General features: G+C 48.5%; 107 protein-coding genes, 5 pseudogenes and 1 riboswitch (2 of these 113 only partly in view). Of the genes and pseudogenes, 17 read left to right on the top strand and 95 right to left on the bottom strand.

The genetic code is table 11. The features are described from left to right. From lpdA (IJ22_RS13110) to IJ22_RS27055, 16 genes are all read right to left on the bottom strand, one after another. A protein-coding gene (gene lpdA / locus IJ22_RS13110) for a dihydrolipoyl dehydrogenase (protein ID WP_054818817.1) crosses the window boundary here: on the bottom strand, positions 1-757 show its 5' portion. It extends 920 nt beyond the left edge of the window; 757 of the gene's 1,677 nt are visible here — the first part of the coding sequence; the start codon lies at positions 755-757; its stop codon lies off the left edge, out of view. An 11-nt stretch (positions 758-768) separates the two neighbouring features. After that, positions 769-1,806: a 2-oxo acid dehydrogenase subunit E2 gene (locus tag IJ22_RS13115; RefSeq protein ID WP_062409140.1), complete on the bottom strand. Its 1,038-nt coding sequence runs from the start codon at positions 1,804-1,806 to the stop codon at positions 769-771. Between the two features lie 13 nt (positions 1,807-1,819). Beyond that, a complete protein-coding gene (locus IJ22_RS13120) occupies positions 1,820-2,818 on the bottom strand; it encodes an alpha-ketoacid dehydrogenase subunit beta (protein ID WP_054818804.1) in 999 nt (332 codons plus the stop codon). 17 nt (positions 2,819-2,835) lie between these two features. Then, complete coding sequence (locus IJ22_RS13125) at positions 2,836-3,798, bottom strand: thiamine pyrophosphate-dependent dehydrogenase E1 component subunit alpha (RefSeq protein WP_054818803.1); 963 nt, start codon at positions 3,796-3,798, stop codon at positions 2,836-2,838. A 21-nt stretch (positions 3,799-3,819) separates the two neighbouring features. Further along, entirely contained in the window at positions 3,820-4,422 is a 603-nt protein-coding gene (locus IJ22_RS13130; protein ID WP_054818802.1) for a TetR/AcrR family transcriptional regulator, read from the bottom strand. Positions 4,423-4,445: 23 nt separating this feature from the next. Then, on the bottom strand, positions 4,446-4,853 hold the full coding sequence (locus tag IJ22_RS13135; RefSeq protein WP_054818801.1) for an acyl-CoA thioesterase: 408 nt from the start codon (positions 4,851-4,853) through the stop codon (positions 4,446-4,448). Between the two features lie 149 nt (positions 4,854-5,002). Beyond that, positions 5,003-5,803, bottom strand: coding sequence for an SDR family NAD(P)-dependent oxidoreductase (locus IJ22_RS13140; protein WP_062409141.1), 801 nt, complete (start codon positions 5,801-5,803; stop codon positions 5,003-5,005). 34 nt (positions 5,804-5,837) lie between these two features. Beyond that, a complete protein-coding gene (locus IJ22_RS13145) occupies positions 5,838-7,025 on the bottom strand; it encodes an iron-containing alcohol dehydrogenase (RefSeq protein ID WP_062409142.1) in 1,188 nt (395 codons plus the stop codon). Positions 7,026-7,038: 13 nt separating this feature from the next. Next, positions 7,039-7,770, bottom strand: coding sequence for an ABC transporter ATP-binding protein (locus IJ22_RS13150; RefSeq protein ID WP_062409143.1), 732 nt, complete (start codon positions 7,768-7,770; stop codon positions 7,039-7,041). Further along, positions 7,763-9,592 carry a branched-chain amino acid ABC transporter ATP-binding protein/permease gene (locus IJ22_RS13155; protein WP_062409144.1) on the bottom strand — a complete coding sequence of 610 codons (1,830 nt, stop codon included), beginning with the start codon at positions 9,590-9,592 and terminating at the stop codon, positions 7,763-7,765. The genes IJ22_RS13150 and IJ22_RS13155 overlap by 8 nt, the downstream gene beginning before the upstream one ends. Beyond that, complete coding sequence (locus IJ22_RS13160; protein ID WP_201023556.1) at positions 9,589-10,482, bottom strand: branched-chain amino acid ABC transporter permease; 894 nt, start codon at positions 10,480-10,482, stop codon at positions 9,589-9,591. Before IJ22_RS13160 ends, IJ22_RS13155 begins: the two co-directional genes overlap by 4 nt. A 62-nt stretch (positions 10,483-10,544) precedes the next feature. After that, positions 10,545-11,816 (bottom strand): ABC transporter substrate-binding protein, encoded by a 1,272-nt coding sequence (locus IJ22_RS13165; RefSeq protein WP_201023558.1) that lies wholly within the window; start codon positions 11,814-11,816, stop codon positions 10,545-10,547. Positions 11,817-11,987: 171 nt separating this feature from the next. Then, on the bottom strand, positions 11,988-14,300 hold the full coding sequence (locus tag IJ22_RS13170; protein ID WP_062409145.1) for a hydantoinase B/oxoprolinase family protein: 2,313 nt from the start codon (positions 14,298-14,300) through the stop codon (positions 11,988-11,990). Positions 14,301-14,302: 2 nt separating this feature from the next. Then, positions 14,303-16,447 carry a hydantoinase/oxoprolinase family protein gene (locus IJ22_RS13175; protein WP_062409146.1) on the bottom strand — a complete coding sequence of 715 codons (2,145 nt, stop codon included), beginning with the start codon at positions 16,445-16,447 and terminating at the stop codon, positions 14,303-14,305. 124 nt (positions 16,448-16,571) lie between these two features. Beyond that, entirely contained in the window at positions 16,572-17,924 is a 1,353-nt protein-coding gene (locus tag IJ22_RS13180) for an MmgE/PrpD family protein (RefSeq protein WP_062409147.1), read from the bottom strand. A gap of 64 nt (positions 17,925-17,988) precedes the next feature. Further along, the gene (locus IJ22_RS27055; RefSeq protein ID WP_160327381.1) at positions 17,989-18,162 is read right to left on the bottom strand and encodes a hypothetical protein; all 174 of its coding nucleotides are present in this window, start codon (positions 18,160-18,162) and stop codon (positions 17,989-17,991) included. Positions 18,163-18,312: 150 nt separating this feature from the next. On the opposite strand from IJ22_RS27055, the gene IJ22_RS13185 reads away from it, so the two are divergent. Beyond that, positions 18,313-19,479: an iron-containing alcohol dehydrogenase gene (locus IJ22_RS13185; protein ID WP_054818789.1), complete on the top strand. Its 1,167-nt coding sequence runs from the start codon at positions 18,313-18,315 to the stop codon at positions 19,477-19,479. Positions 19,480-19,631: 152 nt separating this feature from the next. Here the strand turns inward: IJ22_RS13185 and IJ22_RS13190 are convergent, their stop codons facing one another. The 16 genes from IJ22_RS13190 to IJ22_RS13265 all read right to left on the bottom strand — a co-directional run bounded on the left by IJ22_RS13190 (position 19,632) and on the right by IJ22_RS13265 (position 36,016). Further along, positions 19,632-19,850, bottom strand: a complete 219-nt coding sequence (locus IJ22_RS13190) for a tautomerase family protein (RefSeq protein WP_062409148.1) — start codon at positions 19,848-19,850, stop codon at positions 19,632-19,634. Between the two features lie 90 nt (positions 19,851-19,940). Beyond that, a complete protein-coding gene (locus IJ22_RS13195) occupies positions 19,941-20,441 on the bottom strand; it encodes a (2Fe-2S)-binding protein (protein WP_062409149.1) in 501 nt (166 codons plus the stop codon). Next, the gene (locus IJ22_RS13200; protein ID WP_062409150.1) at positions 20,442-21,380 is read right to left on the bottom strand and encodes an FAD binding domain-containing protein; all 939 of its coding nucleotides are present in this window, start codon (positions 21,378-21,380) and stop codon (positions 20,442-20,444) included. A 67-nt stretch (positions 21,381-21,447) separates the two neighbouring features. Further along, positions 21,448-22,254: an N-acyl homoserine lactonase family protein gene (locus IJ22_RS13205; RefSeq protein WP_062409151.1), complete on the bottom strand. Its 807-nt coding sequence runs from the start codon at positions 22,252-22,254 to the stop codon at positions 21,448-21,450. Next, positions 22,241-24,643, bottom strand: a complete 2,403-nt coding sequence (locus IJ22_RS13210) for a xanthine dehydrogenase family protein molybdopterin-binding subunit (protein WP_062409152.1) — start codon at positions 24,641-24,643, stop codon at positions 22,241-22,243. The genes IJ22_RS13205 and IJ22_RS13210 overlap by 14 nt, the downstream gene beginning before the upstream one ends. 199 nt (positions 24,644-24,842) lie before the next feature. Then, positions 24,843-25,634 carry an IclR family transcriptional regulator gene (locus tag IJ22_RS13215; RefSeq protein WP_062409153.1) on the bottom strand — a complete coding sequence of 264 codons (792 nt, stop codon included), beginning with the start codon at positions 25,632-25,634 and terminating at the stop codon, positions 24,843-24,845. A gap of 266 nt (positions 25,635-25,900) precedes the next feature. After that, positions 25,901-26,959 carry an ABC transporter substrate-binding protein gene (locus tag IJ22_RS13220; RefSeq protein ID WP_062409154.1) on the bottom strand — a complete coding sequence of 353 codons (1,059 nt, stop codon included), beginning with the start codon at positions 26,957-26,959 and terminating at the stop codon, positions 25,901-25,903. Between the two features lie 21 nt (positions 26,960-26,980). Beyond that, positions 26,981-27,835, bottom strand: coding sequence for an ABC transporter permease (locus IJ22_RS13225; protein ID WP_062409155.1), 855 nt, complete (start codon positions 27,833-27,835; stop codon positions 26,981-26,983). Beyond that, positions 27,825-28,679, bottom strand: coding sequence for an ABC transporter ATP-binding protein (locus tag IJ22_RS13230; RefSeq protein WP_082660803.1), 855 nt, complete (start codon positions 28,677-28,679; stop codon positions 27,825-27,827). The genes IJ22_RS13225 and IJ22_RS13230 overlap by 11 nt, the downstream gene beginning before the upstream one ends. Positions 28,680-28,774: 95 nt before the next feature. Continuing rightward, positions 28,775-29,053: a 4Fe-4S dicluster domain-containing protein gene (locus IJ22_RS13235; protein WP_235594348.1), complete on the bottom strand. Its 279-nt coding sequence runs from the start codon at positions 29,051-29,053 to the stop codon at positions 28,775-28,777. A gap of 5 nt (positions 29,054-29,058) precedes the next feature. Continuing rightward, complete coding sequence (locus tag IJ22_RS13240) at positions 29,059-30,669, bottom strand: FAD-dependent oxidoreductase (RefSeq protein ID WP_062409157.1); 1,611 nt, start codon at positions 30,667-30,669, stop codon at positions 29,059-29,061. Positions 30,670-30,792: 123 nt separating this feature from the next. Then, complete coding sequence (locus IJ22_RS13245; RefSeq protein WP_062409158.1) at positions 30,793-31,605, bottom strand: alpha/beta hydrolase family protein; 813 nt, start codon at positions 31,603-31,605, stop codon at positions 30,793-30,795. A gap of 331 nt (positions 31,606-31,936) precedes the next feature. Next, entirely contained in the window at positions 31,937-32,929 is a 993-nt protein-coding gene (locus IJ22_RS13250; RefSeq protein ID WP_062409159.1) for an ABC transporter substrate-binding protein, read from the bottom strand. 33 nt (positions 32,930-32,962) lie between these two features. Beyond that, positions 32,963-34,108, bottom strand: a complete 1,146-nt coding sequence (locus IJ22_RS13255) for an LLM class flavin-dependent oxidoreductase (protein WP_062409160.1) — start codon at positions 34,106-34,108, stop codon at positions 32,963-32,965. Next, on the bottom strand, positions 34,105-35,013 hold the full coding sequence (locus tag IJ22_RS13260) for an aliphatic sulfonate ABC transporter substrate-binding protein (protein WP_062409161.1): 909 nt from the start codon (positions 35,011-35,013) through the stop codon (positions 34,105-34,107). Before IJ22_RS13260 ends, IJ22_RS13255 begins: the two co-directional genes overlap by 4 nt. Beyond that, positions 35,006-36,016: an ABC transporter substrate-binding protein gene (locus IJ22_RS13265; RefSeq protein WP_062409162.1), complete on the bottom strand. Its 1,011-nt coding sequence runs from the start codon at positions 36,014-36,016 to the stop codon at positions 35,006-35,008. The genes IJ22_RS13260 and IJ22_RS13265 overlap by 8 nt, the downstream gene beginning before the upstream one ends. Before the next feature lie 631 nt (positions 36,017-36,647). Here IJ22_RS13265 and IJ22_RS13270 point away from each other — a divergent pair. Beyond that, complete coding sequence (locus tag IJ22_RS13270; RefSeq protein WP_062409163.1) at positions 36,648-38,174, top strand: GGDEF domain-containing protein; 1,527 nt, start codon at positions 36,648-36,650, stop codon at positions 38,172-38,174. A 5-nt stretch (positions 38,175-38,179) separates the two neighbouring features. On the opposite strand, the gene IJ22_RS13275 is transcribed toward IJ22_RS13270, so the two are convergent. Further along, complete coding sequence (locus IJ22_RS13275) at positions 38,180-38,896, bottom strand: YebC/PmpR family DNA-binding transcriptional regulator (protein WP_062409164.1); 717 nt, start codon at positions 38,894-38,896, stop codon at positions 38,180-38,182. A 280-nt stretch (positions 38,897-39,176) separates the two neighbouring features. Between IJ22_RS13275 and IJ22_RS13280 the strand changes: the two genes are divergently transcribed. Beyond that, positions 39,177-39,404 carry a helix-turn-helix transcriptional regulator gene (locus IJ22_RS13280; RefSeq protein ID WP_062409165.1) on the top strand — a complete coding sequence of 76 codons (228 nt, stop codon included), beginning with the start codon at positions 39,177-39,179 and terminating at the stop codon, positions 39,402-39,404. Further along, a complete protein-coding gene (locus IJ22_RS13285) occupies positions 39,401-39,691 on the top strand; it encodes a DUF2178 domain-containing protein (RefSeq protein ID WP_235594124.1) in 291 nt (96 codons plus the stop codon). The genes IJ22_RS13280 and IJ22_RS13285 overlap by 4 nt, the downstream gene beginning before the upstream one ends. A 94-nt stretch (positions 39,692-39,785) precedes the next feature. Here IJ22_RS13285 and IJ22_RS13290 read toward each other — a convergent pair whose 3' ends face one another. From IJ22_RS13290 to IJ22_RS13330, 10 genes and pseudogenes are all read right to left on the bottom strand, one after another. Next, on the bottom strand, positions 39,786-40,484 hold the full coding sequence (locus tag IJ22_RS13290; RefSeq protein WP_054819368.1) for a response regulator transcription factor: 699 nt from the start codon (positions 40,482-40,484) through the stop codon (positions 39,786-39,788). Between the two features lie 17 nt (positions 40,485-40,501). Continuing rightward, a complete protein-coding gene (locus tag IJ22_RS13295; protein WP_062409167.1) occupies positions 40,502-41,935 on the bottom strand; it encodes a sensor histidine kinase in 1,434 nt (477 codons plus the stop codon). Positions 41,936-41,949: 14 nt separating this feature from the next. Further along, entirely contained in the window at positions 41,950-42,702 is a 753-nt protein-coding gene (locus IJ22_RS13300) for an ABC transporter permease (protein WP_062409168.1), read from the bottom strand. Then, positions 42,689-43,414 (bottom strand): ABC transporter ATP-binding protein, encoded by a 726-nt coding sequence (locus IJ22_RS13305; RefSeq protein ID WP_062409169.1) that lies wholly within the window; start codon positions 43,412-43,414, stop codon positions 42,689-42,691. The genes IJ22_RS13300 and IJ22_RS13305 overlap by 14 nt, the downstream gene beginning before the upstream one ends. A gap of 77 nt (positions 43,415-43,491) precedes the next feature. Beyond that, positions 43,492-44,766, bottom strand: coding sequence for a hypothetical protein (locus IJ22_RS13310; RefSeq protein ID WP_062409170.1), 1,275 nt, complete (start codon positions 44,764-44,766; stop codon positions 43,492-43,494). Positions 44,767-45,189: 423 nt separating this feature from the next. After that, positions 45,190-45,543: pseudogene (locus tag IJ22_RS13315) on the bottom strand (efflux RND transporter permease subunit); the annotation flags it as partial. Next, positions 45,536-45,684: pseudogene (locus IJ22_RS26765) on the bottom strand (MFS transporter); the annotation flags it as partial. The pseudogenes IJ22_RS13315 and IJ22_RS26765, both read right to left, overlap by 8 nt. Before the next feature lie 2 nt (positions 45,685-45,686). Continuing rightward, on the bottom strand, positions 45,687-46,166 hold the full coding sequence (locus IJ22_RS13320) for a DUF6530 family protein (RefSeq protein ID WP_054819366.1): 480 nt from the start codon (positions 46,164-46,166) through the stop codon (positions 45,687-45,689). A 401-nt stretch (positions 46,167-46,567) separates the two neighbouring features. Beyond that, the gene (gene sigK / locus IJ22_RS13325) at positions 46,568-47,269 is read right to left on the bottom strand and encodes an RNA polymerase sporulation sigma factor SigK (RefSeq protein ID WP_062409172.1); all 702 of its coding nucleotides are present in this window, start codon (positions 47,267-47,269) and stop codon (positions 46,568-46,570) included. A 211-nt stretch (positions 47,270-47,480) separates the two neighbouring features. After that, positions 47,481-48,001: pseudogene (locus tag IJ22_RS13330) on the bottom strand (TRAP transporter large permease subunit); the annotation flags it as partial. 43 nt (positions 48,002-48,044) lie between these two features. On the opposite strand from IJ22_RS13330, the gene IJ22_RS13335 reads away from it, so the two are divergent. Further along, positions 48,045-48,815: a DeoR/GlpR family DNA-binding transcription regulator gene (locus IJ22_RS13335; protein ID WP_062409174.1), complete on the top strand. Its 771-nt coding sequence runs from the start codon at positions 48,045-48,047 to the stop codon at positions 48,813-48,815. 172 nt (positions 48,816-48,987) lie between these two features. Here IJ22_RS13335 and IJ22_RS13340 read toward each other — a convergent pair whose 3' ends face one another. The 18 genes from IJ22_RS13340 to pdhA all read right to left on the bottom strand — a co-directional run bounded on the left by IJ22_RS13340 (position 48,988) and on the right by pdhA (position 69,104). Beyond that, complete coding sequence (locus IJ22_RS13340) at positions 48,988-49,554, bottom strand: nitroreductase family protein (protein ID WP_062409175.1); 567 nt, start codon at positions 49,552-49,554, stop codon at positions 48,988-48,990. A gap of 32 nt (positions 49,555-49,586) precedes the next feature. Then, entirely contained in the window at positions 49,587-50,432 is an 846-nt protein-coding gene (locus tag IJ22_RS13345) for an alpha/beta hydrolase (protein WP_062409176.1), read from the bottom strand. Continuing rightward, positions 50,422-51,180 (bottom strand): alpha/beta hydrolase, encoded by a 759-nt coding sequence (locus tag IJ22_RS13350; RefSeq protein WP_062409177.1) that lies wholly within the window; start codon positions 51,178-51,180, stop codon positions 50,422-50,424. Before IJ22_RS13350 ends, IJ22_RS13345 begins: the two co-directional genes overlap by 11 nt. Before the next feature lie 24 nt (positions 51,181-51,204). Further along, positions 51,205-52,227, bottom strand: a complete 1,023-nt coding sequence (locus IJ22_RS13355; protein WP_054819166.1) for a FecCD family ABC transporter permease — start codon at positions 52,225-52,227, stop codon at positions 51,205-51,207. Further along, positions 52,220-53,227: a FecCD family ABC transporter permease gene (locus IJ22_RS13360; protein WP_062409178.1), complete on the bottom strand. Its 1,008-nt coding sequence runs from the start codon at positions 53,225-53,227 to the stop codon at positions 52,220-52,222. Before IJ22_RS13360 ends, IJ22_RS13355 begins: the two co-directional genes overlap by 8 nt. Before the next feature lie 17 nt (positions 53,228-53,244). Beyond that, entirely contained in the window at positions 53,245-54,249 is a 1,005-nt protein-coding gene (locus IJ22_RS13365) for an ABC transporter substrate-binding protein (RefSeq protein WP_418007121.1), read from the bottom strand. A 100-nt stretch (positions 54,250-54,349) separates the two neighbouring features. Beyond that, on the bottom strand, positions 54,350-55,999 hold the full coding sequence (locus tag IJ22_RS13370) for an AraC family transcriptional regulator (protein ID WP_062409180.1): 1,650 nt from the start codon (positions 55,997-55,999) through the stop codon (positions 54,350-54,352). Between the two features lie 424 nt (positions 56,000-56,423). Beyond that, the gene (locus IJ22_RS13375; protein ID WP_062409181.1) at positions 56,424-56,747 is read right to left on the bottom strand and encodes an SCP2 sterol-binding domain-containing protein; all 324 of its coding nucleotides are present in this window, start codon (positions 56,745-56,747) and stop codon (positions 56,424-56,426) included. 183 nt (positions 56,748-56,930) lie between these two features. After that, positions 56,931-58,619: a long-chain-fatty-acid--CoA ligase gene (locus tag IJ22_RS13380; RefSeq protein WP_062409182.1), complete on the bottom strand. Its 1,689-nt coding sequence runs from the start codon at positions 58,617-58,619 to the stop codon at positions 56,931-56,933. A gap of 299 nt (positions 58,620-58,918) precedes the next feature. Then, positions 58,919-59,941, bottom strand: a complete 1,023-nt coding sequence (locus tag IJ22_RS13385) for an HD-GYP domain-containing protein (RefSeq protein WP_160327382.1) — start codon at positions 59,939-59,941, stop codon at positions 58,919-58,921. Between the two features lie 26 nt (positions 59,942-59,967). After that, positions 59,968-61,878: a flagellar assembly protein A gene (locus IJ22_RS13390; protein WP_062409184.1), complete on the bottom strand. Its 1,911-nt coding sequence runs from the start codon at positions 61,876-61,878 to the stop codon at positions 59,968-59,970. A 100-nt stretch (positions 61,879-61,978) separates the two neighbouring features. Beyond that, positions 61,979-62,064, bottom strand: a riboswitch (cyclic di-GMP riboswitch). Positions 62,065-62,246: 182 nt separating this feature from the next. Further along, entirely contained in the window at positions 62,247-63,149 is a 903-nt protein-coding gene (locus tag IJ22_RS13395) for a helix-turn-helix domain-containing protein (RefSeq protein WP_062409185.1), read from the bottom strand. Then, positions 63,118-63,897, bottom strand: a complete 780-nt coding sequence (locus IJ22_RS13400; RefSeq protein WP_062409186.1) for a DUF429 domain-containing protein — start codon at positions 63,895-63,897, stop codon at positions 63,118-63,120. The genes IJ22_RS13395 and IJ22_RS13400 overlap by 32 nt, the downstream gene beginning before the upstream one ends. Next, positions 63,894-64,043 (bottom strand): hypothetical protein, encoded by a 150-nt coding sequence (locus IJ22_RS26350; protein ID WP_160327383.1) that lies wholly within the window; start codon positions 64,041-64,043, stop codon positions 63,894-63,896. The genes IJ22_RS13400 and IJ22_RS26350 overlap by 4 nt, the downstream gene beginning before the upstream one ends. Before the next feature lie 168 nt (positions 64,044-64,211). Continuing rightward, a complete protein-coding gene (gene lpdA, locus IJ22_RS13405) occupies positions 64,212-65,627 on the bottom strand; it encodes a dihydrolipoyl dehydrogenase (protein WP_054819157.1) in 1,416 nt (471 codons plus the stop codon). Positions 65,628-65,633: 6 nt separating this feature from the next. Further along, positions 65,634-67,001 (bottom strand): dihydrolipoamide acetyltransferase family protein, encoded by a 1,368-nt coding sequence (locus IJ22_RS13410; RefSeq protein WP_062409187.1) that lies wholly within the window; start codon positions 66,999-67,001, stop codon positions 65,634-65,636. A gap of 32 nt (positions 67,002-67,033) precedes the next feature. Then, positions 67,034-68,014, bottom strand: coding sequence for an alpha-ketoacid dehydrogenase subunit beta (locus IJ22_RS13415; RefSeq protein ID WP_054820342.1), 981 nt, complete (start codon positions 68,012-68,014; stop codon positions 67,034-67,036). 19 nt (positions 68,015-68,033) lie between these two features. Then, positions 68,034-69,104, bottom strand: coding sequence for a pyruvate dehydrogenase (acetyl-transferring) E1 component subunit alpha (gene pdhA / locus IJ22_RS13420; protein ID WP_062409188.1), 1,071 nt, complete (start codon positions 69,102-69,104; stop codon positions 68,034-68,036). Between the two features lie 222 nt (positions 69,105-69,326). Here pdhA and IJ22_RS13425 point away from each other — a divergent pair, with 222 nt between their 5' ends. Continuing rightward, positions 69,327-70,055 carry an alpha/beta hydrolase gene (locus IJ22_RS13425; RefSeq protein WP_062409189.1) on the top strand — a complete coding sequence of 243 codons (729 nt, stop codon included), beginning with the start codon at positions 69,327-69,329 and terminating at the stop codon, positions 70,053-70,055. A gap of 12 nt (positions 70,056-70,067) precedes the next feature. Here IJ22_RS13425 and IJ22_RS13430 read toward each other — a convergent pair whose 3' ends face one another. From IJ22_RS13430 to IJ22_RS13440, 3 genes are all read right to left on the bottom strand, one after another. Further along, a complete protein-coding gene (locus IJ22_RS13430) occupies positions 70,068-70,901 on the bottom strand; it encodes a lipoate--protein ligase family protein (protein WP_054820173.1) in 834 nt (277 codons plus the stop codon). Between the two features lie 111 nt (positions 70,902-71,012). Beyond that, complete coding sequence (locus IJ22_RS13435; protein WP_082660804.1) at positions 71,013-71,555, bottom strand: GDYXXLXY domain-containing protein; 543 nt, start codon at positions 71,553-71,555, stop codon at positions 71,013-71,015. After that, positions 71,548-72,774 (bottom strand): DUF2157 domain-containing protein, encoded by a 1,227-nt coding sequence (locus tag IJ22_RS13440; RefSeq protein ID WP_054820174.1) that lies wholly within the window; start codon positions 72,772-72,774, stop codon positions 71,548-71,550. The genes IJ22_RS13435 and IJ22_RS13440 overlap by 8 nt, the downstream gene beginning before the upstream one ends. Positions 72,775-73,004: 230 nt before the next feature. Here IJ22_RS13440 and IJ22_RS13445 point away from each other — a divergent pair, with 230 nt between their 5' ends. The 3 genes from IJ22_RS13445 to IJ22_RS13455 all read left to right on the top strand — a co-directional run bounded on the left by IJ22_RS13445 (position 73,005) and on the right by IJ22_RS13455 (position 76,539). Beyond that, positions 73,005-74,066, top strand: a complete 1,062-nt coding sequence (locus IJ22_RS13445; RefSeq protein WP_062409190.1) for a metallophosphoesterase family protein — start codon at positions 73,005-73,007, stop codon at positions 74,064-74,066. Positions 74,067-74,130: 64 nt separating this feature from the next. Beyond that, on the top strand, positions 74,131-75,075 hold the full coding sequence (locus tag IJ22_RS13450; protein WP_054820175.1) for an NAD-dependent epimerase/dehydratase family protein: 945 nt from the start codon (positions 74,131-74,133) through the stop codon (positions 75,073-75,075). Between the two features lie 180 nt (positions 75,076-75,255). After that, on the top strand, positions 75,256-76,539 hold the full coding sequence (locus IJ22_RS13455; RefSeq protein WP_062409191.1) for an ATP-binding protein: 1,284 nt from the start codon (positions 75,256-75,258) through the stop codon (positions 76,537-76,539). Between the two features lie 2 nt (positions 76,540-76,541). On the opposite strand, the gene IJ22_RS13460 is transcribed toward IJ22_RS13455, so the two are convergent. Together IJ22_RS13460 and IJ22_RS13465 are read right to left on the bottom strand one after the other, a co-directional pair. Further along, complete coding sequence (locus tag IJ22_RS13460; protein ID WP_062409192.1) at positions 76,542-78,347, bottom strand: peptidoglycan D,D-transpeptidase FtsI family protein; 1,806 nt, start codon at positions 78,345-78,347, stop codon at positions 76,542-76,544. A gap of 127 nt (positions 78,348-78,474) precedes the next feature. Beyond that, the gene (locus tag IJ22_RS13465; protein WP_235594125.1) at positions 78,475-80,652 is read right to left on the bottom strand and encodes a methyl-accepting chemotaxis protein; all 2,178 of its coding nucleotides are present in this window, start codon (positions 80,650-80,652) and stop codon (positions 78,475-78,477) included. 480 nt (positions 80,653-81,132) lie between these two features. Here IJ22_RS13465 and IJ22_RS25770 point away from each other — a divergent pair. Further along, positions 81,133-81,285, top strand: a pseudogene (locus IJ22_RS25770) (transposase); the annotation flags it as partial. Positions 81,286-81,440: 155 nt separating this feature from the next. On the opposite strand, the gene IJ22_RS13470 reads toward IJ22_RS25770, so the two are convergent. The 15 genes from IJ22_RS13470 to cymR all read right to left on the bottom strand — a co-directional run bounded on the left by IJ22_RS13470 (position 81,441) and on the right by cymR (position 94,886). Beyond that, the gene (locus IJ22_RS13470; protein ID WP_062409193.1) at positions 81,441-82,724 is read right to left on the bottom strand and encodes a peptidase U32 family protein; all 1,284 of its coding nucleotides are present in this window, start codon (positions 82,722-82,724) and stop codon (positions 81,441-81,443) included. 34 nt (positions 82,725-82,758) lie between these two features. Further along, entirely contained in the window at positions 82,759-83,700 is a 942-nt protein-coding gene (locus IJ22_RS13475; RefSeq protein WP_054818998.1) for a peptidase U32 family protein, read from the bottom strand. Positions 83,701-83,727: 27 nt separating this feature from the next. Beyond that, positions 83,728-84,786 (bottom strand): endolytic transglycosylase MltG, encoded by a 1,059-nt coding sequence (gene mltG, locus IJ22_RS13480; protein WP_082660806.1) that lies wholly within the window; start codon positions 84,784-84,786, stop codon positions 83,728-83,730. 117 nt (positions 84,787-84,903) lie between these two features. Further along, the gene (locus IJ22_RS13485) at positions 84,904-85,203 is read right to left on the bottom strand and encodes a DUF1292 domain-containing protein (RefSeq protein ID WP_373864973.1); all 300 of its coding nucleotides are present in this window, start codon (positions 85,201-85,203) and stop codon (positions 84,904-84,906) included. 30 nt (positions 85,204-85,233) lie between these two features. Beyond that, positions 85,234-85,557, bottom strand: coding sequence for a DUF1292 domain-containing protein (locus IJ22_RS13490; protein ID WP_054819000.1), 324 nt, complete (start codon positions 85,555-85,557; stop codon positions 85,234-85,236). Between the two features lie 6 nt (positions 85,558-85,563). Next, positions 85,564-85,986, bottom strand: coding sequence for a Holliday junction resolvase RuvX (ruvX, locus tag IJ22_RS13495; RefSeq protein ID WP_054819001.1), 423 nt, complete (start codon positions 85,984-85,986; stop codon positions 85,564-85,566). A 27-nt stretch (positions 85,987-86,013) separates the two neighbouring features. Beyond that, the gene (locus tag IJ22_RS13500; RefSeq protein WP_054819016.1) at positions 86,014-86,277 is read right to left on the bottom strand and encodes an IreB family regulatory phosphoprotein; all 264 of its coding nucleotides are present in this window, start codon (positions 86,275-86,277) and stop codon (positions 86,014-86,016) included. Between the two features lie 86 nt (positions 86,278-86,363). After that, complete coding sequence (gene alaS / locus IJ22_RS13505; protein WP_062409194.1) at positions 86,364-88,985, bottom strand: alanine--tRNA ligase; 2,622 nt, start codon at positions 88,983-88,985, stop codon at positions 86,364-86,366. Positions 88,986-89,397: 412 nt separating this feature from the next. Continuing rightward, positions 89,398-89,682: a hypothetical protein gene (locus IJ22_RS13510; protein ID WP_054819002.1), complete on the bottom strand. Its 285-nt coding sequence runs from the start codon at positions 89,680-89,682 to the stop codon at positions 89,398-89,400. A 26-nt stretch (positions 89,683-89,708) separates the two neighbouring features. Beyond that, positions 89,709-90,989, bottom strand: coding sequence for an ArsB/NhaD family transporter (locus IJ22_RS13515; protein ID WP_062409195.1), 1,281 nt, complete (start codon positions 90,987-90,989; stop codon positions 89,709-89,711). 179 nt (positions 90,990-91,168) lie between these two features. Next, positions 91,169-92,239, bottom strand: coding sequence for an AI-2E family transporter (locus tag IJ22_RS13520; protein WP_062409196.1), 1,071 nt, complete (start codon positions 92,237-92,239; stop codon positions 91,169-91,171). Positions 92,240-92,481: 242 nt separating this feature from the next. Further along, on the bottom strand, positions 92,482-92,679 hold the full coding sequence (locus IJ22_RS13525) for a hypothetical protein (protein WP_054819003.1): 198 nt from the start codon (positions 92,677-92,679) through the stop codon (positions 92,482-92,484). Between the two features lie 9 nt (positions 92,680-92,688). Further along, complete coding sequence (locus tag IJ22_RS13530; RefSeq protein ID WP_054819004.1) at positions 92,689-93,210, bottom strand: PRC-barrel domain-containing protein; 522 nt, start codon at positions 93,208-93,210, stop codon at positions 92,689-92,691. A gap of 34 nt (positions 93,211-93,244) precedes the next feature. Beyond that, the gene (locus IJ22_RS13535; RefSeq protein WP_062409197.1) at positions 93,245-94,396 is read right to left on the bottom strand and encodes a cysteine desulfurase family protein; all 1,152 of its coding nucleotides are present in this window, start codon (positions 94,394-94,396) and stop codon (positions 93,245-93,247) included. 67 nt (positions 94,397-94,463) lie between these two features. Continuing rightward, a complete protein-coding gene (gene cymR, locus IJ22_RS13540) occupies positions 94,464-94,886 on the bottom strand; it encodes a cysteine metabolism transcriptional regulator CymR (protein ID WP_054819017.1) in 423 nt (140 codons plus the stop codon). Positions 94,887-95,173: 287 nt separating this feature from the next. Here cymR and mnmA point away from each other — a divergent pair, with 287 nt between their 5' ends. Further along, positions 95,174-96,259: a tRNA 2-thiouridine(34) synthase MnmA gene (mnmA, locus tag IJ22_RS13545; RefSeq protein WP_145862535.1), complete on the top strand. Its 1,086-nt coding sequence runs from the start codon at positions 95,174-95,176 to the stop codon at positions 96,257-96,259. A 116-nt stretch (positions 96,260-96,375) separates the two neighbouring features. On the opposite strand, the gene IJ22_RS13550 is transcribed toward mnmA, so the two are convergent. Next, a complete protein-coding gene (locus IJ22_RS13550) occupies positions 96,376-97,713 on the bottom strand; it encodes a hemolysin family protein (RefSeq protein ID WP_235594127.1) in 1,338 nt (445 codons plus the stop codon). A 392-nt stretch (positions 97,714-98,105) separates the two neighbouring features. On the opposite strand from IJ22_RS13550, the gene IJ22_RS13555 reads away from it, so the two are divergent. Both IJ22_RS13555 and IJ22_RS13560 read left to right on the top strand, forming a co-directional pair. Further along, positions 98,106-98,543 (top strand): SRPBCC family protein, encoded by a 438-nt coding sequence (locus IJ22_RS13555; protein ID WP_062409199.1) that lies wholly within the window; start codon positions 98,106-98,108, stop codon positions 98,541-98,543. Between the two features lie 52 nt (positions 98,544-98,595). After that, positions 98,596-99,027 (top strand): VOC family protein, encoded by a 432-nt coding sequence (locus IJ22_RS13560; protein WP_062409200.1) that lies wholly within the window; start codon positions 98,596-98,598, stop codon positions 99,025-99,027. A 157-nt stretch (positions 99,028-99,184) separates the two neighbouring features. Here the strand turns inward: IJ22_RS13560 and IJ22_RS13565 are convergent, their stop codons facing one another. The 6 genes and pseudogenes from IJ22_RS13565 to IJ22_RS13590 form a co-directional block, all read right to left on the bottom strand. Beyond that, positions 99,185-99,691, bottom strand: coding sequence for a PCYCGC motif-containing (lipo)protein (locus tag IJ22_RS13565; RefSeq protein WP_062409201.1), 507 nt, complete (start codon positions 99,689-99,691; stop codon positions 99,185-99,187). Positions 99,692-99,696: 5 nt separating this feature from the next. Next, positions 99,697-100,683: pseudogene (locus tag IJ22_RS13570) on the bottom strand (AAA family ATPase); the annotation flags it as partial. 238 nt (positions 100,684-100,921) lie between these two features. Beyond that, a complete protein-coding gene (locus IJ22_RS13575; protein WP_062409202.1) occupies positions 100,922-101,680 on the bottom strand; it encodes a type II toxin-antitoxin system PemK/MazF family toxin in 759 nt (252 codons plus the stop codon). 155 nt (positions 101,681-101,835) lie between these two features. Then, positions 101,836-102,015 (bottom strand): hypothetical protein, encoded by a 180-nt coding sequence (locus tag IJ22_RS13580; protein WP_235594128.1) that lies wholly within the window; start codon positions 102,013-102,015, stop codon positions 101,836-101,838. Between the two features lie 159 nt (positions 102,016-102,174). Then, complete coding sequence (locus IJ22_RS13585) at positions 102,175-103,377, bottom strand: competence protein CoiA family protein (RefSeq protein WP_062409204.1); 1,203 nt, start codon at positions 103,375-103,377, stop codon at positions 102,175-102,177. Between the two features lie 174 nt (positions 103,378-103,551). Further along, on the bottom strand, positions 103,552-104,928 hold the full coding sequence (locus IJ22_RS13590) for a hypothetical protein (RefSeq protein ID WP_062409205.1): 1,377 nt from the start codon (positions 104,926-104,928) through the stop codon (positions 103,552-103,554). A 676-nt stretch (positions 104,929-105,604) separates the two neighbouring features. Between IJ22_RS13590 and IJ22_RS13595 the strand changes: the two genes are divergently transcribed. Then, on the top strand, positions 105,605-106,042 hold the full coding sequence (locus tag IJ22_RS13595; protein ID WP_062409206.1) for a very short patch repair endonuclease: 438 nt from the start codon (positions 105,605-105,607) through the stop codon (positions 106,040-106,042). A gap of 146 nt (positions 106,043-106,188) precedes the next feature. On the opposite strand, the gene IJ22_RS26355 is transcribed toward IJ22_RS13595, so the two are convergent. From IJ22_RS26355 to IJ22_RS13605, 3 genes are read right to left on the bottom strand one after another with little or no spacing between them, the layout of a single operon-like run. Beyond that, entirely contained in the window at positions 106,189-106,344 is a 156-nt protein-coding gene (locus IJ22_RS26355; RefSeq protein WP_160327384.1) for a hypothetical protein, read from the bottom strand. A 22-nt stretch (positions 106,345-106,366) separates the two neighbouring features. Continuing rightward, complete coding sequence (locus IJ22_RS13600; RefSeq protein WP_145862536.1) at positions 106,367-107,449, bottom strand: restriction endonuclease; 1,083 nt, start codon at positions 107,447-107,449, stop codon at positions 106,367-106,369. Then, positions 107,418-108,578 (bottom strand): DNA cytosine methyltransferase, encoded by a 1,161-nt coding sequence (locus tag IJ22_RS13605; RefSeq protein ID WP_062409207.1) that lies wholly within the window; start codon positions 108,576-108,578, stop codon positions 107,418-107,420. Before IJ22_RS13605 ends, IJ22_RS13600 begins: the two co-directional genes overlap by 32 nt. Positions 108,579-108,796: 218 nt before the next feature. Here IJ22_RS13605 and IJ22_RS13610 point away from each other — a divergent pair, with 218 nt between their 5' ends. Together IJ22_RS13610 and IJ22_RS13615 are read left to right on the top strand one after the other, a co-directional pair. Continuing rightward, positions 108,797-109,609 carry a hypothetical protein gene (locus IJ22_RS13610; RefSeq protein ID WP_062409208.1) on the top strand — a complete coding sequence of 271 codons (813 nt, stop codon included), beginning with the start codon at positions 108,797-108,799 and terminating at the stop codon, positions 109,607-109,609. Positions 109,610-109,921: 312 nt separating this feature from the next. Next, positions 109,922-110,245 carry a helix-turn-helix domain-containing protein gene (locus IJ22_RS13615; RefSeq protein WP_062409209.1) on the top strand — a complete coding sequence of 108 codons (324 nt, stop codon included), beginning with the start codon at positions 109,922-109,924 and terminating at the stop codon, positions 110,243-110,245. Here the strand turns inward: IJ22_RS13615 and IJ22_RS13620 are convergent. Beyond that, entirely contained in the window at positions 110,242-110,943 is a 702-nt protein-coding gene (locus IJ22_RS13620) for a hypothetical protein (RefSeq protein WP_062409210.1), read from the bottom strand. The genes IJ22_RS13615 and IJ22_RS13620 overlap by 4 nt on opposite strands. A gap of 186 nt (positions 110,944-111,129) precedes the next feature. On the opposite strand from IJ22_RS13620, the gene IJ22_RS13625 reads away from it, so the two are divergent. Continuing rightward, positions 111,130-111,975, top strand: a complete 846-nt coding sequence (locus IJ22_RS13625) for a hypothetical protein (protein ID WP_062409211.1) — start codon at positions 111,130-111,132, stop codon at positions 111,973-111,975. 49 nt (positions 111,976-112,024) lie between these two features. On the opposite strand, the gene IJ22_RS13630 is transcribed toward IJ22_RS13625, so the two are convergent. The 3 genes in view from IJ22_RS13630 to IJ22_RS13640 are tightly spaced (at most 51 nt apart) and all read right to left on the bottom strand, a layout consistent with a single transcriptional unit that may run on beyond the window. Continuing rightward, positions 112,025-113,275 (bottom strand): replication-associated recombination protein A, encoded by a 1,251-nt coding sequence (locus IJ22_RS13630; protein ID WP_062409212.1) that lies wholly within the window; start codon positions 113,273-113,275, stop codon positions 112,025-112,027. Between the two features lie 51 nt (positions 113,276-113,326). Continuing rightward, positions 113,327-113,785, bottom strand: coding sequence for a hypothetical protein (locus IJ22_RS13635; RefSeq protein ID WP_062409213.1), 459 nt, complete (start codon positions 113,783-113,785; stop codon positions 113,327-113,329). Then, positions 113,745-115,343, bottom strand: the 3' portion of a protein-coding gene (locus IJ22_RS13640) for a tyrosine-type recombinase/integrase (RefSeq protein WP_235594129.1). The gene runs 72 nt beyond the window's last position; the window shows 1,599 of its 1,671 coding nt (coding positions 73-1,671); its start codon lies beyond the right edge, outside the window; it ends in the stop codon at positions 113,745-113,747. Before IJ22_RS13640 ends, IJ22_RS13635 begins: the two co-directional genes overlap by 41 nt.

Here is a 115,343-nt window from a genome sequence, read left to right on the forward strand (position 1 = left end):
TCAGCCCCGGAATCTCCGGAATGTGCGGCCGGGAACCGCTCGCCACGATAATATGTCTCGCTTCGATCCTATGGCTCTTCCGGTCTTCCGTCCGCACTTCTATGGTGTGCGGATCGACCAGCGTGCCTAGCCCCTTGAGCAGCTCGATTTTATTTTTGTGCAGCAGTCCGGCGACACCGTTCTGCAGCTTTCGGACGACCCGATCCTTGTAATCGATCAAACGCGAGTAATCGACTTGGGGCTTTTCGAAGAAAACGCCGTATTCCGCTGCGATTTTCGGCATTTTGGCGAATTCCGCAGCCCGCAGCAGCGTCTTCGTCGGAATGCAGCCCGTGTTCAGGCAGGTGCCTCCCAAATCGTTCCGTTCGATCAAAACGACCCTGCCGCCAAGCTGAGCAGCACGTATAGCGGCGACGTACCCGCCGGGACCCGCTCCAATCACCGCTACATCGTACACCTTTTCTTCTCCGGTTGCGCCGGATGCCGCTTGTGAGGCTGAAGGCCGTTCCGCCTCCGCAGCTTCCGTCTCCATCATGGCAAGACACTCCCCGGTCGCAACGGTTTCCCCTTCCTGGTGCAGAATAGAGACCATGATTCCGTCGCAAGGGGCGGTGACTTCAACCGTAATTTTGTCCGTGGCGAGTTCCAAAACGACTTGGTCCTTCTCAACCGCATCCCCTTCGGAGACCAGCCAGAGTCCGACGGTCGCTTCCGTCATGGTGAGTCCCGCTTTTGGAACGATAATCTCCTTTTTCATCTTCACTGCTCCTACAAAGAGTCCCGAAGAGCTTCCGGATTCTCCAGCAACTCTTTTATATTTTTTAAAAACAAAGCCGCAGGTGCGCCATCCATCACCCGATGGTCAAAGGAGAGCGACAGAACCATGGTTTTCCCGATGTGCATTTGCCCGTTATGTACAATCAAATCCTCGATCACTCTTCCTACCCCAAGGATAGCGCTTTCAGGAAGATTGATAATCGGAGTGAATGCATCCACCTCATACATGCCCAAGTTGCTGATCGTGAACCGTCCGCCCTGCACTTCATCCCGCCGAAGCTTGCCTTCTTTGGAGCGTTTGATCTTATCCGCCAGGTCCCTGGAAATGTCCTGCAGGCTCCTTCGATCGGCATCGCGAATGACCGGGACGATTAAGCCTTCCTCTAAAGCGACGGCCACGCCGATATCGCATTGTGGATGCCTGACGATCCCGTCCTGCTCCATGGAGACATTGACACGCGGATGCGCACGCAAACTCTTTGCTGCGATTTTTACCAAAAGATCCGTATAGCTCACCTTCATGCCGTCCTGCATCCATTGGTTTCGAAGCTCCACAAGCCGGGTCACCTCCGCTTTCACTGTAAGCGTGACATGGGGAGCCGTCTGCTTGCTGTAGGCCATCCGTTCCGCGATGATTTTACGCATTCCCGTCATCGGAACGGCTTTCATAGGGGGGACGCGCTCTGCAGAAAGACCGGCTGAAGCTGATTCCCCTTTCCGCGGCCTTACATCGGAGCTCCTGATCTTGCCGCTCACACCGGATCCCGCTACCGTGGACAGGTCGATGTTTTCCAACTGAGCGATCGCTCTGGCGAGCGGAGTGGCCTGAATCTTCTTATCCGGCCGAATGCCTGGATCTCCGGCGGGCCCGCTGGACATGTTTGTACGCTGCCAACGATAAACCTGCACATCCTGTTCAATGATTCGGCCGGAAGGCCCGCTTCCCGCCACTTCAGCTATCGGGATGTTCCGCTGTGCCGCCAGAGCTCTTGCACGCGGAGAAGCGAATATCCGCCTGACGCTTGTCATTCCGTCCCCCTCCCTACTTCGCAGCTGCGAACTGTCTGCCCACACAGATTCGCTGAACCGCTTCGATCATTTTATTCTCATTCGGCATATAGTAATGTTCGAGCGGCTTGCTGTAGGGTACAGGCGAGAACGGGGCAGCGACCCTTTGAATGGGGGCATCCAGGTAGTCGAACGCCTCCTCCTGCACCATTGCGGCCAGTTCGGCCCCGATGCCGCCGATTTTCACTGCTTCGTGAACGATAACAAGCCTTCCCGTTTTCTTCACCGATTCGAGAATCGTTTCCTTGTCGAGCGGAGTAACCGTCCGCAGGTCAATCACCTCCACGCTGATGCCCGACTCCTCCAGCACCTGTGCCGCCTGCACCGCTTTGTTGACCATCTGGCCAAGCGCAATGATGGTCACATCGCGGCCTTCCTTAACCACCTTCGCCTGACCGAGCGGGACGGTGTACTCTTCATCGGGGAGTTCTCCCTTCAAGCCGTACAGCATCTTGTGCTCAATGAAAATAACGGGATCATCGTCGCGTATCGCTGCTTTGAGCAGGCCCTTCGCATCGTATGGGTTCGAGGGCATCACTACTTTCAGTCCGGGAATATGCATTAGCAGCGCCTCGAGGCTTTGCGAATGCTGCGGCCCCGCGTTTGATCCCGCCCCGGCCTGCGTACGAATGACGAGCGGCATTTTCATTTGTCCGCCGGACATAAACCGCATTTTCGCCGTTTGGTTGATAATCATGTCAAAGCAGACACCGATGAAGTCCATAAACATGATTTCGACGACCGGCCTGAGACCACTGGCGGCGGAACCGATGGCCATGCCGACAATAGCGCCTTCACTGATGGGCGTGTCGACAACCCGACCTTCGCCGAACTCCTCCAGCAAGCCGCGCGTAACGCCGAACGATCCGCCGGAGGCCGCAATATCTTCTCCGGCCAAAATGACGCTTTCGTCCCTTTGCATTTCCTCTTTCAGTGCTAAATTAATGGCCTGGTTGTAACGCAGTACCGCCAAAACTTCCACCTCCCAAGTTAAGAAGCATAAACGTCCTGCAGAGTTTCTTCGCCTTCGGGCAGCGGGCTTTCCATCGAAAACCGCTCCGCTTCATCGATTTCGCGCTCGACCCGGTCCTTAATCCCCGCAAGTTCCGTTATGTCGGCGTCATACTGCTCACGGAGCACTTGTTCCGCATGGAGGATCGGATCCTTCTTCCTCCACTCCTCGGCCTCGCCGGCCGGACGGTATTTTTGCGGATCTCCCTCATAGTGACCGCTCCAACGATGGGTGAAACATTCCACAATGACAGGTCCTCCTCCCTCACGAACCTTTGCCGCAATGGCCGACAGCGCTTCAAATATTTCCACCACATTATTTCCATTCAGATCATAGCCTTCGATCCCGTACGCTTTGCTTCGTTCCGCCACGGTTTTCACCGGCAAATGTTTTTCCCGCGGAGTGAATTCGGCATATTGATTGCTCTCGCATACAAAGATGGCGGGCAGCTTCAGAACGGCAGCCAGATTCAACGATTCGTGAAAATAGCCCGTTCCTGTCGCACCTTCTCCAAAGAAGGCTACGGCAACCTGGCCGGTGCCCTTGGCTTTGGCGGAAAAAGCCGCCCCCACCGCGATCGGCATGCCCGCACCGACGATTCCGTTGGCGCCAAGGATCCCCAGGTTGACGTCGACAACGTGCATGGAACCGCCTTTTCCTTTGCAGTAACCGGTCCGTTTGCCGAACAATTCGGCCATCATCCGTTTGACGTCGGCGCCTTTTGCAATGCAGTGTCCGTGTCCCCGGTGGGTGCTGGTAATGTAGTCGTCCCTGTGAAGATTGGCGCAAACACCGGCCGCCACCGCTTCCTGCCCGACATAGAGATGGAGGAATCCGGGAATGTGCCCGCCGGCAAACAGCCCGGAGACTCTCTCTTCGAATTTTCGTATCTTCATCATCGTTTCATAAAGTTCGAGCAGCCGCTCTTTGCTTATCTTCACGTTACCGTCCCCTTTTCGGTTTTACTGAAATAAGCCTTTGGTGATGAGAGTAATAAAGATATCCGACAGCTCCTCGATCGACTTTCCTTTGCCTGGCTTATACCAGGTATGCATAAAGTTGCAGGCTCCCAGAACATACAGCACGACGATATGGCTGTCCTCGACTTTAAAGACGCCTTTTTTCTTGCCTTCTTCCAAGACGCGCACGAAGATGTCTTCATATTCATCCCGCTTCACCTGCACGGCCTGCTTTTTGTCGTCGCTTAAATACTTCATACAGTTAAAGAACAGGGTAATGTCGTCCTTAAATTGGTCAATGATCTGCAGGTGCATTTTCAGCAGTTCGATCAACTTATGCTCAGGCTCTAGCGCTTCGGCCTCTACCAGACGCAACCGTCTTAACCCTTCGACAATAAAGCGGTCGTGAAGCAAAAACAGCACGTCATCCTTGCTCTTAATGTAGTAATATAATCCGCCTTTGGTTAGACCGGCTGTGTCGGCTATATCCTGCATGGAGGTTTCATGGTACCCTTTCTTAACAAACAGAGACAACGCGATATCCAATATTTCCGTTTTTGTGTCGCTTCCCTGCCTGCGGTTCACTGAAGATCCGTCAAACGTCACTTGATTTCACACCTTTACTGTTATTAATTTTTGATTCGAACGTAATTTTCCAGCTTCAAACGCAGCTCATCGGTTAGCCGGGTCGTTTGCTGTACAATTAAATCATAACTCACCAGGACGGCTTCGCCTACCGCCAACAGCTCGTTCGAATCTTTATCATGGATTTCATGTCCCAGTTTGAAGCTGGATCTGCCGATTTCCATGACATAGGTGTGGATTGTCAAGGTCTGATGGATGTAGATCTGCTTCTTATATTCACAATGCAGTGAAGCAACGAGGAACGGGAACTTCCCGGATGGAAGCACCATGCCGGTGTCCAGCATAAAATCGACGCGCGCCTGCTCGAAATAAATAAAATAGCTGACATTGTTAATATGACCGAGTGCATCCGATTCACAATACCGGGTGCGTATTTCTGTAAGATGGACCAACCGCTTCACCTTCCCCCAAGAAACATACCGATCAGTCGGTATTTATTAACCTTATGATAATTATACCGACCGGATGGTATTTTGGCAATACCTGGTTCATTTCTTTGCTGCTTGGAAGGAAGACGCTGAACGTTCAGCGGCAGGACGGATTACTCATCACGATAAATGCCGAGTTCCTTGGCGATCAGCCGGATTTCGCCGCCTGCCGTCATTCCCCCGTCGAGCGTTATTTCCCCTCCGGTCATGTAGGAGGATTCGTCGGAAGCGAGAAAAATAACGGCCTGGGCGACTTCCTCCGGCTCACCCGCCCGTTCGAGGGCGTTCACTTTGTTAAAAGCCTCTACCATTGGCTTGGCCGGTAACGTAAGCGGCGTCCAGATGAAGCCGGGATTAACTGAATTCACCCTGATTCCCCAACCGCCAAATTCCTGCGCAGCGGCCTTGGTCATTCCTCTCACCGCCCATTTACTCGCGGTATAGGGAGCTGCAAAATAACCGGTCACTCCGGCGATCGACGACATATTAATAATCGACCCGCGGCCTGACTTTCGGAGCAGCGGCGCACTATATTTCATCCCAAGAAATACGCCGGTCTGGTTAACGGCAATCACCTGATTCCAATCGGCCAAAGAGCAGTCGACAAACCGTTCCCTTTTGGTAATTCCCGCGTTGTTGACTAAAATGTCCAGTTTCCCAAACTGTTTCTCGATCGAGATTGCAGCCTGAATCCAATCTTCTTCAAGGGTGACATTCAGTTCAAGCGGAATAACAGCCGCCGCTCCGCCCAATTCTTCCACCGCCTTCACCGTTTCCTGCAAAGCCGGCCTGCTGACATCGGACATGATAACGGCCTGCGCTCCTTCTTTGGCGAACATAACGGCTTCCAGCGCTCCAAGACCTCTCGAGGCACCGGTAATAAGCGCCACTTTCCCCTCCAGTCTTCCCCGCATTCGTCTCTCACCTCTTATCATGAATTACGCTTCCTTACCATGCGGCTTCGAGAAGAGCTACAATCTCGCCGGTTCCTTGTACAGGTCGGGGGCTGCTTGCCACGACCAGATCTCTCATGGCGTCCTCCGCAATCGGTTGAAACTGCTCTTTGCGCACCTGGACATCGCGAAGCCTTAGCGGCAGCTGCAAATCAGCCACCAGTTTGACCACCAGCTGCGAAGCCATTGCGGCGGCTTCCTCCACACTCCTGCCGCTTACTTCGCCACCCATGGCGGCACTGATCAGGGCTTGCTGTTCCAAGGTAAAGGGCAGCGAAAAGCGCATGACATGCGGAAGCATAATGCAGGAAGTGACGCCGTGGGCAACGTTGGCATGGGCTCCTATTTGGTGTCCGATGCCGTGGCTGAGTCCCATCATCACGTTGCTCACGCCAAAGAACGACATCCAGGCAGCCATTTGACATTGCAGCTTCGCTTGCAAATTCGCTGGATCTTTTTTACATTTCGGAAGATATTCGCTCAGCAGCCGGATCGATTGGAGCGCGAGCGCCGTGGTGATGGGGTGAGTTTGCTTGGAATAAACGGTTTCAATGGCATGATCCAGCGCTCTCATCCCGGTGGCCGACCACAGCCAGGCCGGCGTGTCCGTGCAGAGCTCCGGATCCATATATACGACTTTCGGCGTCAATTGGTCATCGATGTACAGTTCCTTTACCTTCCTGTGCTCATCTGTAATGCCGATAATGTTGGAAAACTCGGCTGCGGACAACGTCGTTGGAACGGCGATGTGCGGTATTAATTTTTGCTTGACTTGAGGAATTTCGATTTTATCTGGATACTCGAATTTGACCGAATACGATTGTAATTGCTGCGGCTCATCGAGGCCCTCTCCCAATACTAAAGCGATGGCCTTTGCAGAGTCGATGACCGTGCCGCCACCTAAACTGATTAACAGGTCGATACCCCGGTTCCTCAGCCTGGAAGCGATTTCGAAAATCGACTGGCTTGGCGCGTGCTGTACGGTACCCGAGAGGACAACCTCCAAACGGCTTCCCAACAGCTGTTCCAAGCGTTTGATAACCGGAGAAGCGAACAGGCTGTTACTGGTAAGCAATGCCGCTTTCCTGGCGCCTAAACGATCGATTTCCGCAGGCAAATTTTCAATGACGCCAGCACCATGGAACACTTTCTCAACCGGAATAAACCGGTAGCAGCTTGACATGAACATCACTCCTCTAATGGTTCCCTTTGCCTAAATAGATGGACGAAAGATCGTCGGAAGCGAGCAAAGCTTTCAAATAAGCGCTGTCCCCGCTTTTCACGATTGCGCCGCGATCCAGCACATAGCCATAGTCGGCGATGCGCAGCGCGAGTGCCGCCATCTGTTCCGAAATAAATATAGTCATTCCCGCCTGTTTAAGCTCTTGCAAAAAGGAATATACCTCGTCGATAATTACCGGAGCCAAACCCAGAGATGGCTCGTCGAGCAGAAGCAATTTAGGAGCCGAAAGCAAAGCCGCCGATATAATCAACAGCTGCTGCTGTCCTCCGCTGAGCGTGCCGGCCGGCTGGTGCTTTTTGCTTTCGAGGATCGGAAACCGCTGAAACACCTGCTCCATCTTGTTTGTTATCGTTTTCTTCTCAAGCCTGGGTGTACGAAAATGTGCGGCCAGCAGCAAATTATCGTACACCGTTTGGTCCTTGAATAAACGGCGGCCTTCCATTACGTGAGCGATGCCATGTTTGACACGTGCTTCCGTAGGCCATGCTGCAATGGAGATTCCTTCGTACAGCAGGTCCCCCTCCTCGGGCGTTACCAACCCGCTGATGAAATGAAGCAGGGTCGTTTTCCCCGAACCGTTCGCGCCAATGATGGCGGTAATCCCGTTGCTTCGAATGTCAAGGGAAACCCCTTTCAAGGCCTTGATTGGACCATAATTGACATGTACATTCCGCACGCTAAGCATGATTCGCAACCCCCAAATAGGCTTCAATCACCTGTTGATTCGTTTGCATGCCCTGCGCATCGCCCGAATAGATCATTTTACCGGAATCCAATACGATCACCTCATCGATAAGACCCATTAGAAATTCCATATGATGATCAATGAGGATGACCGAGATCCCCCGCGACTTGATATACCGGATAAGCTTGCTTAATTCCTGCATTTCATGCTCGGACAATCCCGCTGCCGGTTCATCCAGAAGCAGCAGTTCAGGTTCAGCCAGAATCGCTCTGGCTACTTCTACCATTCGCTGCACGCCGTACGGTAAATTTTCAACCAATTCTTCCGAGTACTGCGCCAATGAACAGAGCTCCATCATTTCATGAACTTTGACCAGCATTTCCTGTTCTTCAAGCAGAGAGCTTTTCAAATTGAGAACGCAGGACACAATGCCGGATCGGTATTTTTGATGTCTGCCTAACAGCAGATTTTCCTTGACCGTCATATTGCCGACATTGTGCGGGTCCTGAAAGGTTCGAATAATGCCCTGACCGGCAATGGCATGCGTAGGCATATTGGTGATTTCTGCCTTGCCGAAACTGATTTTGCCTTCAGTCACCGGGTAAACGCCGCTGATCACGTTGACCAATGTGCTTTTCCCCGAACCGTTAGGACCTACCAAGCCCAGAATGGTACCTTGCCCCAGCTCCAGGCTCACATGCTGCAGCGCGCGAAGTCCGCCAAAATCCTTGATCACGCCTTCCACCTTTAACTTTTTGTGATGAGGGCTGTAGGAAAGCGTGCGTGCCTCCCTCCCGGGAATGCGCACAGGCTTAACCTCAGAAATCTCAGAAATCGGCTTTACCTTTTGGAGACGTTTCTCCTTGCTAAGTGCCGTACGGATCCCCAATAAGCCGGCAAAGCCTCTGGGGATAAATAGAAAGGAAATGACGAGAAGAAGCGAATAAATCATCAGCTGATAATCTTTAATAAACTGCAGCTTGTTTGCAATAAAAGTCAAAAATCCGGCGCCGAGTATGGGACCGATAATGGTTCCGAATCCGCCAAGTATGCCCATAACCAGAATTTCAATCGATTGCATCATGCCGAAAGAATTCGCCCCGATGTAAGCCATCAGATGCGCATACAGCGCACCGGCAACACCCGCCAGGCAAGCGCTCATCGTATAGGCGAGCTGCTTTACCCTGCCCGGGGAGATGCCGATGCTGGCTGCGGAAAGCTCGCTCCGGTGAATAGCCAGAAAGGAACGGCCGTAGTACGACTGGACGAAATTTCGCAGCATCCACACCATCAACACGACAACCAGAAATACGATCCAATAATAGTGGATAAGATTCAATTGTATGCCGAACAAATGCATGGTGCCCAGCTTGGGTGAAGGGATTCCGCTTAATCCCATAACCCCGCCGGTGACGCTGGACCATTCTTTGATGATCTCCTCGATCACGAAACCGAAGCCCAAGGTCATCATCGCCAAGTAAAATTCTCTGACTCTTCCGGCCGGAAATGAAACAAGAAAGCCTACCAATGCGTTGACAGCAGCCGACAGTAAAATCGTAATATACAGAGGAAAACCGAAACGTACCATAAATATGGCGGAAACATAAGCGCCTATCGCATAAAACGCCGCATGGCCGAGAGAGATTTGACCGCCGAGACCGCTCAGCAGGTTAATACTTTGTGCTAACAAAATATTGATTCCCCAAAAAATAAACAGCTGCACATTAGAAGGTGACATCAACAATGGAGCTACGGCAGCCAGCAGAACAAGGATGATCGTCAATACAGGCTGAACGCCTTTTTGCATGCTCATTGTCGTCATACTTTCAACACCGCCCTGGACCCGAACAAGCCTTCGGGCTTTATCGCGAGAATGAGGATCAAAATAGCAAAGGCAACCCCGTGCTCCGCGGAACTGGACAGATACCCGCCAACCAGCTTTTCAATAACGCCGACCAGAATGCCGCCTGTTAAAGCGCCTTTCGAGCTTCCCACCCCGCCAAGTACGGTCGCGACAAAGCCAAGCACCATAATGTTCATCCCGAAGTCAGGGCTGACCGTCCCGTAGATCGGTGCGATCAGGAAGCCGGCGATACCAGCCAAAATCGCACTCAAAATAAAGGAATACGTAATGACGAGCTTGGATTTTATTCCCATAATGCGGGCTAATGTCGGATCGTAAGAGACTGCTTTCATTGCTTTCCCCCATATCGTCTTGTGCATGACCATTTCCATGAACAGCATGATAAACAGCGCAGCGAACAAGACGAGCAAGTATTGGGATGACAACTTGACGCTGAACAGCGAAACGTAATCCGTGCTTGTGAACAGAAATGCAGGATACGCTATCGCCTGTGATCCCCAGATTTTCGATGCCAGAGCCTGCAAAAACAGTCCGATCCCCAGGGTGGACACGATCCATCCCATACTGGAAGGATATTTGATTAAGGGACGAATCGATACTCTCTCCAGTATCATTCCCAGCAATGAAATGCAAATGAGTCCAAGCACAATGGCGACTGCCCAGGAAATTCCCATATTAAGAAATGATAGAATGAGCATGGAACAGAACATAATAAACGGCCCATGACCGAAATTGAGAACCTTGCTGGACCAAAATGTCATGTTGAACCCGTGAGCTACGAGGGAATAAACGGAGCCTACACAGACGCCGGCAAAAATTAATTCAAGCAAAAATTGAATATTCCCCATCCTGTTTCCTCCTCAAAGATAGATGCGGAGGGTAAACCGCCAAATGTCGACCCTCCCGCATTTTATTGCTGATAAGGGACCATTTGGATGTCGTCTCCATTTTTTACATACTGGAATAATCCAAGACCGTCAGTGCCAATAGCGTGATGCTTCTTGTCGCTAAACGTATAAATGGCATTTACCCCTTGGTAGTCTTTCATGGATTCCAAAGCCGCAATAATATCGGGTGTCTTCGTGCTGTCGGCTTTTTTCATCGCTTCAAACAGCACAATGGCTCCATCGTAGGCATTGGTGACGTTCAAAGACATGAACAACTGGGGCGTATCTCCATCTCCCCAATACCGGTCTTTCCCGTATTTTTTCATATAGGCGTCGGCAAATTCCTTGGCCGGAGCGGACAATGGGTTTTCACCGAACGCTTTGATCATCGTACCTATCGTGCCGACGACCAGATCGCCCGCGCCTTCTTTATAAGGGTTGGAAAGGGCGCCATTCGTCGCAACGAGAGGTACATTCATGTCCAGACGGCTCATTCCCTTACGAATGTTGGCGAGATCGGCGCCTAAACCGACGCAGACGATGACCTCCGCTCCCTCCTTTTTCAGTTTGGCCAATTGGGCCGTCATATCCGGCGCTTTCTGGTTGTATTGTTCACGTCCGACCGGAACGATGTTGTATTTCTCCTTCAATATGTTCTCTACCAATTCCATACCGGATTTGCCGTATGCCGTACTTTCGTGAATGAGACCGATCTTTTTCCACTGCTCTCCCGCGAATGTAGCGAGCACTTCCGTTTCCACATCGTTTTGCAGCGCGAAGGAAAAAACCGTTTTTCTCGGCGGGTTATTTACACCGTTAGGATACGTAACGTCGGTCGTCTGGGCCACGGGGTTAATTTGAATGATTCCGTAAACTTCCGTTAAAGGTACGGTAGCTAATGCCGGACCGCTCCCGGCAGGGCCGATGATCGCGACAATGCTTTTATCGTCAAGAAGCTGCTGCATGTTGTTTGCCGCCTTATCGGGAACAAGCTGGTCGTCCAAAGCGATAAGTTCGATCTTTTTTCCATGAATCCCGCCTTCCCGGTTCCACTTTTCAATGGCCAATTCGACCCCCCGTTTATTCCCCTCCCCATATTCGTTATAAGGTCCGGTCAATGCAGAAGTCATACCGATTTTGATTGTATCTCCGCTTGCTCCGCCGGATATTATCCCGTCGGATGTGCTTTTTTGCGGTTCAACGGCGGTTGAATTGGCACATGCGGCAGCAACCAACATAGCGAACGCAAGCAACAGACTCAACCATGTTCTCCATGTGTTCATGCTCTTCTTCATTTCACGATTCCCCCCCATTTTACAAAAAAATGAATAAGACAGGATCAGGCTGTATGGTGCGCACAACACTGCACACAATCAATATCGTTCAGATGGCATGTCGATTGATCTGCTTGCAACTATATCCTTCCCGGCAAGTATCCCCCTGCCGGGAAGACGGAATCAGGCACATTAACTTAGTAAAAATTCGTGTAGAGGTTCATCTCCCTCTCGAACGACTTCTGTTGAGAGAAGCGTGGCACAAGTCGGGCAGAAGTATTCATGATACCAAACTTGCGCATCGACGAAGCGCTTTACATCGACGCTTTTTAGACCAACCTTCCCTACATCGCTTTTGCGAACCGGGACACGGGACTTGTAATTCTGATCGCCGGCTGCGAGCACTTCCCCGCAATGGGAGCAACAAATTTCCGTGGCGCCATTTTTTTTGTTGAACCAAAAGTTATCGCCTAATGTCAACATGCCTTGTGGAACATGAAATTCCTGAAGCTTGAACTCCAAATGGGCGGAGACTGGAGCTCCGGCGTCTTCAAGGCGCTTCCTCCGGTTTTGCAGCCGACGCCGCTCCGTGCTTATCTCATCGACCGTTATGTCCTCGGTGAAAATAACGCCATATACCGTTTCGGCAAAAGAGATGGATGTAGTACCAGCCAGCACATCCTGCCGCACACGCTCAGGATCGCGAAGTAAAGGGTCACCATAACCGGCGCAAGAGCCCCAGTTCCATTCCAGAACATCCGAGTCGCCGAGTGCCAGAGCAGGTCCTTTTCCCGTTAACGAAGGCCGCTCGCCAGTGAGTTCATCCACCTTGTCGATGAGACGGCCCGATTGAAGAATTTCCTTAATGTTTGACGATTTTATTAATACCGTCTCACCGCGAGTCCCCGGAGATCCTCCCAAAATACCGGAGGTTTTGGGAATGCCTTCGGCAGTGTACACGCCCAGACCGACCTGGCCTTTGTGCGGCATATAAGCGAGGATACCGCCATTGCCACCGCGAAATTTTCCTGCTCCGGCCGAATCCTGATGTTCCTTGCGGTAGAGATATAAAATCGGCCAATCGCGTTCATAGCCTTCAACATTGGGCCCTTGGCCTTCAGGAATCCACCATTGTCCGTCCGCGAATGAACCGTCACGGTATGGAGTGGCTCCACTGCTGCCGATCATCGTATCCAGCATCGGTCCGACATAATACTCTCCGCGCTGGTTTGTTCCTGCATGTATTTGGATTTGCCATTGGCCGTTTGTGGTACTCAAAGCCAGTTTATGAAGCTCCGGATCGCTGGACGACAGCAGCATTTTGGTTACAACCGAGTTCGCCATCGCTATCCCAAGCTCCGTTGCGTAAATGCCCGCCGGGCTTACCGCGACTCCATAGTCAGGACAAGTCATGGTGCCGGTGGTAGGTATAAACTCGCAGTGTCGGGCCGCTCCTCCGCCGCCGGCCCCCATTTGGTCGGCCAATAAAATCACGTTGAAAGCCGAGAGAATGGCACCTCGCCAGGCGGCAAACGGCAGATTAATCGCACCCGCTTGCCCGTCGGTTCCTTCATTTTTAACGGTCAATGTGTTACCTTTCTTCGAAATCGACAGTTCGATCCGGTACACACCGCGATCCCCTGTAACCGCCACTTCCTGATAGGCACGCTCTCTCCACGTTCCATCCGGTATGGTCGAAAGACGATCGAGCAGCGCCTTTTCACTTGTATTCAGCACCTTTTTCATGACGCCCTTCACTGTCTTGGGTCCATACTTTTTAATCAGACCCAGGATTCTTGCACGTGACGCATGGCAGGCGGCGATTGCTGCCCGCAAGTCCAATGCTACGTTTGCCGGAGTGCGGGATTGCCGTCTGAAGGCCGCTTCAATTTCAGTATCCAGCTTGCCTTCTTTCACAATTCTGACTGGCGGAAATACCGGCGGGTCAAAGTAAATGTCTTGAGCGTTTGGACAAAAACTTCCCGGAGTCGTTCCTCCCACGTCATTTTGGTGCAGGCAGTTGGCAACCCAGCAGAAGATCTGACCTTCCCAGAATACAGGAGCAAATATACCTACATCCGGTTGATGCGCTGTGCCGACCCATGGATCGTTTTGCAAAAACACATCCCCGTCATGAATGCCCGGTTCTTCCCCCCGTTTCTCTATGACATACTTGATCATGATATCCAGCATACCACCGAAATATTGAAGATAAGGGCCGAAAAAAAGAATTTCTGCATCCTCGGTAAAAATGGCGGTTTGGAAGTCCCTAGTTTCCAAAGTGATCGGAGATACCGCCAAATTTTCCACAATCTTGCCTTGTTCCAAATTGACATTCCAAAGATTATGACGAACCACTTCATACGTAATCGGATCAATCTCTTCATCATATTCGTTGTGAAGGCTTACTGAAGGGGGGACTTGCAAGGGGTCGATCGGGATGTACGCCCGCTGGACGCCGTCCCAAAAATTACGATGCCGCTCCTGCTCCTGCAGTGATTTCATGGCTATTCCTCCTCCGAATTGGAATTGATCCGAATCATGTAGTCGCCATGATCCGTTTTGGTCACGGTTTGATTTTCGTACACCACGATAGAAGTCCCTTGCAAATCAATGACGGCCGGTCCTGCCACCACATTCCCGCTTGTCAGTAAACTCCCATTGTAAATATCGGCATCCACAGGCGGACGATGACGGCTAAAGTATACTTTCCGGCTGGGCTTCCTGGCTTGATCGCTTGGAGATTTGCTGCTATGTAAATCCGCTTTTCTGTCAAACTTACGTACTTCTACCATCGGTTCGCAGCGAACAGAAACAATTTCAATCCTTGCTTCGGGCAGAAGTGCGGCCGAGCCGTACCGCTCCTCATACTGACGCGAAAATTCAGTAAGTAGATCCGTCAGCACGGCTTCATCCAATTTTCCTGTCGGAACCTTGATTTCCAACTCATGCCGCTGCCATTGATAGCGTATTTTCGCATAGCGTGAAAAGTGGACGGGTATATCTTCGCCGACTTCCGTTGCGACAATCTCCGCTCCTTTCTTTTCCAGTTCGAGGAATGGCTTTTCGAGACTTTCCGGAGAAAAGGGCGAAAGAAGCCCAACTTCTCCTTCAAGTTCATAGCGGATATCGCTTGTGGATATACCAAACGCCGACCAAACAGAGGAAGTTTCACCAGGAACAATAATCATTTGGATTCCCAAATCACGCGCATAAGCCGCAGCATGGATAGGGCCGGCTCCCCCGTATGCGACGACTGCAAAATCCCGTGGGTCAAAGCCTCTTCCGATAACCTCGTTTTCAATCAGATTCGCCATTTTCGCATTGACAATCTCCACCGTCCCCAATGCGGCCTCAATGGTGGAAATGCCAAGCTGCTCGGCAATGTTACCCATGGCTTTTTCCGCCAACTCCACGCTTGGTTTAAGTCCGCGACCCTTTCCGAATCCAAACACCGCTTCCGGATCAATATACCCTAACAGAAGGTCCGCATCGGTTACAGTAGGTTCTGTGCCGCCCATTCTGTAGCACGCGGGACCGGGATTTGCTTTTGCGCTTTTCGGCCCTACCCGCATGGCCTTGCTGTAGGGATCAATCCACGCGATGCTTCCGCCGCCGGCACCAATAGAAATGATTTCAACATTGGGCACGTTATATTGATACTTCTCTAAAACGGTTTTTTCGGCGGAAAGCGGCTGTCCGTCCCGAATAATCCCGATATCAAAACTGGTGCCGCCCATATCGGTGCCGATCAGATTATGAATATCTAATTCCTTCATGATCTTCACGCAGCCCATGATACCGCCGACAGGACCCGAACCGATCGTTTGAACAGGCAGCTGCTTGCTTCGTTCGAGCGGGATCATTCCCCCGTGACACTGCATGATCAGCAAAGGAGCTTTAACGCCTTTCGTTTGAAGACTGCCGCTGATTTCCTCCAAATACCTGGAAGTAACCGGCCCGACATAAGCATTGATGACCGCCGCCACCGTCCGTTCGTATTCTCCTAACGTTTTTGTCACCTCATGTCCACAAGTAACGAAGACGGAATCGTCCATTTCGTGAATTATTTCTTTGGCCCGCTGTTCATGTTCCGGATTTTTAAACGACCAAAGGAATGAAATCGCGACGGCATCCACGTTTTGCTCCAATAACTTACGGGCGGCTTCCCTTACATGACTTTCATTTAGCGGTACAATCACTTCGCCCTGCGAATCGATTCGCTCGGTCACCCCAATGATGAGCTCCTTGGGTACCAGAGGTTTTGGCTTGACCGTCTCGGTCACCTTCAGTATATTTTCCGACGGCTCTCCCGTTACACGTCCCAATCCGCGCATCATGTTGATGGTATCCTCAAAACCATAGGTTGTCAGCAATCCTACGCGCGATCCATTATTCTCCACTACCGTATTGGTTGCCACGGTAGAGCCGTGTGAAATCATGCTTATATTTCGATAAAGTTCCGCCGGGCTTAAACCGAGCTTCTCGCCTGCGGATTCAATGCTGTTAAAAAAACCGGAGTTGAATTTATCATGGTAGGTGGTCAGGGCTTTTCCTTCAACAACCGTCCCATCACTTGCAACAAGCACGGAATCCGTAAATGTTCCGCCAATGTCGACAGAACAGATCAAGTCAAGCTTCGAGCTCTCCATACATACCTTCATCCTTTCAAGTGTTGTTATTTTGTAATAACATACTGACCAGATGGTATTTTTATTCGCCAAAGAATGGCCATCAAAAAAACCGACTAGACGGTATTTTAATGGCATACATATTTTAGCCCGCTGCTGTCGTATTGGGTATAAGGGCCGAAAGATTGGGCTTGTTCTCGAGAGAAAGCAGCTCATGGATTAACTGCTCCAATTGTTCCGATGAAATCTGCATCTCTTTTCTAAGATCGCGAATGATTTCAATATCTCTTTCGGTCTCCAAATTATAATAGTCCTGTGTAATATTCATTTCTCTGACCAATTTTTGGCCGTTTTTGAGTTCTACAGAGATTTTGTTGCATAGAGGATTCATGTTTTTTTCAGGGATTATGGTCGTTTTGCCGATTAACTGATTTAACGTTTCATGCTCGAATCTTTTGAGGTTTGCTAGCGTCATTTCACCATCCATCAAAGAGGACGAGACGCAAAAAGGGGCACTCATCAACGTCTGACTGATATTTTGAAAAGGACCTTTGGAACTCATTCCCGGATAATTGGCTTCATAATCGTTCATTTCGATTACGATGCTTTGAATCTGTTCCACCTGGATATCAAATTCCTTTTTCATCTCAAGAGCGTTGATCACAGGAGATTGATTGAAGGCACAAACCGGATACAACTTGAAGGTCACATTTAAGATTTCATACACCTTGCCTAAATGCTGTACACACTTTAACGGATCTTTATGATTTCCGGCAAAAGCATGTAAAAAACCCGCATTTCCTTCGAAAGCCAATGTGGTAGCAACAGCACCGCGTTGAGCTAATAAAGCGCATAATATTCCGTTTTTGGCCGCCAGCCCGTTCTCAAACCTCCATTCCATAGTTCCGGCCGCAAACGCTTCCAAAGTTCCGAAAGCAAAGCTTGCTGCAAAGCCTAAAGCATGGGCGGTCTGTTCTTCCGTTAAATGAAGAAGCTTGGCCGCTGCGGCGGACGCTCCCAAAATGCCATAAACCGAGCTCGCCCTGAATCCTCGCGGCGTGGACTGGGAAGTGTAGTGCCTGCTAAGGGCACCTCCAACTTCATAGCCCGCTATGAGCGCTGTCAGGATTTCTTTTCCGCTGGCCCCCCTTGATTCTCCCAACGCCAATACAACCGGAATGACGATTGTACCCAAGTGTGCCGTATTATGCGTGTCCTCCTGAACGCGGCTGTGAAGCATGACAGCGTTTGCAAAAGCGGCTTCCATAACCGTACATTTGGAGCCGTTGTACAATAAAGTCGCTTCATGTGCTCCTCTGCCGTTCACGCCGGCGATTTCCGCAGCAATTCGCGGGAAATCCGTGTCGTAACCAGCGAGACCAACACCGATTCCGTGGATAAGGCAGGTTTTGGCTTTTTGCACAACTTCAACCGGAATTTCCTCAAAACGCAGACGATGGACGAACGAAGCCAGTGTTTCACTAACGGTTTGAGACATTTCTCCTCTCCTTTCAAAATGAAAAATCAATCGTTAGTTGTTGGAATAGTCTGTATGTTCTGAATTATATCACCGCTTCATTTCCACAGTCAACGTTAATTCGTTTGGGGAGCTGAAAAAGTTTTTCGGTATAAAAAAGTACGATCAACTTCCACTTGCCGCCTGTGACTGCAAGCGTTAATTCCTTCTTGCCACTCATCTCCCTTATATTAATTCGGTCTTTTACCTCACTCGCCATGATTATCAGCCTCCTTTCAATAGTATGCTATAAGTCACTACATAACATTAAAGTGCGTACTTCCTTTCTAAAAACTTTGGGTTTAATATAACTCCTGTGGCCGACGGACACATATACAACCTAAGACAGAAAAAGGAGTGAACACTTAGTATGAATCGATTTACAATTCCACGTGATATATATTATGGGCATGGCGCTTTGGAAATCCTCAAAACATTAGAGGGAAAAAGAGCCGTGCTTGTCATCGGAGGAGGTTCAGTCAAAGCGAGTGGCAAACTCGCCCAAATTGAAAGCATGCTTGCGGAAGCCGGCATAGAAACACGGGTCATCGAAGGGATAATCTCGGAACCGACCGTCGCGATGGTCATGGAAGGGGTCAAAGCCCTCAACGAGTTCCAGCCGGACTGGGTGATCGGCATTGGCGGAGGCTCACCGATGGATGCTGCGAAAGCCATGTGGGTATTCTATGAACATCCGCAGCTTACCTTCGAAGAGGCAAGCCGTCCGTTTACCATGCCTAAATTGCGGACCAAAGCCAAATTCATCGGTATTCCGACGACAAGCGGCAGCGCCTCGGAAATTTCAAATCTGTCGGTCGTCATTGACGAGAAAACGGGTATCAAATACCCCCTCGCCGATTTCGAGCTGACACCGGATCTGGCGATCATCGATCCTTCGATGGTAGAATCTATGCCTAAACAAATAACGGCCTATACCGGCATGGACGCGCTGACTCACGGGATTGAATCATATGTAGCCAAGCCCCGCACTCTACTAACCGATGCGCTGGCGATTGAATCGGTCGAGTTGGTGAAACAGCATCTTCTTCACTCGTACGAAGGCAATCCGCAATCGCGCGAAGCGATGCATATCGCCCAAGGTATGGCCGGTATGGCTTTCGCCAACGCAGTGCTGGGTAATGTTCACAGCCTTTCCCACAAAAGCGGCCCGACCTTCGATATTCCGCACGGCTGTGCCAATGCGATTTATTTGCCTTACGTCATCCAGTTTAACCGTACGGTTGTCGCCGACCGCTATGCGGCCATTGCCAAACGGATCGGTCTTAACGGCCAATCGACGGATGAGCTGGTAGATGCGCTGGTAGCTTGGGTCCGTGAGTTGAACCGTAATATGGGTATCCCCAGCACGCTGAAAGAGTACGGTGTGTCCGAAGAACTCTTCAACGCGCATATGGACAGCATGGCGGCAAACGCCGTGAAAGATCCATGCACAGGTACGAACCCGCGTGAAACGTCGGTAGAAGAAATGAAAAAACTGTACATCGCCGCGTTTAAAGGCGAAGACGTAACGTTCTAATTTCTTCATAGGCTACACCAAAAAGGCAATCCAAAAACTTCGGTTGATCTAAGGGGCTGCCTTCCGATTGGAAGGACAGCTCCTTTAATCTATATTCCGTTACAGCGTAGAGGCTTTAACTTTAGCGATGCCGTTATAGCTGCTGCCAAGCTTCATCGATCGTTACCTCCGCTATCGTTTTTTCTCCTCGTATCGTAAACCAATTCCCCAGCTATGCTGAACAAGTCTGCTTTAAGCTCGATCAATTCGACCCGCACATCACCCGGCGTGACGGATAAGGCCTCGCAGCAAGCCTTCGTGATTCCGGCAACCAGCTTTCTTTTCGTTTCCAAATCCCGGCCTTCCACCAATTTCAGTTCAATATAGGGCATGTGAAATCTCCTCCGATCCCTAATGTACAACTACGCCGCCTGCTTCCACTTGCACCTTTCCCAGGAGGCCCCAAGCTTTCCGGTATCAATTTAAGTCGCCGGTTCGATTGCTTTCATTTTTTGCGCTGCCTCGATGACGGATTCGATGATGTTTTGGTACCCGGTGCAGCGGCATATATTGCCGGATAACGCTTCACGGATCTCGTGTTCCGACGGGTCAGGATTCTCGGCAAGATAGGCGGAGACAGTGATTATAAATCCGGGTGTACAGAACCCGCACTGCAATCCGTGCTTCTCCCGGAAGGCCTCTTGAATGGGATGAAGCTGTTCAGGCGAGCCCAACCCTTCGATCGTAGTCACCGACCGGCCGTTTGCCTGTACGGCCAAAGTCAGGCAGGACCGGACGGCGTCGCCATCCAGCAATATCGTGCAAGCGCCGCAAACCCCTTGTTCACATCCTACATGGGTGCCTGTCAGCCCCAATTCCCGGCGAATAAAATCGGTCAGCAGCGTGCGGACATTTACTTCCCGCTCGTACTTTACTCCATTAACCGTCACGGATATTTTTTGTGTGCCCACCGCCTCAGCCATTTACTTTACTCCCTTCCATTGTTCGTAAGCCATCTTTAATGCTCTGCCGCTTAAAACGGCCGCCGCTTCCTTCCTGTATTCAGCACTGGCAATCTCCGATACTCTCCGGCCCTTGATATCGGAAAATTGCTTGACAAATGCCGCCTGTTTATCCGCTTCCTCATCCGGATTGACTTCCGCTTGAATGTCTTTTTGGAGCTGCTCAACCCATTCATGACCGAACGTTAAGCCGCGCCATTTCTCTACCGCCCGGACACGGTAAGGCACGCCTTCGCCGCTCACATTCCCCAGAGCTACCCGCACATCGATAATGGTGCCCTTATCATCCAGGTCAAGCGTGGCAGCTGCAGACACGATAGGGACATGGCCGTGACGCCGGGTCACTTCCAGGAAGGCATAGCCGGTCGTTTTTGAAAGCAGCGGAAACCGGATTTCGGTCAACATTTCATTCGGATTGAGTACGGTGGTGAAATGGCTTTGAAAAAAGCCTGCTGCCGGGACGGTTCGCTCGCCTTGCGGTCCTGCAATGACCATCTCGGCGTCAAGCAAACGGGCAACGACTCCAAATTCAGCCCCCGGCGCATTTTGAACCAGACTTCCGCCGATCGTCCCGCGATTGCGAATCTGAAAATGCGCTATATGCTCAGCCGCTTTCCGTAAAATAGGGCAATGAGACTCTACCAGGTCCGAACGTTCAATCGTACGATGGCGGGTCAACGCTCCAATGGCCAAACTGTCCGAGGTTAGCCGAACATAGTCCAAATCGGTAATGCCATTGATATCTACAATATAGGAGGGTCTGGTTTGACGCATATTCATTTCTTGAAGAAGGCTTTGACCTCCGGCAATAATGCGGGAATCTGCTCCGTATTTTTGTAAGGCATGAATGGCTTCACTTACACTGTGGGCAACCACATATTCAAATGGAGCGGGTTTCATCCTGATTCACCTGTCCTTCCCGGATAAATAATCCAGAAATTGGCTAGCTGGCTTTGCCGATTCTTCCTCATGCTTGCTTTTCTCCAAAAGGGAGTCCCTCCGAATACTTCCTAAGCTCCTCATAGTCATGGGAAGGAAGAACAAAATCGGCATCCCTCTTGATCTTCTTCATCGCGCGGTACGCGGCCTCCAAATCGTAAAACAGGCCCGGCGGGATCCCCTTGTTGACATTTAGCTCCACTTTTCGGGCGATATCACCCAAAATCACGGCGTTACCCGCAGAAGTCCGGACGTAGACGGCTTGACTTCCCGGGGTGTGCGTATTCGAGAATAAAACGCATCTGACGCCTGGAGCAATTTCTTCATCCCCATCAATCAAGTGTACTCTGGACCATAACGGATCAATTAATTCCGCAATGTCTTTACGATCATAGAAAAGAGCGCCGCCGCCGAAATCGAGCTCGCGGGAAACCATGGGAACTGCCGCCGCCTGCAATTCCGTCCGCTGAATAATGATTTTGGCGCGAGGCAGCAGCCCGCATCCCCCCGCGTGATCGTAGTGGAGGTGCGTGAAAATGACCGTTGGGATATCCTCCAAACTGTAGCCGTACTTGGACAGCTGCGCCTTCAGCGTCCATTCAGGCTTGGATCGATGCGGACCCAGACCTTGCAGCTGCACACAACGTTCCGCGTCACGAAAACCGGTATCGACGAGAATGGGTTCGCCTCCGTGCTGAGGTACCAGCAGCCATGCCGTAATTGGGACGCTTACAAGCGACTTTTCACGGGACAGCGACCAGAACGCGTCCAGAACTTGCGGCACATCGGCTTCTCCGAGAAGCAAAGGGTAGATTTTCCAGTCAGGATTTGGCATAAGCGTTTCTCTCACCTCGTTTAATCCATTGCAATACCTTCTCCGGCGAAAGCGGCAGGTTTTTCACCCTTACACCGAATGGCTCCAAGGCATCCTCCACCGCATTGGCGACGGCGGCAGGCGACGGGATGGCCCCGCCTTCCCCCATTCCCTTGGTACCTAGCGGAGTAAAAGGAGAAGGACATTGAATATGATGGGATTCGATAACCGGTACTTCCATCGCGGTTGGACACAAATAGGTTTGGAAATCAAGATTGACTAATGAACCGCTTGAATCATACGCCAAATCCTCCATTAGGGCGCCGCCGATTCCGTGAGCAATACCGCCGGCAATTTGTCCGTTGATGATCATGGGATTAATAATGGTTCCGCAGTCATGGGAAACTACAAATTTTTCGATTTTAATTTGCCCCGTCTGAACATCCACCTCTACTACGGCAATGAACACTCCTGTCGGATGGGTCGTATACAGATTGACCCGGCCGTTCTCGTCCGGTTCCCATGTGACCGACGGACTGGTCCATGTGTAGGTGCATTCCAAATTCACATCCAATCCCTCGGGAATCGTGCCGTATGGCCCAGGCCAAAGATGAATTTTATTTCCAAGGTCCTTGAGACGGATGGATTCCTCTTGAGCGCTGCTTCCTCTTTTTCTTATGAAACCGTTATCCACTTCAAGCTCGCTCGGATCTATCCGGAGAAGATGTCCGGCAATTTTGATTAATTTATCCCGCAGCAATTTAGCCGCTTCATGTACAGCCGATACGGTGAACGTTGCTCCGCGGGATGAGAAAGGTCCCAATCCATAAGGAGTTACATCGGTGTCTCCGTACAAGAACGTAATATTATCAATGTCTACTTTCATAATGTCGGATACGATTTGCGGCAATGTAGTTTCAACGCCCTGCCCTATATTTTGATGACTCGTCAGGATTTGAAAACCTCCCTCCGGGGTCATGCGGACCGTAGCCGCCTGGAAACCGTTAAAGATCCCGTTAAATACCGCAGCCCCTGAAGGCTCAAGCATGGCTGAAATACCGATTCCTATATATTTGCCCTGCTTGCGCAATTCTTTTTGCCGCTCTTTCAAACGATCGTAACCGGCCTTCTCCAGGGCAAGACGCATTAATTGATCAAAATCACCGCTGTCATAAATCGGGCCGGCAATATTCCGGTACGGGTATTCATCCTTCGTAATAAAATTGCGGTTGCGTAATTCTATTGGAGAAATCTTTAGACACTGGGCCACCATATCCATCATGCGTTCCACAGGGTAGCTCGCGATATCCTTACCGTAGCCGCGATGGGCGCCATAAGGCCCTTTGTTGGAGACAACCCCAAGCACTTCAACATCATAAACAGGAATTTTATAGGCTCCGGGAAAATACGATCCGGCTACCAGCAGGGCCGGTGTACCCGGGCCGTGGCAAGTTCCGTCCATACCTATGTTTGCAAGCAATTTGGCTTGAAGACCCGTGATCCGATAATCCTGGTCAAGACCGATCTTTATTGTGCAGGAATAGTCGCGCGATTGCATGCCGGACAACATATTTTCCACCCGGTCTTCGGTCCATTTCACCGGCTTGCCCAACTTGCGCGCCATAATACAAACGATGATTTCGGCATCGGCCTGTAATTTGGTCCCATATCCCGCACCCACATCAGGTGCAATGACTCGAATATGGTGTTCAGGCATCTTTAACGTTTGGGCGATCAGTGTACGTACCTGATGCGGAGCTTGCGTCGAACAGGTGACGGTTAATTTCCGGGAACCCGGGTTATAATCCGCTATACAAACGCGTGATTCAATCGGGGTCCCGGTATAGCGACTGTGGGTGATGGTCTCTTCAAATACGTATGCCGAGTTCTTAAAGGCTTCCTCAATGTCGCCGATGGTACTTTTCCAATCTTGTTGGATATTATCGCCCCACTCCTCATAAAGAAGGGCAGCAGGTTTCAAGGCGTCTTCGATCGTCACAACCGCGGGAAGAGGCTCGTAGTCCACTTGGATCAAATCAACCGCATCTTCCGCAATATACCGGTCAACCGCCGCAACTACAGCAACGGCCTCACCGACAAAGCGGACCTTCCGGTGCGCAATCGGATATACCTCCGGAACTTTATTGAATATATCAATCGTCGTTGCCAATCTCCCTGTATATTTCAGCGACTCTTCACCCGTCAGAACGGCAACCACACCCGGTAATTTTTGCGCTTGGCTTGTATCGATGTTTCGAATATAAGCATGAGCATGAGGGCTTCTCAAGATCGCCAGGTGAAGCATCCCTTTCAATTCAATGTCATCCGTGAAACGGCCATAACCGGTTAACAATCTCGGGTCCTCTTTCCGCTTATAACTGACTCCCAATCCGGTTTTCGTTTCTGTCATGACAACATCGCCTCCTCAGAACTTGCATTGAAATTCCTGATCCTGATGACCTGCCGGCAATTATGAAACAAGATGCAGTCCGATGTAAACGGTTGCATTCTGTAATAAAAGACAGTTCCGTTAGTCTTTCAGGATGATTTCCGGGGAATCCATCATGCAGTCTAACGGATGAAGTTACGTTACGCTGCATTTAGTGCATTTAGAGTTTGGAACCGATCCTTGGAACAAACCCCAGTCTCCGGGAAATGCGCAATCCGGCTTCCATTAGCTCGCGGGTTAATTCGTTCTTATTTTCCACCATGCGGGAAGCAGGACCGCCCAGACTAATTGTTCCTACCGATCGTCCGGTGTAATTGTAGATGGGAACCGCATAACAGGTTAGGCCCGCTTCGATTTCTTCACGGTCCATTGCATAGCCGGCTTTGCGTATGTTTCTTAGCTCCTCATGCAGCTGTTCAAGATCCACAATGGTATTTGGCGTATATCGGGCCATCCCTTTTTCTTGAATAATCCGGTTCACTTCTTCTCTTGAATAAGTGGACAGTATGGCTTTTCCTACGGCGGTGCAGTGAACAGGTCTCCTCATGCCTAACTCAGCCCTTATACTAATTGATCTTGAACCCTCAATTTTATAAAGGTAGACGGTTTCACCGCTATGATAGGCCGCAAAAAAAGAAGTTTCCCCGGTAATCTCCGACAATTCACGCAAATGACGGGAGGCGACTTCTACGATTTGCATTTTATGCAGTCCGAATACTCCGATCTCCAGCGTCTTCAAACCAATCGAATATTTGTCCGTACTCGGATCGAATTGAACGTAATTCCGGCTTTTTAAAGTTTCCAAAAGCCTATAGATCGTAGTCTTGGGTAAACCGACCTCCTTCACTAATTCCGCAAGAGCTACTCCTTCGCCCTTCTCGGATACCAATTCCAAGAGGATTAAGGCGCGCTCCACGGTAGAGTTGACCTGTTGATGCTCAGTCCCTTCCAAAATGACGATTCACTCCTTTCTTCATGAGGATTGGCTGCCAGCTGCCGGGTATGAATGCCGATTTTTCACTTGGGTGTAAATGGAACGTTATTCCATTCACAGCCTATTATACGCAAGCGGAATATGAATATATGCCACAAATTACTTAGACAAAAAAAGACTTGCCTGGCATGAATGCATACATTATGCAACTCAAATGCACAGGTCAAGTCTGTGTTCTTGTCCATTATGATGATATTCCAACATGAGCGAGATCGCCTATTGCGTTACTTGCCGCTGCCCGGTAAAAAACTCAGATTCAGCCAATTTTCCTGAGCGGTATCGAAGTTTTTGTCCAGCTCATTCAGATCTTTTAAAATTTCGAAAGCATTTAGCGTCCCTTCTACATTGACATTGCCGTCCACGATCCAGGTGGGGATTATCTTTTGATAATAATCGCGAACCAAATCTTCTTCATAGCCCAGCTTTTCAGACGCGTACGCAATCAACTCTTCAACGTGCTCCTTCGCATATTCAATCGCTTCTTTGTGACCCGCCAATACCGCTCGAACCGCATCGGGATTGGTTTTGATTAATTCGTCGCTGGCAAACACAAAGCTGTGCTGATAGTTTTTGTAAACCTCGATGTCGGCGGCCTTCACGATGGTTTTTCCGATGCCGTCCTTTTCAATTCTGGAGACGGCCGGCTCCGTCGCCACAACCGCGTCAACGACACCTTGCTCCAACAAAAGATATGCGTCGACTCCGCCTGCAGGCCGTAAATCGGTTTCCGTTTCCGGGACTCCGTACTCTTTTAAAATATTTTTTGCGGCTTGGTGGTTTCCGCCGCCCAGCGCCCCTGTTCCCAACACTTTGCCTTTCACATCTTCAACCTTTTCCACCTTCTTTCCGCCGACCAACACAAACGGATTTTCCCTGATCGCGGGAGATGCCACCACCTTAATCGGGACACCGCGGGAAATGCCGGTCAAGATCGGGGTTCCGAAGTTTCCCATATCGATATCCCCGCCGGCGACTCCGGCCAAGGCTTCCGGTCCTCCCGCGTCAAAGTGGATCACATCCAGGTCGATGCCATGCTTTTCATATATTCCATTCTCCTTGGCAAAATCAGTATGAATATCCGTTAAATCCGGTTTTAACTGCACATATACGATTTTGGTAAGCTTCTTTGTTTCCGCAGCGTTTTGCTCCGCTCCACTGGAAGGATTGCCGGACTCTTTCGCTGTCCCCCCGTTTACGTTCGATGGACTGCTGCCGCATGCGGATAACGCCATGATCAAGACAAATACCGAGCCAATCCAAGCGAACCATTTTATCGCCTTCATTTTTTTGTACGCCCCCTTTGCTTAGTCATTGCCGCGCCAGGCGTCAAACCGTTGACTCAAATAAAACCAAAAGCGATCCATCGCAATCCCGAAAGCCGCAATGATGAACACACCCAAAAATACGATGTCGGTTTGGAACGTAGCGCCGGCATACATAATCATATAACCGAGACCTGCTTTCGATCCGAATATTTCGGCGCCGATTACGCCAATCAAAGCCCTGCCTGTCGCAAGCTGCAAAGCCGTCATCAGGAAAGGCACGGACATCGGCAGCGCAATCGTCCAGAAAATTTGTCGCTGTGACGCACTATACGATTTCGCCACTTTAGTCAAATCCCCGTCAATGCTTCTCATCCCCATAACCATGTTGACAATGATCGGAAATATGGCGCTAAGGAAGACCAGAACGATCTTGGAACTTGATCCCAATCCGAACCAGATGATAAATAAGGGCATCAGTGCGATTCTTGGCGTCGTGTACATGGCAGCAACCACCGGACCGAACGCCTGGTTTAGCCGTTTATACCAACCCAGCAAAATCCCGATCGGTACGCCGACAAGGACAGCCAATCCATAACCGATAATAAAGATCTGACCGCTGGCAATCGTATGTTTCCATAATTCGCCGCTCGCTGCCATCTCCAGGCCTTTGTTCAAAACCCGGGTCGGCGAGCTCGAAAATTGAGGCTTGACCCATCCCGAAATGCTAAAAATCTCCCATATCATTAGCAGGAGCAGGATCACCCCGCCGCCTAACGAAAGACTGATTCCCGTCTGCTTTAGTTTTCTGAGCACCATTTTGTATTTATGGATCCGATGCTTTCGTTCCGTTAGAGAAATCGCGGATTTCGTCAAAATGTCTCCTTCAGATTTCATAGTCCTGGTTCACCCTTTTTCCCGCCGACTTATTGATGGCGCTCCATACCCGCTGGGTCAATTGATCAAAATACGGATTTTGTTTAACTTCCGGCGTTCGCGGTCTTGGCAGATCAATGCGAATCTCCTTTACGATTACAGCCGGCCGGGGCGAAAATACGATGACCCGATCTGACAACAGTACGGCTTCGTCGATTTGGTGCGTGACCATGAGTACGGTTTTTTTCGTCAGCTCCCATAATAACAGCAATTCATTTTGCAGACCTTCGCGGGTGATGGCGTCAAGCGCCGAGAAGGGCTCATCCATCAGCAGCACCTGCGGCTCGCATGCCAGCGCTCTTGCCAGATTCACTCTTTGCTGCATACCTCCTGAAAGTGCAGAAGGATAAAAGTTTTCATAGTCCTCGAGCTTGGCCATTTTGATGTACTTTCTGGCTCTTTCTACGGCTTCCCGTTTAGGTATGCCCATGATTTCGAGTCCGTACGTAATATTTTTAAGCGTCGTACGCCAGGGCAGCAGAGACGCTTTCTGGAAGACAACCGCACGATCGGGGCCGGGACGTTGAACCGGTTTGCCGTCTATCCGGATCGTTCCGCCAGACGCCTTGAGCAATCCCGCAACGGCATTAAGAAACGACGATTTCCCGCAGCCGCTTAAGCCGACGATCGTCACGAACTCTCCGGGCTTGATGTCCAGGGATACGTTATGAACCGCTTCCGTGGTTTCACCGGATTTATGGTTTTCATAGGAAATCATTAGATTTTCAACGGACAGCTTTGGCTGTGGTTGTTCCTGATTGGAAGAAATCCCCTCTGCAACCGCTTGCCCGACGGCTAATGACATGGTACGTTTCCCTCCTTCTTTACAAATGTAAAAAAAGAAAGAGGCTCAATCTTGTGTTTGATCCAGCCTCCAGTGATCCAGTTAGCTATATTCTGTTATTTTGAAGCGTGAATCTTGTCATGTTTAAACACTTGCTTGCGGTATTCGCCAATAATGTCTTCCGGCAAGTCCGTTACCCGGATTCCCGTCAGCTGCTCGGCATCGGGCGCAACGTACAAGGCGTCAACAGGGCAATACGCTTCACACATAAAACATGTCTGACAGTCGTCTACACGCGCTATTGCGGGAACGCCGTCTGTCTTGCGATCGAATACATTCGTTGGACATACCGATACGCATATATTGCAGGAAATACAAGTTTCTTCGTTTAACACCTCAATCAAACCGCAGCAGCCTCCTTCTTCCCGGTTTTCAGGTATTCCCGGGACACTTCGATCTGATCGGTTCCCGAAGTAATCAAACGGTGAAGAGGAGTCGTTTCATCCAATTCGGGGTAATCCAGACGTTTATGCATACCGCGTGTTTCTTTTCGTTCCAACGCTGTCGTATACATCCATCTGCCCGTTGCGGCCATCGCTTCCGATTCTCTTGCCCGAACCCGATCGAGATTGTTTTGGACTCCTCCGATTCCGCGCTTGATTTCCGACCAAATGTGGTCGAGCCGACGCAAAGATTCGGTAAGCGTCTCTTCGGTCCGGAACAGGTTTTTGTCATACGGCAAAATTTCGTCTTGGACGGCCTTGACAATTTCACGGCTGTTCGCAACATCGGTTGAAGCGGAATATCCTTTCAAAGCTGCGCCGGATGCGCCGGTCAGATTCCGTTTGGCTTTGTTGGGGCCAAGCCGCTTCGCATACAACGCCGCACCTTCCCCGGCCCAATACCCGGAAGAAATGGCCCAGGCGGCGTTATAGCTGCCTCCTCCCGTAAATCCTCCGCACAGCAACTCACGCGTAGCGGCGTCTCCGGCAGCATAAAGTCCCGGCACTTTCGTTCCACAGGATTCGTCCGTCAGATGGATGCCTCCCGTGCCCCGCACCGTCCCTTCCAGGCGCAATATGACCGGAAACAAATCGCGGAACGGATCGATGCCCTTGCGGCGGAACGGGAGGAAGAAATTGGGCTGCGCTTTCGGCATCCATTCCTTCATGTATTCCTCCACCTGATCCAAACGCGCATAAACCGGTTGATTGAGCAGGGTTTTCGCGATCAGGGAGCGTCCTTTTTGGGAGCCTGCGCCTTCAATCACTGTGCCGTCTTCATAGTAGAATGTCGCATAATTGAAAAACCGGCCTTTCGTAACGCTGCTGAACGCGGGAGATAATGAATAGTGATTGGAGAATTCCATCCCGGATAAATCGGCTCCGCTCTCGGCGGCCAATAAGTAACTGTCGCCGGTCAGCACGTTGCACCCGAGAGCCTTGCTCAAGAAGGCGCAGCCGCCGGCGGCAATCACAACGGCTCCCGCGCGAATGGTCCAATCCCGATCTTTCTGGGTCTGTGTGCCTCTGGCGCCTCCGACGCCATGCTCGTCTACGATCAATTCCAATGCGGGACTATGATCGAGGATACGAACGCCGGCACGTTTGACCAGCTTTCGCATCAGCCGCATGTATTCAGGGCCCTGCAATTGGCTTCGATAAGCATATCCTTCATATACGGCGGGGAACGGATACCCTAGGTCCGCTAAACGATTCACATTCTCATATGTACGATGCATGATGCGATGCGACCACTCATCATCGGATAAATATCCTCCTAATGCTTCTCTCGCCGTTCTCGCCTGCTCGCGAAGCTTGGGTTCGGGATTGACATATAATACGCTTGTTCCCGAAGGAGCCGTTGCGCCGCTTGTGCCGCAATACCCCTTATCGACCAGCACCACATCCGCTCCTCTTTCCGCGGCTGTCAGCGCCGCCCACGTTCCGGCGGGACCGCCGCCGATGACCAGTACATCCGTATCCAGCTTCAGTTCTTCTCTGTTACCCATCTTTCATACCTCCTGTGATTTGAAAGTATTTCGCAGGTCCGAGCGTTTTGTCGACAGATCTTTTTCAACAGGTCATTAACTCCCGGGGTTATGCAAGCGATTCCGGTTCTCCCCTTTCAACCATCATGAAGTTGGGGCTTTAACGGTAACAGCCAGCTGCAAAAAACGATGGGTTTCTTCAACCGCTTGGTCCAGTTGTGATGAAGACCCTTGGTAAGGATCCGCGACTCCAAAGGTATGATCTCCGCCGGCGATATCGATAAATTTCTGATGGGGGGCCGCAGCTTTCAGTTCTTTATTTCGCTGGAGCAATCTCTCATTGTCCGCATCGCCCTGTACCACAAGAGCCGGAATACGCAATTCTTTAAAATGCTTCACAATGTCGAAACGTTCAGTATTCAACGATACATCCTCATTCACAGCTTTCTCAATCAAGGTTTGGGAAGAGCCGTTTGCACCATTGGACCGAACAGGTCCGGAACCGCCGTTCCAAACAATGACTGCGCGAACATCCGGTTGCTCGGAGGCGAGTATAATGCTGCTTCCTCCCGAACGGCTGTGTCCCAACAAGCTCACACGGCTGCGATCCGCTTCGCCTGCCAATGGCAGCTTTGCTTCAAGCACATTCGACAGAACCGCATTTAAATCATGAAGTTCTTGAGTGATAGTGCTGGCCTCGGCCAGTTTCTCCTCCTCAACTTGAAGATGACGGGCTGCAATCCGGATAAAATCAAAATTCACCGTGTAATAACCCAGTTCCGCAAAACGACTCGCAACATCCGGCCAAAACCCCCAATTCCGATGTCCCCGAAACCCGTGGCTGACAATCAAGACCGGCTTCCCGGAGCCATCGATCTGCGTGCGTACCTCACCCTTCAAGGGCAGGCCATTGGCTTGTTGGATACTGAAGCTTTCGACTGCAATTTCTTTTCCCATAAAATCATCTCCTCACTCAGAATCGTTTGTCGCTTGCATCCTTCTATGGAGTCATTTGCCCGACTAAACAAAAAGAGGCTTGTTTAACTTCAACGTTCGTTGAATTAAACAAACCTCTAATAGTATAGTCGGTTATAAACCTGATTAATTAAAGCGAATTACTTTGTTTTCTCACTTTATCATGGGATATTTATGCTGTCAACCCTAAGCAATTGGACTGAATAGTAGACATAGAAGTACGCGGACACCGTTATACCGGATTCCCCAACATAAGCGAAATGGCCTGCCCGAAACCCCTGAGACAAACTCATATCGATTAGCCCATGGCATGCTAAGATGCTAGGTTGTCCGCTTCAATCGATTGTGCGTCCACCGTGTGCGACTTCACGTCGACGGCCTTCGGGATGATCCCCTTGCCGAAAACGTAGTCCGCAATACCCTGCCACCGGTCGCGGATCGTGTCATCGACCGAATCGACCGGGATAACGCCTTCTTTCGCTTGTTGGCGGGCGACTTGCTCGGAAACGTTTTGAATATTCTGGATCAGTTTTGTCGTTTGATCAAGGTTTTTGGCGGATAAATTTACTTCCTCGCGCAGACCCTCGAAGAACTCCCGCACCAAATGCGGATGTTCATTCAGAAATGCGGTTCGCACAACGTAAATCACATCATTTTGCGTATCGATCACTGACGCCGGGATCACGAGCTGGGCACCGTGCTGCTCCTTCGCAAGCGACGTGAATGCTCCCCATGTGGCCCACGCATCCACTTTTCCGGCTCCGAACGCCGGGCCGGCTTCGGTTGGAGGAAGATACACAAACTCAACGTCGTCGGGTTGGAGCCCTGCTTTGTCTATGGCCTTAAAAAGCAGGTATTCACCTGTTCCGCCGCGATTCACGGCTACCTTCTTGCCCTTGAGATCGGACGGACCGCGGATACCCGATTCCGGCCTCGCAACGATACCGGTATTATTGGTGTCACTTTCCTGCCGAGCGAAGATCTTAAAATCTGAGGTACCGCCTACGAGAGAACTGATTCCCGCTGTAATGGATCCAACGGTGATGTCGATTGATCCAGCGGTCAAAGCTTCGATTGCGGGTGCAAACGCGGGGAAGCTTCCCGACCTTTCGAGCTTAGCACCAGCGGCTTCTATCCGTTTCTCAAGAGGGCCTTCCTTTTGCGCCAGGTTCATCGGATCCGCACCGCGCAGGATGCCAACACGGACGGTAACATCACTTTTTTGCGCGGGTTCCGCTTGGTTGCCGCATGCCGCTAAACCTGCGGCCATGGCTAATGAGAGCAAAATCGCACTAACTTTCCGCATCGGGTCACTTCCTTAGAGAGATAAAATAGCTGTTTACGGAATGCTTTGGTTCCAAGTAAAAACGGTATCGCGCTGGGCTTCCACGTTCCTGGCCAACCCGGTATCATAGGTTACCGGAAGGTGAGGCAGGATGAGTTCCGCAACGCGGTAAGCTTCCTCAAGCAGCGGGATACCTGAAAAGATGAATGTCGAGATGCCGGCATCCCGGTACTCCTGGATTCGCGCAAGGACGGTCTGTGGACTGCCGACGATGGCCGTGCCTGGTCCGGGTCTTACAAGACTGAGACCAGCCCACAAGTCCGGATAGATTTCGAGCTCTCGTGCATCGTCCGGAATGCGGCCGTTATGGAATTTGAGCATGCGCTGCTGGCCCACGGAATCCGTGCCGCGAAGCAGAGCCTGCGTGTGCCTCACCGTGGCTTCGTCCATGGTGCCCAAAAGCCGGTTTGCTTCCTCCCAAGCCTCCTCATCGGTGTCCCGAACGATAAGATAGAGTCGAATCCCGTAGCGGAGAGTGCGGCCATGCTTAGCGGCAAGCGCTGAAAGATCTCTAATCTTCTCTGCGACTTGGGTAGGGGGCTCACCCCAGCTTAAATAGGTGTCTATGTGCTTTGCCGCGGTTTCATGCGCCGCCTGCGACGAACCGCCGAACCAAAGGGGCGGCGTCGGCATCTGCACCGGTTTAAGCTGCAATGCCTGTCCCTCCGCGGTAATATACTTGCCATGAAAGTCCAGCCTCTCGCCTGCAACTGCCTTGCGCCACACGGTAATCCATTCATCGGTGTACGCGTAGCGCTCGTCATGCTCAAGCGTTGAACCGTATGCACGCATCTGTGTTGAGTTGCCGTTAATAATGTTCAATAATACTCGCCCCTGCGAGAGCTCATCGAACGTCTGTGTCATTTTTGCCGCAAGCACCGGAGAAATAAGCGGCGGGGAAATGGCGATCAAAAATCGCATCCGCTCCGTGCTCGTAATAAGCGATGAACCGAGCACCCAGGTGTCGTGCGGCCCCGTTGCGAGCAAAGCGCCGGTGTAGCCCAAATGATCTATGGCGGAAGCGATTTGCCGCAGATATGGCAGGTCAATTTTCCGCGCACCGTTCGGCGTCCACGGATTACGCCCGTCAGGTGCGGTGAGGTACCATAATACTTCCACCCCATCCTTGTGTGCCGTCATGTCGTCACCCTCCTAAGCGCAGCCGTGGGTGCTAAAACCGCATCTGCAACCGTAATCGGCCGGGAGAGGAGGCCTTGACGGGCAAAGAGATCAGCTACACGCTGCTGCTCGGAGACAAAATCCTGACTGACAGGGTGAAGACCCCATGGCCGCCGCCGGAGCGCGTCCTCCCAAGCATCGATAGAAGGCCAATCGGGCAGGTCGCGGGCAAAAATCTCGGCAGCCTCACGATGATGCTCCCGAACCCATGCATCCGAACGCTGCAATGCACTGACGACCGCGTCGAGGATCTCCGGCCTGTTCGTTGCAAAGTCACGACTGGCGAACCATACAGATCGGTGAGAAATAAAGGGGGCGACAGGGAGAAGCGTGCGAACCGCACCGTCACGCTGAAGTGCTGCAAGCTGCGGATCGTTTCCAATCCATGCCTCGACCTCCCCGGCCACCAGCGCATCATCCCCTCCGCGACTCAGATCGATCCGCTCGATGTCTTTGTAGGCTAAACCATGTTGATCGAGCGCGGTGATGAGAAAACTGGTCTGCCACGAGCCTTCGGCAAGGGCAACACGCCGGCCTTTCAGGTCCGCAATCGAGTTCACAGGCGAGTCGGTACGAACAACAAGCGCTCCGCTTGCGGGGCGCGGTTCCGAGATGGCGACATAAACCAGGTCAATGCCGGAAGCTTGCCCGGTTAACGGCGGAGTAGCACCCGTGCCGCCGAAATCGATCTCTCCCGCCGCCAGTTTTTGAGGGGTTCCCGCCCCGTCTTCATAATCAACCCAGGCGACCGCTGCGCCATGCTCCTGGAGAATGCCCTCTAAAATGCCTGTGCGGCGCAGCACGAACAGTGAATGGTTATTCGGATGCACGCCGATCTTAACGTCGGCGCCAGCAATGTTAGTCATGATTGGACACTCCTTCATAGTAATTTTTTTCTGCGGCGGCCAACGGTCCGGCGTGGACCCACTCCCGGACGTTGAAATCACCAGCAAGGAAACCGTGTTCGAATAGAAATTTACGTTGGGCGTCAAGAGCAGCGAGCAAGTTCTCATGCAGTGCGGGCCGAAGAGATCCGTTCCGATAAGCCGTCTCGACAAATTCAGGAGAAGCGCCCGTCTCGGCGGCAATGACCCGGGTTAGATCACCGCGATGATCGGCGGCCCAGTCGGCAGCGCGAAGCAGAGCTGTAAGAACGCGCTCAACGACACCAGAGTGCTCGATCAGTTCCGCATCGACCGTCACAGCTCGTGGCACACCGTTATTCACCCGCACAAGCGGGTCCGGGTGAAACCCGAGATCTGCGACCTCTCGTACATCCAACGTGCGGGCTGCCTGGAGACCGGTTGCGCCTTTTACAAAGATGGCATCGACCTCGCGGCGACGAAGCGCGTCGATCTCGGTGTCCCAGGAATCACGGCGGCCGGCGGAGGGAGCCTCAAGATCGACAGGTTCGACATCGTCAAGCGTGAGTCCGGCTAGCCACAGTGCGCTGTGGAACCCCCGAAGTGCCTGCGCTGCCCGGAAGTCGATCTCTAAATAACGGTGACGGGGGATACCGATACGGCGTCCTCGCAAATCGGCAGGTCCGGAAATATTGGCGTCAGGGAGCGCAAGAATCGTCTGGTACTCATCGACCCAGACAAGAGCCACCAGCCGTGTGTCACGTCCCGTCGAGCGCGCCCACAGAGCCGGAATGTTGCCCCCTTCGCGGACGAGGAACGGAAGCGAGTGGTCAAAGTGTGCCCCGTGCATGGCAGCATCCTTTTCATCCTGCAGCACACTGGCAAGAATCCCCGCTTTCGCAAGCTCCTTTTGCAGAAATCCGCGGTCAAACGCAACGCTGCTTGCCGTCGGAACCGGACAGCGTGTAATCGATATACGTTCGACTGTCGTTTTTTTACTGGACATGACGTATCCTCCTTGAATTCTACTTGTATACAGATCCCAGTCATTGCACATCAACCGATCGGATCCGAACGAGCACATGCCCTACCTCTTTTCTGTCGGACACCTCCTTTCTTTTGGTCGCTTTCCACATGATTCAAATCGTCCCCAGTCCGAGAAATACCGAAAGAATACCAATGGATATATACCATCGGGCTTTTAGCCTCCTTATAAACCCCATCTTATATTTGCCGTTCCGAGGCAGTGGTTGCCGCATCCTTTTCGATTTTCATTCCGGCTAAAAAAATTAAACCTCGATGTCAGCAAATGTTTGCTGGCAACGAGGCCTCCATACGAATGGTTAGCAATCCTATATTTCTTATTTATATAGTTGGTATTATGATTATAATTATTGCTTGGAACTTCTGTCAATAAATTAGACAACCTCCCAGTATCAAGCATCCACTACCCCATTACCGGACACGGTTTGTTCGATTCCTTCTGAATAAGCACACCACAAAATTGTAAACAAATGCAGCGCACTTACCGATATATGAATCAGTAAAAACATTCCTGGTCTCTTTTCAGCAAAGGAGACCTTCAATTATCCAATTATTCTTTTGACAGCCATGAACATCCTATAGGAGGTAATTCAGTGCATCGTGGTTTCAAAACTAAATTGATGATGATCATGGGCTTTTTCAGTATTGTATTGACACTCAGTGTATCGTTAGTGAATCAACACCGCTGGAAGGATAATTTAATAACAAGCTACATGAGAGAGGTCTCTTTGGTTGAAGACATCATCGTCAACGCTGTCTCGGACGCCGACAAAGCATTTCAAATGCTGGACAGCGATATCGAGAAAAAGATGAGCGACTATTCAGACCGGCTGTTAAAAAAATACCGGGAAAACCCGAATGTAGAATCATGGGACTACCAAGCACTGAAAAATGAATTGGATGGGATGGACATCTATATCATAGATGATACGCAAACGATCCTATACAGCAGTTTTACCAAGGATATAGGATTGAATTTCAGAGAAAAAGACGGCACCTTGGGTCCATTCGCACAGCTCTTAAGAGAAAGGCTGAAAGGAAACCAATTCGTAGCGGACGGCCTGGATCAGGAAACCAATACGGGCAAATTAAAAAAATACAGCTACGTCCCCACGCATGACCATAAATATTTGATCGAACTTGGCTTGTACCAAGAAAATAATCCGATTTTCAAGAGCTTTAACTTCCTTGAAATCAGCAGTAAACTGAAAGAAAAATACAGCTATATCAATGACATCACTGTGTATACAACCTCGGGAAAAGCCATCGGCAAATCAGGCGAAGATGGAAAGTCGCTCCTGGTCGCCGACGAAAACAGGCCAATCTTCAACAAAGCGGTCCATGATAAAATAGTGCAAAAAGTAAAAAGAACGATACATGGCGATCCTGTCACTTATCGCTATGTCCCATATATCGTTCAATTTGAAACCGATGTGGCTAAGCATACGGATCAACGCATTATTGAAATTGTTTACAACGAAAAAGATTTAAAAAACAAACTAAAGCAAAATAATCAAATCTTCTTGCTTCAGCTATTTGCTACCATCGCCTGGGCCTTAATGATTTCCTACATTATTACAAGGCTGGTTGCAAGACCAATGTACCTGGCATCACATGATTTGCTAACGGGCCTTTCAAATCGCGCAGTTTTCGAAAATTCGCTTATGTCAAGCGTTGAAAAAAACAAGAAAAAAGGAAGAAAAACAGGGTTATTGCACATAGACCTTGATAATTTCAAAAAGATCAACGATACGCTTGGACACGAAGCGGGCGATTATTTTCTCAAAGAAGTGGGCAGGAGAATCCGCTCCGTTGTTAATGATCCGAACGATATCACGGCACGTCTTGGAGGAGACGAATTCGTGATCATCCTTAACCATGTAATGGATGAAAATGCAGCCTCGAAAGTTGCGCTTCAGATTATTCAAGAGTTAAAGCGCCCCATCGAAATTAAAGGGGCGGATGTCGTAAAAGAGTATAACATTACCGCATCTATCGGCATTGCTCTTGCTCCTGATCATGCTCAAGACTCGGACGAATTATATAACTGTGCAGATCAGGCGCTCTATCATGCAAAACGTACCGGCAAAAATACATTCAGCGTGTATAACAAAGCTTGAAAGCCTTATTTTTCATCCACATTGTGATAAACGCGCTGGACATCCTCCAGATCTTCAAGTGCATCGATCAGTTTCTCGAACTGCGCTAATTCGTCTGGTGCAAGATTCACGTAATTTTGCGCAAGCATGGTCAGTTCCGCCACGGTAAATTCCGTAATGCCCGCCTGCTTAAGCGCGGTTTGGACGGCATGAAACTGGTCCGGCTCGGCATAGATGATAATGGAATCATCTTCTTCTGTGATATCTCGAACGTCCACATCGGCATCCATTAATAACTCCAATACTTCGTCGGATGTTTTCCCTTCAACGCCGATAACCGCCGTCGGGCTAAACATATAAGATACAGAACCACTAACTCCCATGTTGCCGCCGTTCTTATTAAAAGCCGAGCGTACGTCCGCTGCAGTGCGGTTGACGTTATTCGTAAGCGTATCAACGATAATCATGGCGCCGCTCGGTCCGAATCCCTCATAACGGAGCTCCGAATAATTGTCCTCCGAGCTTCCTTTGGCCTTTTCGATGGCCCGGTCGATTATGGCTTTCGGCACATTGTATGTTTTGGCCCGCTCAAGCACGAATTTTAACGCTTGATTGGATTCCGGGTCGGGTTCCCCTTTTTTCGCCGCTACATAAATCTCTATTCCGAATTTGGCATAGACCCGGCTCGTGTTGGCATCCTTCGACGCTTTTTTCTCTTTAATATTATTCCACTTACGCCCCATGTTTTACCTGCTTTCTTTTTTGTACTTTATTCCAGCTTGCAGCAAAACAAGCCATACGGATTCTCTCTTCAATTATATTATATTAAATAAAACGATATCTGGACAAGCTCTCACATCGTGGAAACCCCATACCAATGAATGATTCCACCCGATGGCAGTCGGATATAAACCGTCCCCCGCACTTCTTGATATTGGAGGCCTTTAGGTAAAAAGTTAAAAATAGTTTACAAAATGTCAAAAATAAATTACCATATACACCAAAGGAGGCGATAAATCGAATATGCAGAAAAACGGCAGACTATATAATAAACTAAACGTGCTAAGAGCTGAAAAAAAGTGGACACAGCAAGATTTAGCCAAAAAAGTCGGAGTTTCGAGACAAACCATCGCTTCTATTGAAGCCAATCGCTATAATCCATCCCTGATTTTAGCCTTTGAGATTTCATTTGTTTTTGATAAAGAGCTGCAGGAAGTTTTTCAATACGAATTAGTCGAGGAGAAATCATGATGTTTACTCTTATCGGTATCATTTTATCTTTTATCGGACTTGCCGCGGTCATCTTTTCAGCGTATTTCATTAAAAAGGAAGGGGGAGACGAAAGAGGGGATAAAATATTGGGTATGGCAGGAATAGTCGTTTATTTTTCATTTTTGTTAGGCTATTTGGTTATTTTTATGATCAATACGATCGTGCCGCTAAATGGAGAACAATATACGTTTGCCTTCACTTGTTTATTTGCATTCGTTGTCGTGTCTTATGCTATGACGATAATAAGTTTGAAAAGACGGTATTAGCATATGGGAATTTGCGGCCAAGCCATTAAACCGGCCCGGCAAAAATCAGCGGGGGCGGGAGGAGGCCGCCTGTTAAAGCGGGGACCGTCGTTTGTCAAACTATAAACCGGTACCCGGATCCCCAGACCGTACCTATATATTGAGGCTTGGACGGGTTCTCCTCGATTTTCTCCCTGATCCGGGCGATGTGTACCGTAACCGTGGACGCATCGCCAAGCGCATCCATCCCCCAAATCCGTTCAAACAGCTCTTCCTTGCCAAATACCCGGTTGGCATTTTGCAGAAGAAACAGAAGCAGGTCGAATTCCTTATGAGCCAACGTTACTTCTTTCCCGTTCACAAAAACCCTTCTGGCCTCCTTCTGGATCTCCAGCCCCCTGACCCGGATCTTGCCGCCTTCGTCAACATGGCCGAACCGTTCTTTCATCCGTTCAAACTTGTTTAGATGAGCGTTAACCCGGGCCACCAGCTCGCCGGAGCTGAAGGGTTTTGTAATATAATCGTCCGCGCCAAGGCCAAAACCGTTAATTTTATAAATTTCCTCCGCCCTGGCCGATACCAGCAGCACGGGAATATCCTCCTTCTCGCGGATCGTTTTCAAAACCTCGAATCCATCCATCCCCGGCAGCATAATATCCAGAATGATGAGGTCAAACGTTTCCTCCTCCAGAGCTTTCAAACCGTCCGTTCCGCTATTGACGATCTTCACGGAAAAGCCGCTCAGCACCAGATAATCCTTTTGCAGATTGGCTATGCTTTGATCGTCCTCAACAATCAATATCTTTTTTTTCATCGTAACCTCCAAAAATGCTAATACTTTTTCAGAGATATCATCATGCGGGTTCCTTCTCCTACAGTGCTTCTGACCCAGATCTTTCCTTCATGGCCTTCCACAATTTGTTTGGCAATAGCCAGCCCAAGGCCGCTGCCGTCCACACTCTTTCTAGACGGATCCGCACGGTAAAATCGTTCAAAAATATGGGGAAGGTCAACCTCGGGTATTCCTTTTCCATTGTCTCTGATTTCTATGATAACGGATGTCCGGGTTTCCCTTAAAATAATATCCACCTGTCCGTTAACCTTTTCCATATACTTCCTAGAATTATCGAGAATGTTTTGAATGACCCTTTTCAACCTTTCCCTATCGATTAACACATAGACGGGCTCCTTCAATTCACTGATCAGCGCCAGTTTGATATTCGCCTTTTCATATTCATAGCGATGGTCAAACACGCAATCCTCGAAGTACTGCTCCAGATTTGTTTTTTCAAAATGATAAGGGATTTGGTTCAAATCCAGCTTGGAGTACAAAAGAAGATCGTCAATCATGGCGTTCACCAGCATCGCCTTTGATCGTGCCGTTTCCAGGTATTCCTCCATTTTGTCCGGTGTGTTGGCTACCCCGTCGATAATGCCTTCGATATATCCTTTAATGGAAGTCACAGGGGTCTTTAAGTCGTGAGAGATGCTGGATATCAAAAATTTCCTGTTTTCATCGTATTTCTGCTGCAGATAAACAGACTCCTTCAGCTTAATCCTCATGAACTCCAGCGTCCTGCACAGTTCCCTGACCTCTCCTTCGCCTTCCTCCGCAATCCCGAAGCTTAAATCGCCCTCACTAATTTTAACGGCGGCATCTCTCAGCCTGGCGATCGGTGTAATGATGCCGCGGGAGAACCGGTAGGAAACCCAAAAGTTCATGATCAAAAAAGAAAGAATAAAAAAGCTGACCGTAAAGATGCCGAGAAACAGGTAAAAGCCCGTTTTCAGCTTGATCGGCGCAAGCAGCAGCAAAACGCCCTTATCTCCCGATTGAAGGCTGTAGTCCGCTCTGGCAAACATATAGGTTTTGCCCTCCAGCTCCAAAGTATCAAGATTGGGCATATTATCGGATAACATCAAGCTTTTTTCAATGTCGATGGCATTAAACTTTTTTGTGGTATATACAACCTCTCTGTTTTTCAAAATAACGGCATTCGCCCCCAAAGCCTTAACCCGATCGGACAGCTCCTGCTGATAGGATTTATCAAGCAGTTGTTCGAACTCTAGGGTCTGCGCCCCCCTCTTGATCTCGCCGATCCCTGATCGGACTTCAAAGATCCTTTTGAAATCGTCGATATCCGCTTCCGGACCAAGCACTTTCGTATAAGCTGCAACGAATATGATGACAGCCAGAACGGTTAATGCAATGGAAACCAGCACGGTCAGCGCATTCATCATAAAAAAGCGTTTGGTTAATTGCATTTGGAGATACCTTTCTATATATCCTTGCGGTCAAACAAATAATAACCCGCTGTAAATAACATTATACCACAGCCCGACATGATCAGGATCTGGCGGAAAATTTTAAAACCGTTGACCGTTTCCGAAATCCAAAGCGTATACCAGTCAAACATGGAGGTAATAAAGAAACTCGAAAAATTGGAAAAAACGATGCCTAAAAAGTTAAACCCGATAAAAATAATGATTGAGAGAAAAAAAACCGCCAGTCCGCCCCGAAGGATATTGGACAGCAATACCACGAGAAGACCAAATACAAAAACAGGAAAAAACGTTGTGACATAAGACAAAACGACCCTTACGATTCCCGTCAGGCTGGCGGACGAAGGATTAAATATAAACCCGGCAAGCAAAGAAAGAATCATCACAAACAGCAGGTTTACAGCAATGAACACGGCTAAATTCAAAACCTTCGCGCTGAATACGCCGAATCTGGAAACGGGCCTGGTGAGCGTGATTTTCATTGTATTTGACGAAAATTCGCCGTTAAACATATCGATGGCCACAAAGGTTGCAAAAAGAGGCAGGATCGTATAAGAAAACATCGATAGAACCACCAAAGGAAATTCAGTGCTGCCTACAACTCTTAATCCAAGACCATGCTTAATTGCCGTAACGGCAACTTGTCCGATCACCACGGCAAGAATGGATAAAATGGCGGCCGCAATCATTTTTTTCTTTTTCAACAGCTTGACGGTTTCATTGATAAATGCAGCCTTAAACCCTGCCATTCCGGTCCACCTCGCTAACAAAATAATTTTCAAGTGACGAATAATTGGAAAGGATATTATGGGTATATTCCACATTGACCAGCTTTCCGCCGTAAACCACTCCGATCCGGGTGCAGGTCAGCTCGACATCATGGATCAGGTGGCTGGAAATAAAGAACGTGGTTCCTTCTTCCTCGGCAAGCCGCTTGATCATCCTCCGCATATCCAGCATACCCTCGACATCAAGTCCGTTTAAGGGCTCGTCCAATATTAACAACTTTGGCCTCGAAAGAATCGCTGCCGCTACCCCAAGCCTTTGTTTCATCCCAAGCGAGAACTTTCTCGATTTTTCATTTTTATATTTTAACATGCCGGTGATTTCAAGACATTCGTCGATTCTTTGCTGGTCCACCTGCGGATAAAACCTGGCAAACAGCTTCAGGTTTTCGTTTGCCGTTAAATAAGGATACGACTCCGCCGTCTCGATAATACACCCCACATGCTTCATCGCATTGACATAGTCCTCTACAATGCTGGCGCCGAAAATCTTCACGTCGCCGCGGTCCGGCTTCATGAGTCCCGCCATCATTTTCATAGCGGTCGTCTTCCCCGCGCCGTTTGGTCCCAAAAAACCGAAGATATCGCCTTGATCGACTTCCAAATTCAAATCGCTGATTCCCCGGCCGTTTTTATATACTTTGGTAAGGTCTGTGATTTCAATCGCTTTTGTCAAAGATAACATCCCCCAATACAAATGACATAGCTGTCCCTGAAGTGAAGTTCAAGTTCACTTCAGGGACAGCCTTTCGATTACTCTTCAAATACGCGGTCAAATTCCCCGTCGAAATACGGGTGACTTGCGTTGGATCTATACGAGTTTTCGTCCAGGATTTCTATGTTCAGGTCGAGATAAATTTTACCGGAGCTGCTCGGATGAAGCTGCCCGTTTTCCTGCTCGCCTTTGGAATTGGTATAAGTAAAGAAAGACATCGCCTTTGATTGGTCCGGATTATATTCAAAATTAAAGTTATATTTGTCAGGATAGTCGGACTCGAATCCGGGTTTCACGGTTTCGTAGTATTTGCCCGTCACTTTATTATTTTCCACGCTCGTGATTTCAAGGATTCTCTCGCCGATTTTCACGAATTTGCCGTTTTTCTCGAGGACGATGTTATTTTTATATTTCCCCACATGCTTGCTGCTAAATCCGCTGGAATGGCTCACTTTCTCGACGTTTGCGCCTGTCAGATCAGGCTTTGTAATTTTCGTATTTCCAATGTCGGATAGCTTGAGAACCACGTTCAGCGATAAATCATGCTGTACTCCGTTTTTGTCTTTCCCGGAGAGAAACACATCGCCCGTTACATTTTCCAATAATCCCGCTTTGTTTTCAACGGCCGTGCCCGAAATCTTTTTAACAAAAACATCGCTATCAATATCCGGCAGCTTCGAATTTTTATCCGCGCGGCTTTGGGAGCTGATAAACTGCTTTATACCGAAGGAAGAGACGGCATTGACTACGGCAGGCACCTGCGCCTCAGACAAGCTTCCCGAGTATACTCGTCCGCCCTCTGGTCTTTCTTCAGCCTGCACATAGTCCCTCAAATTGCCGACGATGGCGTCAACGATCTTTTCGACCTCCGGCGCCCCCTTCTCGTTAAACGGATTGGTAAACCTGTTCCCTATTTTCCTGTTGAGATCGTCGGGGTATTCCGTCACATAATATTTGTCTTCCGTTCCGCTTTTCCAAATCGAAAGCTTCTGGTCGGAATACGAATATTCCGTTGATGTTTCGCCATTTGATTTTTGAATCTTACCCGAGCTTTCAAAAACTTGCTTTTCATTATCGATTTTATTGAAGAGGGAAGCCTGAAGCAAGGTTTGATCGTTATCCTTCAGCGTGTACAGCGCCTCGATGGTGTAGTTGTTCAATCCCTTCTCCATCTGCGCCGCGGTATTTTTTATTGAACCTTTAAACCGGTCATAGCCTGAGCCAAGCGCCATATCGGCAAAGGCTGTGGAGATAAAGACACACGCTCCGATCGTAAATGAGAGGACAGTCATCGCATTTTTACTAAGTTTCATTTCGGATCTCCTTTATTTATCCTTTATTTCATCTTGGGGAAACGTTTCCTTACCTTTCATTATAATCGGGGCTTATTGAATCCTTCTAAAGAAACTATTAACAATTTATAAACTCATGCCGGTGCAAAATATATCAAACCGTAGGCGCTCGAGCGCACCCTGAACAAGATTCTGGAACGATTAGACGATACATGTCGATTTCAATGGATAAGACGTAAGTCTCCGAACTTGTAGCCAAACAAAAAAAAGCCACTGGCAGTGGCTGTAAATCACGAAAAATTGAACTTCAAGAAAGTACAGACTTTCCCCTTTATCCATCCTGTTCCCTTACAATTAACCCGAGCCATCCAAGGATAGACGGTATCTCCGTTTACTCTTGCCGCTGAGTTTCATCAGGAACTCATAAACGACAGGCACGATCAAAAGCAGCACGATAGCATTCGTGACTACGATACCGATCAGCATAAGCGCCCCCATCATGGCCGATACACTGAGCGTCTCCCCCGTGACGAAAAGTCCGACAAGACCACCGATAACCGTAAACGGGAGCGAGAACATAATCGCAACGGCGGCTGCCATCGCGAGACCCAGTTGGGTAAAGGTTTCGTTGATCTGTTCCGTAACGCCGCCGAATTTGACTTCAACGTCCGCCGGTTTCTCCAAGTCTTCGATTTTTGCCTCAAGATCGGAGGATGCCTTCGCTACATCTTTTGTGGTGATGTCGGCATTAATGTCGACGACCATCCTGCCTTCGTTGCGCGTGATGGTGTTCGGCGACTGAAATAAGCGATACGTACACCGGGTTATTATTTGTTAGCTGGGTGACATAAAGAAGAACAGCATAGTTTCGAATCCAAATTCCGACTGTAACAATACCCGTGAAAGAGTAATGGTTCGAACATAAGGATTGGAAAACAGCTTTAATACCCCATTTCCTTCAACATTCTTGATAACGTGCGCAGCCTTTCACCGATCAGCTCATCATCATCACTCAGGGCTTGACTGAACAGTTTGATATCTTCATTGATTTTTTCATTGTCCGTACAAACAGCCACAGTCATAGCATCCCCCTGCAGACCAACCCTGTCGATGACAGGATTATGCGGATCATATAGATGCTCGTATCTGTAGGCTTCGCGGAAATGCGCCAAGGAGCGGCAAATCAGAATAGACAGATCAAGAACGCGATGGAGAGGCAGCTCCTCGGATTGCCGCGACCATTTTTCCCCTGTATATCTCCATACTTTCGCAGAAATATCGACCTTTCCCCTATCGTTCCACTGAGCTAATCCCAAGGAAAGACCTTTCGCATCTGTATTTCCGGCAAGTCGACCGTCAACCTGCTCATAGTTTTCAGAAACGACAACAGGCTTATGTTTTAACGTAGTAGGAATTTTCATTTTGTTTCCTTCTTTCTGTTACTAAATTAGTTATTAACTGAATTACTAATTTATTGTATTTCATTTTTTATCTTTAGTCAATTCGGTATTCGGCTGTTACCAGTTATTTGGGCCAAAGGGGAAAAAAGCCCATGTATCAGGACATGAGCTTTCTCAGCAATAAATAGGAATCTTGGGATAAGGCATCGAACACAGCGGAATCAACCTGAGAAATGGACGCGCAACCGTAGTTTAACTCGATAAGCGCTTGGTAAGCGGAGAAAGGTGACTCGCTTTATCGATGGCGCTTTCTACCAGCTTTGTGGTGAGAATCCGCGCTTTGTAATCAACTTCATAACGCTTGCTTCTCAATTCGCGACAATATATAAGTGCAACATTAAAAGGAAGGGCAACCCCTTCCTTCACCGTTTCTGTTTATAAAACTCATGATACAGCTTCATCAATGCCCGCTTCTCGATCCGCGATACATAAGAACGCGATATGCCCAACTCCTTGGCAATTTCGCGCTGCGTACGTTCCTCTCCTCCCGCCTCGAGTCCGAAGCGGCCGACAACCACTTCCCGCTCCCGTTCATCCAATATATCGAGGTTTCGGTAAATTTTCGATTTTTCAATCTTCAACTGTACTTTATCCACGACATCATCGGTTTCTGTGCCAAGAATGTCAATCAATGTAATTTCATTCCCTTCCTTATCCGTACCGATCGGGTCATGAAGCGATACGTCTTTGCGGGTCTTTTTCAGCGAACGCAGATGCATCAGGATTTCATTCTCAATACACCTCGCTGCAAACGTAGCCAGCTTGGTCCCTTTGTCAGGACTGAAAGATTCGATCGCTTTAATCAATCCTATTGTCCCGATCGAGATTAAATCCTCCAGATCCTCTCCGGTGTTGTCAAATTTTTTGACAATGTGAGCCACGAGCCGCAGATTGTGCTCTATCAACAAATTGCGGGAATGCTGATTCCCTTCAGCCATTAATCGTAAATGCTTCTCTTCTTCATCTTCAGCGAGCGGTTGGGGAAACGCATTATTTTTAACGTACGAAACCAGCAACATTAACTCTTTAATAAACAAGGCAATTGCAGAAAAAAATCCAGGCACCTCAAGCCACCCCCATGATGAAAGTAGTACTATTCTATGTGGGCCGCAGCCTATCAGTGCCTGTACAGAACAAAAATACTATACCCATACTCCCTCAACTATAACTTTCCATCGCAGGTCCTGTCTGTGATGATATTACCCACTACTGCAATAGGATTTGCGGCCATTTCATAACACGATCGCGAACAACCGCATTTTAGAACGTCAGCCTTGCGGCCGTAATGATTGGCATAAGCACCGGCGTCAGTATAAGAACCGTAGAGGTCAAATCCATCGCCGTGCCTACCAAGAAAACGACCAGGTTGATGGCCATAAGCAGGAGCAATTTATTTTCCATCAACGGACCGAGCATGGCCGTCAGCTCGCCAGGTATGTTAGCTACGGTGATCAACCATGACGATACCATTGCCGCTGCTGCCAGAAACATAACGATACTGGTCATTTTGCCCGAGGCGACCAAGACATGAAACAAATTCTTCAATTTGAGTTCTCGGTACACGACGAGTCCGACGAACAATGCGTAAAACGCCGCTACGACCCCCGCTTCAGTGGGTGTGAATATGCCGAATTTCAGGCCGTCGATAATAATGGCTGGCAAAACAAGCGCCCATAGCGCCTTGACGGTCGCCGTCACAATTTCCTTCCTGATTTTTTGGGAAACACTTTAAAGTTCGATTTGCGGACGACCAAATACCAGGCAATGGTCAAACCGACGGCAAGCATGAAGCCGGGATTATTGTGATAATATCGAATCAAATGAGGGGTGTAATTATCAATGGCTATAGCACGTGAAGAAAAGATTCTGGAAATTCTGCAAAAAAACGGGACGGTTTCCGTGAATGAACTCATCGATATATTACAAGTTTCTCCGGCTACCGTCCGTCGTGATCTGGAGAGACTTGAGCAAAAAAACAAGCTCCGGCGGACTTATGGAGGAGCAATCGATATTCAATCCGTAGGCTACGAGCCTTCATATAGTATGCGTATAGGGGATTGCACTGTCGAAAAAAAAGCCATCGCGAAAGCAGTGACACAATTGATTCAGCCGCGTGAAATCGTGGCTTTGGACGCCGGGACAACAACCACTGAGGTAGCCAAGCTTTTAGTGAACATTCAACCCTTGACTGTCGTGACCCCATCGCTTACCATTTTTCAAATGTTTGGCGAAGCGGATCGTGAAGAAATAACCGTAATCTTGTCCGGGGGAATCCTGAGGAGTAAAACCCTTTCCCTGGTTGGGGATTTATGCGAAGAAGTGCTATTAAAATACCGCTGCGACAAAGCCATTATCGGATGCAACGCATTATCGCCGGAACTGGGGGCCATGAACACGAATTTGCTTGCACTGGGAGTGAAAAAATCGCTTGTCTCCATAAGCAAAAAGTTAATTGTGGTGGCCGATCATACCAAGATCGGACGTACGGCTCTGGCCACCTCTGCTTCAATTGAACAAATCGATACCCTGGTCACCGATTGGCAAACCCCTGCCCATCTGGTTGAGGAGTTTGTGAATAAAGGCATTCATGTCATCGTCGCCCAGCCATAATTCGGGGCCTGTGAACCTGATCGGAATCTCCGGTCGGGTTGTTTTAGGTTTCAGATACTGGGCCGGGAAATAAGTTTGAGCATGCGGAAAACGTCCGTAAAAATAAAAATACCGTCCCCGAGTGGTAATCAGGGACGTCTGTGCACTTGCTGTTTCGTCTTTCCTTCCGCCATTACACTCTATCAACCACAGTAATGCGCTCCGCCGCCAGAATTCTCGGCTGAGCTTTAGGAATTTGAGCCGGGTATCCGATGTGCAGATTGCCCAGCACCTTTTCTCCAGGCAAAATCCCCATCGTCTCGCGAAATACGGGGTGATGCAGCCAGCCGTATGTCTCCCATACCATGCCGATTCCCCGTTCCCAAGCCAGCAGGCTGAGGTTGTGAATAATACAGCTGGTCGAAGCGTAGTCTTCTTCCCTGACGACCAGATTCGGATCTTCCTTCATAATGACGGTCATGATCATCGGGATAGCCATGATTTTATTGTAAAACTTCTGACCGACCTCTTTTTTCAGGGCCGGGTCGGGCTCCCTGCTTTCCTTCATCGTCCGGACCGCTTCGGCCATCTTCCTGCGGCCCTCGCCGTAGGTCAGTATAAACCGCCAAGGCTGGGTCATATGATAATTGGGTACCCAGACGGCAGTGTCCATGAGCTCCATAATAAGCTCGGGCGGGACTTCCCGGTGTTCAAAAGCATGAATGGAACGGCGTTCCCTGATTAATCGCGCGAGCTCCATGAGTCCGCGACCTCCCTTCAAATGATAAATGGTTAAAGTTTGCCTCCAGGCTCCCCGCTCTCCGCTAAAGCGAACCGCAGCGCCCTATTGATCAGAGGCAGCAGTATGGTAATGTGCCCCTCGTCCTCCAGCTCCATGAATTGGAGCCGAATTCCCCGTCCAGAAAGAGGCTCTACCGTTTGAAACAGCTCCCTGGCATCCTGGATCATAAACGGCTTCTCCTTGCCGCCCACGGCCATCAACACCGCTGCCGGCAGGGCCTTGTCCTCCTGTCTTTCCGCCAAACGGCGTGCGGCGTCCAGCAAATACCGGTTGTTCCACCAGATGGACGGGCTGCCCGCCACATAGGTTTGGAACGTTTCCGGCCGGTTCAGCCACACATCCAGTGTAAAAAGCCCGCCAAGCGAATGGCCGAACAGGGTTTGCCGGTTCCTGTCAATCGGAAAGTCCCGTTCGATCGCCGGCTTCAGCTCATCCTCAATGAAAGACAGGAACGCATCGGCTCCTCCGGTTTCGGGCCAAGGGGACCCGTCGGGTCTGACCGGCAGCTTGGCGGAGGCGGGCTTCGTGTAATCGTAAAATCTTCTTGTTGAATCCAGCGGCTCATCCGTCGGATAGCCAATCCCGACAATGACGGCAGGGCCGAACCCGTGCGGCTTGCGGGATTGCAGCCTGACCGCTTCAGCCATCGTTCCGAATACGGCATTGGCGTCCAGCACGTAGATGACGGGAAACCCCTCGGGAGGCGCCTCATGCGCCGGTTTGAACACAAAAATCCGGTACTCCCGGTTCCCGTTCCGCGAATACATGACTCTCGCTTCCGAATGGACGATGGCATACGGCGGAACGGGTTCTAAAGCTGCTTTTTTATACGGCATGAAACAACCACCTCAACGCACTTGGAAATCGCCTGCAAAAATAGGAGTGTTCGTGTACAGCTCCTTCTTCTGTCACCAGCGTCAATCGTTCTTCGGAAAAGCCCTTTTGTCTCAAGATCGCATGCGCTTGTCCGGTTAGTGGAACCATGTCCTTTTGAACGGTCTGCTTGCCGACCCCTTCCAGGCTTCCTACATCCATATAGATTTTCATTTTGCCGTGGTCCATCGCATGCGTTCGCATATAGTCTACAAACCCTTCGAACCAGTACGAGCCGGAGATGGAACCGATTTTGCCGAACACGCCGGGGTACAGGTAAGCCGCATACATCGAGATCAGCCCGCCGAGCGATTTGCCTATGACGGCTGTATGCTCCGGGTCCGCGGCTGTTCTGTACGAGGCGTCCATGTATGGCTTCAGCTTGTTGGCGAGAAAAGAGAGGTACTCGCCGCCCTTCCCGCCGAAATCGCCGTAATTGTATGGTGTGGAAAGGGCCTTCGCAAACCAGGGCGTATATTCGTCCATCCGGTTTTTGGATTCCACCCCGACCAGGATCACCTCCAACAGCGACCCATCCGCAAACATGCGTTCCAGCTCATAGAGGGCTTCACTCTTGGCCGGATCAAACACATCGCCGAGATCATGCACATAGACTACGGGATACTTTTTCGAGTCCGTTTCATAGGTTTGGGGAAGGTAGATCAGGAGTTCCCTGCCCTCGAATTTTTCCCGAACGATCTTGCCCTTCATTGCCCGCTCTCCCTTCTTTATATCCTAGGCTTTGGCTTTAAACAGCAAGTAGACGAAATACGGGACGCCAACTATCGAAATCACAATGCCCACAGGCAGCTCGGCAGGCGAGAACACGGTTTTGGCAATCAGGTCGGAGACAATGACCATCATCATCCCGATCAGTCCGCAGACGGACATCACCCGCCGATGGCGCAGACCGACAAGACGCTTCGCAATATGCGGGGCGAGCAATCCGACAAAGCCGATGCTGCCCGACACGGACACGCAGGCACTCACCAGTCCGATGCTGCTCAGCAAAAACAAGCTTTTCTCTCTTTCCACGCGAACGCCGAGACCTTTAACCGAGCTTTCTTCCAGCTGAAACACATCGAGCAGAGGCGCCCTGCGCATGAGAACGGGCACAAGCACGATAAACCACGGCAGCATGGATGCGATATAGACCCAGTTGGCATTCCAAATGCTTCCCGTCAGCCAGACGGTTGCCATTTCAAAATCTTTGGCGTTCATTTGCAGGGAAAGGAACATGGTGAACGCGCCGAAACCAGAACCGATCGCAATCCCTGTCAAAACTAAACGCTGCGGATCGAGTCGTCCGTTCTGCCAGGCAAAGAAATAGATAAGTGCGGCGGCGGCCAAACCTCCGATAAGACCGAAGAGCGGCATCATCATAATGGCTGTCCATCCGGTACGGATGACATTCCCTTGAAAGAAAAACATAAATAATACGATCGCCGCACCGGCACCTGCATTGATGCCGAGAATCCCCGGATCTGCAAGGCCGTTCCGGGTCACGCCTTGAATCACCGCGCCTGCGATACCGAGGCCGAAACCGACCAACGCCGCAATGACGATGCGCGGCAGACGAAACTCAAACAGTACCATATCGTGATCCGGCTGCGGGTGAATACGGAGCAGCGTACGCAGCACTTCAGAGACCGTCATGTCAAATTCGCCGTTGGTCAGATGGATGTATACCGCCGCCGCGATGACGACGAAGCAGCCAAGCTGTACATGCCACAAGGGCCTTTCTGAGCCTTTACGCATGCTTGCCGCCTCCTCTCTTGCGAATCAAATAGAGGAAGAAGGGCACGCCGAAAAGTGCGGTTAGCACCCCGATAGGCGTCTCGAACGGATAGTTGAGAAACCGGCTGAGAATGTCGCACAGCCCCTGAAAAAGTCCGCCCAGCACCCCCGCACACGGAATGATGCGACGATAATCGACGCCGACAAAAAATCGGGCGATATGCGGAATCAGCAGCCCGACAAAGCCGATTTTGCCAGCCAAAGCGACGGAAATTCCCGTCAGAATGACGACAGCTCCTGTAGCGGCCGCTTTCACAAGCAGAGTACGCTGGCCCAAACCGACGGACACTTCCTCGCCTAGCGATAAAATCGTGACCGACGGGGAAATGCACAACGCCATGACGATGCCGACAACAGCAAACGGGATGGCAAGCTTGATCAGTGTCGGATCGAGCTGGTAAAGCCTTGCGTTATACCAGAAGCTGATATTTTGCGAAACTTGAAAGTACGTCGCTACCGCCGCGGAAACACTGCTCAGAAACGTTCCGATAATCGTCCCGATAATCGCCATTCGAACCGGGGACAAACCGCCGGGCAGCAGCGATGCAATGCCGAAAACGATCCCGACGCCCAAAGCGGAGCCGATTAAAGAGCATACGATCAACTCCATTGACGAGGCCTCCGGCAGCAGCACCATTCCCAGTGTAATAGCGAACGCCGAGCCGTCCGTAACCCCCATAATAGAGGGGGATGCCAAGTAATTCCTTGTCATCCCCTGCATAATGGCCCCGGATATGGCGAGGAAGGCTCCGATAAGTAGTGCCCCGGCAGCCCGGGGAACCCTGGAATGCATAATAATCTGATGGTCCACATTTCCCTTATCGAAATGAAAGAACGCGTTCCACACCGTGCTGACATCCATCGATTTTGCCCCGTAGCGTATGGATAAGAGCATGATGAGCATGATCATAACGGGGGCAATGCCGAGCAAAAACGCGGTGTAAGAAATCCGAAGCCTCATACGTCAACCGAGCCCTCTCATTCGGACAGCTTCTGAACAGCTGCTTTCAGGAAATGGATTTTGCTCCAGGATGTGCCCCCTTGTGCGAGCGGATCCACGACATTGACGAACACCTTATTGTTTTTCACCGCGTTGATGCTTCCCCAGATCGGGTTGTTTTGCAGCTCCTCCAGCGATTTCAAATGATCCTTGTTCTCGTCCTCGGAGAATTGAAGGAAGATCGCATCGGGGTTCATGGCGCTGAACTGTTCTAAAGAAATGGTTTGCTGCGCTTTGGCTGCCTTGACCTCATCCGGCACGTCCATTCCAAGCTCTCCATAAATCGTCGGGTTGAAGAAAACGTCAGCCGGATAAATATTCAGGGCTCCGTTGCGAATCCGGACCGTCACGACTTTCTTCCCTTTCCACTTCTCGCCCAGCTGCTTTTTCGCCGCTTCGACATCGTCCTTATACTGCTTCAGCACTTTCTCGGCTTCCGCTTGCTTGCCGGTCAGCTCGCCCATCAGACGCAGATTCGCTTCCCAGTTGGTAGCAATATGGGATACCTGAATCGTCGGAGCGATTTTCGCCAGCTTCTCCACCACCTCCGGCTGGAATTTAGTTGTGCCGAGAATGACATCCGGCTTCAGCTTCAGAATCGTTTCCATGTTCGGCTGCGTTTTCTCGCCGATCGATTGCGAAGACCCGGTAATCGGCTTAAACAGGTCGGGGAACTTGCCGCCGACCGTTATAGCGCCGATCGGTTCAACCCCCAGCACAAGGGCGTCCTCCATCGCTTCCAGAGCGCCCGTTATGACGATTTTGCCGGAGGGCACGGTGACCGTATATTGCTTGTCCAAATAAGTGATTGTTTTCGTTTGACCCGCAATTGGCGGTTCCTTCGGTTTCTCGGCAGTGCTTTCCGATGTTTTATTCCCCGAAGGGGCGCCGCCCGTCGCCGGCGCTGCTTGGTTTGCGCATGCGGCTAAAACCAAGATGAGTAATACGATGAAGCTAAAGCTTACAAACTTCGTTTTCATGATGCTGATGTCTCCTCCCAAGCTTCTTCGATTCAATTGATAACAATTCTCATTTGCAATTATAAAACATCGCCTTGGCCTGAACCATGGACGAAATCCTGAATTAACATGGACGATTTCCTGTTAGCAGCCTGAGCGTCTCGTCCACAAGACGGTCGTGCGAGGAAGCTGAATATTCACGCCAAGGATCGGAAGAGATGACATAGACCTGATTGCGGCTTACAGCCTTTAAGCTTTGCCACGACGGAGAGAGCTGCAGCGATTCCCAATGCAGGAGCGATTCCGTCTCCTGGCATACGTTTACGAGGATATGGTCCGCATCGTAAACGTGCAGCCGCTCCGGGGTTACCGGTTCTCCAGTAAAAACTTGATCGATCGCATGCGCGGGAGTCAGCTGGAGATCCCCGTAGAATACCTCGATGATGCTCCGGTTGGCATAAACCTGACAGCGGTCCTTGTATATGCTCAGCGTCAGGAACGTCTCGTTCTTCGTTTTGTGCTTCAAACGCTCCCGTACGGCTTTGACTTTCCGGTCATAATTGTTAAGCCACAGCTCCGCTTCCTTGGGGATATCGAGATATTCGGCGGTCAGCCTCAACTGCTCCCGCCAGTCGGTATGCTTCCGCGGGATATAATATACGGAAGCCGCCTGTTCGAGCATCTCCTTCTCCCCGTCCTGCAGTTCGTCGGTACTGATGATCGTATCGGGGCGCACCTGAAACAGCGTTTCAATATTGGATTTCCAGTGCTCGTTATGGCGGTACGCACTAAGATGGACCGGTATATCCGAACGGTATGTTCGGTAATAATACGCTGTCCACTTGGGGTTAAGAGGAGCGGCGTAAGGGATCATATGGAGCGCGAGCAGGTGCCCGGTCACCCCGGCGCCGTATGCAGCGATCTTGCGGCGGCGTTTCGACATGTAGGTCGTCGGCGGGCAGCCCGTCTCCTTTTTGAATTTGCGGCTAAAATAAAATTCATCGTTATAGCCGACTTGATGGGCGATATCCTTCAGCCTCGCGTTGGATCTTGCCATCAGCTGCTTCGCCTTGTTCATCCGCAGGGCGGTCAAATAATCGACGGCGCTGATGCCGTACAATTTTTTAAACAGGTCCACAAAATACTTAGGGCTTATATCCGCCAGACGGGCCAGCTGCTCGATCGAAAGATTTTGCTGGTAATGGCTGTCCATGTACGCTTTCGCGCGCTCCAGCGCCGAATGCGAATCTTCGGCCGAGTGGCGTCTGTTCTCCAAGATAGAGTACAGCAGTTCCTGGAACACAAGCTGCCCGCGGAAACGCTCCAGGCTGTCACGACTCTGCCTGTGCAGATAGGCGGTATGACACAATGCGGCCAAACGAGCCCCGGATGGAACCGGGATTTCGCCACGCTCCGGGAAGAAGCCGGCTCCGCCGCTGCAGCGTACGGCATCGCGATTTGAACCGGCTATGCGGTAAAGCTCGTAGCGAAGCAGAAACAATCCAAGCCCATCCTCGGACTCCGCCGCAGCCCCGAACGTCTCTCCCGGAGGACAAACATAAACCGCATCCTGCCTCAGCCGATAATGTTGGCTGCCGATTGATAACCGTCCTTGCCCTAACGTGGCAACGATTAAGACATATGATTCGGTGAACCGCTGTTCCATCCTCCATTCGCAGCCGCCTTTCATCAAATCGATGTCCAGAAGATGAACCATCAAACCCTCCGCCTCATGAGCCCACGGTCCTGTGCTTTCCGTCCGGATCGAATTCATCGGCCTTCACCTTCTCCTTTAAACCGAATCATGCTGACAATTAGGCTTGTCCGCTTATGGAATCGGATTCGATCATTTCATAATTGATAATGGTTATCATTATCAATTATGAATTATAGCAATATGACTTCGGGTTGACAACTGCAATTTATGGGCGGCAGCAATCGGCCTTGCTTCTGTCGGCTTCCAGATCATGAACCGCTGCTCAACATACCGCAAATGATGCTCTACCAACAGCCTTTAGGAATCGGATTTTCCCGGTCCCTATACTCCGTTCTTTTCGGCCAGCCGCATTTTTTCCCCATTTTTGATCAGCTGTATTGGATTGGCTCCGGATCTATGTCTCCATATCAAAACAGGGTGTCCCTCAGGCCGGATTCGACCTGTCGGAGCACCCTCATTGAAGTCAGAACTACCCTGAAATTTATGAATAAGCCTTCAATACCTCCTGCAGCCGGAAGGCGACCGTCATTTTTCCTTCCACCTTTAGATCCCCCGACATATACGCGGCTGCCGCGTTCAGTTGACGGTTCATCAGCTTGCGGAGCGTCGCCTCCGTCATCGTCAGCTTGCAATCCGCAGGATCCGGCGCCCCCTCCTTGAGGCTCACCTGTCCTCCATGAAAGCGTACCTGCAGCACATTGTCATCTGCCAGATGAAATTGATATACCGCATTCAGCGACCGGATCGCCTCGGGGCTGCCGTTCATTCGATCCACAAGTCGCTGAAGCTCATCCCGAATGGCCATAGCTCACCTCAAAGATCAATGGATTCAAGTGGCGGATTACCAAATGAAACGTACCGTCACCCGTTCCGGCTGGCTCTCTTCCAAGACACCGCCGGGCATTTCAGAACATGTCCGGTGCCGCCTCCGGTCAAGCCTTTTCCGCCGGCAAGCTTGCTCGTTGTTCCCCATCGAAATCGTTTCAGATCAGCTTTCCACCGTATCGTCATCCGTCTTCTCCGCTTCTTCTTCCTCAAGCTTCCTGCGCAGCACCTTGCCCACCAGAGACTTGGGCAGCGTTTCGCGGAATTCATAAACATGCGGTACCTTATATGCTGCGAGTCTTTGCCGGCACCAGAGGTTCAATTCTTCCGCACCTGCCTCACTGTTTTTTTTCATCACCAAATAGGCTTTTACCGTCTCCCCGCGATAAGGGTCGCTCACTCCTGCCACCACAGCCTCCTCAACCTCAGGATGTTCATAAAGCACTTCCTCGACTTCCCGTGGATAAACGTTGTAGCCGCCGGCAATGATCAAATCTTTCTTTCGGTCCAAAATGGTAAAAAAACCATCCTCATCCATCTTTGCCATGTCCCCGGTGTACAGCCAGCCATCCCGCAAAGCGGCTGCCGTATCCTCCGGACGATTCCAGTAGCCTTTCATAACCTGAGGGCCGCGAACAATCAGCTCGCCGATTTCCCCCGCCGGCAGCTCCGTATCGTGATCGGGATCGACGATCCGGGCCTCCGTGTCGGGTAACGGAATGCCGATCGATCCGATTTTACGTTTCTCCCATATATTGTTCGCATGAGTGACCGGCGACGCCTCTGTTAAGCCATAGCCTTCGACCAGTCTGGCGCCCGTCATGGCTTCAAACTTCTGCTGAATCTCCGCCGGAAGAGGAGCCGCGCCGCTGACACACACCTCCAGGGAAGACAATGTACTACCGGTTAGCGCATGACGGATCAAACCCGCATACATCGTCGGGGCGCCCGGGAAGATCGTCGGCTTCACCCGTCGTACGGTCTCGACCAGCAGGGCGATCTCAAATCGCGGCAGCAGAGCCATCGTTCCAGCCAAATAGACCGATTTGTTCAACAGCACCGTCAAGCCGAAAACATGGAAAAAAGGCAATGCAGATAAATAAACCTCGCCTGCCTGCTTCGAACGGTAAGACCAGAGCCGGTTTTGAATCGTATTGGCGACCAGATTATAATGCGTAAGCATCACGCCTTTGGCCCGCCCTGTCGTCCCGCCCGTGTACTGAATCAGTGCGAGATCATTCTCCGCATCCAGCTTGACGCCGCACGGCTCCGGGGATGCCCGGCGCAGCAGCTTGACGAACGAATATACGCCTTCCCCATAAATAACATCCCGTTTCATCTTCTTCAGTTTGGCAAATAGGGGATACAGCCAATTTTGCGGTATCGGCAAATAGTCCTTGATAGACGTGACGATGATCTGCCGGATTTCCGCCTTCTCCTTTACCTGGTAAACCCGGTCGAAAAGCAAATCCAAAGTTACGATCACGGTCGCCCCCGAATCCTTGAGCTGGTACTCCAGCTCCCGCGGCGTATACATCGGATTCGTCATCACTACCACTCCGCCCATCAGCAGTGTGCCATAATAAGCGATCACGGTTTGCGGGCAATTGGGCAGCATGATCGCTACGCGACTGCCCTTTCTGACGCCGAGGCGGATCAGCGTATTCGCAAACCGGTAGGCTGAATCGAGCAGCTCCCGGTAAGATATTTTTTTACCCAAAAAATCTAAAGCGATATGCTTCGGATAGGTCTGGGCGGATTCCTTCAAGAAATGTGCCAAATTCTGCTTCGGATAATCAAAGGTCGGTGGCACCTCGGCAGGATAATGCTTGAGCCAAGGTTTGCTGGTCATTGAAACCACCTCCACATCGGGCTAGTCATGTCAAGCTGCGCTTGGTAAGCAAACCGCTTCCGGATCAACTGATGTTTTGCCAGGGTCGTCCGAAAACGTTTACATATTCCTGTAATGGATAATATATGATTCCGGCTAACCCGATATGACTTTCCTTCACCTTCCGTTGTCCTCAACAGGCCGCCTCTACGAGGATCTGCGGAAATATTCATTGTTGACGATCGGCGCGGAAAGCCATGAAACGCGAAAAAGCGCCCTTATCAGCGGAGAAACCGCCCGGCGCCCTCGATGATCATCCACTATACAGAAACGGTTCCCCCGTCGCGCAGCCTTCCGATCTTTAACCCCGGCCGCTTCCTCAGGTCGATAAACTGACCGGACCCATACACCAGGGGACGACAAGGATCCGCTTCATGAACCATGACTACCGTTGCTTGCGTTCCATCAGACAAGTCTACACGGCTTCCAATCGTACATTCGGTCACATGCCGGACAAAGCAGCGGACAATACCCGGATCCAGCATACCATAAGCATGATCGGCGATGCTTTGAAGCACATCAAATAAAGGCAAAGCATTTCGGTACGCCCTCTTAGAGGACATTGCATGAAACACGTCGGCCACAGCCACGATTTTGCTAACCTTTTCAATGCGGTTTCCCGGTAACCCCGCAGGGTAGCCGCTGCCATCCTCCCGTTCATGGTGCTGCAGCGCGGCCAAAGCAATCACCGGATCCAGCCCCGGTTCGCGAACGAGGAGATCATAACCGTACCGGGCGTGGCGCTTGACTTCACAGAACTCCTGTTCATCCAATTGGCCCGGCTTTTGAAGGATCGATTGCGGAACGAACAGCTTGCCCACATCGTGAAGAAGGCCGGCCAAGGTGATTCGAACCCGTTCATTTACGGACAGGCCGAGCCATTTGGCCAGCAATCCCGCCATCACGCCGACTCCGACACTGTGCTTGTACGTATCTTCATCCTGCTTCTCCAGCGTCAACAAAATGCGGTACGTATCCGAACGGCCCGAAATACGCATGATGGCCGGCAGAACCGTACGGCATACCTTGTCGACAGGAACCCTTCCGGCGGCGCGGATATCCGCAAACATCTCCTTCATCTCACGGATAGCAAGCCGTACAAGCTGCTCAGGCTCAAATTCCGGGAGAATCACATCCGTACTGTCAAGTTTAAGACCGTGCTCTTGAAGCGATTTAAGGCTTTCCGTTGTAAGAATGGAGGAAGCTGGCAGAATTAATAGTCCATTTCGATTATATATATTTTTATTCAACCTCTTGCCCAGAAGATGCGATTTTTCTATCAACTGGCGTAAACCTTTATCGTCCGTCATCACGCCAATTTACCGTTGGTCTGTTGATTTTGAATGCCTCTGGCGGAATATACGCGGCTTTTTACCCATTCCATATCGATCGTCTGATTCTCCATGTGCTCCAGAATTTCGATGCAGTAATTTTCGATGCATACCCTGCCGGAGCTCATGCTCTTCAGAATAATTTTCGTCTTGGACCTTAAAACCGACGGAGCCCCCGTCTGACCGCCGACCATCATGGCGGAAATCATGCCGTCCGCCTCCAAACGGGAGCCTCGGCATACGGCATCTTTGTCATAAAATACAATATTGGCCGCTGAGTACAGGTCGCTTTGCAGCACCCCTTCTTTTCGGATCAAAATGTCGCCGTTGGATTTGAGCGTGGATAAATGGCACTGCCCGATATCGATCCGTACTTTGGCTTCTTGCATGCTGCCGACATGCTGGACCGTCTCCCTGAGAGAATTCAAAATGCCGAGAATCGTTCCGTGAGAAATCAATTGCGGCATCCGGGAGAGCTGAAGGAACCGTTCCAGCATGTCTTTAAGATTCAGCCAAGCCGTCTTGTCTCGGGACCGGATATTAATAATCACCGATAACGCTTCTTTGGCCAGTTTATAAATATCTTTAAACTTGTTTTCCACGAGCAGTAAAATAATTTGTCCGTAATGGGGCTTCTGCCCCTTCTTTTCCACCATCTCGAAAAGAAGCTTCGCTGCTTCAAGCAGCTGTTCGAATTGGGACATTAACAATTTGGAATTGTTGTAAAGCCGGTTATACAACACCCCGAAATAACCGGAGTACAGATTGCTTTTGATCGCATTGCCTTGAATGTAAATGCTGCCGGTTGCCGTGACGGTAGCGTTGTAGACACTGCCTGAGATATACACATTGCCAAGCGACTCGACGATCATGCTTTCCATCACGTTTCCATAAATGATAATGTCGCCGGAAAAAACAATATGTCCCGTTTCAATATTGACATCGCCGGGTACGATATAAGCCTTCGTAATATCAAAAAACTTCGTTTGGTTGCCGGTGATGCGCGGTCTTCCTTCTCTAAGAGCGATAACGAAGCCGTCCTCCCGGATTTGCACCCCGTCTTTGGCTACAATAACAATATCCTTCGGTTCTTTTGGCCGAATGAAATTGCCATATACGTCGTAGCCGACGGTCCCTTCTTCCGGCGGAATTTTTCGGGCGATCACATCTCCCGGAGTGACCGAAGGAATATTTAAATGATTTCTGTAATCGACCACGCCCCCGATTTCCACATACTGATTTTCCACCTGCTCTGTGAAAAAGAGCTGCAGCTCCGCATCCTTTCCGGGAACCGGAGGCTTTCCCCGCGCGATCAGAATCGGCTCGAATGTCGGGTTAAGCACTTCCTCAAACACTGCCCCGATGTTCCGGTTTTTCGTGATCGACAAACGATCCAGCTCAAGAATAATATCGTTAAACTCCAGTTTGTTAAGAATAATCGATTGGTCTTCTTCCGCTCTGAGAACCAAATGGGCGGCAGGCTCGCACTCGCTGAGCTTCCATACATACCTGACGGGTGAATGCACAAGCAGGTAGGCTTGCATACGATCCTCGGATACCTGAATTTCAAACAATGGAGATTCCTCTACGGACCACTCCAGCTTGTCCTTGGATGTTACGGTTACCGTACCGGAGACCGCTTCTCCATTTACAGTCAGCTTGACCGGGGGTATAGCCTCAATGGTAAGGGGCGACATCTCGTCATCCGACGTATGTACAAAAATTTCATTTCCGCTTACACTAAACCAGCCTCGGTTCGTATTTTCTTTATGCCCGCCGAGAGCTTCCTCTTTGGAATAATCCGACAAACCGGCACCATTCGGCGCTGAATCCAACGCCAACGATTTTATCATTTTGACCAATTCCATTTCCGTAATAGAGTCGGACATCCGGACTACCTCCTTCCTCTGAATCAAGCGTTTTGCAGCTTAGAAAAAATGCACCTTCTCCAGCCGGGGAAAGGTGCATGAAAAATACGTTCCTTCCATTATCGGCGGCATGGCTGCCATAGCATGAAATACTTTAGGCCCATTGCTTTGCGTCCTTGCCTTTCGACAAGTTTGCCATTATCGTAATGAAATATTCCGTTTTATAATTAAATTATAATCAAGCAGATCGGCAAACGACAACACGATATAAGACAAAAGGACTAATCCATGCTTGTAGAAAGTATTTTATGTGTCATTTTTCGCTAAGATTCGACAAAAAGGTTAAAACATTGCATTATTTACGCCCGTTTTTACATATTGTTACAGATCTAATCGCGCCAAAGCTCGGTAATCGGAACACCCAGTGCATCCGCAATACATTGTATGGTATATTTATGCGGGTTTGTAATTTTTCCGTTTCTCATTTTGGAGATCGTGCCCATGGACAGTCCGGTCAGCTCAGAAAGCCTGGTTGCCGTCATACGGCGTTCCGCCATCAGCATGCGCAGCGTAACAGCTATTCCCGACGGTTCCCGTGTTTGCCCGTTTGCCAGGCATTTGCCGACAAAGGCAATTCGGGTGACTTCCTGCCTGCCGTTTAACAGAGGTTGAAAGCGAAATTCCATATCTGCCTGTCGATGGTTATGTACCCACTCCAGCGCCATACTGAAGCCGGATGCGGACAATAAGGCCTGGCGGAGCGAGTGCCTTACCTGAAGCAAATGTTTGGATCCGACAAAAGAAAGAAACGGCTGCGCTAACAAATCTTTTCTCTGCAGATCCAGCAAGGGGCCGTGGAGCGAGCAATCGGTAAAGCGGAATTTCGTCGTCAGCGTTCCGCTTACCTCATACCCCGTACCCTGCCGTAAAATCCATTTTTTGTCGCTGACGTCTCTGACAACCATAATATAGTAATAGACCCCATCCATAACCGTTTCGCGTAAAGATAGCTCCACATCCACTTGATGCCCGTGTTTTACGGTCCATCTCTCTTCCGAAAACAGAACCTCATCATACTCAAAAAACTCCGGGCGCTTCAATACCCAATCCCTGTATTCAGCCGATAGAAAAGATAAGAAGGATGCCTGCCCCAGCTCTTCTTTTGTATAGCCGATGATCTGGAAAAAAGCCGGATTCGCCTCCTCGACCATGAATTGACGGCCATCCCATTTGCAAAGACAGATGCCAACCGCAGCCTTTTCAACCATCAAGCTTGCCCAACGATTCGGCATTGTGCTTTTCCAACCTTTCCTCTTTAAGAAAACAGTAATAAGCTATGATCCGTTGTATTCCCAAGCGGTCCCCATCTCCGCCCTCGGGCAGCTGCCTCGGTCTGCCTTCACTCAACCATGCCGTTACCGCGAGCACAAGCGCATCGACGATATCGTCCCGCGCCACCGCTTTGCGCGGATACCGCAGCATCAGCTCTTCGACAACCTCGTCGGCTTGTGCATACACGCCCCGCAGATGCGCCATACGCTCGTCAAAGCCCGCCTGGCTCTTCTTCCCGCTGTGCATCGGGCCGCCGAAAAGCTGTGCGAGGCAAAGCTCCGGATGCGACTCGCGAAACGTTAAGCGGGCCGCTTCATCCTGCCGGAGCAGCCGGTCCAGCGTGCGAATCTTCGGGACAAGCGCCCAGGTTTGGCGCGATAATCCCCGACCGCTGAGCCTGCGCTGGAGCGCATTCGCCTGCGCATAATCCGTGGCACTCAGCACCTCGCGGACGGGCGCAGGGAATATGCTGGACGCCCGTCCGGGCTTCAGCAGCTGCCGCGCCAGCACATCGCAGCGTCGCGGCTCGCTGCCGTCGGCCAGACCGATCGGCATATCGATCAACAACAACGCTGCCTGCCGATACGCCGCCCATAGGCTTTCCAGGTCCTCGAACACCCCCGCCGTCCAGCTTCCGTCAATCGTAAGCTCCACCGTCAGCCAGCCCGCCGGGCAGCCGTCAATGCCTGCAAAGGAGCCGCCCTTCATGAGTTTTCCGGCTCCGCTTTGCCGGCACCCGGATTCAACTGCAAAAACCGCTCAGCCATAAACCTTGTCCCGCACTCCCGATCCCATTCGTCCGCGGCTTGCTTGTTTTCGTCCCGATCCGCCAATAAACAGGTATGCGCTTGCATAGTTGAACACGCCCTTTATCCCTTGGTCATTGTCTTTATTATACATCCTTTTGCATGGAACGGACATGCTGAGACAAGGACAAATAGCGCCTCGGCATCCGTACTGCTTTAAACGCAAAAAGCCGAGGATACATGGATTTCCATTCATCCTCGGCTTTTCATTCTTTCTTACTTCCCTAACTGGTGAATCGGATGGCCAAGCGCGCCTTCGGCAGCGTCCATGGTAATCTCGCCAAGCGTCGGGTGCGCATGGATCGTGAGCGCGATATCTTCAAGCGTGGCTCCCATCTCAATGGCCAGCGTCAGCTCGGCGATCAGGTTGGACGCTTCTGCACCGACGACAAACCCGCCAAGCAACAGTCCGCTGTCTTTGTCGCCGATCAGCTTCACGAAGCCGTCGGTGGCGTTCATCGATTGCGCGCGTCCGTTAGCTCCATACGGGAACTTGCCTACGACGACATTGATGCCCTTCTCTTTTGCTTCCGTCTCGCTGAGACCGACGCCCGCGATTTCCGGATCGGAGAATACGACGGCCGGAATGACTTTATAGTCCACTGCGCTGGGCAGACCTGCGATCGATTCCGCCGCCACTTTTGCTTCATAGGAAGCTTTATGCGCAAGCGCAGGACCCGGTACGATGTCGCCGATAGCATAAATGTGCGGCACGTTGGTCTGGCATTTTTCGTTCACCTTGATCAGGCCGCGCTCGCCAACCTCCACTCCGGCGAGTTCCAGGGACAGGTCGCCGTCCGTATTGGGACGACGGCCTACCGTAACAAGCACGTAGTCGGCCGTGATTTTCTTTTCCTCGCCTTTTACGGTGTAGGTCACTGTTACATCCTTGTCGGTTTGCTCGGAGCTCTGCGCCAACGCTTCCGTCACGATGTCTACATTCAGCTTTTTCAGGTTGCGCGCCACAAGCTGGGTAAGATCCTTCTCAAAGCCGGGAAGAATCGAATCCGATCCCTCCAGCACCGTAACCTTCGTACCGAATTTGGCATAGGTTTGACCAAGCTCGATTCCGATGTAGCCGCCGCCGATCACGACCATGCTCTTTGGAATTTCCTTTAAGGACAGCGCCTCTGTCGAGGAGATGATCCTGCCGCCGAAAGGAAACGCCTTGAGCTCGATCGGACGGGACCCCGTCGCAATGATGCAGTGGTTGAAACGGTACCGGGCCGTTTCGTTATCGTTAAACACGCGCGCCTCATGCTCGTTGATGAACAGCGCCTCGCCATGGAATACCTGTACTTTATTGCCCTTGAGCAGCATGCCGACGCCGCCGGATTGCTTTTTGACGATGCCGTTTTTCCACTCCTGGACTTTGTTAAAATCGATCGAGACATTCTCCGCCGAGATACCGACCGAAGCGGCATGGTTGACCAGCTCATATTGATGTGCCGCGGATATCAAGGCTTTGGACGGGATGCAGCCGCGGTTCAGGCAGACGCCTCCAAGCTCGGCCTTATCCACCACCAGCACGCTTTTGCCGAGCTGGGCGGCACGGATCGCGGCGACATACCCGCCGGGACCGGCTCCGATGACAAGCACATCGATTTCAACTGATGCGTCTCCAACTACCATAATGGATTACACCTCCATGACAAGCAGTTCCGGATCGGCCAGCAGCTGCTTGATATAATTCAAAAAGTTTTGAGCAGTAGCACCGTCGATAATACGGTGATCGAAGCTTAAGGACAATGCCATGACAGGAGCGACAACGATCTCTCCGTTTTTCACTACAGGCTTTTCCGTAATCCGGCCCGTTCCAAGAATCGCCACCTCAGGGAAATTGATGACCGGAGTAAAGAACATGCCGCCGGCGGAGCCGATGTTCGTAATGGTGATCGTCGAGCCTCTCAGCTCGTTGGGTCCCAGTTTGCCCTCGCGGCCGCGCGCCGCCAAATCTTTAATCGCTTCGGCGATAGCCCACATGCTCTTGCGGTCGGCATCCGGAATAACCGGAACGATCAGACCGTTATCCGTATCGGTAGCAATCCCGATGTGGTAGTACTTTTTGTACACGATTTCCTGCTTTTCTTCGTCGATCATCGCGTTCATTACCGGGAATTGGCGAACCGCCGCAACCAGCGCCTTCACGATGAACGGCAGGTATGTCAGCTTGACGCCTTTCTTCTCGGCAATCGGCTTTGCTTTCGTACGAAGCGCGACGAGCTGCGTCACGTCGACTTCGTCCATCAGCGTCACATGCGGCGCCGTGTACACGCTCTTCACCATGGCATTGGCGATCGCCTTGCGGATGCCTTTGAGCGGTACGCGCTCTTCCTCGCGGTCTCCGCTTGCGGCTGTTAAAGCCGCAGGCGCAGCTTTCGATGCTGCAGGAGCCGCCGTTTCCGCCGCTTCCGGTGCTGCAGCTTTCCCGCCGCCGTTCACAAATCCGAGCACATCTTCTTTCGTCACGCGCCCGTTCTTCCCGGTTGCCGTCACTTCCGCGATGTTCACACCCTTCTCGCGAGCCAGCTTGCGGACGCTCGGCGTAGCCAATACCTCACGCTTCTGGCTTCCGGCCGCCGCTCCCTGCGCCGCGGACGAGCCGCCTGCCATCGGCGTATCCAGCTTCGCAGCGTTCACGTTCGCCGCAACAGCTCCGCCCACCGCGCATTCGGCGCCGGTTTCCGCCCCAGCCGCAGCAGGCGCTGCCGCTTCAGCGGCGCCAGGCGCTTCGCCGTGTCCGCCCGCACTTTGCGGAACTTCACCTTCCACTTCAAAAATGGCTATCAAATCGCCAACCGTACACACCGTGCCTTCGTCAACCTTCAGCTCGACGATTTTGCCTTCCACCGGGGAAGGAACCTCTACAGTCGATTTATCGTTTTGCACGTCCATCAGGATCGTTTCATCGTTTACCGTATCTCCTGGCTTTACATGCCACTTGACAATTTCGCCCTCATGAATGCCCTCGCCCAGCTCGGGAAAACGGTATTCAAACTTTGCCATCGGTCAGTCACCGTCCTTACAATTTATCAGAATTAGAAATCCAGAACCTTATTCAAACCGGCTACGATGCGCGCCGGATTCGGAAGCCATTGATCCTCAATCTGTGCGAAAGGATATACCGTATCCGGAGGAGCCACACGCAGCACGGGCGCTTCCAGATGCAAAATCGCCTTTTCGTTGATCTGAGCGATGACCTCCGCCGCAATGCCGGCCGTTTTTTGCGCTTCCTGTACCACGATCGCACGGTTCGTCTTTTTGATCGATTCCACGATCGTATCGATGTCCAGCGGCATCAGCGTGCGCAGGTCGATGACTTCCGCCTTCGCGCCGCGGGTTTTTTCCAATTCTTCCGCAGCCTTCAGCGAAGTATGCACCATAGCTCCGTATGTGATGATGGTGACGTCAGAACCTTCGCGAACCACGTTGGCTTTGCCGATCGGAACGGTATATTCGCCTTCCGGCACTTCGGCGCGGAACGAGCGGTATAAATTCAGATGCTCCATGAAAAAGACCGGATCATTGTCGCGAATGGCCGAAATCAACAAGCCCTTCGCATCATAAGGATTGGACGGCACGACCACTTTAATCCCCGGCGTTTGCACCAAAAGACCCTCCAGCGGATCCGTGTGCAGCTCCGCCGCCTTCACTCCGCCGCCGAACGGTGTGCGAATGACGATCGGAGCCTGGTAACGGCCGCCGGAACGGTAGCGCATTCTGGCCGCCTGAACCGCAATTTGGTCGAACGCTTCAAAAATAAACCCGATAAATTGGATTTCCATAATCGGCCGGAAGCCTTGAATCGCCATACCGACGGCCATTCCGCCGATCGCCGATTCGGCCAGCGGTGTATCGAATACGCGGTTTTCCCCGAATTCCGCCTGAAGACCTTCCGTCGCCCGGAATACGCCTCCGACTTTCCCCACGTCTTCACCGAAAATTACCACGTTAGGATCGCGCTGAAGCTCAACCCGCATCGCGTCCTTGATCGCTTGAATCATTGTCATTTGAGCCATGGCTGATGGTTCCTCCCCTTTACGCTAAATAATCCGCTTTCTGCTCTTCCAAATGCTGCGGCGTCGTTTCGAACATGCTGTCGATCAATCCCGGCACCGTCATTTTTTCCGTCTGTTCGGCTTTCTTGATTTGCTCCGCCACCGTATTCTTCGCATCCTCGATCACAGCGGCCTCTTCTTCTTCCGACCACAGGCCCTTGCTCACGAGGTAATTGCGGAAGCGGTTCAACGGATCTTTCTGTTCCCATTCCGCCGTTTCCTCTTTCGTACGGTATTTGGACGGATCGTCGCCGGACATGGAATGCGGCAGGAACCGGTACGTTACCGCTTCAATCAGCGTGGCTCCCTCACCGTTGCGTCCGCGTTCCGCTGCATCCTGTACTGCTTTGATGACAGCCAGCACATCCATTCCGTCCACTTGCACGCCCTTAATCCCCGCCGCTACCGCTTTGTGAGCTATGGACAACGCAGCCGTTTGCTTGGAGAACGGAGTCGTAATGGCATAACCGTTATTTTGAACGACGAAAATCGCCGGCAGCTTGAAGGCCCCCGCAAAGTTTATCGCTTCGTAGAAATCACCCTCGGAGGAACCGCCGTCGCCGGTATACGTGATGGAGACACGCTTTTCCCCGCGCTGTTTGAACGCCATGGCTACACCCATCGCGTGCAGATACTGGGCTCCGATAATAATCTGCGGCATCAGCACGTGCACATCTTCCGGAATTTGTCCGCCATGCTGATGTCCTCTGGAATACAAAAACGCTTGGTACATCGGCAAGCCATGCCAAACGATCTGAGGCATGTCGCGATACCCCGGACAAATAAAATCATCCTTATTCAGAGCGAACTCGCTGCCGATCATCGTCGCTTCCTGCCCCGATACCGGCGCATAAAAACCAAGACGGCCCTGACGGGTCAGGTTTACGGCACGTTGATCCCACGTCCGCGTAAATACCATGCGGCGCATAACTTCCTTTAACTGATCGTCGGAGAGCTTCGGCATCGCTTCCGGATTGACTACCGTACCATCCTCAGCCAGAACGGACAACGGCTGAACTTCTTGCACGTCAACTATATACGGCTTGCTCATGATCAAATTCACCTCTAAGATAGATTTTTAGAAACATGAAAATGTCGATTATTTAAAATTTCTGTTATAGTATTATTATAAACCTGTTTTTATCAATAAGACAATAACTTACTTGAAAAATATGATATATACACATGCATAACACTATAACAGTTTCTCAAAATAAGTAATACAGATGCCTCTTTTCGACAAAACTATTATAATACAAAGGGGATGGCTATCATGGACGAAAGCTTGTACTACAAACGGACCATTGTAAAAGAAACGATATCTTCGGCTGAGCTCGGCGAAGACCGCTCCTTGCGAATATATCTCCCGCCCGGTTACAACGAGCTGCTGTCATACCCGGTGATTTACTGTCAGGACGGAGAAGACTTTTTCAATTTCGGACGGATCGCCACCACCATGAACCGCTTGATTTATGACGAGAATATAGAACCGGCCATCATCGTAGGCGTGGACGTGGATAAGTCGGTCCGCACCTCCGAATACGCTCCCGAAGGCAGCCGGTTTGCCGCATACTGCCGTTTTTTCGCCCGGGAGCTGGTGCCCTACCTTGAACATCATTACCCTGTACGGGCGGACTTAAACGAACGGATGATCGCGGGCGATTCTCTGGGTGCAACCGTATCCCTGCATCTCGCCTTAGATTATCCTAGCCTATTTTGTAAAGTTATATCCTTATCGGGCGCATTTTTCCAATCGACAAGAGACCGCATTGCGCAGGAGGACGATTTATCCAGGCTGCACGTGTCCATGGTGATCGGGTTGGATGAAACAGAGGTTCATACGGATCGGGGGAGCTTCGATTTTGTGGAAGCGAATCGAATAACCAAACAGCTTCTCGAAGCGAGAAGCTGTTTGGTCAACTATGAGGAAAAGCCGGGGAAGCATATATGGGGCTTCTGGCAGAACGAGCTGCCATGGATGCTGAAGCAATTTCTTAAGTGATTGCAGCTGCCGCTATCCTTTTCGTATGCCGTAACGCTGCTTCAGCATACAGATCATCTCTATCACCTGATCGCGTTCAGGCAGCCACAGTCCGGAGGCGGCCCGCTCCATCCCTTCCGGAGTTTGCCGGTCACGGATCACCCGCTTGACGCCGTCGGCAAACTTCGCCGCGGCGCCGCCGCCGATGCCGGTAAGCTCCTCCAAGCTGGCCATGCTCTCCTCCGTTACCCGGGGGTGATCCGAACCGCCGCCCGCTTGATCCGATGCGCGTTGATAAAACTCGCGGGCCAGCCGCGCTTTTTGCCTGCCCGTTCCTTCGGCCACCACAAAAGCCTGCACTACATAAGCGTGCGCTTGACGCCGTTGGGCAATGCCGCAAAATTTGCGCCCGCCGATACTCAGGTCAAAATCACCCGGACAATAGGCGCCCTGGACTTCACCCGTACTCACGCTCGCCCCGGTTTCCTGCAGGGTGAGCCGGATGAGTTCGACCATTCGCTCAAAGTCATCGCGAAAATCAATTTCTCCCTGCCTGCGTTTAGGCAGAATCAGCGATAGATTGACAACGCCGAGATCCAGCGGGACGGCCGCACCGCCGGAATTGCGCACGGCCACGGAATAGCCGTCCCTTTCAAGCCATTCGGCTGCTTTCCCCGCTCCCGGCAAACGGCTGTCGCGCAGGCCCATGACAAACGCCCGGGGATGCCGCCAAAGATGAACAAGCGGCGCTCCGCCCTCGCCGACATGCCTGCACAGCAGCTCCTCCAAGGCAAAAGGATATAGCACATCCGGTTCCGTCAGATCGTTGGACCGATCAAGGATCAGCAGATCGGTGAATTTGCTCATGATCTATCCCCTTTATGTACGTCTCAAAGTCGTCTCAAAATAGATACCCCCTATTGTAAAAGGGAACACTCTCCGTTGCAAGCGGGCATCCGCGTATCCGCCCCCTTTCTCTCAGTCTTTTCGGTCCTCCAACCCCTGAATCGCTGCTTGGCCCCATGGAGCCACTTTCAGGTGAACAATCAACCGGTCCGCCTTCTCCTCCAACGCCTGGCCTGTGTTCTCCGGAACGTAGTATTTTTCAATCCCGTATTTCACGGCAATCGCATCGTCCCAGTTGTAATTGATTCGTCCTTTCAGGACGACCTCGCCCTGCCCGGCGGAGGGCTTCGACCCATAGGCCGCCTTGGCCTCAAACAGCCCATCGGCTCCGGGCGCCGCCACTACAAAAATCGTTTTGCCCCGCTCCGCCCGGCTGCCGGGATCCTTCCATAAGGAGGGATCCAGCCGGCTGATGTCATAACTTAAGGTCACGTAATCCCCATACAGCAGATCTCTGGGATCGACAGGCACCGTTCGGACGCGGACATCCTGACCGAACCAGCCGACGGCATAATACGATACGGCGACTCCGGCCAGCACCAGCGCCTGCAGCAGCACCAGTCCAAACACAAGCAAGGAACGGCGCTTTACCGAAACCGCGCTCCCGTTACTCATGCCGAATCCCCTCCTTCGTATCGTCCAAAACCTGTTTTTTCCGGCGGTTCAGGAACCAGCCAAGCCCGAGAAGAATCATTCCGCCGATGATGAAAAACAGCGATTTGTCCATGAAATCCCAAGTCAATTTGCCATAAGCCACCAGCGTGCTGCAGATGAAGAGCAGCGTGCCGAAGTTGATTTTAAAGCGCCACTCCTGTGCATACCCGCACCATAAAACATACAGCGAGAAAAAGAACAGCGAGAGAAGGTACAGCAATTCGATCCCCGAAGGCATGTAAATAAACGGTACCAGCAATACCCATTCGAACGCGCTTTGAGCTTTTCCGTTCTTCATTTTGCCCGCGAGCGAAACGGCGAACAGAAGCACCAGTGCTCCGATATAAAACAGCGGCTCCGGCCGAAGCTGCTCCATCATCCCGTCTTTCCATTCGCCCGGGAACAGGACCATATACACACCGAATATATACGCGGCTGTAAGCGGCGCCGACTGCAGTGCGTAACCGCCGCGGCGCTCCTCAAGCCAATCGCCCAGCACATAAAGCGACATAGCGGGAATGAACATCCACAGGAACGGAATCTGCCCCGACGTCGTCCACATCAGCAGATGCAGCGTTACGCTGAAGCTGAACAGCCATATCAGAAGATGGCTGCGCCGCTTCCAGACATAAGTCCCAAGTGCCAGCACCAGCAGACCGAAAGCCGTATAGCTGAACGTATCGAACTCGTTGACACTGTACCACTGGGCAATATTGACCAGCAGCAAGCTCAGCAAATATAAATAACGGCTGCGGTAGAGGAATGCTGCCAGCACCCCCGCGGCCGACCACAAAATGAACGTTCCCGCATGGTAAGCTATCAGATGAAACATTTGACCGATGAGGATGATGCCTCCGCCAAAGGTAATAACACCGAGAGCGACAAGTGCGATGCCCAGCTTATCGCTGCCCCTGCGCACCATGATCTCCCCCGCAACGTAGAAGCCCGCCATCGCCGCCATCACCAGGCACAACCGGACGAGCTGCGGAATATCCTGCCAATTGGCCGCAATAAAGCTCAAAATCCCAAGCCCGAGCAGAATGCTTCCGAGAATCGGAAGCAGACCGACGGCATGCTTTTTATCTTCATATAAATCCAGAATCTGATTCGCCTGCTCGCGGGTTACAATTCCCCGCTCGATCCAGAGAGGCGCTTGGTTTTCCACCCATTTTCTGCTCATAAGTCACACCACCTTTTGTCCCGGACCCTGTCTGCCGGCAAGGTCCTGTTCATTTTAGTATATCCAAGCCGGATAAGAACGGAAGTACTAATTTCTTATAGTACCCGTTCATTCGCCTGCGAATTTATTACAGCGTTCGACATTAAATTTACAAAACGCTTATTCTATTTTTATGCCTGCTCCATTATAATGAAGCTAATTAGCACAATACCCGGAGGGAAAGTCCGAATATGATGTCCAGAAGACTCTTTGTCAAACAGATGCTGGCCATCCTCACGTTGATGTCAGGGGGCGCCCTGACTGCATCTCAAATATGGAATGGCGCCTCGGATACATACACTGAAACCAAATCCGGAGGAAATCATTCCCAACAGCCCGAGGCTCGGACGGCTTCCTCCGATCTTTCCGTCCCTGTCCTTTCCTTCTTTCTGCTCAGCGATCTGCACATTTCCGCGGCGGATTCCGTCTTCGACGGCAGACTGCATTTGGCGCTGAAAGACATCAGCAAGTTCGAATCGGATGTGGACACGATCGTGCTGGGAGGCGATTTGACAGACTTCGGCAGAGAGTCGGAGTACAAACGTCTGCAATCGATACTCCATGAGTATAAGCTTCCACCGCTGTACGGGAATATGGGCAACCACGATTATTACGATATATGGCTGAACGCCAAAGGAGCTTTCTCTACGGAGACGATGCCCAACGGCAAAACGGACGCCATGTCACGCGAGCGGTTTATGCGGTTTATCGGGTATAAGGACAAACCTTATCATGAGGTATGGATCAAGGGCGTTCATCTCATCATGCTGTCCCAGGAGACTTACGTTCAGGAAACGCCCGAGGTCGGAGAAGGAGCATGGTATTCCGACGAACAGCTGGCTTGGTTTGAAGAAACGATGAAAGCCCACAAAGACGGGCGGCCCGCTTTTGTCTTTATCCATCAACCGCTTCCGGAGCCGGGCACGGACGGCGGTACGCATCGGTTGATTCGCGCCAAGCGATTCCGCGCCATTCTGGAGCCTTACATCAACGTCTTCGTGCTGTCCGGACACAGTCACCGCAACTTTGTCGGAGAAGACCATTACAACCGGCAGAACACCTTTCACTGGTTCAACAATGCCTCGGTAGGCAAAACAAGGCCCGTCCCCGGTCAATCGGGAACGCCGGTACAGGGAATGTACGTACAGGTATACCCGCATGAAGTCGTGATTCGCGGACGGGAATTCAGTACCCGGACTTGGATCGAAGAAGCGCATTGGAAGGTTCCTCTGCTTCCGGGCAAGTCAACCTGAGCAACGTGCGGCGTGATTGGCCTCCATTCACGATATTGTATTTTATACTTTGGAGGAATAGAAAATGAATTTTGTGGTCACCGGAGGCGCGGGTTTTATTGGCTCACATATCGTGGATGCGCTCATCGATTCGGGACATCGGGTGCATGTTGTCGATAATTTAACGACAGGCCGTCGGGAGAACGTGAATCCCAAGGCAATATTTCATCTTATCGACATTACAGGGGATCAGCTCGGAGCTGTTTTTGAGCAAGCCAAACCGGATATGGTCATTCATCACGCGGCGCAAATCGACGTGCAAACTTCCATGGAGCGTCCGCTGCTCGATGCAAAAGTCAATATTCTGGGTACCCTTGCCCTGCTGGAGCAATGCCGCGAGCATAAAGTGCGCAAACTGATCTATGCTTCTTCTGCCGCTGTGTACGGACCTCCGGAGTATCTTGGAGCGGATGAAGGGCATCCACTCCGCCCGATTTCCTTTTACGGCATTTCCAAGCAAACGCCAGAGCATTACATTGAGATCTTCTCTCATTTATTCGGAATCGATTACACCATATTACGCTATGCCAATGTATATGGAATTCGTCAGGATCCCAAAGGAGAGGGCGGCGTCGTGTCCGTCTTCGTGGATCAGCTGCTGCAAGGACAGCAAACCGTTATTTTCGGGGACGGCGAGCAAACCCGTGATTTCATTTATGTCAAAGATATCGTCAGCGCCAACCTGGCGGCCGTTGAACGCGGGAGCAAAGGAATATACAACATCAGCTGGAATAAGCAGACCTCGGTAAATAATCTGCTGAAGCTAATGAGCGAGCTGTGCGGCAAGCCGTTCGCTCCCCGCTACATGCCTCCGCGCGCCGGCGACATCATCCACAGTCGGCTTGACAACACGGCGGCCAAAGAACAGCTTGGGTGGGAGCCCCGTGTCACGCTGCGCAGCGGACTCCGTGAAACGATTGAATACTACAGCCGCCTCTACGGATCGAACTCATCCTGTCCGCCACAATGATTTGTCTCTTGAGCTCCTCTCATCCTTAGGCTTTCCCGTTCTTCCAGCAATAACCTTTTTCAGACCGGTATGCGTTTCGGTTAGAAAAAGGTTTTTTGGCATGATGTAGGAACTTAAAAGATTTTGTCGAATAAGAAAGAATATACGTTTTTTGATTATACCCTTAAAAGGTGATGTTTTTTGAATCTGATCTGTCAACTTTTGCTTCACATGTTTATTATTATAACACCCGTACTGCTTTACCAGCTTTTTTGGATCGACCGGCTGCAGCGAACAGACGAAAGAAGCAAACATTGGATCGCAGCCGCTATTTGTGCTTTGGTTGCCGTATTCAGTATGTCGTACCCGTTAGAATGGCATCCGGACTACCGCTACGACTTCCGCATGATTCCGCTGGCAGTCTGCTTTTTTTATGCCGGCCCGGTTCCGGCGCTGGGCGTTTCCGCCGTCATCATGGGGTACGGCTGGCACTTGAACAGCTCCGATCTTCATACGCTTCCGATATTATTAAGCTTTATTCTGATATTGCTGTGGTATTGTCAAAAAAGGCTTGGCGATGCGTCCAATCTGCTCCACCCTGTCAAGGGGGCCTTATTGGGACTTGCGATCTCCCTTATATCGGCCTTTGTCGCCCTGTTAACCCAGTGGCTGCAAGGTGTTCCTGTGGGCAGTCATTTCTTCATCTTTTTTTCTTTATACTGTTTAATATTCACGGTCACTTCGATCCTTGTCGTGTATACCATTCGCCAGATAAAGAAAAACCTTGATCTGCGTAAACGAATACAGCACAACGATCAGATGAACATGCTGAGCGAGCTTGCGGCATCGTTTGCCCATGAAATTCGCAATCCGTTGACCGTTGTTCGCGGTTTTGTGCAGATGATGAGCCAAAGCCATTTGCCCGAAGACAAACGCCAATTTTACAACCAACTGGTTTTGGAAGAAATGGACAAAGCCCAATCCATCATCAACGACTACCTGACATTCGCCAAGCCGCAATTCGATGCAACGCAGCTGTTCGATGCCAAGACGGTTATTGCTGCCGCAGTAGAGTCGCTGCAAGCGTATGCCGAGCTTAAAGGAGTGACCATCGAGACGCATTTGCAGGATCAGCTGATGATCAGCGCCAATACGGATAAATTCATGCAGTGCATCGTTTGCTTGTGCAGGAACGGAATTGATTCGATGCCGGGCGGAGGCAAGCTGCAGCTCGTCGGCGTAGTACAGAATCAAACCGTATGTATCGATATCATCGACCACGGCGTCGGGATGACGGCCGACGAGGTAAGGCGGCTGGGGACGCCATATTATTCTACGCGCGTTAAGGGAACAGGACTCGGCATGATGGTTACTTATCGGACCATTCAGAACATTCAGGGCCGCATAGACGTGACAAGCGAAGTAGGAAAAGGCACCTGTTTTTCCATTCTGATCCCTTCCCTGCACTCATCCGCTTATCACTAGACTTACGGAGCAGCAAGAATGTCCATGACTTCCTTGAACAAAGGAACGGACTTGTTGCCGTATCCTTGCGGCACATTCTGTACCAGAACGGCAACGGCGTAACGGGGCTGATCCGCAGGACCATACCCGATGAACCAATGATTTTCTCCCGGCTTCCCGTTCTTCAAGGTCAATTGAGCCGTTCCCGATTTGCCTGCAAGCGGCCATTTGGCCGCCTGCAGCGCCGTACCGGTACCATGGTCTACCACCTCTTTCATCCAAGCGAGCAGCCGCTGTGCCGTATCAGGGCTGATCGGAGCGGCACCTTCCGGTGCAAGCCCTCTTGGAGGGAAAGAGGTATGAAGCCGATCGTTCTGAAACCGGATTTCCTGGACGATGCGCGGCGAGAGTACCTTTCCTTGCGCATATAAGCTTACGACCAGATTGGCCACCTGGAGCGGAGTCACCTGGACATCCCGCTGCCCGATCGCCGTCTGCACTAAAGCCCCCTCATCTCTTTTATCGGTCGAAAGGTGATACACCTGTCCCTTCTCTTCTCCGTCCCACTGCCTGAAGTCCGCTTGTCCCGGCACCGCTCCCGACCAGCCCACGAGAGTCCCCAACCCGAGCTTTTGCGCATATTGCTCCAGCTTCTCCGCGCCGATACGTTTCGCAGCTTCCGCAAAAACGATGTTGCAGGATTGCGCAAAGCCTTCCTCCAGCGTCAAGTGTCCATGTCCCCCCTTTTTCCAGCAGGTGAATCCATACTTTCCAAGCTCTCCGTTGCATTCAAACGTTTCGTCCGGATGCACCGCTTTTTCTTCCAACGCGGCAGCAGCCGTCACTGTTTTGAATATCGAGCCCGGGACGGTTGCTTTTAGTGCTCTATTGCTCCAATGGCCTTCTGTCGGATCGACGTGTCCGGGATGAAACGAAGGACGGCTTGCCATGGCTACCGTATCCGCGTTCCGAATATCCAGCACGACAACCGCTCCTTCCGCAATCCCGAGCCGCTCCATCTGAAATTCAATATGGCTCTGAATGCCTTTGTTCAGTGTCGTAACCATTTTTAGCGGGTAGTAGGGATTGTCGGGCGATATCATTCTCACATCCAAACCGGGTAAAGGCCGCTTCATCCCGTCGGTAAATAAAGAAACCGAGGTAGCTCCGATGCCTTGCAGCCAATAATCAAACGTTTTCTCCAGACCGGCATTCCCGATTTTACTTGTGAGCTGAAGCTCTCCCTTTTGGATTTGGCCTGAAAACTGCTCCATGATCCGCTCCGGATTTTGTCCGATAAAACCGATGACATGACTTGCCGGCTGCTGCTGTGCATATCGCTGCTTGTAGCGCATCACCCGGACATCCGGTAATCCGAGCGCTTCAATCCGCTCTGCCTGGGAATCCGTAAGCGCGACGGGCCGGCCCGATTCGGACCAGATTTCCGGTGATTTCAGCCCTCTGACGAATATATGCCATTCTTTCCCCGGAATTCCCATCCATTCTGCAATCCGGTTCAGCGACTCCTCCCGCCGTCCTCCCGCACTGCCCTCCTCGCGTACAGGAAACACCGTCAGCACCTTCAACTCTTTACCGGTGAGCGGATCGCCGTTCCGGTCAACGAAATCTCCTCTGCCGCTGTCCAGAACTATTCCGTTTTCCCGCTGAATCACAGAGTTCGCCAGTAAATCGATGCCCCTGCCTGTGAAGCTGCGGGTGGCGACGACTTGAATCCAGAATAATCTGATGTTCCAGACGGCCAAAAGACCGACAATCAGAAGTAAAGCAAGGAACATGCGATGCTTTTTCAGCTCGGTTTCGTCATTCATGCCGGAATCTCCTTTAATGCCTGTAATCTAGTAACAGTATGTTCATTTGTCATGAGCTCCAAACGTTTCTTGACGGCGATGGACGGCAAAAAAAAGCCTTTCCCCGCTTACAGGGAAAGGCTTTAGGCTATACCTGGAATTTGGAAAGAGACTCCTTCAACGAATTGGACAGCTCTTCGAGCTTGTCTGACAGCTTCACAAGACTGCTGCTGATGTTCAGCTGTTCCGAGCTTAAGGAAGCAACCTCCTCCGAGGTCGCTGACGATTGCTGCGCCACAGCGCTCACATTCGTCATCGCGTCATTCAATATCATTTGCGAAGATTCCAATTGGCTGATCGATTCCGTCACTTCCGAGAGCCTGTCAATCAACCCGCCCATTTGCGAATCAACCTGCTTGAAGATGGAATCCGCCTCTTTAACGGATTGAATCTGCTCCTGGAATATCGGATAAGCCTGGGAAAGTACGCTTACCGTTTCATCTATCTCCTTTTGTATCTTCTCGGTAATTTCACCCACAACCGCAATCGATTGACGGGACTGATCCGCGAGCTTGCGGATTTCGTCGGCTACCACCATGAATCCTTTGCCTGCCGCACCCGCTCTGGCCGCCTCGATGGTCGCATTTAAGGACAGGATGTTCGTTTGCTTCGTAATATTGTTCAGCATTTCCAGAATTTTTCGGATGGAGCTGGTGCTGTCCTTCAGGTTATCTACCTTCTCCACCATTTCCCGGGTCATCGCTTCCGTCGTATTCGTCTTGCCGATCAACTGGGACATATATTCAATCCCTTGTTTACTCGACTTCTGAACTTCCGATGCGGATGAGCCCATAACGATGTTCGCATCCACCACGTTTTTCATTTGCAAGCCGATGTTGTGGGTTAATTCATTCCCCCGCTCCGATTCCGCAGCCAGGCTGGATGCCCCGTTGGCTATTTCCTCCGTTGCGACGGCGATCTCCTTGGCGGAAATGGCCGTCTGCTTCGAAGCCTCGGACAATTCACCGGCGGTATTGAGCACATCCTGCGCAGACTGATTGGTTTGCTGCACGAGTCCGGTGATTTTCTCCATCATTTGATTGAAGCTTTCACCCAGCTGGCCGATTTCATCATTCCGTTTGACCGTCATCCGGACTCTTAAATCTCCCTGCTCTCCCTGTTTCATCAAGTTCCGGAGCATAATGATCGGCCTTCCGATCATTTGGGCGATAAAATAACCGATGATGACTGAAATCACCGCTGCGACAGCGGTCATCAGCCAAGTCATATTGGATATCGTTTTGGCGTCTTTGACTAGCTCGTCCACAGGCATCTCGCCCACGAGCAGCCAATGGTTCTTTTGGGATTTGTAGTACACCAGCTGCATGTTTTTATTGTCGCTGAGCAGCCTGCCCATGTCATTTTCAAACGATTCCTTGGCAACGCCGAGATTGCTGTCATTTCCGATGGTCGTCCGATCTGCATGATAAATCAATTCCATATTCGGACCGGCAATAATCGTTCTTCCGCCTTCGCCCATATTAATGGAGCTTAATTCTTTATCAATGACGTCCAGATTGATCTCCATCAACAAGACCACATGATAATCGTTGGTAACCTTCAACAGCCGTCCCAATGCGAAGCTGGCCGCACCGGGGACTCCGACGTTTTGTGAGAATCCGCCCTGCTTGGTCCCCAGCCAGGAAACGGCTCCGTTGTTGTCCAGGATAGATTTGAACCAGCTTTCTTGTCCCAAGCCCTCGCTTTTAAGGGTGCCTCCTGACCCTGCCAACGGATCTCCGGCGGAATTCATTAATTGTATGGAGGTAATGGCTTTATTCGAATATGAATATACGTTTAGCCTTTCTCCAAGCTTTTGACGAAGCACGAGATATTCATAGCTGTTTTTGTCTAGCTGATTCAACTCCTTCAGCACGTTCCTCAGATCTTCGTCGATTAAAATTTGCATGGATAAATCTTCATATGTATTGTACAGAATATCCAGCTTTTGCCCCGCTTGAACAATCGTCTGTTCGGAGGCTTCGGCCACCTTTCTTTGAATCACGTCTTTGGAAATGAAATAAGAAATGAAACCCACGCTCAAGACGAAAAACCAGATACTCAAAAGAAAAATGATAAACAGCTTTGTTCCAACCGATTTGAACAAGTTATTCAACCTGATCCCCTTTATCGCATCGATGGCACGTGAAGCATTGGGCGCCCCTTGACGGTTACGCCTGTTGGAAAATTTCAAACGAATCTGTGCTGTAAATGCTTTGCCGGCTTTTTGCAGGCTGGCTTTGAGTGAAGACCAGTAGTTCTTCACAGAGACCACCACCTAGATTTGGTATAGTTAGCTGAATGTGTAAAAACACAACTTGTACGTATTCGACAAGTTTAGCCATAATCCTTTTCTTTTTCCTGCATAATTCAAAAAAATATAGTTCTATCGCCCCAATCTAATAAAAGAGTTTTCCAGCGAATATGACAAAAAACACAGCTGACTTATTATATATCGGGACAAATCAACAAAAAATTTATAGTCTTTTTAGACTATCAATAAAAACCAGCCAATGGTTTGTCAATACTTTTGATTGCTTGACAGATAAATAGTTTGTATACTATTTTCTAAGCATGACAAATAAACCTCCATACAATGGAAGTTTATGGTTGTTTATACTTATAATTGGTGTTTTATGAAGTGTAGGGTGCCCTTTTTTTAGCAAAGCGTAGACGTGATGTAATAACTTGTTGGCGCAAGCGATCACGGCTACTTTACGGGGCTTGCCCTCACTTTTTTTCTTGCTACGCGTTGTCGGTTCGACGTATGATCGAACCGGAGAGTGTGTTTGGACAAATGAAAAACAACCGGAACTTCCGGCGTCTCCTGCTTCGCGGCTTGCCCAAAGTGAGCCTGGAGGTCGGGTGGCTTTCCCTTGCCCATAATTTATTAAAGTGAGCGGCGATGAACCAAAAAGGTCGAGTAAGAGAGTACGTATAGCCCCCTACTCGACCTTTTTTTCTGTATGGAAACGAGAAGTTAAGAAAACAGGGCCGTCCCTGCGTAGCTAAAAGCTACTTATGGGACGGCCCCTTTTATGCCATACCTTCTGTTTATTTGCCTATCTTCTTTCTCATCAGATCCAGCGGTTGAACCGGCCGGTCCACCTTCATTCGAATAAGCTGCAGCGGGTGGCGTGCCGCATCAATCGGTTGACCGTCCTCCGTACGCAGCTCGGGAACGATCTGCTTAAAGAACGTTCCCTTGGGTCCGAAAAACTCCACCTCTTGACCCGGTTTAAAATGGTTGCGCTGCTGTATGAGCGCCGTTTGCGTATTGGCATCGTAATCCGTAACTACGCCAACAAAATCGTACGGCGCAGCCTTGTCCTCCGGCTCAAAGATATGGTCTTCGTGGTCCGGCTCGCCATAGAAGAAGCCTGTGTTCAGCGGCCGGTTAGCCGCTTTTTGAATCTCGTAAAGCCATTCCGGTTTCATCTCGTAATGCTCCGGATCGGCAAAATACGCATCAATCGCCTGTCGATAAGCGTTCACTACCGTTGCCACATAGTGTACGCTCTTCATCCGTCCTTCGATCTTGAAGCTGTCGACGCCCGCACGAATCAGTTCCGGCACATGCTCGATCATACACAAATCCTTGGAGCTCATGGAGAACGGGTTGTCTCCTTCCTGGAACAGCGGGATCTCCTTCATGCCGATCTCCTGCTCCACATCCTCTTGAGACGTGAACAAATCGTACTTCCAGCGGCACGACTGACAGCACCCGCCGCGGTTGGAATCGCGGTCGGTAAAATGGTTCGAGAGCACACAGCGGCCCGAGTAGGAGCTGCACATCGCGCCATGCACGAATACCTCGATTTCGATATCCACATGTTTTTTGATCTCCAGGATCTCTTCCATCGTAGCTTCCCTGGCCAATACGACACGGTCCACTCCGTCTTCCTTCCAGAACTGTACGGCCTGACGGTTCATCGTGGACTGCTGCGTGCTTAGATGAATCTCAAGCCGCGGCGCCACGCGTTTGCACGTTTCGATAATGACCGGATCCGCAACGATGATGGCATGAACCCCGGCATCCTGAATTCCCTTTAAATATTCTTCGAGACCAGGCAAATCCTCGTTATGAGCAAAAATGTTGGTAGCCACAAATACTTTGGCCCCGTACTTTTCGGCAAACTTGACGCCTTCCCGCATCTCTTCGAACGTAAAGTTGTCCGCATTCGAACGAAGACCGTACTGCTGGCCGCCGATATATACCGCATCCGCACCGTAATGGACGGCAAATTTTAACTTCTCCAAGCTGCCCGCCGGCGCCAGCAGCTCCGGCTTCTCGAGCCGGATGCGCTTGCCCAGCAGATCCTGCTGCAATAATGTCATCATTTCCACCTCGCTTTGATTTCTTTTGATCGATTTAATACACTTGCTCTTTAAAGAAAAACCCGTAAGAAAGCTCACGCCGAGGATCCTGCAGCGCGCGGATCGCGTCCAGCCACTCTTCATTGAATTCGTAGCGTTCCGGATCCGCGACATAAGCGTCGATCGCTTGCCGGTAGCTTCGGATCACCGTTTCATTGTACTCGGCGGATTTGAGCAGCCCCTCCACCTTGAAGCTGTCGATTTCGCCCTCCATCAGCTCGTGAAGACTATCCAGCATGCAGATATCATCCGAGCTCATAATGTGCGTACCGTTCTCATCCTCATAAACCGGATAACGTTCGTCCTGGCGTTCCTGTTCGATCAGGAACAGCCCTTCTTCCATTCCCAGCGACAACTTTTGCAGTTCCTCGGGCCTTCCCCGATGCTCTTTATAAATCGTGAGCAGGCTCCGCTTGGAATGATAAATATTCGTCATGCCGTGCACCTGTACCTGCACTTCCATTTCATCGGCCAGCTGCCGCTTGATATCGATCGTCTCCTCCAGGTTCAGTTCGCGGGCCAGCACCATCCGTACGGCGCCCTTACGTCTCCAGTACCGGGCGGTGGCATAATTCGTAGATGTCATCTCCGCGTTCCAATGCAGCGGCATCCCGGGTGCGGCGCTGCGGACAGCCATTAACACAGCCGGATCGCCGAAGACAAGCGCATCGGGCCCGATCTCTTGCAGCTTGCTCAAATAAGCCTCCAAATCGGGAAGCACACCATTATCCATAATATTATTTACCGCGACATACACTTTAGCCCCATGCCCGTGAGCCCAGGGAACAAGCCTGCGAAGCTCCTCTGTTGTCACTTCTCCCGGGAGCCGTATGCCAAACTTGTGCTCGCCGACAACCACGGCGTCCGCTCCGGCTTTAATGTAGCGCTGAGCCTCTTCGGCGGAGCCTGAGGAGATCAAAAGCTCGGGTTTCTTCATCTTCAGCCTCACCTGCTTTATCTAGAATCACGGATTGCCCGTCTTGTTGCTCTCGGCAATATTTTTATTATGCTGCTCGAACGTTTCGGCGAACAAATGCCTCCTGGTCCCGTCCTTCTTGGTCACATAAAACAAATAGTTGGTCTCTGCCGGATAAATGGCCGCCTGAATGGAAGCAAGACTCGGGCTTGCAATCGGGCCTGGCGGAAGCCCCTTATTCAAATACGTGTTGTATGGGCTTTCGATAAGCAAATCCTGGAAAAGCAGCCGTTCCCTTTGTTTATCGAATAAATATTGAACCGTGGCGTCAATTTGCAGCGGCATGCCTTGCTTTAGACGGTTATGAATAATTCCGCTGACAATAGGCCGCTCTTCGTCCACCACCACTTCCCTTTCAATCAGCGATGCGATGGTCAGCATCTGATGGAACGTCAAATTTCGCTGCGCCATGACTTCTTTCCAGTCCTGCGGCAGCTGGGCGAGCCGTTTGTCGAGCTCCTGCATCATCGAGGCGATCATCTCATTCGCATCGGCGTCCTTCTTCCATTCATACGTCTCGGGAAACAGATATCCCTCAAGCCGATAACGGATGGATGCATCCTCCGGAATAGACGCTCCAACCGTTCCTTCCGCAGCTTTATAGCTTTGCGCCGCCTGGAGGAAGGCCGTGCTGTCCATTCCGTGTTCCGCCTCCAGCTTCTCGGCGATCTGCCGCAGCGTAAAACCCTCAGGAACGGTAAGCCGCAGTCCCGCTTCCTTGACCGTCTCTCCCCGATTCAGCTGACCGATAATCTCATCCGGCGAGATCCCCGGCGTCATGTCGTATTCTCCCGCCTGGAAGCGTGCGCCCTCCCGCTTATACTTCAGGTACCATGTAAAAATGCGGGCATTGCGCACGATCCCCTTTTGTTCGAGCTCCAGAGCCAGCTGCGCCACTCCGGTTCCCGGAGGGAAAGAAATCCGCTGCGCTTCCGCCGATGGCGGCATGGGCTCCAACGCTTTCACCACATATAAAGCAAGACCGGCTCCGGCCCCGGCCATCAGGAATATAATAATAATCAGTCCCGATAAGACGATACGTTTCATCGACCTTCTTCTCTCCACAATGATGCTATCCCGCCCCTTCTTCAAGCCCGGCAAAACAAACGAAAAAGAGCGGATTATCTCCGCTCCAGGCAACGCATTAGGTAAAAAGTTGTATGCTTACAACTGTTCGTCAGCCGGAAAAGTCCATTCGTCGAAGAGCTCGGAGATATTCTCCCATTCATCGTCGTCTTCGATCGTTTCGAGCTCCAGTTCTCCATCGTCCTTGCGTGATACGCGGTACACTTCCGGCTCGTCATCCTTGCCTGGCTTCGCTTTTTCCAGCATAGCATAGGCCTGACCGTTTACGATCAGCTCGGAGACGATGCGGTAAACAACGGATTCCTGATGCTCGTCATACAAAATAATATCATTTCCGTAGACTTCCCGCAACTGACGTGTAGGTTCGGCTTCCGACATGCGGTTCAAATGAAGGCCTCCTTTCGCAGATTACTTGGACTCTTCCTCATCTTCGTCGAATTCGTCCATCAGCGTATTGAAGGTTTCCTCCACGATATTCCATTCGTCTTCATCTTCAATCGTATACAGCTGCAGGTCGTCGCCGTCTTCTTCATAACGGAACGCATACACTTCGTCGGATTCCTCATCGGCATCGACAGGAACAACCATCATGTACTTATTGTCCGAGCCGTCCACTTCAAATTTCATGATCACTTCAAATTCTTCTTCATTGCCTTCATCATCGGGAATATAAATAATTTCCGGCTCTTCAAGCACTTGTTCCTGATTGGAACCTTGATCCTTCTGGGACACAGTCCATCACCTCTTCGAGTAAGATTGGGAATCCATGAATCCTTGCAAAATGAGTGCAGCAGCCATCTTGTCAACGACCTGTTTCCGTTTCTTGCGGCTGACGTCCGCCTCCAGCAGCGTTCGCTGCGCCGCAGCCGTCGTCAGCCGTTCGTCCCACAAATGCACCGGCATTTGTAGGGTTTCATGCAGTTCTTTAGAAAATGCGATGCAAATTTCCCCACGGGGTCCGATCGTGTTGTTCATATTTTTCGGAAGCCCGACCACAACTTCCGTTACCCCGTACTGCTGAACCAACGCTTTGATACGGTCCATATCCCGCTGTGCCGTCGTTCGGCGGATCACCTCAAGCCCTTGTGCCGTCCAGCCGAGCTCATCACTGACAGCGACACCGATCGTCTTGTCACCGTAATCTAATCCCATGTAACGCATAGCTGCTCCAATCGGCCTGTCTGCACCTTAAGATTTATACTGTTGGAGATAAGAACGAACGAGCTCCTCGATCAGTTCATCTCTCTCCCGCTTGCGGATGATGCTCCTTGCATTGTTGTGACGTGGGATATAGGCCGGATCGCCGGAAAGCAGATAACCGACGATTTGGTTGATCGGGTTGTAGCCTTTTTCCTGAAGCGCGTCAAACACCGTTAAAATGACCTCTTTGGGTGATGTCTCGATCTCTTCCGCCTTGACGTTATATTTCATCGTTTTATCCATTGAACTCATCTGGAAAAGCACCCCCCTGTATTCATCATAACCCACATATTCCACATATTCGCCATTTGCCTAAATATTCCTCTTGACAAGCAAAATTATTTTAATTCTAAGAGCTTCTCAACGCTTTGGATCGCTTCCTTCAGCTTCGACGGATCTTTACCGCCGGCTTGAGCCATATCCGGTCTCCCGCCTCCGCTGCCTCCGCAGCGTGCAGCCACTTCTTTAATCAGCTTGCCGGCATGATAGCCTTTGGATACCAAATCCGGCGTAACCGCGGCTGCAAGATTCACCTTGCCGTCTGCCGCAGCTCCAAGCACGATGATGGCTGAGCCCAATTTGCTTTTCATCTGATCCACGATGTTCCGAAGCGTCTCCATATCGCCTGCCGATACTTCCGCAGCAAGAACAGCCACGCCGTTTACCTGCTTCACCCGTTCTGTCAGTGATCCCGCTTCAATACCGCTCAGCTTCGCTTTCAGCGATTCGTTCTCACGGGATATCTCTTTCAGCTGTGCAAGCAATGCGTTGATCCGTTTAGGCACGTCTGCAATGTTGGACTTCAGCAGCCCCGCGGCGTCTCTGAGGAACTGCAGTTGGCCGTCCAAATATTCATAAGCGGTGCGACCCGTCACCGCTTCAATTCGGCGCACGCCCGAACCGATACCGGATTCGCCGACAATCTTGAACAGCCCGATTTGGCTTGTATTTTGAACATGGCAGCCTCCGCACAGCTCAAGGCTGTAACCGCCTACGCGCACCACACGGACGATATCGCCGTATTTTTCACCGAACAAGGCCATGGCTCCCATGGCTTTGGCTTCCGCTATCGGCTTTAAGGAAATGTCGACATCCATGCTTCTCCAGATTTGCGCATTGACGCGCCGCTCAATATCCTGAAGCTCCTCTGCCGAAATGCTGCCAAAATGAGAGAAATCAAAGCGCAGACGTTCTGGCGCCACGAGAGAACCCGCCTGGTTGACGTGATCGCCGAGCACTTCTTTCAGGGCCTTATGCAGCAGATGCGTCGCCGTGTGATTTTTGATAATATCTTCGCGCACTTCCTGGGTTACGGTCGCCTGCACCTGATCGCCTTTGCGCAGCACGCCCGATTCCACTACGACCGTATGCACATGCTGACCATGCGGAGCCTTGCCGACATCCTCTACTTTGAGCACTGTATCTCCGGCGGTGATATAACCGTGGTCGCTGACCTGCCCCCCGCTTTCGGCATAGAACGGCGTCTTATCAAGGATCACCTGACACGTCTCTCCGGTCCCTACCAAATCGACAAACCGATTCTCATGAACGATCGCCAGCACTTTAGCCGCAGTTACCAGATCAGTATAACCAACAAACTCGCTTTTAACCGTGTAGTCGGCCAAAGGACCTCCCTGTACCTTCATGCTGTCCGCATCTTGACGGGCCGCACGGGCACGGTCGCGCTGCTCCTGCATCGCTTGATCAAAGCCGTCGCGATCGACAGTCATCCCTTGCTCGGAAGCGAAATCCTCGGTCAGGTCAAACGGGAAGCCGTAGGTATCGTACAGTTTGAACGCATCGGGTCCGCTGATTTCGGAACTTCCTGCTTTACGCGCTTTGTCTACCATTTCCGCGAGGATGGCCAATCCGTCGGACAATGTCTCATGGAAGCGCTCCTCTTCGGTACGGATCACTTTTTCAATGAACTCGCGTTTTTCTACAACTTCCGGGTAATAAACGCCCATGATCTCGCCGACTACCGGCGTGAGCGTGTACAGGAACGGTTTGTCCAGACCAAGCACCTTGCCGTAGCGAACCGCGCGGCGAAGCAAGCGGCGGATGACATAACCGCGGCCCTCGTTGGACGGCAGCACGCCGTCTCCTACGGAGAACACCACCGTACGAATATGATCGGCAATGACCTTCAGCGCAACGTCGGTTTCTTCATTCTGCTTGTAAGTTACGCCCGCCAGCTTGCACGTTTGCTGAATGATCGGCTGGAACAGGTCGGTATCAAAATTGGAATCGACGTCCTGCAAAATGGATGCAAAGCGCTCCAGACCTGCTCCCGTATCAATGTTCTTGCTCGGAAGCGGTGTATAGCTGCCGTCTTTATTGTGGTTAAACTGGGAGAACACCAGATTCCACACTTCAAGGAAGCGTTCGTTCTCACCGCCAGGCCAGCATTCCGGATCATTCAAATCGCCGTAGGCATCGCCGCGGTCATAGAAGATCTCCGTACAAGGACCGCAAGGGCCTTCGCCGATATCCCAGAAGTTATCCTGCAGCTTGTAGATGCGCTCCTCCGGAAGACCGATTTTTTTGTTCCAAAGCTCGAACGCTTCCGTATCCTCGGGATAGACGGTGACGGACAGCCGGTCCGGGTCGAAGCCGATCCACTGGGGACTGGTGAGAAACTCCCATGCCCAAGTGATAGCTTCCTCTTTGAAATAATCTCCGATCGAGAAATTCCCGAGCATCTCGAAGAACGTATGGTGACGGCGCGTTTTGCCTACGTTCTCAATATCGTTGGTGCGAATGCATTTTTGCGAGTTGGCGATCCGCGGATTGTCCGGCACGACGCGGCCGTCGAAATAAGGCTTCAACGGAGCCATTCCGGCGTTAATCCACAGCAGCGACGGGTCGTTATGCGGTACAAGCGGCGCACTAGGCTCGATTTTATGTCCTTTGCTTTCAAAAAACTCCAACCACTTGGAGCGGATTTCACTTGCTTTCATGAGATGTTGTTCCTCCATCAACCTTGATTTTAAAACAAAAAAACGCCCCTGATAAACAGGGACGATTTGCTCGCGGTACCACCCTGGTTATTGTGCGGCTTGCAGCTAGGCGGCGTCTGCACAATCTCCTCTGAACGGACGTTAACGGGTCCAACCGGCGGAGTTTATCCGCACTCTGAAATGAGCGTTCGGTCATCCTTCATCAGAAAGGCTTTCACAGCTGGAACGATCGCTCAACGCCTTGCGAAAGAACGGGCCGCTCCAAAGCCTTCTCTCTGGCTAATGGGCCTATGACCTACTGAATTTCTTCGACGCTTTCTTGTATAATCAAATTGACCTATTCAAACCAAAATTATACTGATCCCAAGCAGCGCTGTCAACATCCGCTGCAGCCCAACAAAGCTTCGTTACTTTACTCTGCCCAGGCGACCCAGGTTACCAGCCGATGCTTAAACATATGGATAACAAAATCCACATAGAAATCCTTTCTGACAATCCATTGGTACTCTTCATTATGATGTGCATAAAACAGGACGTCGGTGTAGATATCATTATCATCGAAAAAGGCCCGTATTTGTTTGACGGCTATCTCCACCCCGACGTCGGGCCGGTGCAGCTTCATCCGGAATTCCACATCCGGCCCGTTGATGTGCTCTTCTATCGTCAGCAGCTCTTTATCGTATTCATACTGCAGCATATCTCACCCAGCCTTCCAGGAACGGTTTACATTAAATATCTCACATAGATATATATATTGGCAATCACGACGGTCACCAGCATGAGCGGGAAGGCCACTTTCAGGTAGCCCATGAACGTCATCGGATGTCCTTCCCTCGCTGAAATCCCGGCTACAATCAGGTTGGCGCTGGCCCCGATTATCGTGCCGTTGCCCCCGAGGCAGGCGCCAAGCGCAAGGCTCCACCACAGAGGTTCGACGTTGCCCACTCCCATGGCTCCCATCTCCTGGATCAAGGGAATCATCGTGGCCACAAACGGAATGTTATCCATAAACGACGAAGCCAGTGCACTAAGCCACAGGATCAGAATCGCCGAGCGTGCAGGATCACCGTCTGTAATCCCGACGGCATATTCCGCCAGAGAAGCAATGATTTGCGTTTCGACCAATGCCCCTACGAGTACGAAGAGCCCGATAAAGAAAAAGATGGTTGTCCACTCCACATGATGGAACGCCTCCTCCAGGTAACGTTCACCTGTCAGCAGCAGAAGCAGAAAGGCACCGGCCAGCGCTACAGTGGCGGACTCGATATGAACGATCTGATGAAGAAAGAAACCCAAAATCGTCAGCGCGAGAACCGTCAGGCATTTTTTCAGAAGCACAGGATCCTGGATCTCCGCCTTTTCATCAAGCTCCATGATACTCAAACGAAGTTCTTCGGTCGTTTGGATCGATTTCCTGTACAGCAGTGCGAATATAGGCAGAATGACTGCCATGATGACGATGACGACCGGCGTCAAATGGACAATAAATGCATTGAAGGTCAGTTCCTTCACAGCGCTGCCGATCATAATATTCGGGGGATCTCCGATCAAGGTAGCCGTACCGCCGATGTTGCTGGCCATAATTTGCGAGATGAAAAAAGGAATCGGGTCCACCTGCAGCCGCCGTGTAATGCTGAGCGTGACGGGAACGATCAGGAGGACCGTAGTGACATTATCCAAAAATGCCGAACAGAACGCCGTAACGGCACCGAGGACAACCAAAATGCGGACCGGATAGCCGCCTGCTTTTTTGGCCGCCCATACCGCCACGTATTTGAACACTCCCGTCTTCGCCGTAATTGCTACAATAATCATCATCCCGATCAAAAGGCCGATCGTATTCAAATCGATATGTTGAAATGCCGTCTCCTGATCCAGAATGCCAAGTCCCACTACGAAAATGGCACCGATCATGGCAACGATGGTACGGTGAATTTTCTCGGAAATGATAAAAGCATAAGAAATTAGAAATAATCCGAGTGCAGTGATCGCTTGCTGACTCATGAAATGTAACCCCTTCCAGAGCTTTGTTTGTAAGACGTATATTACTTAAAAACGAAAAAAAGCCCCACGCTATGAGCTCCTTCTCTGTACGCCAGCTATGTATCGACGTTGAGCCGTTATCATGGAACATTATACGCCTAACCTCACTTTCTGACAAGAATGAAACCGCCTAAAAAGGGTTAGACGGTTTTGCGATGAATGAAGTACAGAAATACGTGCTGAAGAATCACCTTCATCACCGCGAAGAACGGAACAGCCAGGATCAACCCTGCAATCCCTGCAACTTCTCCGCCCACCAGCAGTGCGAAAATAATGAACAGCGGATGCATGTTGAGAGAGCGGCCAACGACTTGCGGCGAAATGACATTGCCCTCAAGGATTTGACAGATCGTATTTACCAGGATGACCAGCAGCAGCATTTTCCATGATATCGTGGATGCCACGATTAGCGCCGGGGCTGCGCCCAGAAACGGCCCCAAATAAGGGATAATATTAAACACCGCAACCACGCATGCCAGCAGCAATGCATAAGGGAGTCCAATCAACCAGTAACCGATATACGCCAGAAGTCCGACGATCATGCATACGGTAAATTGTCCGCGGATGTAATTCCCCAACGCCGTATCAATGTCCACCAGCATCGAAACAATTTCTTTGCGATGGGCTTTAGGTACGATCGCCAGTGTCGTTTTCTCAATGAGCTGCAGATCTTTTAAAATATAGAAGGCCACAAACGGAATGATTAAAACAAGAAACATCGTATTGATGGTGCTCCCGATCCCGCCCAAATAACCGGCGATCGCAAGCGAAATGCTGTTTTCCAGCTTGGCCAGCGACTGATTGATGCCCTCCCGCACACTGTCCGGCAAAAATTTAAGACCGTTGAAATTGTCCACGACACTTTGTGCTTTAAACGCCACATCCGGCATATGCTGGTTCAGCTCGGCAAGCTGTTTGACCAGCATAGGAATGACATTCATCAGCACTACCGTAGCGGAAATGATAAACACCGCATAGATCGTAAGCACAGCGACCGTACGCGGTACCTTGCGGGCCCCAAGCAGCGAAACCACAGGATTGAGCACATACGAAATAATCAATGCAATGATAAACGGCGTCAGGATTTCGCGCAAAAATAAATAAATGCCCACGATGATCGGACGAAGCTGAAGCAGCATGAACAATATGGCAAGCCCGAGCAGCGTATAGATCATCCCGATGAACACCCGATGCTTCGGAAACTGTTCCATAGACTCCTCCACCACCTTGTAAGCTTAACAGGGTAAAACCACCCTTTACAGTATATGTACAAGCTGACGGTCTTAACCCTGTTCTGCCATTTCCCGCGAAAATTAGCATAGTTGAGCTTCCGGCGAATACAATACATAAAAAAGCAGCCTGCGGACAAGACAAAAACACCGTTCCCCCAAGAAACCTAAGGCTTCCCGGCAACGGTGTTCATCGGATGGGTCCGGCGACCCCAAAGACTTTGTTAATTGGCATGTACTTGCGCTATTTCTTCCTCAAAGAACAAATCGTCCAAGGAGCTCAAAGTCCCGTCCTCTTCCACTTGAAAGACAGACATTTTCTCTCCGTTCACGGTTAATTCGATAAAGCAGCCCCAGCAGTAAAACTGGTGCGAACCGATTTTTCCAATATCCTTGGAATTGCAATTTGGACAACGTAGCATACAATCACCCTATTCTTCTTTTGGTACGAAGATTTCCTCCAACGTATCGCTTGCTTGTACGGGAACAATTAAAGCATCCTTACCGATCTTTACCGAATCCGGCATAGGCAGCCATCTGCGCCCTTCCTTTAAATCAGAAATGAAACCTTCGGTCAATTCATAACCTATTACCTTTATACCCACAACCGGTTCCAAATAAACATCTTCTACCATTCCAAGCTGCTGTCCGTTTACGGTAATGACCGGAAGGCCCTTGAGTTTGGAATCGCCGAATAGCAAGGTCCGAAAAACTTTGTCGGCCTCAATGGAACGAACCGCTTCTTCCGACCTGATGGTGACGGCATCGTCGCCAAGCGCAACGACGTCTGCCGAAGCAATACAAGTCATGTCGGAAAACCAATGCCTGGCCTCCAAAAGAAGCGCCTCCACCTGCCATCCCTCATCCATAAGGAGATCCTTCGTATGGCCTACCTGCTTACCAGTTTCAACGCAAATGATCGGCAAACCGATGACATCCCGCGCTTTCTTCACAAGGTTTGCCTCCTTGAGATTTTTAAACATTTGCTTAACGAATAGTACGCAAACGGCTGACAATGGTTTCAAGGATACCCGCAACTTCTGCAATTTGCTGCTCAGTGTTGTCGGCGCCGAAGCTGAAACGAATGGCCGATGCCGTTACTGCCTCCGGAAGCTTCATCGCTTTTAGCACGTGGGAGACTTCCAATGAACCCGAGGTGCAGGCCGACCCGCTTGCCGCAGCTACGCCCGCCAAATCGAGATTCATCAGCATCGTTTCCGTTGAAATCCCCGGGAAGCTGACATTCAAAATATGCGGGAGCACCTCCGTCGGATGGCCATTGATAACAAAAGCATCGGCATCCAGACGCCTTTCTAACTCCTTCACCATTCCTTGACGTAGTTTTTCCATCTTTTGTTTCAATTCATACCTGTTTTTTCGCATGATTTCTACAGCCTTCGCGAAGCCGACGATGCCTGCCGTATTCTCCGTTCCCGCCCGGCGCTTGCGTTCTTGCGAACCGCCATACAAAAGCGGCGAAATCTTAGTTGTTTTTGATATATATAAAGCACCAATCCCTTTGGGACCGTTCAGCTTGTGCGCGGAAAAACTCATGAGATCGACCGGCAGTCGGCTCAGATCCATCGGAATATGCGCCAATGCTTGAACGGCATCGACATGAAAGCATATCCCCTGTTCTCTTGCCAGGCGCCCGATCGCTTCAACAGGCTGCAGTGTCCCGGTTTCGTTGTTGCCATACATGACGCTGATCAAGATGGTATCCGGACGGATGGCTTCTTCTACATCCGCCAAGGAAACCTGACCGAAACGGTCAACCGGGAGGTAGGTGACCTCATAGCCAAGCTGCTCCAGCCGCTCACAAGCATGAAGAACCGCGTGATGCTCTATGCTTGTCGTAATGATATGCTTGCCGCGGGACCGGTACGCTTCTGCCGCACCGAACAATGCCATGTTGTCGCTCTCCGTCCCGCTTCCGGTGAACACCAGTTCGGAAGGAGAGCAGCCAACGAATGCGGCAATGCGATCCCTTGCCGCATTCAGCGCCGTACGCGCCTGCCGTCCTGCCGCGTGCGTGCTGGAGGCATTGCCGTACATTTCAGATAGATAGGGAATCATAGCCTCCACGACTTCCGGATGTACGGGTGTCGTAGCGGCGTGATCCAAATAAATGAACTTCAAAGCGTTTCACCACATCTGTCTAGTAGGATTTAGGAATGAACCTGATCGGAGGAAAAATCTGCTGAGGCTAAATATAAAACATGTAGCTGTCGTTCTGGCTGCCTTCTTCCTTGTAGGAGATCAGATCGGCGAGCGTGGTGGAATCAAGCACATGTGCAATACCGTCGCGGATTCTAATCCATAAGTTTCGCTTTGCAGGATCGTCCTCTTCTGTGAAATCAACCGGACTGATCGGTCCTTCCAGCACCCGGATGATATCTCCGGAAGAGATTTCCTCCGGCGATTTGGATAATATATATCCTCCATAAGCCCCGCGAATGCTCTTGACCAGCCCCGCATTCCTAAGCGGTGCGATCAATTGCTCCAAATAATGCTCGGAAAGCTGGTGCTTCTCCGCGATGCTTTTTAAAGAGGTAGGGCCTTCTCCGAACTTCGTGGCCAACTCCATCATGATTGTAAGCCCGTAGCGGCCTTTAGTGGATATCTTCAAATCGAGCACCTCGTTTATGACATCAGAAAGTATAGATTTGATCTGGTTGATCAGCTTTCTGTCGTTGTGTACCAATCCAAACTGCCTCTATTAACAGTCTGGCATCTTTGAAATAAATGCAATAAAACAATTTTCAGTTAAATAAGCATTTTGCATCGATTCTATCGTAACATAAAACCATGTATTATGGGAGAAAAACCGTGACATATTAATGAAAAATTTTATTCTTTTTGCAATTCGATGTATAATACAAGAATGCCAGTCAAGGAAAGTGGGGTATGAGACATATGACGAAAAAAGCACGCGTCGTCCTCGGCATGTCCGGCGGCGTCGATTCTTCGGTTTCGGCGCTCCTTCTTAAGGAACAAGGCTATGAGGTTATCGGCGTTTTCATGAAAAATTGGGACGATACGGACGAATTCGGCCACTGTACCGCAGAGGAAGATGCGGAAGATGTAAGGCGCGTTTGCGACCAAATCGGTATTCCCTATTATACGGTAAATTTTGAAAAACAATACATGGATAAGGTATTCACATACTTTTTGGACGAATATCGTAAAGGCCGGACCCCGAATCCGGACGTCATGTGCAACCGGGAAATCAAATTCGGGGAATTTTTGAACAAAGCGCTGGAACTCGGCGCAGATTATATCGCGACCGGGCATTATGCCCGTGTGGAGCACCGGGACGGAGCGTACAGGCTGCTTCGCGGGTTGGATTCGAACAAGGATCAAACCTATTTTCTCCATGCTTTGGATCAATACCAGCTTTCCAAGGCAATGTTTCCGATCGGCCATCTGCCGAAGCCTGAAGTACGCGCGATCGCGGAGAAGGCCGGATTGGCTACGGCCAAGAAAAAGGACAGCACCGGGGTATGCTTCATCGGCGAACGCAACTTCAAGGCGTTTCTCAGCAACTATCTTCCGGCCAAGCCCGGCGAGATGAGAACGCTCGAAGGCGAGATCAAAGGCCGTCATGACGGCCTCATGTACTACACGATGGGCCAGCGTCAAGGACTCGGCATCGGAGGCTCGGGCAGCGGAGAACCATGGTTTGTCGCCGGCAAAGACCTTGAGAACAACATTTTATATGTCGTTCAAGGAGAAAAACACCCTGCCCTCTATTCAACGGGTCTCCAGGCTACCGATTTGACCTGGATCAAGGGAGAGGCGCCGAAGGAACCGCTTCGCTGTACAGCGAAATTCCGCTATCGGCAGCCGGATCAGGACGTCACCGTTCATTTCGGTGAAGGCGGTGCCTGCGAGGTCGTGTTCGACCAGCCGCAAAAGGCCATCACACCGGGCCAGGCGGTCGTCTTCTACGACGGAGACGAGTGTCTGGGCGGCGCAACCATCGATAAAATCATACAATAATCTGTAAAAGAAAATTCCTTTTAACGCTCTCTTGAACACTTAAAAATGCTGTAACGTCAACAAAGAAGTTATGTTCGCCTTCATGAACATAACTTCTTTGTTTATCCGCCTAGGGCTCATCCTTCATGTGCGGACGGATCGGGGCCGACATCCGATGCCTTTCGTTTCACCAATATTCTCGAAATCCGCAAATGGTCGATTTCATCTATAATAAAATCGTATTCATCATTCCAAGTCAGCTGCTGATGCTTCTGCGGGGGCATCTCCACCTGAGAGTAAATCCATCCGCCGATCGTATCATAGTCATCCGTTTCGATCCGGATTCCAAAGTAGCTGTTCACCTCCTCGAGAAGCATACGCCCGTCGATGGAATAGGTTGCTGCATCCCTCCACTCCATCTTTGGCCGCTCCTCGTCAAATTCATCCTGGACCTCCCCGACGATTTCTTCGATAATATCCTCAAAGGTGACAAGACCGGATGTTCCTCCATATTCATCGATCAACAGGACCATCTGCGTCTTTTTCTTCTGCATTAATTTAAGCAATGCGCTGATTTGCATCGATTCGGGCACTTTGATTATTTCTCTTATGATCACCTGCATATCTTCTGCGGTCTCCGGCAATTTCAACAAGTCTTTAATATGTACGAAACCGATAATATTATCTTTATCCGGATCGCATACCGGATAGCGCGTATGCATTTCGTTGATAGCGATCATTTTATTTTCTTCATAAGTTCGATTTGCATACAGACATATCATTTCCGTCCGGGGAATCATGATTTCCCTTGCATTCGTCTCCGAGAAATCGAAAATATTGTCCACCAGCGTCAATTCCGTGCTATCAATAAATCCGCTCCGGTTGCTCTCCTTCATCATAACGCGAATCTCCTCTTCCGTATGAGCCGACGGGCGCTCCGCATGAGGTTCGATTCCGGCCAGACGAAGCAGCGCATGGGAGAACCCATTGATAAACCAGATGAACGGGTACATCAGCTTGTAAAAGCCTGCCAAGGGAATCGAAGCATAGAGCGTCACCTGCTCGGATCTGCGGATAGCATACGATTTGGGCAACTGCTCTCCAAGGGCGATATGCAGTACGGTGATGAGTGTGAACGCGGCGACGAAGGCTATCGTCTGTACAACGGCATCCGGCAGCTGCAGCGGCCCCAAAGCCAGTACCAGCCATTTTGCGACAACAAATCCCCCTACCCATCCGAGCCCGAGTGAGGTCAACGTAATGCCCAGCTGGCAAGCGGTTAAATAGGCGTCGAGGTTTCCCATGACGGACTTCGACCATCGGGCCCTCTCCGGGCCTTTCTCTGCCAACGTTTCGATCCGGCTCCGGGACGTCTTTACCATCGCAAATTCGGCAGCAACGAAAAAACCGTTCAGACACAACAGCAACAGAACAAAACTAACGTTCAAAATCAACGTCAACGGATCGCTACTCAATGGCTTTTACCTACCCACCCGCTTCAGGCGAACAGGCGCACCTCCCTTGGATTTACAATTGCTTCAAACCGCTCGACGGCTTTCGCCAGAATCATATTTCACAAATACATTAATACACTATACAATCCACCGTCAGACTAGAACGAAAAATCGCCATAGCTTATTCCATCGGACGAGCTGGTGCCGGAACAAAAAAAACGTCCGGCAGTGGAGTTTATTAAATGACAACCGGCCGACAGTAAATCCTCTTACTGGATCTTCATAGATGTGACACATCTTTTTATGAGACAGTACTACTTATGTACCTGTGTACAATAGCAATCGAAAAGAAAACTAGCTGCCACTTACATGCTAATATAAGTGTAGTAAATTGTTCATAAGGAGGTTAAACTATGGGAACAGGTAATCCAGTAACGATAACAGTAGAAACGATCGTTCATTGTCCCGTCGAAAGCGTATGGAAATATTGGACGGAACCGAAGCATATCATGCAATGGAATAAGGCTTCCGATGACTGGCACACCCCTTACGCCGAGAATGATCTAAAAGTCGGCGGTAAATTCGTCTCAAGAATGGAAGCCAAAGACGGCAGCTTTGGATTTGATTTCGGCGGAGTATACGACGAGGTGAGCATTAACGAGAGCATCTCCTATACGATCGCCGACGGCAGGAAAGTGAAGGTCGCATTTATTCGCCAAGACAACGACACGCAAATCACCGAATTGTTCGAGGCGGAAGAGACCAACGCCATCGAGATGCAACAAGCCGGATGGCAGGCAATTTTAGACAATTTCAAAAAATATGTGGAAACTGCAAAAAAAGAAGATTAAAAAACTTCTGCGAGTTTGGTTGATTAAATTATTCCAAAGGGGCTGTTAAACAATGTCAATCAGTTTGAACCCGTATTTGATTTTTGACGGCAACACGAAAGAAGCGGTCCATTTTTACGAGAAAGCGCTGGGTGGGAAAGTGATAGGCATCATGACATTCGGAGATATGCCGGCAGACCCGAATCATCCGTTGACGGATGACATGAAGGATCGCGTTATGCATGCGCACTTGAAAGTCGGCGACTCGGATCTCATGTTCTCCGATACGTTCCCAGGCATGCCTTATCAGCCAGGCGATACGGTTCAGATTGCCATCCATCCCAGAGAAGAGGCAAGAGCGAGAGAAATCTTCGCCGCTTTGGAAGACGGTGGACAAGTCGTCATGTCCCTTCAGAAGACGGATTGGAGCCCTTTGTACGGAATCATAAAGGACAAGTTCGGGGTTACTTTCCAAGTGAATGTCCCAATGGAGCAGCCGCATTAATAGTACATAGACTTCCGCTCCGCTAGCAAACAAAGCCTCCTGTTCGCGAATGGACAGGAGGCTTGATTCATTTTGGCACTGCAATTTTTACTGCAACTAGACCCGCTTACAGCTATTTAAGTTCACATGTTAGCCGGACGATTCATACTCTATGGGGTTATATCGGCAACGGCGTCGGGGTCGGTTTCGCAAAGCCTTTCATGTAAGCCTGATCGATGGCTTTACGGATTTCCTGCAGAGACTTGCCCTCCTGAGTCATCTTGATGGACTGAACGGCGATCTGCAGGCAGACACCGCATCTCGTGCCGTGATCATCCCACACAACGGAGCCGTCTTCATTTTCTTTTTGAATGAAGCAATTCAGGTTGCTGACGTGTCCCGCACTCTCACCGCAGCCGCAGTAGCAGGGCATCCATTGGAGAATGTCCGTCGCTTTCCCCGCCGCTTGATACACGAGACGTATCTCTTCTTGCTGGTTGTCCAAAAAAGAGGGCAGGATATCGGCCGAAGCCGTTTTTTCTTGAATATCGCCAACTGCCGTATGCTCATGCCCCTGGTGTCCGCTTGGTGTCTGGACTTGCTCCGGCTTGCTCCCGCATGCCGAAACAACCACGGTAACAGCGGATAAAATCAAGATCATTGCGATAAGCCGTTTTCGTTTCATGTTATTCACTCATTTCGTTTGGAGTTGGAGGACCGGCGCTTTTCTTGGTTTTGCCGGATTTTATCTTCCGTTCCCTGACCTGTGGCTATATAAAAACGCTCGTGTTTTATCGGACCCGGCAAATACTGCTGCTCCACATAATGCCCCGGATAATCATGCGGGTACAGGTAGCCTTTGTGTCCGAGCTGCTCCGCCCCTTGATAATGCGTGTCCCGCAAATGCAGCGGTACTTCAGCGGACCTCAACCTTTCCATAGCCTCCGTTACCTTGGACAGCGCTAAGGGAATGGCATTGGATTTCGGACTTTCTACCGCAAACAGGATGGCTTGGGCAATCACATATTTCGACTCCGGCCACCCGATTTTATGGTAGGCGTCCATCGCCGTCACCGCCTGAACCATGGCCTGGGGGTTTGCAAGGCCGATATCCTCGCTGCACATGACGATGAGACGCCGCAAAAACGTCATCGGGTCCATCCCGAGCTTCTCCACTGCATACATAAACCAGAACAGCGCTGCGTCGCTGGATCCCCGCAAGCTTTTGTGAAACGCCGACAGCACATCATACTGCGTAGACTCGTCCGCTTTAATGGTAGGCCGGCGAATCGACTCCTCCGCCACCGCCAGCGTAATTCGAACCTTACCCTCCTGATCAGGCGGCGTCGTCAGCGCAGCAAGCTCCAAGGCATTCAGCGCCCGCCGAATGTCACCGCCCGCCATCTTCGACAGGTGCTCCAGCGCCCCTTCCTCTGCTTCGATGGACATATATCCGAGTCCGCGCTCCTTGTCGGACAGCGCCCTCCTCATCGCAATAAGGGAATGCTCATGCGTGAGCGGCTGCAATTGAAACAGCGTCGAACGGGACAGCAGCGCACCGTTCACATGATGAAACGGGTTTTCCGTCGTTGCTCCGATGAAAATGATGATCCCTTGTTCTACCGCAGGCAGCAGAGCATCCTGGCGGGAGGTATTAAAGCGGTGCACCTCGTCCATTCTGTTCCCAGTTTATCGTACACAGTTTTGTACACGATGGATAGATATAATACGTATTAAATGAGGCTAATAAAGTAATGAACCCCTGATAATAACTCAGGGGTTCGGGTCGCCTTCCGTCCGCTCCAAGGTGGAGGCTTTAAATGTATCGCTTCCGCTTGGTCTCAAATCGCCCGTGTAGACGATAAGGACTATTTAAGTATCGGTATTTTGAATATAGCACTGGCTTAGTTGTTTGTCAAACTGGATTTTTTAACGATTCAATCAATAAATTCTTCTCTTCAAGCTGTCTCTTTAGCTCCATTACTTCTTTTTCAAGCGCCTCAATTCGCTCATTCTTTAATTTCTTTATGTATGGTGTATGGCGTTCAAATAACATCTCTTCGATTTCCTGCATCAACTTTGTCCGACTAATTGACCCTACAACTTTTGTTATGCGATTTTTCGAAACAGCTCGTATTTGATTTGTCAAAATGTATGAATCTTCTTTGATTTGAGGATAATCTCTTGTTAATACTGGAATCGTGGCTTTCCTTACTTCAAGAGGAATTCTTGTCATTTCAAATTCCTTTATTGAAGTCATCGGAATGATAATAACAATACCTGGATAATCGTCAATGACAATCCCCGTATGGGTGTAACAAAACTCACGTCCAATATTGCTTACGCCTAAATCAACACTTAACAACTTTCCTCTGCTATACCTTTTTGAAAAATATTCTTTTTCAATGATTTGACCGTTTTCATCTTTTTCTTTAAAAATCCTTGGTGTCTCTTTCTTTGCTCCAAACAGACCATATTGATTCCAAAGTCCATTCCATAAAATATACTTTATGGCTTCCTCAATGGTCACATTTTTTATTATTTCCTCTGTATCCTTCAAATTCTTAGGAAGCTCACTTAGCACCTTCGGCTCTGTATGGGCTAATTGGGTGCTAATTTCTTCTGCTCTCGTTTTGTCTGAGATAATTTTTAACAAACCTTTAAAGTCAAACAAATGGCTGCCCTCCTCATTATTACTGTAGGAGAACAAATTTCGACAATTAAGTTCTTTATTCCTGCTTATTAGTCATCTGAAAAATCTTCATACTCTGACCACAAATTGAACTGATTGCCCCCTCTCTTTCAAAGTATTTATCAACTTTTCCAATTCTACATTTCAAGAAACTGTTTCATTTCGTCCTCTGTTAGTTCTGAAGGAGTAATTCCTTTGGCTTTGCAATAATCGTGTAATGCACGAACTTTAACTCTTGGCTCCTTCGGATTTCGTGGAATAGCAAACACACCATCTGGAAATGCATTGTCAAAGTCTTCAATATCTTTGCGTATCATATCTTCACGCACCTTTTCAATAGTATACTCTTTGTCAGTTGGTATTAAAACATCAATTTCCTTTTATTTGAAAGTTGCTGTATGTAAATAGCCTAACATATCCTCAATTGATTTTGTTCTGTTATTCCCGCACGAATTCGTTGGACAAAAGAGCATCCCTTAAATACCCTCTTCATCGCATTTATCTAATAACTCTTGCAATCCTGACCTAACTATATTTTTCATCTGTTCGCCATACAAATATTTATCTGGTAATTGAAACTCAAAACCAACCACTCTATCTTTACGAGTATCTTGGTATCCACCAATAAGTAAGTTAACATTGTATTCAAGAGAATGTAATTTTTTAACTAAGTCAAAAAGAATATTCTCAGCACCATACCACGAAAGAAAGTCATTGATGGATATAAAGTTTTTTCCTTCCCTACTCGTTTTATATTTAATACTTAACAATGGTGTAGTGTTAACAACCTCTGATTTGTAAGCTTGGACTTTGAATGTATTAATTTTTTTGAATAGTTCCTTGCTAATATGTTCTCTAAAGTTAATCTTATCTACTTCACTTATCATTTTCTTGATTGCTCTTTTGCCTAATTCGACTTCCTTTACTTCTTCATACATCTTTTTTCCTACCTCACATAATTCCTTCTCAAAATGATTAGATAATAAATTTATCAATTCACTATTTATCACTTGTATCAGGCTTTTCAGAGAGAAGGAAGATACCCAAAAATTGAATCCTTTTTCTGTCTGTTCTGGAATTGCTTCAATGAAAGGAATTACTGTTTTAAGTAGTTCTTCCTCTTTCTTCTCACCAATTTCGTGAGTAACTTTCACCTCAAAGATAAATTTACCTACATTGACCTTTTCTACATCATAACCATAATCCTCATCATATTCCTTACCATTTGGGAAAACAATTCTGTTTTCATAACAATCAATAAGCACGTCAACAATGAAATTGTTGACTTTTTGTTCAACTGCTGCGTTTTTCAAATAATAATGGTCAACTATCTTTTTTAACGACAGCGGAAAGTGATTTATTCCCAAGATGCTGACTATTTTTTTAAGCGAATCATCCAACATTTCTGCTGGGATATTGAAGAGAACATTATCTAAATCAATTCGATTGTTAATGCAATGTTTTAAGTAGTGTTTCGCATTAAAATGTAATATTGTTTCCTCACTTGCCGAACAATTTGTACCAGGTCTATGGTAAAAATGGTGTTTTCTAATTGATCCTTTTCTTGGCAAAACTTCATTGGTACATAGTGGACATAAATATACTGTTGATTTTGACATTCTTTCAGAGATATGTATGAGTTCATTACCAAGAAGAGCAAATTCCAATTTAACACTCAATCTAAATCATCCCTTCATACATTTCTTAATCAGTTAAAAACTATAGATCTATGGTTTTTGTAATCCAGTAAAACTTTTTATGGACGAATAAGTTGATTCAACATTTTCACAATTTTCATATCGTTTTTCGTTTCTAAATAAAAATGGACCCCTTTAAGGGTCTCAAAAATGGTCTTATACAGCAGATTTACTTGAACTTGAACGTATGTCTCGTAGCTCTCTTGTACTGTATTTCTTATGTTCTGGACGATTAAAGTAATTGACGATTTCACTAATTGATTTATTGCCTAAATCAAAAGCAAGATGTTTAAAATCCTCTGTGAACTCATTTAACTTAGTGACCATAACCGTATCTGTTTTTCTATCTACGATATCAATTTCATTATACCCCAAATAATCGTACTTTCCTTCGAAACGTAGGTGCATATTCACACTCGATAACTTTTTGCTGAGTTCACGCAAGATAATAAGCCTTGAATCATCATCGGCAACACGACTTAGATAAAATATATTATATAAAATAATTGCCCCTTTTTGTGGTTCTCCAAAGAGCTTCCACCCGAATATATCCAAATACTTTTCATATTTCAAAGAAAGTTTTACATCAAGATTTTCAAATGGTTTTATAATAAATGATTTCGTATCTTCGTCTGTACCAATAATAACCGCATTTATAGGCGCAAGATGTTTGTTTATTTCAGGTATCAAGGACTCGATAAACCGTTGTTCAAGAATTTTTGGTGCAAGTGAATATGTGACATATCCTGTTTCTTTTAGTTTTTCAAGAACAGTATTTTGACTTGTTCTGTTTAACCAATTCACAATACTTCTTGTGACAACGAATTTATTGCCTTTGTGGGCATCATTGTAATTTTCCATATCTCTAAGAAATTGCTGTTGTTTTTCCAGATATTCTTCAAACAAATCAACAGAAATTTCTTTACCATTCAGATAATCTTCATACTGTTGACGTACCTCTTCACCTAATTGCAAGTACGGTTCTTCAATTGATGTCGGGATTAAAACCTCATATTTATGTAATTCTTCATTCCAATTGCTTATGATTTCACCGATTCCTGGATATCGTTGATTAAGAACACTTAATCGTTGTATTCTAGATGCTTCTCGCTTTATTTGTCCTTTTGTTTTCCCATCAAGCATTGAATCTATTAAAAAGTAATTAATACAAGTGCTACCCACGTTTAATTTTTGACCGCTAATTTTGTTGTGTATATAATAGATTTCCTTATTCTTAGTGCCACAAATAGAACAACGGATCCAGTTATCACCCGTCAAAATTTCAAGTGGATAAGGCTTTGTATCATCACTTTTCCATTCGTCCTGACAGTTTTTAAATATTTGAGGCATTAGGTGTTCTACTGTTTTAAGATCTTCTTCAGATAATTTCTCTCTGATAAGTTCTTCCGTAATGTCCTCATTCTCTATGATAAACCTATATAAAGTGGGATAATGTTTTATTGTTTCACTGTGATACAATAATGACCTATTTTTCTTTTCAGTTAAAAATTTTGCATTTTTAATTTTCTCCAATACACATTTCTCCTTTATCCTTTTGATTTACCAAACACACGTTTGGTTATTTTAATTATATTATTTCCATCATTTTAATGTCAAATATTTCTAGTTTGGTATAATGACAAAAAGTAAACCACACAATATGGGTTAACTTTAATTTTTTAATTTTTCGACTCAAAAATAAAAGTATCTCTACTATCTCAAGTACATCCTCTTAATCGTAACTCTTCCAACTTTTTCATTGTATAATCCTAAAATAATTACTTCTTGTTACCACTCTACAACATTCTCTTAGGTAAATTCCGTCTTGAAAACTTATCGATTCATCAGAATAATTTATAATGATACCCACGTTATCAAGTTTCCCTCCGATCCATACTTCGACATCAATTTTTGAATTAATGCAATTTTGAATCTGCTCATCAGTTTTAATCAAAATACATCTCAAATTAAGCAACTCCTTCAAAGTAAAAAAGCACCGAACAAAACGCAGGTATACTGCGATTTTGAACGGTGCTTCCGTTACGAATTGGATTTAAATATATATTACAAAAAAGCCGAAAATTTGACAATAGTTTAAATTGTACAACTCCATTTTTTAAGAAAACTTGCGGAGGGAAAAATTACACACAGCAAAATGTATGCTTGGATTGTTAAAATGAGTGTGCAAGTCTGTGGAGGTGAATATTTTATGGCAGATAAAATATCTACTGAAGCAAGAAGTAGAAATATGAGTGCTATCCGTTCCACACATACAAAAATTGAGGATAGGGTTTCTAAGGAGTTATGGCATCACGGTTTTCGATTTAGAAGAAATGTGAAAAATCTAAGAGGAAAGCCTGACATTGCAATAAAGAAACATAAAATCGTAATTTTTATTGATTCTTGTTTCTGGCATTCTTGCAACTTGCACGGTCATATTCCAAAGTCAAACGTTGAATTCTGGGTACAAAAACTTGAGCGTAATAAGCAAAGAGATATTGATACAACAAGATATTATTCAGATAATGGCTGGAATGTGCTAAGAGTTTGGGAACACGACTTAAAAGAAAATTTTCAAGGGACTATTCACAGCATTATCGAATTTATTACATCTTCCATTAATTTCGGCAAAACAAATAACCGATAAAAAAAGCTAAATCCAAAGGACTTAGCTTTTTGTTACTCAAGAAACTGTTTGTTGTACCAAGAATGTAATTCGTTATCGGATTGAAAGTCAGGAACATTTCCTACAATGTATTTTCTCCAATTCTTATTGAGCTATCATCGTAAGAATTAGTCATATTTTTGTCCCGATAATGTCTTACTGCATTCAATGCACTCAACAGTACATTTGCGTTCATATTCAAGCTTTTCAGAAGCAGATAAACCGACAGGATAATTTTCTATTTCTTTAACCAACATTACGCCGCCACAGTCACATTGAAACAAGAGAATTCCCCCTTACCCCACTTTAAGCTAATTGTCCCAGTACTGGCTCCATATAGCAATCTAAAAATTCTTCGGTTACGCCTCTTATTTTTCTCTTTTTACATAGAGCATAGAGTTCTTCAACGGCTGAATACGGGAAAAACCGAGCATTTAGTGATTGGAATTGTGGCTTGGTTGCCTCTTTAAATACTTTGTCACGGTCTTCATCAGCTGCTACAATCACATAACGTGTAGGGAAAGGTGGTAATGCGTCTTGCAAGCCCTTCATACGAGTTAAACCGCTTGTAACACCTGTACTATGTTCAACTTCCATTACTGCTGGCATAAGTTTTCCGTTTTTGAACCATATGCAGTCAATTAACAAAGCAGCACGATATGCGTCTTCAAATGGTGCTATAAGATTTTCATTACGAAGGGAACTTACCACGCAATCCATTTCACCGATTTTTTTATTTTTATAAACAATTCCTTTATCATTTTGAGCTACCCAAGTACGGAAGTTAAGGTGCTGACCAATCTCAATTAAGGCAATTTGCATTTGAGAATGTCGCCTTTTTACCTCAATGTCCATCTCTGGTGTTTTGATTTCATCAGGTAAAACCAAAGCATCGTACAATACTTCAACAGTCGGAACTTCTGAAATGACAATATCGGCTTTTGATTCATACATTGCTCCAGGCGGGTGAGGATTATCGGGACACCACATAAGGTGTTTATGTCCTCTACGAATATTAGTATTCGAACTGATACTTTCAATTCGACCTGGATAACAATAATAAAACTGAGGTGTATGTGCCATCAATGCTTCAAGAACTGAACGGGTGTTATAACTACCACCAAGCACTCTATCAAAGTTAATCGGATGATTTGGGAAAAATGCATTTGCGATACGCCATATCATTTGTGCTGATATAGATTCTTCTGGTGCAGTTTCCCACGTCTGACCTTCATTCGGCTTAATTCTCTTTATTATTATTGGACCCTCAGGATATACAACATCAACGATTTTTATTAATCCAGTAGTTCTTTTATGAACATATTGGTAAGATTGATTTCTTGGTAATCTTCCGATTTCATACACTATGTTCGAGGCAGTTAGTCTCATCTATTCTCACCTTCAAAAAGTCCAAAATTGTTTCAGCTATACCTTTTGAAGCTAAGTAGGGAACTCCATTCCCAACTGTTTTAAAAGCATCACTAAGCGTAATATTTTGTGGTAAGGTAAACTCCTTTGGCAAGGATTGTATCGCAAGTGCTTCCGCAACAGATAATCTACGGGCTTTATATGGATGTAAATGAACCTCATTATTACCATAAGCAGCTGTAGGAGAATATCTCCAACGATGAAGTCTCTTATACGATTTTTTGGAGTCGTCACCTTCTGGTATTGATTGAAATTTCACAAGACCAGCCCTTGGTGTAAAATACATTTCAGCATTCGGGTGGTTATATACATCGTTTTTTCTAAACCAATATTCAACTGTCAACTCTTCAGGAATGCCCTCTGGAATGGGCATTTCACTCTCCTCTACAAAAGGGGTTGTTTGGATCCAAGGCATCGCCGCTATATCTTCAAGTTTATATTTTATATGTTTCTCCCAAGGAAAAATATCCGAAAGTGTTTCATTCTGTGTAGGATGAAAACCTAAATCGTTGAGAACTGTTTTTTGGAAACCAATCAAAATAATTCGTTCTCTTTGTTGTGGAACTCCATATTCAATTGCATTTATCAGACGTTCGGTAGTCAGATAACCTTCATTATGGAGTTTGGTTTTCATTTCCTCATAAAAAACTCTATGTTTTTTAGTACGCCAAAGTCCTTTAACATTTTCCAAAAGGAAAAAATCTGGTTTTTGCTGACAAATCAATTCAACATAAGTTCTTGTCAGTTTACCATTGTCGCCTTCGTGACCTTTATTTTTTCCTCCAACCGAAAAATCAGGGCAAGGCGGACCACCGATAAAACCAACTAATTCACTGCTCTTTCTTGCTTCGCTAATTAATTCTGCAAACTTTCTACGCTCTGGTTCCTGCGTAAACTCTGAAATATCTCTTAAATGGTATCCGAATTTAGGCTCATCAATTTTTAGAATTCTTCTGGAGTGTATATAAGTTTCCATAAACGGACGATGATACTCATTAACAAAAGCCATATTATAGCCACTCTTCTCAAAACCTAAATCTAAGAAGCCTGCTCCAGAGAAAAATGAAAAGATTGTTGGCTTATTATTCATTTTTAAACCTTCCTCAAACGAAATTCGACATATCTTACTATACTTCCACGGCAACACCTCTAAATCCTGCTTTACGGCATTAAATGTTTTTATTTGATTACTGAAATAAATAAAGACCGTTATCGTAGCTGATAACGATCTTCTTTTTATCAAATTTGTAATTTCAAAAAGCAGCTATATAATTCCAGAGTAATAATTAAAAAGGATGTGATGTTAAATTGTCAAAAGACGAAAAATGGTATTTGCAGATATGGTTTGTTATCTTAATGCTTATAGTTTTTTCACCAGTCGGGTTAGTGCTAATGTGGTTAAGTCCAAAGTTTAACAAAATAGCGAAAATAATAATTTCATTATTTTTTGCAATATTATTTATTAATGTAATAGTGACTCAAGAACCAAGCACTACCACGATCCAACCAACTAATCAGACTGAAATTGACAAACAAGCACAAGAAGCTAAAAAGATTGAAGAACAAAAGAAAAAAGAATTAGAGCAGAAAAAAACTGAAGAAGCTAAAAAAGCTGCCGAAGAAAAAAATAAACAACTACAACAAGAATTTAAGAGGTTATTCGATAAAACTAAATCAAAAGTAACTTATGGCAATGAGATTAATCTAGAATATATGAATCAAGAATCCTCTAATGATTTATTAGTTCTAGGTTATAATGTTAAAGTAAATTCTAATGTTAGTGTAATGGTTGTAGCTACCTATAAGGAAAGTAACGGAGACTTGCAAGCCATAGCAGTAAAACCTTTGATTAAAGATTTTAATACTGCCTTACAAGATGATAATGAATTTATGGAATTCCTCAAAAAATATATGCAAACATTGCAAATAGTAATAATGATGTCAAATTCAGAAATTGATGAAACAAAGGCTTTAGAGATGCTTCTTGGTGATTTTAACTTTGTCAACATAGCCAAAGATATTAACTCTGTTGGAGGAAAAGTTGTAATTAATTCTTATGAGTACACTTTAAGTCAAGATAAAAAATTAGGACTTATTTTTATGGCTAAAAAGATTAATTAAAATTTTCTTTTATCTAAAAATTCAAATTAAGTAAATATAAAAATAAAAAAACAATCACAACTTGAAAAGGAGCCTCTGCTCTTTTAACTTAAATCAAAAGCGAAAGAAGGTTACTTAGTTCTTCTCTCGCTTTTTCAATCACATAAATTTTAACAAAATACTAAAGTTTGTAATATATAATAATTTCAATACAACGAATTAGGACTACGTATATCACGTAGTCCTATTTTCTTATTAGACTTTATGTTTTTCATACCATTTTGTATGAAATCATTTATAATGAAATCAAATAATACAGTCGGAGTATAGAAAATGAGCGATTTGTTAGAACAAATAGGCAATAAATTGAAAGCAATCCGATTAGAACAAAACCGAACCGTTGACGAAGTGGCTCAAAATAGTGGGTTAAGTAATACATACTTGTGGCAAATGGAACGGGGAGAAGTTAATTTCAGCATTAAAAAGCTTGAATCCGTTTGCCAAGCATTAAATATTGAAGTGGAAGACCTATTTCAAAAGCAAGAAAAAAACTCTTCGAAAAATGAAGAGTTGATTAAGAAAATAATCATATTATGTAGGGATAAAACTGAACGGGATTTAAAAGCTATTATTGCTTTCTTAAAAGCGCTAGATTAATCTCTGTTCATTGAATATCCACCAATTTCAAAAGCCATAGCTTCCATCAGTTTTGTTCGATACATAGGAAACCCTCTGTTCTCTTGATTGTTAAAACGTAGGGTAAATAAAATGAAAAAGTATTCAAAAACAACTGCAACATTTTTATTACCAAACATTTTTAGGAAAGATTGTATCGTTAATGAAGCCACTCGGATAAAATTAACAAAATCGAGCGAGGAATGCGTATCTAAATCTTCCTCTGAATAAATCCTTACTTGCGATGCGGTTTCAAGCAAAAAGATGACGTAAAAATAATAATTGGCGTTATGATAGTCATTTACATAGTCCAATGAAAAGAAGTCATTCTCCAGAATGGCTTTTTTCTGTTTTGTCAGTTCTTTTATATTGATAAGTGCAAAGGCTCTGGAACCAGAATTCAAGGCAGTCCTGTACTGATTAAAACAATCATATGACAGGTTTATTTTCTCCTTTTGGTTGTAATCTGCAATAGCGTTCAGATAATGATTAATTTGCATTTTAGCAGTTGGTTCTTTAATTGAGTTAGTCAACCTAGTGTAGCTGTCGCTAATTCCTTTTAAGGTATTAGGAATAAATGCAAAGATTTTGTCCCCTAAATCCATTTGTTTGATTAGGTGATTGACAAGTTGTAAATCTTCTTGAAGATCATCAGACATTGAGGTGTTTGCGACTAACATAAGACTACTCCTTTATAAATATATTTAATTATAAATGTAAATATATTTATAATTTATCACACTCGATTCCGTGGCGCAAGAAAATTTATCCATAAGCAAAAGACCTCTTAGTTGAGGTCTTTTGCATTTTTACAATTACTGCATATAATTCTAGAGTTATTTTTATATAAGGATGTGAATAATGAAATGATTTTATTTATTGGAATATTAAGTCTTATTACTTCTATTGGTCTTGGATTTGCTTCATTCATATTATTTATACAAAAGAACACTAGATTCAAAAAACTATTAGTCTACACTGTAATTGCTTTTGGTATATTTGTAAATTTTACTATTTGGTCAGTCACAAGCGAATTTAATAATGCTACTGACATTAAGAACCAAAAAATAGCCGAAGATTTAGAAAAAATAGATAGAATGAAACAAATCTTATTAGAAGACAATCAAAAAGAGGAGCAGAAAAAAGCGGAGAAGACGACTATAGAAGAAAAAAAAGCAGCAGAAGCTAAGAAGGCTGATGAAGCAAAAAAGGTAGAAGAGGTTAAGAAAATTGAAGAAGCCAAAAAGTCACTTGGTATGACACCAGAGCAATTTAAGCAAAAATTTAATAATGTGGCAAATAGTATTGACACCGCTTTAATTATTAGTGATGTAACTGTTGAAAAAGGTCCAGTACAAGATGTTTTTCAGTATAGTTATAGTGATAGTTTGTTTATTCAAGGAGCGGTTAATCACTCAAATGGACAAATTAGAAATTTAAGTGTTTGGTTACTGCCAGACCGTGACTTAATTGAGGTTACTCAATTTTTATTAGCTGGAATCTCTCTCACTTCCACTGTTGATACTAACTTAACAAAAGACGAAATAAGCGATTTAATATTACAGGATCTAGGATTAATGAATGAAGAATTCAAACGTGATGGCAATTATAAGAAAGAAATTGTTAAAAATAACAATAGATACCAATTATTTAAAGATAATGATTTAGGTATTATTGTTTTTGAAATTAGAAATGCAAATGATAAAAATTAATGCCAGAAAAAAGACACGTACTATTCAACAAGTGCGTGTCTTTTTTATCTTATTCGCATTGTTGATTATGCTTAGTGTATATTTTAGCCTCTACTCCAGAATTTTGTGGTTTGTAGAATTTAATTCCTTTAAGTTCGGGTGGAAGGTAATCGTGATTGCTTCTTGGATTATCAATGGGGTTTAAATAGGTCTTAGAGCCGTCTCTAATGTCTTTGGGTACCTCGTATGCCTTCGTACTCTTAACAAGCGCCAGAGCGTCATTTATGGCTTTATAAACGCTATTTGACTTTGGACTCTCACAAACAAAGATAACGGCTTGTGCAAGCGCCATACGGGCTTCTGGCATACCCACAAACTGAACTGCGTCTTTCGCCGCTAACGCTATCTGTAAAGCAGTTGGATTTGCCATCCCCACGTCTTCGGTTGCGTGAACCACGATTCTTCGGGCAATGTAGAGCGGATCCACGCCACTGTATAACATTCGAGCAAGCCAATAAATTGCCCCATCAGTATGACCAGCTCTCATACTTTTGCAGAAAGCAGAAACAATATCATAAAAATCAGTATTCGTAATAGCATTGATTCTGGATTGGTATGCCTCTTTAATAAGCTGCAGATCAATAGTATTACTGTCATACAAAGAATAAGCTGCTGTTTCTAAGGCAATCAAAGAATTCCGCACATCTCCATTAGAAACGTCCACCAAATAATCAAGAGCTTCGTCTGTGATTTGGTATTTGCCCCCTAACCCTCTTTCGGGGTCTGTCAAAGCAAGGTTAATTATTTGTTTATGCTCTTCTTGTTCAAGAGGAACAAAATTATAAACTCGACATCTGGAAACCAGCGGCGGAATAATATCGTGAGCAACTGACTCCGTTGTGGCTCCAATCAAAATAAATGTTCCATCTTCAACAACAGGAAGAAGTGCTTCTTGAACATTGCTTTTCATAGCGTGGATTTCGTCAATGAAAAGAATGGTCTTCTGACCGTAAAGTTTAAGATCATCCTTGGCTTTTGCAATGGCTTCACGAAGGTCGGCAACGGTCAGATTGACCCCATTCAATTTTATAAAGTTTGCATTAGTCATTTTGCTGATTATAGTCGCCAAACTGGTCTTTCCTGTCGAAGGTGGACCCTGCAGAATGATGGAAGTCAATTTATCATTTTCAATAAGTCTTCTTAAAACTTTACCTTCTCCAAGCAAATGCTTTTGTCCAAAAAACTCGTTAAGATTTCTTGGACGCATTTTTTCGGCAAGGGGTTGATGCTCAATACTACGGTTATAGTCAAATAAGTCCATAAAAAAATCACCCTTATGAATTTTAACATAAGAGTGATGCTCTGAACATTTTTAGAGTAAACCTCTGGCATTCAGTTTAGAATTTAAAAGTTCAATATGACCCAAAAGAACACTGTTTTCTTCTTCCAGTCGTTTGATTTTTACGCTTTGTCCTTTAGACAATGCCTTTTCTTCCTCCAACTGTTCCTGTAACTTATGAATACGGGCTTCTGCTTTTTGAAGCTTCAATTCAAGTGATTCTTTTTCTATTTGGAGTGCTTTCAGTTCTTTTTCATAATACTTGTTCTCTTTATTTCCATATCGCTTTTGCCATAAATATTCATTCCAAAGTTTTAGTATATGTGGCTTGTATAAAACCGTTCTGGAAACTTCCGAATATAAAAGAATTTTGCTAGCTGTTATAGGGGCTTTATCGCCTTCGTTTTCACGGATAAATTGTATGGCACTTTGTACTTTTTCAATCGTTTCTTCACGTATTTGCTGTTGTGTTTTTCTCAGATTCTGGTTCATCCATCTCACCTTTTTTTATTTTTTCTATGATCTTTTCTTTGTATTGTTCAATTCCGTTTTCACAAATTTCAATAATTCGCTCTAATAAAGAAACATTTCGTATAGCATTTTCAAATGAAGCCGCTCGCTTGGGATTATCGGCAGTTTCTTTCATAACATTTTCCCAATACTCTAGTTCTTTTTTATAAGCCTCATAATAATTAGCGTTTGGAACAAACCAATTGCAGGCATAACATTCAAATAAAACAGCAGTTCCCCCACTAGGGTTACAACCTTGAATATAACTGCACATTCCTACGCCCTTCTTTCCCCCAGCTTCCCAGGTCAAGTAAGCTTGCGGATTTTGATTGAGTCGCTTTATAGTCTTCTCGTCAAGATTCATTATTTGAGTTTTAAAGGCAACAGGAGCCTTTTCAGGTTGTGTTAAATTTTTAGTAAGAATTTCTTTTTGAATGTCTTTCAAAGGGTGCGTGTATTTTTGAACCATATTTTTATTTTTATGACCCGTTAAAACCATTGTTTGCTCTGTTGTATACCCACCCAAATATCTTCGGTCTGTAACCGCATTATGTCGGAACTGGTGTGTGGTTGGAGCATAGATATTTCCGTTCTTATCTTTGATTTTGAGAATTCTGGCAAGTTTTCGGAATTCACGGTTCATTTTTTCTCCATTTAGGGCGTACAATTTTTTATTATAATGAGTAGGTATATTTGTTTTTAACTTGCCATTTTCATCTTTTGTAAACGAAAAACCAAAAGATAAAAATAAATATTTGCTGTAATATTCCTCAGCTACAGGATACTTTTTTAACCGTTCCTTAGTCTGTTCCTGCAGCCGCTTTATAAGTGAAACCACATATTCACCGTGACCGCCATAAATGATAGGAATGGCTTTGATTTCTTCAACGAGATAGCCACCATTTTGTTTCCAAGTAGGAACGTTTAATACATAATAGCTATAAAAAGATTTAAGACAATCGATTTTTAAACTCAACACTTCGGTCCCTCGGTTAGGGAATGAACGCAATAACCAATAAGCAGTTCGAAATTCAAGAGGAATGTCCAGTTCCTCATTTTTCATAACCGCATCCCATTGCTTATACACTTCTTTTGGGATGTACTTGTGGTCATTGTTTTCTTTTATTTGTGGAAATGGATTTTTGTTTTTGGTTGGGATAGCTGGAAATTCAGGAAACTCACTCATTGTCTTAAAAAAATCTTGAATTGCATTGTAAGCAATACGGCACATATAGGGTGATTTCTTTTCCCTCAAAAAACTTTCATAGCTTGCAATAATTTTTTTATTTATATCTTTCAGTTCAAGACCTGGAAAGTGCTTCTCAAAATAATTTAGAAAAAAGTTAATGTAGATTATGTTTTTGTTGATTGCCGATATAGAAGCCCTTTTTAATAAGGCATAGTATTTAACGATTTCTTGGTACTTGGGTGCGATTTTATTAAAATACAGCGTATATGCATATTTTCTTTGGTTGTCCTTATGTTTCAAGGAACAATACCATTTCTCGTCCTCAAATGAAAATTCTCCGTATTGAGTAAC

It is taken from the genome of Paenibacillus naphthalenovorans (assembly GCF_001465255.1).
Lineage (GTDB): Bacteria > Bacillota > Bacilli > Paenibacillales > NBRC-103111 > Paenibacillus_G > Paenibacillus_G naphthalenovorans.

Bases quoted from the DNA above. Each gene is read 5' to 3' on its own strand.
- mnmA (WP_145862535.1), top strand. From the start codon at position 95,174: ATGACGAAAAAAGCACGCGTCGTCCTCGGCATGTCCGGCGGCGTCGAT.
- IJ22_RS13280 (WP_062409165.1), top strand. From the start codon at position 39,177: ATGCAGAAAAACGGCAGACTATATAATAAACTAAACGTGCTAAGAGCT.
- IJ22_RS13500 (WP_054819016.1), bottom strand. From the start codon at position 86,277: ATGAGTTCAATGGATAAAACGATGAAATATAACGTCAAGGCGGAAGAG.
- IJ22_RS13450 (WP_054820175.1), top strand. From the start codon at position 74,131: ATGAATTTTGTGGTCACCGGAGGCGCGGGTTTTATTGGCTCACATATC.
- IJ22_RS13295 (WP_062409167.1), bottom strand. From the start codon at position 41,935: ATGCAATTAACCAAACGCTTTTTTATGATGAATGCGCTGACCGTGCTG.
- IJ22_RS13435 (WP_082660804.1), bottom strand. From the start codon at position 71,555: ATGAGTAACGGGAGCGCGGTTTCGGTAAAGCGCCGTTCCTTGCTTGTG.
- IJ22_RS13175 (WP_062409146.1), bottom strand. From the start codon at position 16,447: ATGGAGAGCTCGAAGCTTGACTTGATCTGTTCTGTCGACATTGGCGGA.
- IJ22_RS13370 (WP_062409180.1), bottom strand. From the start codon at position 55,999: ATGAATTCGATCCGGACGGAAAGCACAGGACCGTGGGCTCATGAGGCG.
- IJ22_RS13275 (WP_062409164.1), bottom strand. From the start codon at position 38,896: ATGGGGCGTAAGTGGAATAATATTAAAGAGAAAAAAGCGTCGAAGGAT.
- IJ22_RS13470 (WP_062409193.1), bottom strand. From the start codon at position 82,724: ATGACATTATTGCAGCAGGATCTGCTGGGCAAGCGCATCCGGCTCGAG.
- pdhA (WP_062409188.1), bottom strand. From the start codon at position 69,104: ATGAGCAAGCCGTATATAGTTGACGTGCAAGAAGTTCAGCCGTTGTCC.
- IJ22_RS13510 (WP_054819002.1), bottom strand. From the start codon at position 89,682: ATGCTGCAGTATGAATACGATAAAGAGCTGCTGACGATAGAAGAGCAC.
- IJ22_RS13425 (WP_062409189.1), top strand. From the start codon at position 69,327: ATGGACGAAAGCTTGTACTACAAACGGACCATTGTAAAAGAAACGATA.
- IJ22_RS13260 (WP_062409161.1), bottom strand. From the start codon at position 35,013: ATGACTAACATTGCTGGCGCCGACGTTAAGATCGGCGTGCATCCGAAT.
- IJ22_RS13360 (WP_062409178.1), bottom strand. From the start codon at position 53,227: ATGAGGCTTCGGATTTCTTACACCGCGTTTTTGCTCGGCATTGCCCCC.
- ruvX (WP_054819001.1), bottom strand. From the start codon at position 85,986: ATGCGTTACATGGGATTAGATTACGGTGACAAGACGATCGGTGTCGCT.
- alaS (WP_062409194.1), bottom strand. From the start codon at position 88,985: ATGAAAGCAAGTGAAATCCGCTCCAAGTGGTTGGAGTTTTTTGAAAGC.
- IJ22_RS13245 (WP_062409158.1), bottom strand. From the start codon at position 31,605: ATGGGAAAAGAAATTGCAGTCGAAAGCTTCAGTATCCAACAAGCCAAT.
- IJ22_RS13485 (WP_373864973.1), bottom strand. From the start codon at position 85,203: ATGTCGGAAGCCGAACCTACACGTCAGTTGCGGGAAGTCTACGGAAAT.
- IJ22_RS27055 (WP_160327381.1), bottom strand. From the start codon at position 18,162: ATGGCGAGTGAGGTAAAAGACCGAATTAATATAAGGGAGATGAGTGGC.
- IJ22_RS13445 (WP_062409190.1), top strand. From the start codon at position 73,005: ATGATGTCCAGAAGACTCTTTGTCAAACAGATGCTGGCCATCCTCACG.
- IJ22_RS13395 (WP_062409185.1), bottom strand. From the start codon at position 63,149: ATGCCGAATCGTTGGGCAAGCTTGATGGTTGAAAAGGCTGCGGTTGGC.
- IJ22_RS13355 (WP_054819166.1), bottom strand. From the start codon at position 52,227: ATGCGTAAAGGCTCAGAAAGGCCCTTGTGGCATGTACAGCTTGGCTGC.
- IJ22_RS13300 (WP_062409168.1), bottom strand. From the start codon at position 42,702: ATGGCAGGGTTTAAGGCTGCATTTATCAATGAAACCGTCAAGCTGTTG.
- IJ22_RS13115 (WP_062409140.1), bottom strand. From the start codon at position 1,806: ATGACAAGCGTCAGGCGGATATTCGCTTCTCCGCGTGCAAGAGCTCTG.
- IJ22_RS13380 (WP_062409182.1), bottom strand. From the start codon at position 58,619: ATGACCAGCAAACCTTGGCTCAAGCATTATCCTGCCGAGGTGCCACCG.
- IJ22_RS13350 (WP_062409177.1), bottom strand. From the start codon at position 51,180: ATGAAGGGCAAGATCGTTCGGGAAAAATTCGAGGGCAGGGAACTCCTG.
- IJ22_RS13515 (WP_062409195.1), bottom strand. From the start codon at position 90,989: ATGAGTCAGCAAGCGATCACTGCACTCGGATTATTTCTAATTTCTTAT.
- IJ22_RS13475 (WP_054818998.1), bottom strand. From the start codon at position 83,700: ATGAAGAAACCCGAGCTTTTGATCTCCTCAGGCTCCGCCGAAGAGGCT.
- IJ22_RS13185 (WP_054818789.1), top strand. From the start codon at position 18,313: ATGAATCGATTTACAATTCCACGTGATATATATTATGGGCATGGCGCT.
- IJ22_RS13145 (WP_062409142.1), bottom strand. From the start codon at position 7,025: ATGTCAAGCTGCTACCGGTTTATTCCGGTTGAGAAAGTGTTCCATGGT.
- IJ22_RS13210 (WP_062409152.1), bottom strand. From the start codon at position 24,643: ATGACAGAAACGAAAACCGGATTGGGAGTCAGTTATAAGCGGAAAGAG.
- IJ22_RS13155 (WP_062409144.1), bottom strand. From the start codon at position 9,592: ATGACGACAATGAGCATGCAAAAAGGCGTTCAGCCTGTATTGACGATC.
- IJ22_RS13460 (WP_062409192.1), bottom strand. From the start codon at position 78,347: ATGAATGACGAAACCGAGCTGAAAAAGCATCGCATGTTCCTTGCTTTA.
- IJ22_RS13160 (WP_201023556.1), bottom strand. From the start codon at position 10,482: ATGGGGAATATTCAATTTTTGCTTGAATTAATTTTTGCCGGCGTCTGT.
- IJ22_RS13180 (WP_062409147.1), bottom strand. From the start codon at position 17,924: ATGTCTCAAACCGTTAGTGAAACACTGGCTTCGTTCGTCCATCGTCTG.
- IJ22_RS13170 (WP_062409145.1), bottom strand. From the start codon at position 14,300: ATGAAATCACTGCAGGAGCAGGAGCGGCATCGTAATTTTTGGGACGGC.
- IJ22_RS26350 (WP_160327383.1), bottom strand. From the start codon at position 64,043: ATGCAAGCGCATACCTGTTTATTGGCGGATCGGGACGAAAACAAGCAA.
- IJ22_RS13195 (WP_062409149.1), bottom strand. From the start codon at position 20,441: ATGGCTGAGGCGGTGGGCACACAAAAAATATCCGTGACGGTTAATGGA.
- IJ22_RS13165 (WP_201023558.1), bottom strand. From the start codon at position 11,816: ATGAAGAAGAGCATGAACACATGGAGAACATGGTTGAGTCTGTTGCTT.
- IJ22_RS13150 (WP_062409143.1), bottom strand. From the start codon at position 7,770: ATGCTTAGCGTGCGGAATGTACATGTCAATTATGGTCCAATCAAGGCC.
- IJ22_RS13595 (WP_062409206.1), top strand. From the start codon at position 105,605: ATGGCAGATAAAATATCTACTGAAGCAAGAAGTAGAAATATGAGTGCT.
- IJ22_RS13400 (WP_062409186.1), bottom strand. From the start codon at position 63,897: ATGAAGGGCGGCTCCTTTGCAGGCATTGACGGCTGCCCGGCGGGCTGG.
- IJ22_RS13250 (WP_062409159.1), bottom strand. From the start codon at position 32,929: ATGCGGAAAGTTAGTGCGATTTTGCTCTCATTAGCCATGGCCGCAGGT.
- IJ22_RS13525 (WP_054819003.1), bottom strand. From the start codon at position 92,679: ATGCTACGTTGTCCAAATTGCAATTCCAAGGATATTGGAAAAATCGGT.
- IJ22_RS13340 (WP_062409175.1), bottom strand. From the start codon at position 49,554: ATGGAGCTCGCGCGATTAATCAGGGAACGCCGTTCCATTCATGCTTTT.
- IJ22_RS13555 (WP_062409199.1), top strand. From the start codon at position 98,106: ATGGGAACAGGTAATCCAGTAACGATAACAGTAGAAACGATCGTTCAT.
- IJ22_RS13225 (WP_062409155.1), bottom strand. From the start codon at position 27,835: ATGAAATCTGAAGGAGACATTTTGACGAAATCCGCGATTTCTCTAACG.
- IJ22_RS13285 (WP_235594124.1), top strand. From the start codon at position 39,401: ATGATGTTTACTCTTATCGGTATCATTTTATCTTTTATCGGACTTGCC.
- IJ22_RS13605 (WP_062409207.1), bottom strand. From the start codon at position 108,578: ATGAATAATAAGCCAACAATCTTTTCATTTTTCTCTGGAGCAGGCTTC.
- IJ22_RS13415 (WP_054820342.1), bottom strand. From the start codon at position 68,014: ATGGCTCAAATGACAATGATTCAAGCGATCAAGGACGCGATGCGGGTT.
- IJ22_RS13440 (WP_054820174.1), bottom strand. From the start codon at position 72,774: ATGAGCAGAAAATGGGTGGAAAACCAAGCGCCTCTCTGGATCGAGCGG.
- IJ22_RS13200 (WP_062409150.1), bottom strand. From the start codon at position 21,380: ATGAAACCCGCTCCATTTGAATATGTGGTTGCCCACAGTGTAAGTGAA.
- IJ22_RS13290 (WP_054819368.1), bottom strand. From the start codon at position 40,484: ATGAAAAAAAAGATATTGATTGTTGAGGACGATCAAAGCATAGCCAAT.
- IJ22_RS13265 (WP_062409162.1), bottom strand. From the start codon at position 36,016: ATGTCCAGTAAAAAAACGACAGTCGAACGTATATCGATTACACGCTGT.
- IJ22_RS13430 (WP_054820173.1), bottom strand. From the start codon at position 70,901: ATGAGCAAATTCACCGATCTGCTGATCCTTGATCGGTCCAACGATCTG.
- lpdA (WP_054819157.1), bottom strand. From the start codon at position 65,627: ATGGTAGTTGGAGACGCATCAGTTGAAATCGATGTGCTTGTCATCGGA.
- IJ22_RS13190 (WP_062409148.1), bottom strand. From the start codon at position 19,850: ATGCCCTATATTGAACTGAAATTGGTGGAAGGCCGGGATTTGGAAACG.
- IJ22_RS13320 (WP_054819366.1), bottom strand. From the start codon at position 46,166: ATGAAAATTCCTACTACGTTAAAACATAAGCCTGTTGTCGTTTCTGAA.
- IJ22_RS13620 (WP_062409210.1), bottom strand. From the start codon at position 110,943: ATGTTAGTCGCAAACACCTCAATGTCTGATGATCTTCAAGAAGATTTA.
- mltG (WP_082660806.1), bottom strand. From the start codon at position 84,786: ATGAAACGTATCGTCTTATCGGGACTGATTATTATTATATTCCTGATG.
- IJ22_RS13410 (WP_062409187.1), bottom strand. From the start codon at position 67,001: ATGGCAAAGTTTGAATACCGTTTTCCCGAGCTGGGCGAGGGCATTCAT.
- IJ22_RS13140 (WP_062409141.1), bottom strand. From the start codon at position 5,803: ATGCGGGGAAGACTGGAGGGGAAAGTGGCGCTTATTACCGGTGCCTCG.
- IJ22_RS13390 (WP_062409184.1), bottom strand. From the start codon at position 61,878: ATGTCCGACTCTATTACGGAAATGGAATTGGTCAAAATGATAAAATCG.
- IJ22_RS13625 (WP_062409211.1), top strand. From the start codon at position 111,130: ATGATTTTATTTATTGGAATATTAAGTCTTATTACTTCTATTGGTCTT.
- IJ22_RS13230 (WP_082660803.1), bottom strand. From the start codon at position 28,679: ATGTCATTAGCCGTCGGGCAAGCGGTTGCAGAGGGGATTTCTTCCAAT.
- IJ22_RS13580 (WP_235594128.1), bottom strand. From the start codon at position 102,015: ATGATACGCAAAGATATTGAAGACTTTGACAATGCATTTCCAGATGGT.
- IJ22_RS13240 (WP_062409157.1), bottom strand. From the start codon at position 30,669: ATGGGTAACAGAGAAGAACTGAAGCTGGATACGGATGTACTGGTCATC.
- IJ22_RS13345 (WP_062409176.1), bottom strand. From the start codon at position 50,432: ATGCCGTATAAAAAAGCAGCTTTAGAACCCGTTCCGCCGTATGCCATC.
- IJ22_RS13565 (WP_062409201.1), bottom strand. From the start codon at position 99,691: ATGAAACGAAAACGGCTTATCGCAATGATCTTGATTTTATCCGCTGTT.
- IJ22_RS13255 (WP_062409160.1), bottom strand. From the start codon at position 34,108: ATGACGGCACACAAGGATGGGGTGGAAGTATTATGGTACCTCACCGCA.
- IJ22_RS13615 (WP_062409209.1), top strand. From the start codon at position 109,922: ATGAGCGATTTGTTAGAACAAATAGGCAATAAATTGAAAGCAATCCGA.
- IJ22_RS13520 (WP_062409196.1), bottom strand. From the start codon at position 92,239: ATGGAACAGTTTCCGAAGCATCGGGTGTTCATCGGGATGATCTATACG.
- IJ22_RS13560 (WP_062409200.1), top strand. From the start codon at position 98,596: ATGTCAATCAGTTTGAACCCGTATTTGATTTTTGACGGCAACACGAAA.
- IJ22_RS13600 (WP_145862536.1), bottom strand. From the start codon at position 107,449: ATGAGACTAACTGCCTCGAACATAGTGTATGAAATCGGAAGATTACCA.
- IJ22_RS13635 (WP_062409213.1), bottom strand. From the start codon at position 113,785: ATGAACCAGAATCTGAGAAAAACACAACAGCAAATACGTGAAGAAACG.
- IJ22_RS13310 (WP_062409170.1), bottom strand. From the start codon at position 44,766: ATGAAACTTAGTAAAAATGCGATGACTGTCCTCTCATTTACGATCGGA.
- IJ22_RS13375 (WP_062409181.1), bottom strand. From the start codon at position 56,747: ATGGCCATTCGGGATGAGCTTCAGCGACTTGTGGATCGAATGAACGGC.
- IJ22_RS13205 (WP_062409151.1), bottom strand. From the start codon at position 22,254: ATGCCAAATCCTGACTGGAAAATCTACCCTTTGCTTCTCGGAGAAGCC.
- IJ22_RS13220 (WP_062409154.1), bottom strand. From the start codon at position 26,959: ATGAAGGCGATAAAATGGTTCGCTTGGATTGGCTCGGTATTTGTCTTG.
- IJ22_RS13630 (WP_062409212.1), bottom strand. From the start codon at position 113,275: ATGGACTTATTTGACTATAACCGTAGTATTGAGCATCAACCCCTTGCC.
- IJ22_RS13335 (WP_062409174.1), top strand. From the start codon at position 48,045: ATGGCTATAGCACGTGAAGAAAAGATTCTGGAAATTCTGCAAAAAAAC.